This window comes from Bacillus sp. PK3-067 (genome assembly GCF_056738645.1).
The window spans coordinates 522,501-637,843 of sequence record NZ_CP096490.1; the positions used below are offsets into that span (position 1 = coordinate 522,501).

General features: G+C 35.1%; 90 protein-coding genes, 16 tRNA genes, 2 rRNA genes and 3 pseudogenes (2 of these 111 cut by a window edge). 88 read left to right on the plus strand and 23 right to left on the minus strand.

Annotated elements, in window-relative coordinates; genetic code table 11:
* From M1D73_RS02715 to M1D73_RS02795, 17 genes are all read left to right on the plus strand, one after another.
* Positions 1 to 2,588: ribosomal RNA gene (locus M1D73_RS02715) — 23S ribosomal RNA — on the plus strand; it begins 334 nt to the left of the window's first position.
* Positions 2,589 to 2,688: 100 nt separating this feature from the next.
* A 5S ribosomal RNA gene (gene rrf, locus M1D73_RS02720) occupies positions 2,689 to 2,804 on the plus strand.
* A gap of 8 nt (positions 2,805 to 2,812) precedes the next feature.
* Positions 2,813 to 2,887, plus strand: a tRNA-Asn gene (locus tag M1D73_RS02725).
* Between the two features lie 2 nt (positions 2,888 to 2,889).
* Positions 2,890 to 2,981: transfer RNA gene (locus tag M1D73_RS02730), tRNA-Ser, on the plus strand.
* Positions 2,982 to 2,998: 17 nt separating this feature from the next.
* Positions 2,999 to 3,073, plus strand: a tRNA-Glu gene (locus M1D73_RS02735).
* 4 nt (positions 3,074 to 3,077) lie between these two features.
* Positions 3,078 to 3,153, plus strand: a tRNA-Val gene (locus M1D73_RS02740).
* 26 nt (positions 3,154 to 3,179) lie between these two features.
* Positions 3,180 to 3,256: transfer RNA gene (locus M1D73_RS02745), tRNA-Met, on the plus strand.
* 3 nt (positions 3,257 to 3,259) lie between these two features.
* Positions 3,260 to 3,335, plus strand: a tRNA-Asp gene (locus M1D73_RS02750).
* Between the two features lie 9 nt (positions 3,336 to 3,344).
* Positions 3,345 to 3,420, plus strand: a tRNA-Phe gene (locus tag M1D73_RS02755).
* Between the two features lie 18 nt (positions 3,421 to 3,438).
* Positions 3,439 to 3,514: transfer RNA gene (locus tag M1D73_RS02760), tRNA-Thr, on the plus strand.
* Positions 3,515 to 3,524: 10 nt separating this feature from the next.
* Positions 3,525 to 3,608: transfer RNA gene (locus M1D73_RS02765), tRNA-Tyr, on the plus strand.
* A 7-nt stretch (positions 3,609 to 3,615) separates the two neighbouring features.
* Positions 3,616 to 3,689 (plus strand) — tRNA-Trp (locus M1D73_RS02770).
* 19 nt (positions 3,690 to 3,708) lie between these two features.
* Positions 3,709 to 3,784, plus strand: a tRNA-His gene (locus M1D73_RS02775).
* 63 nt (positions 3,785 to 3,847) lie between these two features.
* Positions 3,848 to 3,922: transfer RNA gene (locus M1D73_RS02780), tRNA-Gln, on the plus strand.
* A gap of 5 nt (positions 3,923 to 3,927) precedes the next feature.
* Positions 3,928 to 4,002 (plus strand) — tRNA-Gly (locus tag M1D73_RS02785).
* A gap of 14 nt (positions 4,003 to 4,016) precedes the next feature.
* A tRNA-Cys gene (locus M1D73_RS02790) sits at positions 4,017 to 4,087 on the plus strand.
* 10 nt (positions 4,088 to 4,097) lie between these two features.
* A tRNA-Leu gene (locus tag M1D73_RS02795) sits at positions 4,098 to 4,179 on the plus strand.
* Positions 4,180 to 4,389: 210 nt separating this feature from the next.
* Here M1D73_RS02795 and M1D73_RS02800 read toward each other — a convergent pair.
* Positions 4,390 to 4,710: a DUF3884 family protein gene (locus M1D73_RS02800; RefSeq protein WP_000149743.1), complete on the minus strand. Its 321-nt coding sequence runs from the start codon at positions 4,708 to 4,710 to the stop codon at positions 4,390 to 4,392.
* A gap of 351 nt (positions 4,711 to 5,061) precedes the next feature.
* Between M1D73_RS02800 and M1D73_RS02805 the strand changes: the two genes are divergently transcribed.
* The 13 genes from M1D73_RS02805 to M1D73_RS02865 all read left to right on the plus strand — a co-directional run bounded on the left by M1D73_RS02805 (position 5,062) and on the right by M1D73_RS02865 (position 21,512).
* A complete protein-coding gene (locus M1D73_RS02805; protein ID WP_000532952.1) occupies positions 5,062 to 5,781 on the plus strand; it encodes a YebC/PmpR family DNA-binding transcriptional regulator in 720 nt (239 codons plus the stop codon).
* Positions 5,782 to 5,927: 146 nt separating this feature from the next.
* A complete protein-coding gene (locus M1D73_RS02810) occupies positions 5,928 to 6,389 on the plus strand; it encodes an NUDIX hydrolase (protein ID WP_098213013.1) in 462 nt (153 codons plus the stop codon).
* A 493-nt stretch (positions 6,390 to 6,882) separates the two neighbouring features.
* Positions 6,883 to 7,659 carry a transglycosylase domain-containing protein gene (locus tag M1D73_RS02815; RefSeq protein WP_000664715.1) on the plus strand — a complete coding sequence of 259 codons (777 nt, stop codon included), beginning with the start codon at positions 6,883 to 6,885 and terminating at the stop codon, positions 7,657 to 7,659.
* A gap of 187 nt (positions 7,660 to 7,846) precedes the next feature.
* On the plus strand, positions 7,847 to 8,497 hold the full coding sequence (locus tag M1D73_RS02820) for a DsbA family protein (RefSeq protein ID WP_000841307.1): 651 nt from the start codon (positions 7,847 to 7,849) through the stop codon (positions 8,495 to 8,497).
* 115 nt (positions 8,498 to 8,612) lie between these two features.
* Positions 8,613 to 8,686: transfer RNA gene (locus tag M1D73_RS02825), tRNA-Gly, on the plus strand.
* Between the two features lie 199 nt (positions 8,687 to 8,885).
* The gene (gene queG, locus M1D73_RS02830; protein WP_000345215.1) at positions 8,886 to 10,028 is read left to right on the plus strand and encodes a tRNA epoxyqueuosine(34) reductase QueG; all 1,143 of its coding nucleotides are present in this window, start codon (positions 8,886 to 8,888) and stop codon (positions 10,026 to 10,028) included.
* Between the two features lie 44 nt (positions 10,029 to 10,072).
* Positions 10,073 to 10,960 (plus strand): amidase domain-containing protein, encoded by an 888-nt coding sequence (locus M1D73_RS02835; RefSeq protein ID WP_481157991.1) that lies wholly within the window; start codon positions 10,073 to 10,075, stop codon positions 10,958 to 10,960.
* Positions 10,961 to 11,018: 58 nt separating this feature from the next.
* Entirely contained in the window at positions 11,019 to 11,507 is a 489-nt protein-coding gene (trmL, locus tag M1D73_RS02840) for a tRNA (uridine(34)/cytosine(34)/5-carboxymethylaminomethyluridine(34)-2'-O)-methyltransferase TrmL (RefSeq protein ID WP_000538147.1), read from the plus strand.
* A 127-nt stretch (positions 11,508 to 11,634) separates the two neighbouring features.
* On the plus strand, positions 11,635 to 13,704 hold the full coding sequence (locus M1D73_RS02845) for a sensor domain-containing protein (protein ID WP_000657173.1): 2,070 nt from the start codon (positions 11,635 to 11,637) through the stop codon (positions 13,702 to 13,704).
* A 385-nt stretch (positions 13,705 to 14,089) separates the two neighbouring features.
* Complete coding sequence (locus M1D73_RS02850) at positions 14,090 to 15,985, plus strand: PrkA family serine protein kinase (protein WP_000353273.1); 1,896 nt, start codon at positions 14,090 to 14,092, stop codon at positions 15,983 to 15,985.
* A 452-nt stretch (positions 15,986 to 16,437) separates the two neighbouring features.
* Positions 16,438 to 17,613, plus strand: a complete 1,176-nt coding sequence (gene yhbH / locus M1D73_RS02855) for a sporulation protein YhbH (RefSeq protein WP_000503517.1) — start codon at positions 16,438 to 16,440, stop codon at positions 17,611 to 17,613.
* A 128-nt stretch (positions 17,614 to 17,741) separates the two neighbouring features.
* Positions 17,742 to 20,492, plus strand: a complete 2,751-nt coding sequence (locus tag M1D73_RS02860) for a leucine-rich repeat domain-containing protein (protein ID WP_098213010.1) — start codon at positions 17,742 to 17,744, stop codon at positions 20,490 to 20,492.
* A 156-nt stretch (positions 20,493 to 20,648) separates the two neighbouring features.
* Positions 20,649 to 21,512: a GNAT family N-acetyltransferase gene (locus M1D73_RS02865; RefSeq protein WP_000289531.1), complete on the plus strand. Its 864-nt coding sequence runs from the start codon at positions 20,649 to 20,651 to the stop codon at positions 21,510 to 21,512.
* A 101-nt stretch (positions 21,513 to 21,613) separates the two neighbouring features.
* Here M1D73_RS02865 and opuD read toward each other — a convergent pair whose 3' ends face one another.
* Positions 21,614 to 23,164, minus strand: coding sequence for a glycine betaine transporter OpuD (gene opuD, locus M1D73_RS02870; RefSeq protein ID WP_086401951.1), 1,551 nt, complete (start codon positions 23,162 to 23,164; stop codon positions 21,614 to 21,616).
* Positions 23,165 to 23,409: 245 nt separating this feature from the next.
* Between opuD and colA the strand changes: the two genes are divergently transcribed.
* The 7 genes and pseudogenes from colA (at position 23,410) to M1D73_RS02905 (ending at position 33,368) form a co-directional block, all read left to right on the plus strand.
* Entirely contained in the window at positions 23,410 to 26,307 is a 2,898-nt protein-coding gene (gene colA, locus M1D73_RS02875) for a collagenase ColA (RefSeq protein WP_001036408.1), read from the plus strand.
* A 246-nt stretch (positions 26,308 to 26,553) separates the two neighbouring features.
* Positions 26,554 to 27,102 carry an NfeD family protein gene (locus tag M1D73_RS02880; protein ID WP_000242444.1) on the plus strand — a complete coding sequence of 183 codons (549 nt, stop codon included), beginning with the start codon at positions 26,554 to 26,556 and terminating at the stop codon, positions 27,100 to 27,102.
* 12 nt (positions 27,103 to 27,114) lie between these two features.
* Positions 27,115 to 28,689: a flotillin family protein gene (locus tag M1D73_RS02885; RefSeq protein ID WP_000155021.1), complete on the plus strand. Its 1,575-nt coding sequence runs from the start codon at positions 27,115 to 27,117 to the stop codon at positions 28,687 to 28,689.
* Between the two features lie 248 nt (positions 28,690 to 28,937).
* Positions 28,938 to 29,924 (plus strand): annotated as a pseudogene (locus tag M1D73_RS02890) (cache domain-containing protein); the annotation flags it as partial.
* A 129-nt stretch (positions 29,925 to 30,053) separates the two neighbouring features.
* Complete coding sequence (locus M1D73_RS02895; RefSeq protein ID WP_370622813.1) at positions 30,054 to 30,914, plus strand: methyl-accepting chemotaxis protein; 861 nt, start codon at positions 30,054 to 30,056, stop codon at positions 30,912 to 30,914.
* Positions 30,915 to 31,065: 151 nt separating this feature from the next.
* Complete coding sequence (locus tag M1D73_RS02900; RefSeq protein ID WP_002025277.1) at positions 31,066 to 32,673, plus strand: ATP-binding protein; 1,608 nt, start codon at positions 31,066 to 31,068, stop codon at positions 32,671 to 32,673.
* A 2-nt stretch (positions 32,674 to 32,675) separates the two neighbouring features.
* Positions 32,676 to 33,368 carry a response regulator gene (locus M1D73_RS02905; RefSeq protein WP_000503461.1) on the plus strand — a complete coding sequence of 231 codons (693 nt, stop codon included), beginning with the start codon at positions 32,676 to 32,678 and terminating at the stop codon, positions 33,366 to 33,368.
* A gap of 46 nt (positions 33,369 to 33,414) precedes the next feature.
* On the opposite strand, the gene M1D73_RS02910 is transcribed toward M1D73_RS02905, so the two are convergent.
* Positions 33,415 to 34,719: a CitMHS family transporter gene (locus tag M1D73_RS02910; protein ID WP_086401954.1), complete on the minus strand. Its 1,305-nt coding sequence runs from the start codon at positions 34,717 to 34,719 to the stop codon at positions 33,415 to 33,417.
* A 254-nt stretch (positions 34,720 to 34,973) separates the two neighbouring features.
* Here M1D73_RS02910 and M1D73_RS02915 point away from each other — a divergent pair, with 254 nt between their 5' ends.
* From M1D73_RS02915 to M1D73_RS03010, 20 genes and pseudogenes are all read left to right on the plus strand, one after another.
* Positions 34,974 to 35,228 carry a hypothetical protein gene (locus tag M1D73_RS02915; protein ID WP_000857376.1) on the plus strand — a complete coding sequence of 85 codons (255 nt, stop codon included), beginning with the start codon at positions 34,974 to 34,976 and terminating at the stop codon, positions 35,226 to 35,228.
* A 135-nt stretch (positions 35,229 to 35,363) separates the two neighbouring features.
* Positions 35,364 to 35,867, plus strand: coding sequence for a nitrous oxide reductase accessory protein NosL (locus M1D73_RS02920; protein WP_000865665.1), 504 nt, complete (start codon positions 35,364 to 35,366; stop codon positions 35,865 to 35,867).
* Positions 35,868 to 36,153: 286 nt separating this feature from the next.
* On the plus strand, positions 36,154 to 37,023 hold the full coding sequence (locus M1D73_RS02925; protein ID WP_000287336.1) for an ankyrin repeat domain-containing protein: 870 nt from the start codon (positions 36,154 to 36,156) through the stop codon (positions 37,021 to 37,023).
* Positions 37,024 to 37,165: 142 nt separating this feature from the next.
* Positions 37,166 to 37,441: pseudogene (locus M1D73_RS02930) on the plus strand (GNAT family N-acetyltransferase); the annotation flags it as partial.
* 308 nt (positions 37,442 to 37,749) lie between these two features.
* Positions 37,750 to 38,316, plus strand: a complete 567-nt coding sequence (locus M1D73_RS02935) for a glycerol-3-phosphate responsive antiterminator (RefSeq protein ID WP_000472003.1) — start codon at positions 37,750 to 37,752, stop codon at positions 38,314 to 38,316.
* Complete coding sequence (locus M1D73_RS02940) at positions 38,313 to 39,410, plus strand: ABC transporter ATP-binding protein (RefSeq protein ID WP_121868430.1); 1,098 nt, start codon at positions 38,313 to 38,315, stop codon at positions 39,408 to 39,410. The genes M1D73_RS02935 and M1D73_RS02940 overlap by 4 nt, the downstream gene beginning before the upstream one ends.
* Positions 39,410 to 40,342 carry a carbohydrate ABC transporter permease gene (locus M1D73_RS02945; protein ID WP_000573797.1) on the plus strand — a complete coding sequence of 311 codons (933 nt, stop codon included), beginning with the start codon at positions 39,410 to 39,412 and terminating at the stop codon, positions 40,340 to 40,342. The genes M1D73_RS02940 and M1D73_RS02945 overlap by 1 nt, the downstream gene beginning before the upstream one ends.
* Complete coding sequence (locus M1D73_RS02950; protein ID WP_000635946.1) at positions 40,339 to 41,160, plus strand: carbohydrate ABC transporter permease; 822 nt, start codon at positions 40,339 to 40,341, stop codon at positions 41,158 to 41,160. Before M1D73_RS02945 ends, M1D73_RS02950 begins: the two co-directional genes overlap by 4 nt.
* A 21-nt stretch (positions 41,161 to 41,181) precedes the next feature.
* Positions 41,182 to 42,558: an ABC transporter substrate-binding protein gene (locus M1D73_RS02955; protein WP_086401957.1), complete on the plus strand. Its 1,377-nt coding sequence runs from the start codon at positions 41,182 to 41,184 to the stop codon at positions 42,556 to 42,558.
* A 437-nt stretch (positions 42,559 to 42,995) separates the two neighbouring features.
* Positions 42,996 to 43,700, plus strand: a complete 705-nt coding sequence (locus M1D73_RS02960; RefSeq protein ID WP_000821952.1) for a metallophosphoesterase family protein — start codon at positions 42,996 to 42,998, stop codon at positions 43,698 to 43,700.
* A gap of 195 nt (positions 43,701 to 43,895) precedes the next feature.
* Positions 43,896 to 44,567: a response regulator transcription factor gene (locus M1D73_RS02965; protein ID WP_001238621.1), complete on the plus strand. Its 672-nt coding sequence runs from the start codon at positions 43,896 to 43,898 to the stop codon at positions 44,565 to 44,567.
* A complete protein-coding gene (locus M1D73_RS02970) occupies positions 44,564 to 45,814 on the plus strand; it encodes a sensor histidine kinase (protein WP_000715835.1) in 1,251 nt (416 codons plus the stop codon). The genes M1D73_RS02965 and M1D73_RS02970 overlap by 4 nt, the downstream gene beginning before the upstream one ends.
* Positions 45,815 to 46,045: 231 nt before the next feature.
* On the plus strand, positions 46,046 to 46,867 hold the full coding sequence (locus M1D73_RS02975; RefSeq protein WP_000728585.1) for a hypothetical protein: 822 nt from the start codon (positions 46,046 to 46,048) through the stop codon (positions 46,865 to 46,867).
* Between the two features lie 7 nt (positions 46,868 to 46,874).
* Entirely contained in the window at positions 46,875 to 47,630 is a 756-nt protein-coding gene (locus tag M1D73_RS02980; RefSeq protein ID WP_086401958.1) for a C39 family peptidase, read from the plus strand.
* A 422-nt stretch (positions 47,631 to 48,052) separates the two neighbouring features.
* Positions 48,053 to 48,907, plus strand: a pseudogene (locus M1D73_RS02985) (cache domain-containing sensor histidine kinase); the annotation flags it as partial.
* A 168-nt stretch (positions 48,908 to 49,075) separates the two neighbouring features.
* Positions 49,076 to 49,894: a methyl-accepting chemotaxis protein gene (locus M1D73_RS02990; RefSeq protein ID WP_432804035.1), complete on the plus strand. Its 819-nt coding sequence runs from the start codon at positions 49,076 to 49,078 to the stop codon at positions 49,892 to 49,894.
* Between the two features lie 78 nt (positions 49,895 to 49,972).
* Positions 49,973 to 51,577, plus strand: a complete 1,605-nt coding sequence (locus M1D73_RS02995) for a sensor histidine kinase (protein ID WP_000746421.1) — start codon at positions 49,973 to 49,975, stop codon at positions 51,575 to 51,577.
* The gene (locus tag M1D73_RS03000) at positions 51,574 to 52,281 is read left to right on the plus strand and encodes a response regulator (protein WP_086401959.1); all 708 of its coding nucleotides are present in this window, start codon (positions 51,574 to 51,576) and stop codon (positions 52,279 to 52,281) included. Before M1D73_RS02995 ends, M1D73_RS03000 begins: the two co-directional genes overlap by 4 nt.
* 122 nt (positions 52,282 to 52,403) lie before the next feature.
* The gene (locus tag M1D73_RS03005) at positions 52,404 to 53,750 is read left to right on the plus strand and encodes a 2-hydroxycarboxylate transporter family protein (protein ID WP_000512722.1); all 1,347 of its coding nucleotides are present in this window, start codon (positions 52,404 to 52,406) and stop codon (positions 53,748 to 53,750) included.
* Between the two features lie 59 nt (positions 53,751 to 53,809).
* The gene (locus tag M1D73_RS03010) at positions 53,810 to 55,009 is read left to right on the plus strand and encodes an NAD(P)-dependent malic enzyme (RefSeq protein ID WP_000880780.1); all 1,200 of its coding nucleotides are present in this window, start codon (positions 53,810 to 53,812) and stop codon (positions 55,007 to 55,009) included.
* Positions 55,010 to 55,301: 292 nt separating this feature from the next.
* On the opposite strand, the gene M1D73_RS03015 is transcribed toward M1D73_RS03010, so the two are convergent.
* Positions 55,302 to 55,826: a DUF4871 domain-containing protein gene (locus M1D73_RS03015; RefSeq protein WP_000719692.1), complete on the minus strand. Its 525-nt coding sequence runs from the start codon at positions 55,824 to 55,826 to the stop codon at positions 55,302 to 55,304.
* 187 nt (positions 55,827 to 56,013) lie between these two features.
* The gene (locus M1D73_RS03020) at positions 56,014 to 56,940 is read right to left on the minus strand and encodes a DMT family transporter (protein WP_001059054.1); all 927 of its coding nucleotides are present in this window, start codon (positions 56,938 to 56,940) and stop codon (positions 56,014 to 56,016) included.
* 120 nt (positions 56,941 to 57,060) lie between these two features.
* Between M1D73_RS03020 and pdxR the strand changes: the two genes are divergently transcribed.
* A complete protein-coding gene (gene pdxR / locus M1D73_RS03025; RefSeq protein ID WP_086401960.1) occupies positions 57,061 to 58,461 on the plus strand; it encodes a MocR-like pyridoxine biosynthesis transcription factor PdxR in 1,401 nt (466 codons plus the stop codon).
* Positions 58,462 to 58,493: 32 nt separating this feature from the next.
* On the opposite strand, the gene M1D73_RS03030 is transcribed toward pdxR, so the two are convergent.
* From M1D73_RS03030 to M1D73_RS03040, 3 genes are all read right to left on the minus strand, one after another.
* Positions 58,494 to 59,006 (minus strand): GNAT family N-acetyltransferase, encoded by a 513-nt coding sequence (locus M1D73_RS03030; RefSeq protein WP_000351212.1) that lies wholly within the window; start codon positions 59,004 to 59,006, stop codon positions 58,494 to 58,496.
* Between the two features lie 145 nt (positions 59,007 to 59,151).
* Positions 59,152 to 60,606: a HAMP domain-containing sensor histidine kinase gene (locus M1D73_RS03035; RefSeq protein WP_000041022.1), complete on the minus strand. Its 1,455-nt coding sequence runs from the start codon at positions 60,604 to 60,606 to the stop codon at positions 59,152 to 59,154.
* Between the two features lie 65 nt (positions 60,607 to 60,671).
* Entirely contained in the window at positions 60,672 to 61,343 is a 672-nt protein-coding gene (locus tag M1D73_RS03040; protein ID WP_000238957.1) for a response regulator transcription factor, read from the minus strand.
* 330 nt (positions 61,344 to 61,673) lie between these two features.
* Between M1D73_RS03040 and M1D73_RS03045 the strand changes: the two genes are divergently transcribed.
* Positions 61,674 to 61,796 (plus strand): hypothetical protein, encoded by a 123-nt coding sequence (locus tag M1D73_RS03045; protein WP_001085006.1) that lies wholly within the window; start codon positions 61,674 to 61,676, stop codon positions 61,794 to 61,796.
* 355 nt (positions 61,797 to 62,151) lie between these two features.
* On the opposite strand, the gene M1D73_RS03050 is transcribed toward M1D73_RS03045, so the two are convergent.
* Together M1D73_RS03050 and fdhD are read right to left on the minus strand one after the other, a co-directional pair.
* Positions 62,152 to 62,658 carry a GNAT family N-acetyltransferase gene (locus M1D73_RS03050; protein WP_000405868.1) on the minus strand — a complete coding sequence of 169 codons (507 nt, stop codon included), beginning with the start codon at positions 62,656 to 62,658 and terminating at the stop codon, positions 62,152 to 62,154.
* 231 nt (positions 62,659 to 62,889) lie between these two features.
* On the minus strand, positions 62,890 to 63,696 hold the full coding sequence (gene fdhD, locus M1D73_RS03055) for a formate dehydrogenase accessory sulfurtransferase FdhD (RefSeq protein WP_000529239.1): 807 nt from the start codon (positions 63,694 to 63,696) through the stop codon (positions 62,890 to 62,892).
* 300 nt (positions 63,697 to 63,996) lie between these two features.
* Here fdhD and fdhF point away from each other — a divergent pair, with 300 nt between their 5' ends.
* From fdhF to M1D73_RS03095, 8 genes are all read left to right on the plus strand, one after another.
* Positions 63,997 to 66,933, plus strand: a complete 2,937-nt coding sequence (gene fdhF, locus M1D73_RS03060) for a formate dehydrogenase subunit alpha (protein WP_121868429.1) — start codon at positions 63,997 to 63,999, stop codon at positions 66,931 to 66,933.
* A 12-nt stretch (positions 66,934 to 66,945) separates the two neighbouring features.
* Positions 66,946 to 67,428, plus strand: coding sequence for a helical membrane plugin domain-containing protein (locus M1D73_RS03065; protein WP_001040540.1), 483 nt, complete (start codon positions 66,946 to 66,948; stop codon positions 67,426 to 67,428).
* Between the two features lie 155 nt (positions 67,429 to 67,583).
* Complete coding sequence (locus M1D73_RS03070; RefSeq protein WP_001164716.1) at positions 67,584 to 69,455, plus strand: glycerophosphodiester phosphodiesterase; 1,872 nt, start codon at positions 67,584 to 67,586, stop codon at positions 69,453 to 69,455.
* Positions 69,456 to 69,824: 369 nt separating this feature from the next.
* Positions 69,825 to 70,958 carry an alanine dehydrogenase gene (ald, locus tag M1D73_RS03075; RefSeq protein ID WP_001219742.1) on the plus strand — a complete coding sequence of 378 codons (1,134 nt, stop codon included), beginning with the start codon at positions 69,825 to 69,827 and terminating at the stop codon, positions 70,956 to 70,958.
* A gap of 103 nt (positions 70,959 to 71,061) precedes the next feature.
* A complete protein-coding gene (locus tag M1D73_RS03080; protein ID WP_001284893.1) occupies positions 71,062 to 72,477 on the plus strand; it encodes an amino acid permease in 1,416 nt (471 codons plus the stop codon).
* Positions 72,478 to 72,620: 143 nt separating this feature from the next.
* Positions 72,621 to 73,178 (plus strand): class I SAM-dependent methyltransferase, encoded by a 558-nt coding sequence (locus M1D73_RS03085; RefSeq protein ID WP_000393177.1) that lies wholly within the window; start codon positions 72,621 to 72,623, stop codon positions 73,176 to 73,178.
* 203 nt (positions 73,179 to 73,381) lie between these two features.
* Entirely contained in the window at positions 73,382 to 73,759 is a 378-nt protein-coding gene (locus M1D73_RS03090; RefSeq protein WP_000918378.1) for an ArsR/SmtB family transcription factor, read from the plus strand.
* Between the two features lie 23 nt (positions 73,760 to 73,782).
* The gene (locus M1D73_RS03095) at positions 73,783 to 76,149 is read left to right on the plus strand and encodes a heavy metal translocating P-type ATPase (protein WP_086401961.1); all 2,367 of its coding nucleotides are present in this window, start codon (positions 73,783 to 73,785) and stop codon (positions 76,147 to 76,149) included.
* Positions 76,150 to 76,352: 203 nt separating this feature from the next.
* Here the strand turns inward: M1D73_RS03095 and M1D73_RS03100 are convergent, their stop codons facing one another.
* Entirely contained in the window at positions 76,353 to 77,816 is a 1,464-nt protein-coding gene (locus M1D73_RS03100; protein WP_000150184.1) for a nicotinate phosphoribosyltransferase, read from the minus strand.
* A gap of 199 nt (positions 77,817 to 78,015) precedes the next feature.
* On the opposite strand from M1D73_RS03100, the gene M1D73_RS03105 reads away from it, so the two are divergent.
* The 3 genes from M1D73_RS03105 (at position 78,016) to M1D73_RS03115 (ending at position 81,288) form a co-directional block, all read left to right on the plus strand.
* Positions 78,016 to 79,287, plus strand: a complete 1,272-nt coding sequence (locus M1D73_RS03105; RefSeq protein ID WP_001187961.1) for a tetratricopeptide repeat protein — start codon at positions 78,016 to 78,018, stop codon at positions 79,285 to 79,287.
* Between the two features lie 2 nt (positions 79,288 to 79,289).
* Positions 79,290 to 79,421, plus strand: a complete 132-nt coding sequence (gene nprX, locus M1D73_RS03110) for a quorum-signaling peptide NprX (RefSeq protein ID WP_000738910.1) — start codon at positions 79,290 to 79,292, stop codon at positions 79,419 to 79,421.
* 166 nt (positions 79,422 to 79,587) lie between these two features.
* Positions 79,588 to 81,288 (plus strand): M4 family metallopeptidase, encoded by a 1,701-nt coding sequence (locus M1D73_RS03115; protein WP_000730383.1) that lies wholly within the window; start codon positions 79,588 to 79,590, stop codon positions 81,286 to 81,288.
* Positions 81,289 to 81,351: 63 nt separating this feature from the next.
* On the opposite strand, the gene M1D73_RS03120 is transcribed toward M1D73_RS03115, so the two are convergent.
* Positions 81,352 to 81,900 carry a TVP38/TMEM64 family protein gene (locus M1D73_RS03120; protein WP_000852222.1) on the minus strand — a complete coding sequence of 183 codons (549 nt, stop codon included), beginning with the start codon at positions 81,898 to 81,900 and terminating at the stop codon, positions 81,352 to 81,354.
* A 397-nt stretch (positions 81,901 to 82,297) separates the two neighbouring features.
* On the opposite strand from M1D73_RS03120, the gene M1D73_RS03125 reads away from it, so the two are divergent.
* The gene (locus M1D73_RS03125; RefSeq protein WP_000822694.1) at positions 82,298 to 82,816 is read left to right on the plus strand and encodes an RNase A-like domain-containing lipoprotein; all 519 of its coding nucleotides are present in this window, start codon (positions 82,298 to 82,300) and stop codon (positions 82,814 to 82,816) included.
* A gap of 16 nt (positions 82,817 to 82,832) precedes the next feature.
* Positions 82,833 to 83,105, plus strand: a complete 273-nt coding sequence (locus M1D73_RS03130) for a hypothetical protein (protein WP_000288803.1) — start codon at positions 82,833 to 82,835, stop codon at positions 83,103 to 83,105.
* 42 nt (positions 83,106 to 83,147) lie between these two features.
* Here the strand turns inward: M1D73_RS03130 and M1D73_RS03135 are convergent, their stop codons facing one another.
* From M1D73_RS03135 to M1D73_RS03145, 3 genes are all read right to left on the minus strand, one after another.
* Positions 83,148 to 84,410 carry a VanW family protein gene (locus tag M1D73_RS03135; RefSeq protein ID WP_000777355.1) on the minus strand — a complete coding sequence of 421 codons (1,263 nt, stop codon included), beginning with the start codon at positions 84,408 to 84,410 and terminating at the stop codon, positions 83,148 to 83,150.
* Positions 84,411 to 84,644: 234 nt separating this feature from the next.
* A complete protein-coding gene (locus M1D73_RS03140) occupies positions 84,645 to 85,661 on the minus strand; it encodes an LCP family protein (protein ID WP_033684262.1) in 1,017 nt (338 codons plus the stop codon).
* A gap of 186 nt (positions 85,662 to 85,847) precedes the next feature.
* Complete coding sequence (locus tag M1D73_RS03145; RefSeq protein WP_000668866.1) at positions 85,848 to 87,026, minus strand: NupC/NupG family nucleoside CNT transporter; 1,179 nt, start codon at positions 87,024 to 87,026, stop codon at positions 85,848 to 85,850.
* Positions 87,027 to 87,117: 91 nt separating this feature from the next.
* Here M1D73_RS03145 and gloA2 point away from each other — a divergent pair, with 91 nt between their 5' ends.
* The 3 genes from gloA2 to aspA all read left to right on the plus strand — a co-directional run bounded on the left by gloA2 (position 87,118) and on the right by aspA (position 90,518).
* A complete protein-coding gene (gene gloA2, locus M1D73_RS03150; protein WP_001017675.1) occupies positions 87,118 to 87,504 on the plus strand; it encodes an SMU1112c/YaeR family gloxylase I-like metalloprotein in 387 nt (128 codons plus the stop codon).
* A 108-nt stretch (positions 87,505 to 87,612) separates the two neighbouring features.
* Complete coding sequence (locus M1D73_RS03155; RefSeq protein ID WP_000353317.1) at positions 87,613 to 88,911, plus strand: hemolysin family protein; 1,299 nt, start codon at positions 87,613 to 87,615, stop codon at positions 88,909 to 88,911.
* Positions 88,912 to 89,084: 173 nt separating this feature from the next.
* The gene (gene aspA / locus M1D73_RS03160) at positions 89,085 to 90,518 is read left to right on the plus strand and encodes an aspartate ammonia-lyase (protein ID WP_000562156.1); all 1,434 of its coding nucleotides are present in this window, start codon (positions 89,085 to 89,087) and stop codon (positions 90,516 to 90,518) included.
* 39 nt (positions 90,519 to 90,557) lie between these two features.
* On the opposite strand, the gene M1D73_RS03165 is transcribed toward aspA, so the two are convergent.
* The gene (locus tag M1D73_RS03165) at positions 90,558 to 92,177 is read right to left on the minus strand and encodes an L-lactate permease (RefSeq protein ID WP_000109096.1); all 1,620 of its coding nucleotides are present in this window, start codon (positions 92,175 to 92,177) and stop codon (positions 90,558 to 90,560) included.
* Positions 92,178 to 92,999: 822 nt separating this feature from the next.
* Here M1D73_RS03165 and M1D73_RS03170 point away from each other — a divergent pair.
* Positions 93,000 to 93,287: an ArsR/SmtB family transcription factor gene (locus M1D73_RS03170; protein WP_000081428.1), complete on the plus strand. Its 288-nt coding sequence runs from the start codon at positions 93,000 to 93,002 to the stop codon at positions 93,285 to 93,287.
* 191 nt (positions 93,288 to 93,478) lie between these two features.
* A complete protein-coding gene (locus tag M1D73_RS03175; RefSeq protein ID WP_000382679.1) occupies positions 93,479 to 93,658 on the plus strand; it encodes an acid-soluble spore protein H in 180 nt (59 codons plus the stop codon).
* A gap of 38 nt (positions 93,659 to 93,696) precedes the next feature.
* Here M1D73_RS03175 and M1D73_RS03180 read toward each other — a convergent pair whose 3' ends face one another.
* Both M1D73_RS03180 and M1D73_RS03185 read right to left on the minus strand, forming a co-directional pair.
* The gene (locus M1D73_RS03180) at positions 93,697 to 95,046 is read right to left on the minus strand and encodes a peptide MFS transporter (protein ID WP_000338314.1); all 1,350 of its coding nucleotides are present in this window, start codon (positions 95,044 to 95,046) and stop codon (positions 93,697 to 93,699) included.
* 380 nt (positions 95,047 to 95,426) lie between these two features.
* A complete protein-coding gene (locus tag M1D73_RS03185; RefSeq protein WP_001010276.1) occupies positions 95,427 to 96,395 on the minus strand; it encodes an ABC transporter substrate-binding protein in 969 nt (322 codons plus the stop codon).
* Positions 96,396 to 96,567: 172 nt separating this feature from the next.
* Here M1D73_RS03185 and M1D73_RS03190 point away from each other — a divergent pair, with 172 nt between their 5' ends.
* Genes M1D73_RS03190 through M1D73_RS03200 form a run of 3 tightly spaced genes read left to right on the plus strand, consistent with a single transcriptional unit; the run spans position 96,568 to position 99,461 of the window.
* Positions 96,568 to 97,572, plus strand: a complete 1,005-nt coding sequence (locus M1D73_RS03190) for a FecCD family ABC transporter permease (RefSeq protein WP_000925232.1) — start codon at positions 96,568 to 96,570, stop codon at positions 97,570 to 97,572.
* Positions 97,569 to 98,627, plus strand: a complete 1,059-nt coding sequence (locus M1D73_RS03195; protein WP_000760060.1) for a FecCD family ABC transporter permease — start codon at positions 97,569 to 97,571, stop codon at positions 98,625 to 98,627. Before M1D73_RS03190 ends, M1D73_RS03195 begins: the two co-directional genes overlap by 4 nt.
* Before the next feature lie 12 nt (positions 98,628 to 98,639).
* Entirely contained in the window at positions 98,640 to 99,461 is an 822-nt protein-coding gene (locus M1D73_RS03200; RefSeq protein WP_001167962.1) for an ABC transporter ATP-binding protein, read from the plus strand.
* A gap of 28 nt (positions 99,462 to 99,489) precedes the next feature.
* Here M1D73_RS03200 and M1D73_RS03205 read toward each other — a convergent pair whose 3' ends face one another.
* Positions 99,490 to 100,221, minus strand: coding sequence for a class I SAM-dependent DNA methyltransferase (locus M1D73_RS03205; protein WP_086401962.1), 732 nt, complete (start codon positions 100,219 to 100,221; stop codon positions 99,490 to 99,492).
* 213 nt (positions 100,222 to 100,434) lie between these two features.
* Between M1D73_RS03205 and M1D73_RS03210 the strand changes: the two genes are divergently transcribed.
* From M1D73_RS03210 to M1D73_RS03220, 3 genes are read left to right on the plus strand one after another with little or no spacing between them, the layout of a single operon-like run.
* Positions 100,435 to 101,625, plus strand: a complete 1,191-nt coding sequence (locus M1D73_RS03210; protein ID WP_121868428.1) for a glycine C-acetyltransferase — start codon at positions 100,435 to 100,437, stop codon at positions 101,623 to 101,625.
* Positions 101,626 to 101,669: 44 nt separating this feature from the next.
* Positions 101,670 to 102,635, plus strand: coding sequence for an L-threonine 3-dehydrogenase (locus tag M1D73_RS03215; RefSeq protein ID WP_086401963.1), 966 nt, complete (start codon positions 101,670 to 101,672; stop codon positions 102,633 to 102,635).
* Between the two features lie 59 nt (positions 102,636 to 102,694).
* Entirely contained in the window at positions 102,695 to 103,117 is a 423-nt protein-coding gene (locus M1D73_RS03220; protein WP_001189941.1) for an NUDIX hydrolase, read from the plus strand.
* Between the two features lie 37 nt (positions 103,118 to 103,154).
* Here the strand turns inward: M1D73_RS03220 and M1D73_RS03225 are convergent, their stop codons facing one another.
* The 3 genes from M1D73_RS03225 to M1D73_RS03235 all read right to left on the minus strand — a co-directional run bounded on the left by M1D73_RS03225 (position 103,155) and on the right by M1D73_RS03235 (position 107,592).
* Positions 103,155 to 105,038, minus strand: coding sequence for a vWA domain-containing protein (locus M1D73_RS03225; protein WP_086401964.1), 1,884 nt, complete (start codon positions 105,036 to 105,038; stop codon positions 103,155 to 103,157).
* A 3-nt stretch (positions 105,039 to 105,041) separates the two neighbouring features.
* The gene (locus M1D73_RS03230) at positions 105,042 to 105,935 is read right to left on the minus strand and encodes an ATP-binding protein (RefSeq protein WP_000892971.1); all 894 of its coding nucleotides are present in this window, start codon (positions 105,933 to 105,935) and stop codon (positions 105,042 to 105,044) included.
* A gap of 127 nt (positions 105,936 to 106,062) precedes the next feature.
* Positions 106,063 to 107,592 carry a cardiolipin synthase gene (locus M1D73_RS03235; protein WP_000743030.1) on the minus strand — a complete coding sequence of 510 codons (1,530 nt, stop codon included), beginning with the start codon at positions 107,590 to 107,592 and terminating at the stop codon, positions 106,063 to 106,065.
* A 214-nt stretch (positions 107,593 to 107,806) separates the two neighbouring features.
* On the opposite strand from M1D73_RS03235, the gene M1D73_RS03240 reads away from it, so the two are divergent.
* Positions 107,807 to 108,160 carry a hypothetical protein gene (locus M1D73_RS03240; protein ID WP_001106379.1) on the plus strand — a complete coding sequence of 118 codons (354 nt, stop codon included), beginning with the start codon at positions 107,807 to 107,809 and terminating at the stop codon, positions 108,158 to 108,160.
* A 480-nt stretch (positions 108,161 to 108,640) separates the two neighbouring features.
* A complete protein-coding gene (locus M1D73_RS03245; protein ID WP_063225515.1) occupies positions 108,641 to 110,344 on the plus strand; it encodes a putative bifunctional diguanylate cyclase/phosphodiesterase in 1,704 nt (567 codons plus the stop codon).
* A gap of 31 nt (positions 110,345 to 110,375) precedes the next feature.
* Here M1D73_RS03245 and M1D73_RS03250 read toward each other — a convergent pair whose 3' ends face one another.
* Positions 110,376 to 111,773, minus strand: a complete 1,398-nt coding sequence (locus tag M1D73_RS03250) for an amino acid permease (protein ID WP_000448441.1) — start codon at positions 111,771 to 111,773, stop codon at positions 110,376 to 110,378.
* A gap of 452 nt (positions 111,774 to 112,225) precedes the next feature.
* Between M1D73_RS03250 and treR the strand changes: the two genes are divergently transcribed.
* The 3 genes from treR to treC all read left to right on the plus strand — a co-directional run.
* Positions 112,226 to 112,936, plus strand: coding sequence for a trehalose operon repressor (gene treR, locus M1D73_RS03255; RefSeq protein ID WP_000987240.1), 711 nt, complete (start codon positions 112,226 to 112,228; stop codon positions 112,934 to 112,936).
* Between the two features lie 141 nt (positions 112,937 to 113,077).
* Positions 113,078 to 114,505, plus strand: a complete 1,428-nt coding sequence (treP, locus tag M1D73_RS03260; RefSeq protein WP_000513942.1) for a PTS system trehalose-specific EIIBC component — start codon at positions 113,078 to 113,080, stop codon at positions 114,503 to 114,505.
* Between the two features lie 13 nt (positions 114,506 to 114,518).
* Positions 114,519 to 115,343: the start of an alpha,alpha-phosphotrehalase gene (gene treC, locus M1D73_RS03265; RefSeq protein WP_000656141.1), read on the plus strand. Its footprint extends 837 nt past the window's final position; 825 of the gene's 1,662 nt are visible here — the first part of the coding sequence; its start codon is at positions 114,519 to 114,521; the stop codon falls past the right edge of the window.

Genomic DNA, 115,343 nt, shown 5'->3' on the forward strand with positions numbered 1-115,343 from the left:
GTAGACGAAGCGACCTGGAAAGGTCCGTCGTAGAGGGTAACAACCCCGTAGTCGAAACTTCGTTCTCTCTTGAATGTATCCTGAGTACGGCGGAACACGTGAAATTCCGTCGGAATCTGGGAGGACCATCTCCCAAGGCTAAATACTCCCTAGTGATCGATAGTGAACCAGTACCGTGAGGGAAAGGTGAAAAGCACCCCGGAAGGGGAGTGAAAGAGATCCTGAAACCGTGTGCCTACAAATAGTCAGAGCCCGTTAACGGGTGATGGCGTGCCTTTTGTAGAATGAACCGGCGAGTTACGATCCCGTGCGAGGTTAAGCTGAAGAGGCGGAGCCGCAGCGAAAGCGAGTCTGAATAGGGCGTTTAGTACGTGGTCGTAGACCCGAAACCAGGTGATCTACCCATGTCCAGGGTGAAGTTCAGGTAACACTGAATGGAGGCCCGAACCCACGCACGTTGAAAAGTGCGGGGATGAGGTGTGGGTAGCGGAGAAATTCCAATCGAACCTGGAGATAGCTGGTTCTCCCCGAAATAGCTTTAGGGCTAGCCTTAAGTGTAAGAGTCTTGGAGGTAGAGCACTGATTGGACTAGGGGTCCTCATCGGATTACCGAATTCAGTCAAACTCCGAATGCCAATGACTTATCCTTAGGAGTCAGACTGCGAGTGATAAGATCCGTAGTCAAAAGGGAAACAGCCCAGACCGCCAGCTAAGGTCCCAAAGTGTGTATTAAGTGGAAAAGGATGTGGAGTTGCTTAGACAACTAGGATGTTGGCTTAGAAGCAGCCACCATTTAAAGAGTGCGTAATAGCTCACTAGTCGAGTGACTCTGCGCCGAAAATGTACCGGGGCTAAATACACCACCGAAGCTGCGGATTGATACCAATGGTATCAGTGGTAGGGGAGCGTTCTAAGGACAGTGAAGTCAGACCGGAAGGACTGGTGGAGTGCTTAGAAGTGAGAATGCCGGTATGAGTAGCGAAAGACGGGTGAGAATCCCGTCCACCGAATGCCTAAGGTTTCCTGAGGAAGGCTCGTCCGCTCAGGGTTAGTCAGGACCTAAGCCGAGGCCGACAGGCGTAGGCGATGGACAACAGGTTGATATTCCTGTACCACCTCTTTATCGTTTGAGCAATGGAGGGACGCAGAAGGATAGAAGAAGCGTGCGATTGGTTGTGCACGTCCAAGCAGTTAGGCTGATAAGTAGGCAAATCCGCTTATCGTAAAGGCTGAGCTGTGATGGGGAAGCTCCTTATGGAGCGAAGTCTTTGATTCCCCGCTGCCAAGAAAAGCTTCTAGCGAGATAAAAGGTGCCTGTACCGCAAACCGACACAGGTAGGCGAGGAGAGAATCCTAAGGTGTGCGAGAGAACTCTGGTTAAGGAACTCGGCAAAATGACCCCGTAACTTCGGGAGAAGGGGTGCTTTCTTAACGGAAAGCCGCAGTGAATAGGCCCAAGCGACTGTTTAGCAAAAACACAGCTCTCTGCGAAGCCGTAAGGCGAAGTATAGGGGGTGACACCTGCCCGGTGCTGGAAGGTTAAGGAGAGGGGTTAGCGTAAGCGAAGCTCTGAACTGAAGCCCCAGTAAACGGCGGCCGTAACTATAACGGTCCTAAGGTAGCGAAATTCCTTGTCGGGTAAGTTCCGACCCGCACGAAAGGTGTAACGATTTGGGCACTGTCTCAACCAGAGACTCGGTGAAATTATAGTACCTGTGAAGATGCAGGTTACCCGCGACAGGACGGAAAGACCCCGTGGAGCTTTACTGTAGCCTGATATTGAATTTTGGTACAGTTTGTACAGGATAGGCGGGAGCCATTGAAACCGGAGCGCTAGCTTCGGTGGAGGCGCTGGTGGGATACCGCCCTGACTGTATTGAAATTCTAACCTACGGGTCTTATCGACCCGGGAGACAGTGTCAGGTGGGCAGTTTGACTGGGGCGGTCGCCTCCTAAAGTGTAACGGAGGCGCCCAAAGGTTCCCTCAGAATGGTTGGAAATCATTCGTAGAGTGCAAAGGCATAAGGGAGCTTGACTGCGAGACCTACAAGTCGAGCAGGGACGAAAGTCGGGCTTAGTGATCCGGTGGTTCCGCATGGAAGGGCCATCGCTCAACGGATAAAAGCTACCCCGGGGATAACAGGCTTATCTCCCCCAAGAGTCCACATCGACGGGGAGGTTTGGCACCTCGATGTCGGCTCATCGCATCCTGGGGCTGTAGTCGGTCCCAAGGGTTGGGCTGTTCGCCCATTAAAGCGGTACGCGAGCTGGGTTCAGAACGTCGTGAGACAGTTCGGTCCCTATCCGTCGTGGGCGTAGGAAATTTGAGAGGAGCTGTCCTTAGTACGAGAGGACCGGGATGGACGCACCGCTGGTGTACCAGTTGTTCTGCCAAGGGCATAGCTGGGTAGCTATGTGCGGAAGGGATAAGTGCTGAAAGCATCTAAGCATGAAGCCCCCCTCAAGATGAGATTTCCCATAGCGTAAGCTAGTAAGATCCCTGAAAGATGATCAGGTTGATAGGTTCGAGGTGGAAGCATGGTGACATGTGGAGCTGACGAATACTAATAGATCGAGGACTTAACCATATAATATGTAGCAATGTTATCTAGTTTTGAGAGAACATAAAAAACTTGTTGACTTTTAAAGTAAATAAGTTATAATAATGATTGTCTCAAAAGAATAATGTCTGGTAATGATGGCAGAGAGGTCACACCCGTTCCCATACCGAACACGGAAGTTAAGCTCTCTAGCGCCGATGGTAGTTGGGACCTTGTCCCTGTGAGAGTAGGACGTTGCCAGGCAATATTATTCCGCAGTAGCTCAGCGGTAGAGCTATCGGCTGTTAACCGATCGGTCGTAGGTTCGATTCCTACCTGCGGAGCCATTGGAGAGCTGTCCGAGTTGGCCGAAGGAGCACGATTGGAAATCGTGTATACGTCACAAGCGTATCAAGGGTTCGAATCCCTTGCTCTCCGCCATAGGATTTATAATATTTGGCCCGTTGGTCAAGTGGTTAAGACACCGCCCTTTCACGGCGGTAACACGGGTTCGAATCCCGTACGGGTCACCACTTTGGAGGATTAGCTCAGCTGGGAGAGCACCTGCCTTACAAGCAGGGGGTCGGCGGTTCGATCCCGTCATCCTCCACCATATAAATTTTATATGAATAGTATTATCGCGGGGTGGAGCAGCACGGTAGCTCGTCGGGCTCATAACCCGAAGGTCGCAGGTTCAAATCCTGTCCCCGCAACCAAATGGTCCCGTGGTGTAGTGGTTAACATGCCTGCCTGTCACGCAGGAGATCGCCGGTTCGACCCCGGTCGGGACCGCCATTTTAATAAGGCTCGGTAGCTCAGTCGGTAGAGCAGAGGACTGAAAATCCTCGTGTCGGCGGTTCGATTCCGTCCCGAGCCACCATTTATTTTAATAAAATACGCCGGCTTAGCTCAATTGGTAGAGCAACTGACTTGTAATCAGTAGGTTGGGGGTTCAAGTCCTCTAGCCGGCACCATGTAAGTTTCGGAGGGGTAGCGAAGTGGCTAAACGCGGCGGACTGTAAATCCGCTCCTTCGGGTTCGGCAGTTCGAATCTGCCCCCCTCCACCATTTACATAGGGGCATAGTTTAAAGGTAGAACTGAGGTCTCCAAAACCTCCAGTGTGGGTTCGATTCCTACTGCCCCTGCCAAATATATTTACACAACATGGCGGTTGTGGCGAAGTGGTTAACGCACCGGATTGTGGCTCCGGCATTCGTGGGTTCGATTCCCATCAGTCGCCCCATTTTTATTTTAAAAATTACAAATAATCTAATGGATACTTACATATAATTAAGTAAGAATTCGATGGGCTATAGCCAAGCGGTAAGGCAACGGACTTTGACTCCGTCATGCGCTGGTTCGAATCCAGCTAGCCCAGCCATTTTTGCGGAAGTAGTTCAGTGGTAGAATACAACCTTGCCAAGGTTGGGGTCGCGGGTTCGAATCCCGTCTTCCGCTCCAATAAAATTTAATATGGCGGCATAGCCAAGTGGTAAGGCAGAGGTCTGCAAAACCTTTATCACCGGTTCAAATCCGGTTGCCGCCTTTTCTTTTGTGCCGATGTGGCGGAATTGGCAGACGCGCACGACTCAAAATCGTGTTCCTTCGGGAGTGTCGGTTCGACCCCGACCATCGGTATCATGAACGGCGTAATAAAAGACTCTACACCAAATGTGTAGAGTCTTTTTATGTTTTCATCATACTATAAAATAAGCAAAAATGGTGTGTTGGTGAAATGGTTATAAATGATTAAGGTAAACTTATTCATTTAGTACATGCGATACAGTTGGGGAAAGCTACAAAACAATAAAGGGATAAATTTTTATCCCTTTATATAATTTCATTATTTTATAGAGAATTTCTCCAACCTGGTGACATGAAGTTAAATCCGACGCCACCAGTAGATATTAGTACATGATCAGCTGTTAATTTCGTAATTTCTAAGAACTTCTTTTCAAACTCTTCTCTGTTGTATTTGTACATAGTTGAGTGGCATGACCACATGTGCGTTGAAGTACTCAACCAGTCTCCTAATTCCTTTAATTCAGGAAACGACTCAAATCGAATTGGTTCATCTAATTTCATGAATCTCACTTGATAGATAGTTGGGTTTAACTTCTCTCCTATTCCTTTAAAAGCATGTGATTTTTTGTCTTTGGAATGTGTCATAATTCACCCTCCATCTTTTCTTCAAATTTTTTCCTATTTTTATTATACAACAATAGAAAACAATTATGGGAATAATATGGAAATCTTTATTGGCAATATAAAAAGACTGTAACAGAAATGTTAGAGTCTTTTTGTTAAATTATACTATGTGCTTCTAAAATTCGTAATAAACGTAGGAATTCATGTATAATATAACTTGTCGAAAGAACAAAATGATAGTGATTTATATTATGTCTGTAATATGAATCAAAAATGAACTTTTTATATTTCTTTTAAAAATGTGTTGAACACACATTATATTTCATATTAATATTTTTATGTAGATTTAAAACGGGAAAGAGAGTGGAAAGTATGGGCCGTAAATGGAACAATATTAAAGACAAAAAAGCATCAAAAGATGCAAATACAAGCCGTATATACGCGAAATTTGGGCGTGAAATTTATGTGGCAGCAAAACAAGGCGAGCCAGATCCAGAATCAAACCAAGCACTAAGAGTTGTATTAGAGCGTGCGAAAACATACAATGTTCCAAGAACAATTATTGATCGTGCAGTTGAAAAAGCAAAAGGCGGTTCAGAAGAAAATTATGACGAGCTTCGTTATGAAGGATTCGGACCAAATGGAGCTATGGTTATTGTAGATACACTTACAAATAACGTAAACCGTACTGCAGCAGATGTACGAGCTGCATTTAGCAAAAATAGTGGTAATATGGGTGTGAACGGTTCTGTAGCTTACATGTTTGATGCGACAGCTGTTATCGGCCTTGAAGGTAAAACATCAGATGAAGTTCTTGAAATTTTAATGGAAGCAGATGTAGATGCACGTGACATTCTAGAAGAAGAAGATTCTGTTATCGTGTATGCTGAACCAGATCAATTTCATGCAGTACAATCTGCACTTAAAGGTGCTGGCGTTGAGGAGTTTACAGTTGCAGAATTAACAATGCTTGCACAAAGTGATGTAACACTTCCTGAAGATGCTCAAGCACAATTTGAGAAAATGGTTGATGCATTAGAAGATTTAGAAGATGTTCAACAAGTTTATCACAACGTAGACTTAGGAGAGTAATACGATAGATGACCCTTTTCGCTTAGCGGATAGGGTCTTTTTTATGAAGTTAATTAAGGTGATGAAGTATTAAAGGTATTTTGTTGTAGGTAGGGAATATGATTATAGGGATATATAAAATATTCATTATCTCTAGGAGGCTTAATATGGAACATAAGACACCAAAGCATATCGTTGCTGTAGCCGGTTATTTAACAAATGGAAAAAATGAAGTGTTATTAACAAAAGTGCACTGGCGAGCTGATACGTGGGAGTTGCCAGGAGGACAGGTAGAAGAAGGCGAAGCGCTCGATCAAGCTGTCTGTAGGGAAATAAAAGAGGAAACAGGGTTAACGGTGAAGCCTATCGGAATTACAGGCGTTTATTATAATACTTCTATGCATATTCTAGCTGTTGTTTTTAAAGTAGCATATATAAGTGGTGAAATAAAAATTCAACCTGAAGAAATACAAGAGGCTAAATTTGTTGAGTTAAATGAAGAGAACATAGATGAGTATATAACGCGTCCTCATATGAAATCCAGAACGCTTGATGCAATGAGAGCAACACATTTTATTCCGTATGAAACGTGGGAAGTACAGCCGTATAATTTAATAGGAAGATTGTAAAGAAAAGAGTAGCCGATTTGAGATACATTCGAATCACTACTCTTTTTTTGTATACTGTTTAAGAAAAAGGTCAAAATAATAATAGCACTAGTATTGATTCAGGGAACGTTTGTTCTGTATAATAAATCTATATGTTATATACATTTAGATTACTAGATAGTCAAAAGTATATATATTTGTAGATGATATAATTAAAGTGTAAAGTGAAAATATAATAGTCTTAAGGGTTTCTCTTTTATTGGTTATTCGTACTTTAACATAACCTATATTCAATATTTCAGATGAATAGTAGATAAAAAAAGACTGTGATACAATACTTTTTTATCCAACTATTTGCTGGGCAGTAAGCTTGATTAATGAGGGCCGATTAAAGTTTCACTTTATACCTTACAATGATGTAAGGTACGTGTAAGAGAAATCGATGGGATATTTTTTTACAACAATGTATTCTTAAAGTAAGAGTTATATGCTGTGTGGAAAAGAGGTGTTCAAGATGAAAGAACGAGTATTATCTAGGGTGAACTATCATCAAAAAGTTGCATTAAATCCAATGACTAAACTTTTTTATAAAGCCATTATATTATTATTATTGTTAAGTTGTACGTTATTATTCATTGGAAATGTAATGATTGAGAAAAGTGATATTAGTAAATTACATGTACCGGCTAAGTTAGAGGTGCCAGAATCATTAACACATGCATTTATTGCGACAGAAGATAAAAGATTTTATCATCATAACGGTTTAGATTATATAGCAATTATTAGGGCATCTGTTGAGAATATAAAGGCTGGTGGTGTCGTGCAAGGAGGAAGTACAATTACACAGCAGCTATCTAAAAATGCCTTTTTAACGAATGAACGTACATTTTCTCGGAAGTGGAAAGAGATTTTTTATACGAAAAAAATTGAACGCACATTTACGAAGGATGAAATATTAAAATTATATGTAAGTAATATTTATTATGGAGAAGGAGCATGGGGAATTGAAAAAGCAGCAAACCTTTACTTCGGTAAAAAGGTGAACCAATTAACGTTGGCTGAAAGTGCAATGATGGCTGCTGTAGTAAAAGCACCTGCTTATTACTCACCTGCCCAAAATTATGATAAAGCAGTAGAGAGACGTAATGTCGTTTTGAGACTAATGGAGAAAGAAGGCTATATAAGCCATGATGAGTATGTTCAAGCAGTTAGTGAGAAATTGGTAATTCGTCATGATATAAAAATAGAGCAGTCGATGTTAAATAGCGCGCGTAAAAAAGCAGTAAGTTAAGAGAAGTTCCTATAGAGGAGCTTCTTTTTTTGAATAAATTGTGACAAATTGTGACACAATATCGTCACAATTATTGTGTTTTTGTAATTTATGTGAGCGTGTTCATTGCGTGACGTATATAAGTGTTGATATTATGTGTATTGTGTACAATGCTGTATACAGAATATGAATTTAAAGAGGAATGTATATGAAATCAAATAAACTCATGGCTCTTGGTATAGTTTTTTCTATCGCAGTATTGATTGTAATTGGAACAATTGCGTATAGCATCATAAATGACAAAAAAGATAAAGGGAATGAGATGTTTGCTTATTCTACGCAACAATCTTTAGGGAAAGATGATGCTCCAGTTAAGGTAGTTGAATTTGGAGACTTTAAATGTCCTGCTTGTCGTACTTGGGATGTAACAGTATTACCTCGATTAAAAGAAGAGTATATTGATAAAGGCAAAGTGCAGTTATATTTTATTAACTTCCCATTTATCGGAAAAGACTCAGATTTAGGTGCAGCAGCTGGTGAAGCAATTTATAAACAAGATAAAGATTCATTCTGGATTTTCTATGATGAGATTTATCAAAATCAAAAGAAAGATACGGAAGAATGGATTACAGAAGATTTGCTTCTTAGCATTGTGAAAGAGAAACTTCCAAAAGTTGATGTAGAGCAATTTAAGAAAGATTTACACAGTAAAGACATTAAAGAAAAAGTAAGTAAAGATTCAGATCGTGCTCAAAAATTAAAAGTTCAAGGTGCTCCTTCTGTATATGTAAACGGAAATCTTGCAAATCCTGATTTTGATAGTATGAAGAAGGCAATTGATAAAGAATTGAAAAAGTGATGAGGTCTCTCATCACTTTTTCGACTTTTTTCGATAAAATTCTTGCCTCTACTTTTTTTACATGCTATACTATTTTACATAAGTTATTCTAATATCTTATATGTAATTCATATTTGCGGGTGTAGTTTAGTGGTAAAACAAGAGCCTTCCAAGCTCTGGTCGAGAGTTCGATTCTCTTCACCCGCTCCAAATTTTATTAAAAGTTTTTCTATAAATTGTGATCAACGCAGTGTTTCGTTTCCGAGATAAACGAGGCATTGCGTTTTTTAATGTTTGAAAAATATAATTACATGCGAAAATAGAAGTAAATGATAGTATTCCAAACGTGAATTACTAACCAATAGAGTGGTTACATAAGGGGTGGATTCATCTGAGGAGGCGATTAAGAGTGGATTTTGAACAATTAAAGCAAGATGTAATTGCGTATAGTAAAACAATTGGCATAGATAAAATAGGCTTTGCGAGCGCTTCTCCTTTTGAGGAATTAAAGCAGCGCTTAATCCAGCAACAACAATTAAATTATCAATCTGGATTTGAAGAGCCTGATATAGAGAAGAGAACGAATCCGCAACTGTTATTACCGGGTGCTAAATCAATTATTGCGATTGCTTTAGCATATCCTTCAAAATTAAAAAATGCACCATTAAGTAAGCGTGGAGAACGCCGTGGGATTTTTTGTCGTGCTTCTTGGGGACAAGATTATCATCTTGTTTTACGAGATCGTTTGCAAAAATTAGAGGCATATTTAATTGAAAAACTTCCCGATATAGAAGTGAAGTCCATGGTTGATACAGGTGAATTAAGTGATCGAGCTGTATCAGAGCGTGCTGGTATTGGATGGAGCGGTAAAAACTGCTCTATTATTACACCTGAATTTGGTTCGTACGTATACTTAGGGGAAATGATTACAAATGTTCCATTCCCGCCAGATAAGCCGATAGAAGATCAATGCGGAGGCTGTACGAAATGTATCGATATTTGCCCTACCGGTGCTTTAATACAGGGGGGACAGTTAGATTCGAAGAAGTGCATTGCGTTTTTAACACAAACGAAAGGATTCCTACCTGAAGAATATCGCGATAAAATAGGAAATCGCATATATGGATGTGATACGTGTCAGACTGTTTGTCCGAAAAACAAAGGAATGGATTTTCATAATCATCCTGAGATGGAGCCGGATCCTGAGCTAGTTAAACCATTATTAACGCCACTTTTAACAATTAGTAATCGTGATTTTAAAGAGAAATATGGGATTATGTCAGGGTCATGGAGAGGGAAAAAACCACTGCAAAGAAATGCGATTTTAGCATTAGCACATTTTAAAGAAGCATCGGCAATTCCAGATTTAATTGGTGTTATGAAAGATGACCCAAGACCGGTACTACGCGGAACGGCAGCATGGGCACTTGGGAAAATTGGCGGAGATGGAGTAGGCGAAGCGATTGAGAAAGCGATGGAACGTGAGAAAGATGAAGAAGTGCTTCATGAAATGAATCGCGGGCTTGAATTGTTAGCACAGAAAAAAGAGTAGATAATATTTCCCTTTTTCATATTGTAATATGGGAGGGAGACAGAATGGTTGTAAAAACGAAGATTGAAAACCAAGTACAACAATTTTTAGCATATATAACGGAGAAAAGAACGAATGTGGATGGTATTGCTGAGGATTTACTACAAATGGCACTGAGAAAGAAACAATTGTTTCAAAGGCGTAGTGCACATATAGTGAAAGCAACTGCGGATGTTTCTTTCATTAGACAATTAAATAGTAATGACCATCAAGAAATTGATTATCAAATACATTTTAAATATTTAATTAAGCATAAAGAATTATTTTATATTGAAGAGGAACAATTAAAACGAAGAGTTTGTTTAAATAATAGTCGAATTATAGGCGATTCTGCTATTGAAGTGTCAGAAGAAATTAGAATGGGTGAGACATTAGAAAGGGATATTACGAAAGAGAAGTACGGTTCTTATCAGTATAATCGTTTAGAGGCAGTGAAATATGCAGAGCGTTGGTGGGATGACCGGAATCCTATGTATCGTAATTTCCCTGATAATTGTACGAATTTCATTTCTCAATGTCTTCATACTGGAGAAGTATCTATGAACGGGTATCCTAATATTCGTAAAGGATGGTGGCAAAGGGAGAATCAGTGGAGTTGGAGCTGGGCTGTTGCACATTCTTTTTATTGGTATTTGTCAGGTGCTACAACAGGACTTCGAGCAGAGGCGGTAGAGAGGCCAGAAGAACTTATTCTTGGAGATGTCATTGCTTATGATTTCGAGGATGACGGAAGATGGAATCATACGACGATTGTAGTAGCAAAAGATGCAGATGGTATGCCGCTTGTAAATGCACATTCAGCGAATAGCCGTCGACGTTATTGGAACTATGAAGACTCTAGTAAATATACACCACAAATGAAATATAAATTCTTTCATATTATTAATGGGTAGAGATTTTTCGCTCAAGTGGTATAATACGTAGTAGACAAAAAACAGAGGTGAATATCGCGTGGGAGTACATGTTGTTTTATATCAGCCAGAAATTCCAGCAAATACAGGGAATATTGCTCGTACTTGTGCAGCAACTGGAACAGAATTACATTTGATTAGACCGCTTGGATTTTCAACGGATGATAAAATGTTAAAGCGTGCAGGATTAGATTATTGGCAGCACGTAAAAATTACGTATTATGATTCAATTGAAGAATTTTATGAAAAAAATAAAGACGGTGAATTCTTCTATTTAACAAAGTATGGCGAGAAAGCTCATACAGCGTTTGACTATAGCAAGCGTGAGAAGGATTACTATTTTGTATTTGGAAGAGAAACAAACGGCTTACCAGCTAATGTAATCGAAGAAAACTTTGATCATTGTTTACGTATTCCAATGACAGATAAAGTACGTTCATTAAATTTATCTAATACAGCAGCAATTTTAATTTATGAAGCGTTCCGTCAACAAAATTACCCTGGATTAGATTTAGAAATCGTTTATTAAAAGTCGCCATATGGCGACTTTTTTTTATAAAATAAAAATAATATATAATCATACATTTAAAAGAGAGGACATAATCATATAGAATGGGATATATGATTAAAAATAGATAAGACGGGTTGAGATAAATATGAAGGAAGAATATAGTAATCAAAATACCTTTTTAAGTATGATAGATATGGATTTAATTAGACAAGGATTATTACATGCTATTCAAGATTTAGTATTCATATTGAAAGTTATTGATAATGAAACGTTTCAATATATGTATGTGAATAAAATAGGAATGGATTATGCTAGGTTAAGCGAAGAGTGCTATGGAAAAACTTTTGCAGAAGTATTACCAAAAGATATAGCGGGGATATTGCAAAGGCAATATGCAAAAGTAGTGAGAGAAGCGAAAGCACACACCTTTTGTGATGTAGTCAATTTACCAAAAGGTGAGATACATTATGAATCTTCACTTAATCCTGTCTGCGACGAAGAAGGAATATGTCAATTTGTTATTTGTATTACAAGAGATATTACAGCTCAAATTGAGGAGAAGACAAAGATAGAGGAAAAACAAATGTTATTTAAGTCGTTACTGGAATATAATAATGACTCAATTATATCTATAGATTCTATAGGGAGAGTTACATATGCAAATCCGGCAACGTATGAAATATTTGGATACCGGTATGAGGAATTAAATAATAAATTTATTTTTGAATTCATTAATAAAGAATATGAAAAAGATTTTCAAATTATATTTAAGGGATCGATGCAAGGAAAAGCAAAACAAATTGTTTCAAAGAAATATGTTCATAAAGAAGGGTACGAGCTATATATTTCTTTGAGAACTATCCCGATTATTGTGAACGGTGAAATTGTTGGGATTTATATTGTTACGAGAGATGTTACAAGGCAAGTATTAAACGAAATGCGAACAGAATATTTAGCTTACTATGACCAGTTAACGGGATTAATGAATAGAATTTCATGTACAAATAAGTTAAATACTTTTTTAAATGAGAGTGTAAATTTTGCGCTTGTATTTATAGATTTAGATGAGTTTCATCGTATTAATGATACATTTGGTCATAAAGAGGGAGATAAAGTATTACAAAAAGTTACAGAATGTTTAAGCAATCTAAAAATAGAAGGTATGCACTTATTTAGAGAACACGATGATCAATTTGTTATGTTGATAGAAAATATAACGAAAGAATATGTAGAGGAAGTTGCAAAAAGCATACTGAAAAATATTAGTGAATATTTTGTAATCGAAGAAGAAGATGTATATTTAAGTGCATCAATTGGAATTGTAATGGCTCCAGCAGATGGAGAAGATGAAAAAATACTATTTCAGAGGGTCGATGCTGCTTTAGAAAAAGCAAAAGAAAAAGGAAAAGGACATTATCATTTTTATTGTAGTGGATTAGACTGTGAGCGTGAACAAAGGTTTATAATAGAAAACCAGTTACATCGTGCTATAGAAAAAAATGAATTTTTCTTATATTATCAGCCACAAATTAATATTGAAACGAAAAAAATAGCTAGTATGGAAGCTTTAATAAGGTGGGAGAATAAGGAATTAGGATTTGTTTCTCCAAACCAATTTATTCCGTTGGCAGAAAGAACAGGATTTATTATTAAGCTCGATGAATGGGTAGTAAATCAAGTGTGTCAGCAACTGCGCGAATGGTTAAATAAAGGATATGAAGTGGTCCCAATTGCGGTTAATATTTCAGCTAGACACTTTCGTTCTATTACATTAATAGAGATGATTACACGGGCTTTAAATAAGTACAATGTATCAGCTCATTTATTAGCGATAGAGGTTACAGAAGGAGCTCTTATACATAAAGATATATCAAAGAGAGTGTTACTACAATTAAAAGAACAAAATTTAAAGATTCATTTAGATGATTTTGGAACAGGCTATTCATCTTTAAGTTATTTAAAAACATATCCAATTGATACTTTAAAAATTGATCGTTCTTTTATGGAAGGTATACATATAGATGAACGTGATACGAATATTACAGCTGCAATTATTCATTTAGCTCATACTTTAGAATTGAATATAATTGCAGAAGGAGTAGAAAAAAAGGAGCAAATACAGTTTTTGAAAGAAAAGAATGTGAAGCTTGTACAAGGTTATTATTATAGCCGACCACTATCCAAATATGATATGGAAAATATGTATTATAAATAAAAAAATGATGTGCTAAAAGCACATCATTTTTTATGTGTACCTGGTTTGTCATTGTAACCGGATGTAAAAATAGCTGTAAGAAATGTGAGTGATACACCTAAAATTAATAATAATTTCATACTAATATCCTCCTTACTGTTTTCGGTTTATGAGTTTTATTTATTATCCAAAATGTATGTAAGGTTCTTAGAAGAAAAGAATTTATTTATAATGAATAGCAGTGTAAAAATGTTAATACCTATATTATACAGAATTTTCTTTGAATTTTGGAGAGAATTTTAGCGTGCTATTATATATTTCGTTTTGATTTAAAGAATGTTTAAGGACATCCTAGCATACCTTTTATAATAATCCGATTGAACAAGGAGATGGGGGAGGAGCTATAATGGATATTCTAAAAAAGATTGAACAGCATCGAGCAGCAGAAGAACGTTTACAATGGGAAGGTACGTTTGCGGAGTATTTGGAGCTTGTGAAAGAAAGACCATGGGTGGCTCAAACAGCACACTCTCGCATTTACAATATGATAAAAGACGCTGGAATTGAAGAAGTTGATGGTAGAAGAAAGTATAACTTCTTTAGTAATCAGCTCTTTGGATTAGAGGATGCTCTAGAACGTCTTGTAGAGGAATATTTTCATCCATCTGCAAAACGATTAGATGTTAGAAAAAGAATTTTATTATTAATGGGTCCTGTTAGTGGAGGGAAATCAACGTTAGTTACAATGTTGAAACGAGGATTAGAAACATATTCAAGAACAGATCGCGGAGCAATTTTTGCAATTAAAGGATGCCCAATGCACGAGGATCCACTGCATTTAATTCCACATCATTTACGAGATGATTTCTTTGATGAGTATGGGGTTAGAATTGAAGGGAATTTATCACCACTAAATGTCATGCGTTTAGAGCAAGAATACGGATCAAGAATTGAGGATGTAGTTGTAGAGCGTATTTTCTTCTCTGAAGATCGCCGTACAGGGATTGGTACATTTAGCCCGTCTGATCCAAAATCACAGGATATTGCAGATTTAACAGGTAGTCTGGACTTTTCTACGATTGCAGAATATGGTTCAGAATCAGATCCGCGTGCGTATCGATTTGATGGAGAATTAAATAAGGCAAACCGAGGAATGATGGAGTTCCAAGAGATGTTAAAATGCGATGAGAAGTTTTTATGGCACTTATTATCGCTTACGCAAGAAGGGAATTTCAAAGCGGGAAGATTTGCGCTTATTTCAGCAGATGAATTAATTGTAGCGCATACGAATGAAACAGAGTATCGCTCATTTATAGCAAATAAGAAAAATGAAGCATTGCACTCAAGAATTATTGTAATGCCAGTTCCTTATAATTTACGAGTAAGTGAAGAAGAACATATTTATGAAAAAATGATTCGTGAAAGTGATGTATCGAATGTTCACATTGCACCACACACACTTCGCGTTGCAGCAATGTTCACTATTTTAACTCGTTTAAAAGATCCGAAGCGTCCGGATATTGATTTAATTAAAAAGATGCGTTTGTATGATGGAGAAACGGTAGAAGGTTATAATGCGATTGATGTAGAAGAATTACAACGCGAATATCAAGATGAAGGTATGAAGGGTATTGATCCTCGTTATGTCATTAACCGAATTTCGTCTACAATCATTCGAAAAGAGGTACCATCTATTAACGCGTTAGATGTACTTAGATCTTTAAAAGATGGGCTAGATCAGCATCCATCCATTAGTAATGAAGACCGTGAACGTTACATGAACTTCATCTCATTAGCGAGAAAAGAATACGATGAAATCGCGAAGAAAGAAGTACAAAAAGCGTTTGTTTATTCATATGAAGAATCAGCTAAGACGCTTATGGATAATTACTTAGATAACGTTGAGGCGTACTGCAATAAATCGAAATTACGTGATCCGTTAACAGGAGAAGAAATGAGTCCAGATGAAAAACTAATGCGCTCAATTGAAGAGCAAATTGGAATTTCAGAAAATGCTAAGAAAGCGTTCCGTGAAGAGATTTTAATTCGCATTTCTGCTTATGCCCGTAAAGGAAAACGCTTTGATTATAATTCACATGAACGTCTTCGTGAAGCGATTCAGAAAAAACTATTTGCTGATTTAAAAGATATAGTGAAAATTACAACATCAACGAAAACGCCGGACGAAAATCAGCTTAAGAAAATCAATGATGTTGTTGCGCGTTTAATTGATGAGCATGGCTATAATTCTTCTTCAGCAAACGAATTACTACGCTATGTAGGTAGCTTGTTAAACAGATAGTTTGATAACAAAACGCTGTCTCTTGTATTTTGCGGGACAGCGTTTTATTATCCGTTCATATGTGTATAAAGTGTCATACCTTGTCCAAATGTAATAAATTAAGATGCAATTTCATGAATTTATTGTCAATTATTTTTACAATATGCATATGATAGAGTAACCAACCATTCATACGAAAAAAGCCAACACAATACAATATGTTGCAAAGTAAAAATGTGTGCAACAATGCATTGTGTTTCTTTCTTATCAGTGGCTGAATATTTCTTTCTATTATGTGAGTGGCAAAATTTTGTTTAGGATGCTCGGGGTATTGTATGAAAAACGTTATAAATGTTTATGGGATGATTTTCTGTGGGCAGTTACCTTTCAAACATTCTAGCTTGCACATTACAGAACAAAATTTATAGATTGCTGTTCATACAGGAAGACAATTACAGTAAGGAGGGAAAGGAATGGGCGAAGAAAATCAACCAAATTATACGATTTCACAGGAAAACTGGTCCCTCCATCGCAAAGGATATGACGACCAACAGCGCCATCAAGAAAAAGTACAAGAGGCAATTAAGAATAATTTACCCGATCTTGTAACAGAAGAAAGTATAGTTATGTCTAATGGCAAGGATGTTGTAAAAATACCAATTCGTTCTCTAGATGAATATAAGATTAGATACAATTATGATAAAAATAAACATGTTGGGCAAGGAAACGGTGACAGCAAAGTTGGTGATGTCGTTGCGAGAGATGGATCAGGTGGTCAAAAACAAAAAGGGCCAGGAAAAGGGCAAGGAGCAGGAGATGCAGCTGGGGAAGATTACTATGAAGCTGAAGTCTCTATTTTAGAATTAGAGCAAGCGTTTTTCAGAGAGTTAGAACTGCCTAATTTAAAGAGAAAAGAAATGGATGAAAACCGGATTGAACATGTTGAATTTAATGACATTAGAAAAACAGGATTATGGGGAAATATCGATAAGAAACGAACAATGATATCCGCATATAAACGAAATGCGATGGGTGGTAAAGCATCTTTTCATCCAATTCATCAAGAAGACTTAAAGTTCCGCACTTGGAATGAAGTATTAAAGCCAGATTCAAAAGCTGTTGTATTAGCGATGATGGATACGAGTGGATCGATGGGAATATGGGAGAAATATATGGCACGTAGCTTCTTTTTCTGGATGACAAGATTTTTACGCACAAAGTATGAAACAGTTGATATTGAATTTATTGCTCATCATACAGAAGCGAAAGTCGTTACAGAAGAAGAATTTTTCTCAAAAGGAGAAAGTGGCGGAACAATATGTTCTTCCGTATATAAAAAAGCATTAGAACTTATCGATAATAAATATTCACCTGACCGCTATAATATTTATCCATTCCATTTTTCAGATGGTGATAATTTAACATCAGATAATGCTAGATGTGTAAAACTTGTTGAAGAGCTAATGAAGAAGTGTAATATGTTTGGGTATGGGGAAGTGAATCAGTACAACCGCCACAGTACACTCATGTCAGCCTATAAAAATATTAAAGATGAAAACTTTAGATACTATATTTTAAAGCAAAAAGCAGACGTATTTCATGCGATGAAAAGCTTTTTTAGAGAAGAATCAGGTGAGAAAATGGCATAACCTCTTTTAAAGAGGTTCTTTTTTTGTAAACTTTTTATTTTTTAAGTTGACAATGATAATGAAAATCATTATCATTTATTCGAGAAATGATTACATTTTGAATTATATATTTCGGAGGAGATGTAAAGTTGAAACAAAATAAAAGAAAACGTATAAATGCAATGATTATAGCGGCGGCGTTATCACTTCCGTTTGCTGTGTATTCAACACCTGCTTTAGCGGCAGTAGCAATTGAGGCGAATAAAACTGGACAAGGTTTAGAAGATGGTACATATGACGCTGTTATTAAAGCGTATAAAGATAAAACGAATGAAGAGTCTATGGCAGCTGTTTATATAAAGGATCCGAAATTAACAATTGAGAATGGAAAGAAAATTGTAACAGCAACGTTAAGTGATAGTGATTTCTTTCAATACTTGAAGACAGAGGATATTCACACTCCAGGTGTGTTTCATGATGTGAAAGTAATATCAGAAGACAAAAAGAAAAATGGAACGAAAGTGATTCAGTTTGAAGTAGGGGAATTAGGAAAAAGGTATAATATGCGAATGCATATTTATATTCCAACAATGGCCTATGACAATAAGTACCAAGTACAGTTTGAAGTAAATACATTGAATTTAGATAAAGATGTTCCAGAAGCACAAAAGGAAAATAAAGAGGATAAAGTGGATCAACAAGATGCAAATGTAATAGTAGATAAGCAATTACAAAGGCATATTAATAAATATAACTTGAATAGAGAGAATCTAGATGATCCAATAACTAAGGAAGATTTATTAAAAGTTAAATCCTTAATAGTCGTTGAAGCTAAAAGTAAAGGAATAAAAGACGTAAGTGGTCTAGAATATATGACGAACTTAGAAAACTTAACGTTGGAAGAAGTTAAGTTAAAAAATATAAAATTTATCTCGGACTTGAGACAATTGAAATCATTAAGTATAACCTATGGTGAACTTGAAGATATTGGACCTTTGGCTACGTTAGAGCATATTGAGTTTTTAACTTTGAGAAACAATAAAATCTCAGATTTAAGCCCATTAAGCCAAATGAAGAAGATTAAAATGCTAGATTTAAATAGTAATTATATAAAAGATATTAAACCATTATTTACAGTGAAATCTTTAAGGACTTTGACGGTAGCAAATAATCAAATTAGTAATGCAGGTCTTGAAGGAGTTCACCAATTAAAGAATTTAAAGACATTTGAAATAAGCAATAATGGATTGAGTAATGTTGAACATATTAATGGGATGAATAAATTAATTGAATTAGGGCTTTCCAAAAATGAATTAGTAGATCTTACGCCATTATCAAAATTGTCAGGGTTACAGAAATTAAATCTAGAAGAAAACTATATTTCAGATATAACGCCACTTAGTCAATTAACAGGTTTATATGATTTAAAACTAGGTTCAAATGAAATTCGTGATGTTAGACCAGTTCAAGAATTAGGAAAAAGAATGTATATCGATATTCAAAGACAAAAAATTTTTTTAGATGATGTAGAAAAAGATAAGGAAGTTAAAATACCTATTTATAATTTACAAGGAGAGGCACTTGATACTATTCAATTGAAGAGTGAAGAGGGGATCGTTAATAATGGTTCTGTTAAATGGGGGACTACCGGTGAAAAAACATATGAATTTATGTTGGATATAAATCCAGAAGAGAATCGTATTAAGTTTAATGGAACAGTAATTCAAAATGTTGTTGAAAGATTAGACGAAATCAAGGAAACAATAAAAGAGAATAATGAACAAAAGGAAAATGTAATTCTCGATAAAACTTTACAACAACATATTAATAAAGAGAATTTAGGTAGAGAGAATGTAAACGCTCCTATCACAAAAGAAGATTTATTACAGATTAAAAAATTAGAGATACTTAAAGAAAAAGGAAATGAGATAAAAGATATAACAGGTTTAGAATACATGACGAATTTAGAAAAACTTACTTTAGAAGGAGTAGGCCTGAAAAATATTGAGTTCATCTCAAACTTGAAACAATTGAATAATGTGAATATATCTCATAATCAAATTGAAGATATAACACCACTATCTTCATTGGAAAATTTACAGTGGTTAAATCTTGCGGACAATCATATTAAAGATGTAACGGTTATTGGTTCCATGCTAAACTTATTTAGCTTAAATCTAGCTGGGAATGAGATTCGTGATGTAAGGCCGTTAATACAATTAGGTCAGTGGTTTACAATTGATGTTGGAAGACAAAATATCATTTTAAATGATGCAAAAATAAACGAAGAAATTCAAGTTCCTGTATATGATTTAGAAGGAGAAAGTATTGAAAATATTCAATTGGCAAGTGAGGGAGGGACGTTTAATAACGGAGTAATAAAATGGAATACCCTAGGTGAAAAGGTGTATAAATTTGATTTAGATTCTGATGAAATTAGCATCAGGTTTAACGGAACAGTTATACAGAATATAGTGGAAAAAGAAGAAGTAAAAGAACCGGTAAAAGAAGTTGAAGAAACAAAAGAAGAAGTGAAAGAACCGGTAAAAGAAGTAAAAGAGGAAGTAAAAGAGCCAACGAAAGAAGTTGAAGAAGCGAAAGAGGAAGTGGACGAGCCAACAACAGGAGTTGAAGGATCGAAAGCGGAGGTAAAAGAAACAGGAAAAGAAATTGAAGGTTCAAAAGACACGGTAAATCAATCAGCAGTAGTCCAAGAACAAAACGTGAATAATCAAGTTGTGAAAGAAAATAAACCAGCTGTTAATAAGCAAGAAGAAAGTAAGAAATCATTAGGAGCAACAGGTGGACAAGAGAATACATCAACATTACTTTCAGGCATAGCGTTAGTTCTTTCAGCACTGAGTATGTTTGTATTTAGAAAGAGATTATTTAAGAAATAAAAAACGTTTTATCTTATTATAACGTAAGATGATTATATGAGTTTTTGAGAAGACATTATCATGGCGATTTCATTTTGAAATATGCTTATGGTGATGTCTTTTTTAGAAGGATATAAATGGAAAAGGTGTGAATATATTAGTGAAGGAGGAGAGGTTATGTATGTCAGTTCTATTTTGAAAATTGAAGAGGTGGCAGCATTTATTGCGAATATGAATAAAGATGCTACTCATCATGTTGGCTATTGTGGAGATGAGAAAGAGGAGTTGTTACAGACAATTATTCATGATTTTTCAGATATAGGCTGGGAACAATCTTTTGTTGCTACTTATGAGAATAATAATTTAATAGGTTTATTAGGATTTGATGTGGATGAAGTAAAGAAATGTGCAGAGATATGGGGGCCGTTTATTATCGCAGAGAATTGGGAAGAAGTTGCTTTACATATGTGGAAGGAACTTATAGAAAAGGTGCCTTTTCATATTGAGAGATTTTATGGTTTTTATCATGTGGAAAATAATAATTGTGCCCGTTTAATGAGGAATTTACATGCAAAAGAACAAGGTCGACATAGTATTCTCGTTTTAAATAATATTGTGGAGCACCGTATTATATGTAATGTAGAAGAGGCTTTACCACAAGTGTTTGAGCAGTTTATCGCTTTACACAATCATGTGTTTTCTAATACGTATTATGACGGAAACGAAATTATTGAACGTTTAAGTAATACGAATAAATTATTTGTAAGTATGAAGAATGATAAGTTAGAAGGTTATGTATATGTGGAAGTAAATCCAGAGTTTCAAGAAGCGAATATCGAATTTATTGCAACCGCTGAAAATAGTAGAAGAAAAGGTGTCGGAGAGCGGTTATTACAAAAGGCAATTCAGTATATTATTTCCTTCCAAGGAATGAAGGAGATAGAATTATGTTTGAATACGAATAATGATCGTGCGATGAAATTGTACAAGAAAGTAGGATTTGAGGAGAAGGCATGTTTACAACACTATATAATAGAGTGAAAACCCATTCGTATGAAAATTATATTTCATACGAATGGGTTTTATTAATCTACTTTTCCCTCAGTTGTTACGGATTCAGAAGTAATTTGAGGTGCTAATCGTTACATAACCTTTTTTATTTTTTGAGATACTTCTTTTGTTTGCAAATTAACATCTTCTTTTCGCAGCTCCTTAAAGAGCGAAATGACCATAAGAACGACTACGATAGAAAATGGTAGTGCTGCGATGATAGCTGCGATTTGTAGTGCATTTAATCCTCCAGCTTGTAATAAAATAGCGGCAATTATCGCGATTGTTAACCCCCATATAAGTTTTAAACTATTTTTCGGTGATAAGCTTCCGTTACTCGTTTGCATTGAAACAACAAATGTTGCTGAATCGGCAGAAGTAACGAAAAATGTGGCTACTAAAATTAACCCGATAATCGTTAAAAATGTAGAGAATGATAGATGTGAAATAACAGCAAATAATCCAATCTCTGTACCATTTTTTGCAATTTCATCAGCTATTCCAAGCGATTGGAACATTTCCATATGAATTGCGGTACCACCAAATACTGCAAACCAAAATGTACAGATAAGGGTTGGGACTAATACAACTCCAAAAATAAATTCTTTTATTGTGCGTCCTTTAGAAATACGAGCGATGAATGTACCGACGAATGGAGACCAAGAGATCCACCATCCCCAATAGAAAATAGTCCAGTTTTCAATCCAAGCAGAAGATTTTTCATTAAATGCTCCTAAATTTAATCCCATACTAGGTAAAGCTCCAATATAAGAACCGAGTGTAGATGTGAAATATTTCATAATAAATACAGTTGGTCCTAAAAATAAGAAAGAGATGAGTAAAATACCTGCAAGAGAGAAATTCAAGTTACTCAAATATTTAATCCCACGATCTAAGCCAGTTTGTGCACTTGTTAAATATAAAACAGCGAAGGTAGCTATAAGTACGAGCTGGGTAAGTAAAGTGTTATGAATGGAAGGGAATAAATAGCTTAATCCTCCAGCAATTTGTTGAGCACCAATCCCAACAGATGGTACAATGCCAAACACTGTGGCTAAAACAGCTAAAATATCAACTGTTTTTCCGATACGAGAATTTTTCGATCGATTAAATAATGGAGTAACTGTAGCCCCGATAGTGCTACCTTTTTGTTTGCGGAATGTGAAATATGCAATTGTTAAAGCGACCATTGCGTATAGTGACCACGGAAAGAGTCCCCAGTGGAAAAATGAATATTGCATAGCGAGTTTGGCGCTTTCTTCTGTACCTGCTTTTCCTGTTAACGGATCTGTAAAATGTGAAATCGGTTCAGCGATTCCATAAAAGAGGAGTCCAATTCCCATTCCTGCCCCAAACAACATGGATAGCCAAGATGGATAATTATATTTTGGCTTTTCTCCATCTTTACCGAGACGAATAGAACCGTACTTGGAAAATGCTAAATAAGCAGCCAAAATAATCATTGTAGTCATAAGTAGAGAGTAAAACCATCCAAATTTATTGAGGATAAATGAGTTTAAAGAAGATGTAACACTTTGTAAATCGTAGCCTTGTATCCAACTTGCTGGGGTAATTCCCCATATAATGAATAATGTTGTTAGCAAGAAGGAGATATAAAATACACTGTTTTCTTTTTTTATCATAGAATCCCACCCTTATTTAATAAAGTTAACAATTATAATAATCATAACAATTAAGTTTTTAATTGTCAAAAAATTCCCTTTTATAATGTGAAAGGATGCAATTTGTTTTAGGGAGGTAAAGAGCAATGCGTTCACGATATGTACAAATTATAGGAAGAAATAATATGAAATATTGCATTTTATATTGTTACATCCAGATTTTATGTTAAATTCTTGAATGGAATATTAAAATAGGGGGTCAGGATATGAACAAGAAATCAAAGATCAATAAAGTGATGCTTAGCATTAGTACAATGGCTTTATCGTTAGGCGCACTTCAAACTCATGCAGCAGCGGAAGAAAAAGTACCGTATAACGTGTTAAAAACGAAACCGGTTGGAATTGAAAAGTCGGTAGATGAAGTTGGACATATTTCAAAAGTTGATGAAACTTTATCATTTCAAGAACGTTTAAAAGTAGGAGATTTTTCACAGCGACCAGCATCTATTACGAAGAAAACTGCAGTAAAGCAGGTTAAAGAAAGCTATTCAATGGCTGATTTAAACAAAATGAATGACCAAGAATTAGTTGAAACGTTAGGCAGTATTAAATGGCACCAAATTACAGACTTATTCCAGTTTAATGAAGATGCAAAGGCTTTTTATAAAGATAAAGGAAAAATGCAAGTCATTATAGATGAATTAGCTCATAGAGGTAGTACATTTACGAAAGATGATTCAAAAGGAATTCAAACGTTTACTGAAGTGCTGCGTTCAGCTTTTTATCTTGCATTTTATAATAGTGAATTAAGCGACTTAAATGAAAGAAGCTTCCAGGATAAATGTTTACCTGCTTTAAAAGCAATCGCAAAAAATCCAAACTTTAAGCTTGGTACAGTTGAACAAGATACAGTCGTATCTGCATACGGTAAATTAATTAGTAATGCTTCAAGCGATGTTGAAACGGTTCAATACGCATCGAATATTTTAAAGCAATACAATGATAATTATACTACTTATGTAAATGATCGAATGAAGGGACAAGCAATATACGATATTATGCAAGGTATTGACTATGATATACAGTCGTACTTAACTGAGGCTCGTAAAGAAGCGAATGAAACGATGTGGTATGGAAAAGTAGATGGGTTTATTAATGAAATAAATCGTATTGCTCTTCTAAATGAAGTAACGTCAGAAAATAAATGGCTCGTTAATAATGGAATTTATTTTGCTAGCCGTTTAGGGAAGTTTCATAGCAATCCAAATAAAGGATTAGAGGTTGTTACACAAGCAATGCATATGTACCCGCGCTTAAGTGAACCGTATTTTGTTGCGGTAGAACAAATTACAACAAATTATAATGGTAAAGATTATAGCGGGAATACAGTAGATTTAGAGAAAATACGTAAAGAAGGAAAAGAGCAATACTTACCAAAAACATATACATTCGACGATGGATCAATTGTGTTCAAAACAGGAGATAAAGTATCAGAAGAAAAAATTAAGAGACTATATTGGGCTGCTAAGGAAGTAAAGGCACAGTATCACCGTGTAATTGGAAATGACAAAGCGTTAGAGCCAGGAAATGCGGATGATGTATTAACGATCGTAATTTATAATAGTCCAGATGAATATCAGTTAAATAGACAATTGTATGGATATGAAACAAACAACGGTGGAATTTATATTGAAGAGACAGGTACATTCTTTACATATGAGCGTACACCAGAGCAAAGTATTTATAGTTTAGAAGAGTTATTCCGTCATGAATTTACTCATTATCTGCAAGGGAGATATGAAGTTCCTGGTTTATTTGGAAGAGGAGATATGTATCAAAATGAAAGGCTAACTTGGTTCCAAGAAGGAAATGCAGAGTTTTTCGCAGGATCTACTCGTACGAATAACGTTGTACCAAGAAAGAGTATAATTAGCGGATTATCATCTGATCCTGCAAGCCGTTATACAGCAGAGCGTACACTATTTGCTAAATACGGTTCTTGGGATTTCTATAATTACTCGTTCGCATTGCAGTCTTACTTATATACGCATCAGTTTGAAACATTTGATAAAATTCAAGATTTGATTCGTGCGAATGACGTGAAAAATTATGATGCATATCGTGAAAATCTAAGTAAAGATCCTAAGTTAAATAAAGAGTATCAAGAGTATATGCAGCAGTTAATTGATAATCAAGATAAATATAATGTACCGGAAGTAGCAGATGATTATTTAGCTGAACATGCACCGAAATCGTTAACTGAAGTGAAAAAAGAAATTAGTGATACGTTGCCTATGAATGATACAAAAATGACAAAACATAATTCTCAATTCTTTAATACATTTACATTAGAAGGTACGTATACAGGTAGTGTCACAAAAGGTGAATCAGAAGATTGGAAAGCAATGAGTAAAAGAGTAAATGAATCTTTAGAACAATTGGCGCAAAAAGAATGGAGTGGCTACAAAACTGTTACAGCATACTTCGTCAATTATCGTGTGAATAGCTCAAATGAATTTGAATATGATGTAGTCTTCCATGGAATCGCAAAAGATGATGGAGAAAATAAAGCTCCAACGGTTAATATAAATGGCCCTTATAGCGGTCTTGTAAAAGAAGGAATTCAATTTAAAAGTGATGGCTCAAACGATGAAGATGGAAAAATTGTTTCTTATTTATGGGAATTTGGAGATGGAAGCACAAGTGCAGAAGTGAATCCAGTACATGTATATGAAAGAGAAGGTTCTTATAAAGTATCTTTAAGAGTAAAAGATGATAAGGGAAAAGAGAGCAGAAGCGAAACAACTGTTACGATTAAAGATGGAAGTTTAACAGAATCAGAACCAAATAATCGTCCAGAGGAAGCAAATCGTATCGGGCTAAATAGTACGATAAAAGGTAGTCTTATTGGCGGGGACCACACTGATGTTTATACATTTAATGTAGCATCAGCGAAAGATATCGACATTTCTGTTTTAAATGAGTATGGAATTGGGATGACATGGGTACTTCACCATGAATCAGATATGCAAAATTATGCAGCTTACGGTCAAGCTAATGGGAATCATATAGAAGCAAAATTTAATGCAAAACCAGGTAAGTATTACTTGTATGTATATAAATATGATAATGGCGATGGAACATACGAATTGTCAGTAAAATAAGTGATTTTCCAATGTATGTTTAACTTTACTTTTTGTGGAAAATAGTATATTATATAGATATATAATATATCGGTTATTTTCTAGGAGGAGCCTGTCACAATAGGTTTCTCCTGTTCTTTTTTAGGGGCCTGTTTTACAGGCTTTTCTTTAAAGAGTAAATAACTGAAAATTAAGAACTATAATCTTTGAAAGAGGTGGGGCATACACATAACAAAAAAGGGATTGTTTAAGAAAGGGGGATAAGAAATGGTCTTGTTTGGTTATCCACTTGAAACAATTTATTTATATGGATTTATTATTGCTACTATACTCACTGTTATTTATATCTTCTTTGGAGATATATTTGAATCGATATTTAGTTTTGGGGGCGGATCTGTATCCGTTGTTACTTTATTACTTAGTTTCTTCGCCATGTTATGTGGGCTTAGTTATATAGGAGAGTACTTATTTTCCTTTAATAGTATTACTATTTTCGGGGCTGCATTTGCTATATCTTTTATCGGTGTTTTCATCATGAAAATACTAATTTTAAAACCGATTGCAGAAGCAGAACAAAATACGATGCAACGTATGGATGAATTTATCGGTTGCAAAGGAGAAGTCATTACGACAATTCCTACAGAAGGATTTGGTGAAGTATTAATTTTATCCCAATTTGGAAGTAATGCAATCCCAGCTAAAACTGTTGGAAAAAAAGATATTTCGCAAGGAACAGAGGTTATTATCGAGGGAGTCCAAGATGGTGTTTTACTTGTACAAAACATCGCTTATTCTTTAAAAAAACCAAAATTATAAGGGGGAATTTACATGACGATTCCATTAATTATCGGTGGAGTTTTACTGGCAATTTTAATTCTACTCATTTTAGTATTCATTACGAAGTATCGTACGGTTGGTCCAGATGAAGCGTTAATTGTTACAGGGAACTGGCTTGGTGGAGGAAAGAATGTTGTTACCACTGATGATGGAAAGAAGATTAAGATTATCCGCGGGGGCGGTACTTTCGTAGTTCCAATTATGCAAAGAGCAGAGCCTTTAAGCCTATTAAACTACAAATTAGAAGTTGGTACACGTGATACGTATACGAAGCAAGGTGTTCCAGTTACAGTAAATGGTGTTTCTATTATTAAAGTAGGTTCTACAATTGAAGAAGTATCTACTGCAGCTGAGCAATATTTAGGAAAAGAAACAGAAGAGTTAAAAGTAGAAGCAAAAGAGGTTTTAGAAGGTCACTTACGTGCAATCTTATCTTCTATGACAGTAGAGGATGCGTATAGTAATAGAGAGCAATTTGCTCAAAAGGTACATGAAGTAGCTTCTACAGATTTAAAGAAGATGGGACTTCGCATTGTTTCTTTCACAATTAAAGAAATAATGGATAAAAACGGATACTTAGATGCGCTTGGTCAGCCGCAAATTGCGACAGTTAAGCGTGATGCAACAATTGCAAATGCAGAGCGTGAAAAAGAAGCACGTATTGAAAAAGCACGTGCTGAAAAAGAGGCAAAAGAAGCAGAATATCAACGTGATGCACAAATCGCTGAAGCTGAAAAACATAAAGAATTAAAAGTACAGTCCTATAAGAGAGAACAAGAGCAAGCACGTGCAGATGCGGATCTTTCTTACGAATTACAACAAGCGAAAGCACAACAAGGTGTTACAGAAGAGCAAATGCGCGTTAAAATCATTGAGCGTGAAAAGCAAATCGAGTTAGAAGAAAAAGAGATTGCGCGTCGTGAAAAGCAATACGATGCAGAAGTTAAGAAAAAAGCAGATGCAGATCGTTATGCTGTTGAGCAATCAGCAGAAGCAGAAAAAGTAAAACAAATTAAAAAGGCAGATGCGGATCAATATAAGATTGAAGCTGAAGCGAGAGCTCGTGCGGAAGAAGTACGTGTGGAAGGTTTAGCGAAGGCGGAAATCGAAAAAGCGCAAGGTCAAGCGAAAGCGGAAGTACAAAAAGCGCAAGGTACAGCAGAAGCAGATGTTATTAGATTAAAAGGTTTAGCAGAAGCAGAAGCGAAACAAAAAATTGCTGAAGCATTTGAATTATATGGTCAAGCGGCAATTATGGATATGGTTCTTAAAATGCTTCCAAGTTATGCGAAGGAAGTTGCAAGTCCGCTTAGTAATATTGATAAAATCACAGTTGTCGATACAGGCGGCGGTGGTAAAAATAGCGGGGCCGGAAAAGTTGCGGGCTATGCGACTGATTTAATGGCAACGATGCAAGAAACGTTAAAGGCTTCTTCTGGAATTGACTTAAAAGAGCTATTAGAAGGATTTGCAGGAAAAGGAGCAGTGCAACAATTATCAAGTGATAAACCTGTTGTATCTGTAGTAGAAGATAAGAAAAAAGAAGTAGAAAAAGATAAAGAATAATAAGGTGGAAAGAACCTCTAGTAAGTGAAATACTAGAGGTTCTCCTATGAATTATAATATTTCGAATAATATACATTTTTATACATTGTTTTAATTATTTAATTTATATAGAATGAAAAAGATATGTATCAATTCTTTAGATGTATAAAAAGATAGAGAGTCTCATTGATACATTTAAATCGTATTATTTTTATAGAAAGATTAAATGTTAATTAATTACATTTAAAACGGTATGGAGGGGTAGAAGTATGTTTCAAGGGAAATTAAGGAGTAGTAGTTTAAAAACAAAGTTACTTGTATCATTTATTATTATTTTAATTCTTCCAAGTATTGTAATTGGTTGGACGTCTTATCAACAGGCGAAGACGAATTTTAATGAAACGATTTTAAACTCGGCGAAAGATAATATAAAAATTTTGGATAATGTAATTAATAAAGAATTGGATAGTAAAAAAGTAGATGCAACTTATTTTACGAAATTATTCACACAATCAAGTTACCAAGCAGATCAAATTCAAAACATACAAAATAAACTAGAAGAATACAATAAACTGCATCCAGAAATGGAAGCAATCTATACAGGATCTAGTAATGGACAGTTCATTCAATCACCAGCTATTCAGATGCCAGATGGATATAATCCTACAGAAAGAGATTGGTATAAAGAGGCCGTGAAGAAAAGTGGAGAGGTAATTGTAACTGCTCCATATAAGTCAAAAACGACAGGGAATATTGTTATTACACTAGCAAAACAAAACGAGGATAAAAGTGGAGTTCTTGGGATTGACTTAATCATTAATAATATTGTTACTACTTCCAAGATGGTTAATATTGGTAAGGAAGGATATGTAGCGATATTTGATCAAGATAAAAATGTAGTAGCGCACCCGAAAATGAAGCCAGGAGAGAAATTAGAAGAGAAACTTAGTAAAGAATTGTATAAACAGGAAGCTGGGGATTTTCATTATTCATTAGATGGTGAAGATCGCAATATCACTTTTAAAACGAATAAGAAAACTGGGTGGAAAATAGCAGGAATTATGCCTTCCAAAGAAATTATCGAAGCGGCTGAACCTATTTTCTATAAAACAGTAACTGTTCTTGGAATTTCACTAATAATCGGTGGGATTGTAATTTACTTCATAATTGCGTCTATTATTAAACCGTTAAAACAACTTGTCATATCATCGAAGAAGATTAGTGAAGGTGATTTAACAGAATCAATTACAGTTCATTCTAAAGATGAAATTGGACAGCTAGGAGAAAGTTTTAACGAGATGGCTGCATCGTTACAAAGTGTCATTTCCAATATAAACACTTCAGCAAGTCATGTAGCGGCATCTTCAGAAGAATTAACAGCTAGTATGAAGCAGACAAGCGAAGCGACGGAACAAATTACACAGGCGATAGAGCAAGTATCAAGTGGTGCAGAAATACAAACGAAAGAAGTTGAAGAAGGAGCAACATTGTTAGAAGAAGTTACAGAAGGAATTCAGCGTGTTGCAGATAGTTCTTCATTAGTATCTACAGCCTCTATGTATACGAAGAAAAAAGCTGAAAATGGTGGGAAGTTAGTTGAACAAACTGTGAATCAAATGCAATTAATTCATGAGTCTGTTTCACAGTCAGACAAAATCATTGGTTTGTTAGACGATAAGTCGAAACAAATTGGAGCAATCCTTGAAGTGATTCAACATATTGCAGAACAGACAAATTTATTAGCGTTAAATGCGGCAATTGAGGCTGCGAGAGCTGGAGAGCAAGGAAGAGGATTTGCAATTGTAGCAGATGAAGTGCGAAAGCTAGCAGAACAATCAGGACAGTCTTCTACGGAAATTGGGAAACTAGTGAAAGAGATTCAATTTGATATAAAAGAAACAGTAAGCTCTATGAATCAAGTTGGAGCAGAAGTACAATCAGGACTTGTAGTTGCAAATGAAACGAAGCAAAGCTTTGCCGAAATATTGAAGTCTACAAATGATACAGTTGTACAAATTGATAGCATGGTAGATGTAGCAAAACAAATGACGGTAGATGCAAAACAAGTAAGTGCATCTATTAATGAAATTGCAGCCACAATTGAAGAAAATGCAGCAAGCGTTCAAAATATTGCTGGTTCTTCAGAAGAACAATTAGCTTCAGTAGATGAAATAAATGCAGCAGCAGTCCATTTATCACAAATGGCAGAAGAATTACAAGAGATGATTAGTAAGTTTAAAGTGTAATAACAAATATTAAGAAACGAGGTAATAATTTTACTTCGTTTCTTTTTTTATGAAGAGAAAAAGAAAGAAATATAGAGTAACCGTGTTATGATTAAGTATAATTAAAGAGACTGTATATTCTTTAAATTCTATCTTTAATCATGTTAGGGGAATGGTTTTGAAATTAAAAAAATTAAAACTCCAACCGAGAATTACATTAACTATTAGTACACTTATTTTAGTGGTACTTCTGCTAACGAGTTATTTATTTTATTACATATTATCTGAAACGGTAGAAGAGCAAATTGGGAAACGGGCTTTGCATGTTGCGAAAACAGTTGCCGCGATACCAGAAATTCAGGAAGCTTTTCAAAAAGAAAATCCAGCTTCTATTATTCAGCCAATCGCAGAAAAAATTCGAATGGATACAGAGGCTGACTTCATTGTAGTTGGAAACAAAGAGGGGATTCGTTATGCGCATCCTGAGCGAGATAAAATAGGAGAAAAAATGGTTGGCGGAGATAATAAAGGCGTTTTATTAGAAGGAAAATCATATGTTTCGAAAGCAACTGGATCATTAGGCCCTTCATTACGCGGAAAAGTTCCAATCCGTAATCAGGAAAATGAAATCATTGGCGTGGTGTCTGTTGGATTTTCAATGGCTGATATTCATGGAGCGGTAGAAGTGTATGGAAAGCGTGTATTTTGGATTACAATAATAGGGCTATTAATTGGAGTAATCGGCTCTATATATTTAGCGGCAAGTATAAAAAGAATGATGTTCGGGATGGAACCAGAAGAAATTTCATCTTTATATGAAGAGCATAGTACAGTGATTCAATCTGTACGTGAAGGGATTATTGTAATCGATAAAAATGGCATGATTAGTTTAGTCAATCAAGCAGCTTATGATATTCTTTCGCTAGATAAACAACAAAATATTATTGGGGAATTTATTTTAAATGTAATTCCTAATTCAACGATACTAGATGTACTTCAAACTGGTGAAGAACAGTTTGATCGCCAATTAAATATAAAAGGACAGGCTGTTATTGCGAACCGTCTACCTATTAAAGTAAAGAATAAAGTAACTGGCGTTGTATCGAGCTTACGTTTGAAATCTGAAATGGATCAGTTAACAGCAGAATTATCTCAGACGAAGCAATATACAGAGGCATTACGAGCGCAAGCGCACGAATATAACAATTTATTGTATACGCTTTCAGGTCTTATCCAATTAGAATCATACGAAGATGCTTTAGAGCTTATTCATAAGGAAACAGCGGTATATCAAGATTTTGTTCAATTTATTATGAAGCGGATTCAAAATCCATGGCTAGGTGGAATTTTAATTGGATTTTATAATAGAGCACGAGAGTTGAAGATTGATTTTATGCTAGATAGAGAAAGTGGTTTAGAAAAATTAAGTCCACATATTGAGAGTAATTATGTCGTTTCTATTTTAGGAAATTTAATTACGAATGCATTTGAAGCAATTGAAAAAAATGAAGAGAATGATAAGAAAGTAAGGATGTTTGTAACTGATATTGGAGAAGAAATATTAATTGAAGTGGAAGATTCAGGGCAAGGGATTCATGATGAAATAATTACTAGCATATTCTATAAAGGCTTTTCGACGAAAGAAGGAGGAGAGCGAGGATATGGATTAGCAAAAGTGAAAGAGTTAGTAGAAGATTTAAATGGAAGTATTGCAATTGAAAAAGGGGATTTAGGTGGTGCGTTATTTATTATTGCACTACCGAAAGAGAGAGGCGAATAGTAATGGGTGAGGAGATTGAAGTATTAATTGTAGAAGATGATATTCGGATTGCTGACATTCATCGTCGTTTTACTGAGAAAATTGAGGGATTTAAAGTAATTGGAACGGCAACGACTGGAGAACAAGCGAAAGAATGGCTAGAGCTTGTGAAGCCACAGCTTGTTTTATTAGATGTGTACTTACCTGATATGCAAGGAACGGAACTTGTCACATATATTAGGCATCATTTGCACGATACAGATATTATTATGATTACAGCGGCATCGGAAACAGATGTAGTGAGGCACGCCCTGCGGGGCGGAGTAACAGATTATATCGTAAAGCCACTAATGTTTGACCGATTTAAAGCAAGTCTGGAAGGCTATCAAAAAAAGATTATACAGTTAAAGAAAAATAATCAATTATCTACGGAGCAAATTGAATATTTATGGTCTCAAAGAGGGGTGAAGGGAGATCAAATAGAATATGCCCCGAAAGGGATAGATCCTTTAACTTTAGCGAAAATAAAAAAGCATATGTTAACAGTTAATGAAGAAGGGATTACAGCAGAGGTGCTAAGTTCAATGGTAGGCGTAAGCCGATCAACTGCAAGGCGTTATTTAGAGTATTTGATATCTGGGAAGAAAGTCCACGCAGAGCTAATATATGGAAGTGTTGGGAGACCCGAGAGACGTTATTTTCTTGTTTCTTCATAATAAAAAACAGTAGAGGATTTTATTCCTTCTACTGTTTTTTTGCATCTTATATTGGAATAATCCCAATTACAATTCCGGTAATTAACATAACCATTGTCGTTCCAACGGCCCACAATAAAGTGAAGCGTTGATGTTCACCGAAATCAACTTTTGCCATTCCGACCAATAAATAAGTGGAAGCGACAAGAGGACTTAATAAGTGAACGGGTTGCCCAAGTAAGGAAGCACGTCCCATTTCAGCTGCACTAATTCCGTAAGTAGCAGCAGCTTTCGTCAAAATAGGTAATACCCCGAAGTAAAATGCATCATTAGACATGAAAAATGTGAATGGCATACTGAGAAGTGCTGTAATAATTGGCAATTGTGGTCCAAGTGCATCTGGTATAAGAGTTACTACACTGTTAGCCATTGCATCTACCATTTTTGTTCCAGATAAAATACCAGTGAAAATACCGGCAGCAAATACGAGAGAAACAACTGCTAATACATTCCCAGCATGAGAAGCAATACGTTCTTTCTGTTGCTCTAAGTTTGGATAGTTAATCATAACAGCGATAGCAAAAGCGACTGTAAATAAAACAGGTAATGGCATAACTTCTAGTATGAGACAGACAAGTAATGTGGCGGTTAATAAAAAGTTAATCCATAGAAGTTTAGGGCGTTTATGCACTGCTGCTTCGACAGTTGCAGCTTGCTCATCCATTGTTTGCATTTGTTTTAAATACTGTACATCCATAATTCCTAAACGTTTTCTTTCTTTTTGTCCAAGATAGTAGGCAACGAAAACAACCCAAATTGCACCAGCAATCATTCCTGGAATAAGAGGTGTAAATAATTCGGAAGCCTCAAGTCCAAGTGCGCTCATAACACGAGCTGTGGGTCCACCCCAAGGTGTAAGATTTGTTACCCCTGCCCCTAACATAACAACTCCAGCTAATATGAGGGGGTTCATTCCAAGGCGCTTATATAGTGGATACATTGCGGAAACTGTAATCATGTATGTTGTTGTACCATCACCATCTAGAGAAACGATAATAGTCAATATAGCCGTTCCGACAACGATTTTTAAAGGATCTCCTTTTACAAATTTTAAAATCTTACTAATGACAGGATCGAATAAACCGCTATCAATCATAATCCCAAAATATAAAATAGCGAACATAAGCATAATACCAGTAGGTGCTAATTTTTGGATCCCCTCTAACATCATAGGTCCCATATCGGCATAGAATCCGCCAATTAATGCAAAAACACTCGGAATTAATATTAATGCTACTAGCGCTGACATACGTTTCGTCATAATTAAAAACATAAAGACAAATACCATCGCAAATCCAAGTAGTGCTAACATGTAATTTCCCCCTCAAAAGAATGATTGCGCTTTCAAAATAGAATAAAAATTCAGAAAAAGGTTTTTTATTTATAATAAAAGCATCTATTCAAATGGTAAATAATTTGAAAAATAACATCATTAGAAGCATAATTTTTATTTTGTTCATTTTGTTCACGGTAGTTAATTTGAATTTTTAAAAAGTAAGCTGCTTCTCGTAAGAATGGTAGAATAAGATGAAAATAGTGAAGTGTGAAATAGGGAGTAGATGTTATATGAAAACGAGAATTGAAGAGATTTATAGCTCTTATGAAGGAAAAGTAGAGGAGATTTTTATTAATGAATCTTCTTACGTATATGAATGGGAAAAATTACTGATGATCCGAAAAAATGACGGTGAGCTTAAAAAAATTGCAGTCGGGATTAGTGGAAATATAAGATTGGTAAATGTAGAAGTTGGACAGGAAATTAGTGCGGATACATTATTAGTTAAATTAGAAGATGATTTGTTAATTACAGGTTGCGAGTGATGAGAGATGTGTAGAAATAACTACACATCTTTTTTTGTTTCCTATATTACAAAAAGCACATTGTTTTTTCACAAATCTCACACAACCTTTTGGTATTATTTTCGTGGAGTATACGGTTTCTAGGGAGGAATATTGATGAAAGTAAAATATGTCGTACTTGCTATATGTTTATGTTTCGTATTTACGGTAGTCGGGTGTGGGAAAAAGGAAACAGCAGCTGTTGCCATTGATGAGAAACATGATAAATGTGATATTTGCCAAATTGGGGTAACAGATAATCAATTTGCAACAGAAATTATTTTAGAAAATGGAAAAGCGTTAAAGTTTGATGATATCGGTTGTATGTATAAATGGATGGAGATCAACTCAGATGAAAAGACGAAAGAGAAATTTGTCCGAGATTATGATTCGAAAGATTGGATTTCGTTAGAAGACGCTACTTACGTATATGATAAAACAATAACGACACCGATGGCTTATAATGTCATTTCATTTAAAAATAAAAAAGATGCAGAGAGCTTTGTATCTAACTATAAGGGGAAAGTTCTTTCGTATAAAGAGCTAGCAGAGCATAAATGGGAAATGAATAAAGAGATGATGGGGAAACCGAAAGCAGGAAATCATGGTGGACATCATTAATAGAAAAAGACAACTATGTAGTTGTCTTTTTCTATTATTACTCAGGTGCAAATATAGAAAAGGTGTAAAATTTTTAGCAGAACGGTTACAATGGAATATAGTAACCTAAAGCAATCATTTATGTACTTTTTAGAAATGTATACAAATGCGGTAAAAACGTGCTAAACTAATTGCTTCATAATGTTAATGATGGGGCCATCAGGCGTATCATTTCAATAGGTTGAGAAACATAGTATAAGCTTAAGATAATCCGATTAAAGAAGGAATCTAAAGGGCTTATGGATAAATGTACTCAAGAAGAGTTATTGTATGTGATGGAGGAATGGTTAAGAAAACATTATCTTTCATAGGAGCTGTAGTTGTGAGAAAACAAAAAATTTTATTATGTATTTTATTAGGACTTTTAATGACGGTAGTGGCTTGCGATAAGCAAGAAGAACCAGAATCGAAACCGGTTCATGTGAAAAATGAGAAGAAAAAAGAGAAGCATAAAGAACAGGAAGAATCTAAAGAAGAGAAAAGTATAAATTTAATGGACAAACAGTTGTTACTTTCAGCTACTCTTGGAGACACAGAGACAGCTATGAAGTTGATTCAGGATGGAGCGAATATAAACGTAGAAGGTGACAACGGAGAAACGCCTGTCCTTGCAGCGACGTACCAAAATCATGTAGAGACAGTTAAAGCATTAATTGGTGCAGGTGCTAATATTGAAATTAAAGATGAGAAAAAAAGTAATCCACTTCTTTATGCAAGTAGAGAAGGATATACGGATATTGTAAAAGTATTAATTAATGCAGGAGTTAATACGAAAGAAACGACTAGGTCAGGTGGGACAGCACTTATTTCTGCATCTGAGCGTGGCCATGTAGAGGTTGTTAAAGAATTATTAGAGCATACAGATATTGATGTGAATTATAAAAATGAACGTGGTGGAACAGCGTTATTAGAAGCAATTGTATTAGGAAATGGTAGTGAAAACCATAAGAAAGTAATTCAATTACTTATTGATCACGGTGCAGATGTAAACATGGCTAACAAGGAACATCTGACGCCACTGCAATACGCTGAAAAAAGAGGTTTTAAAGATATTGTAAATATGTTGAGGGTAGCTGGAGCGAATGAAGTAGTACAGCCACAACAACCAGTAGAGTAAAAAACGAAAAATAATCCCATTTAGATAGACAGAATGAAGAAATCAGTTAGTATGATGGATTCAGTAATGTGTATTTGAATGGGATTTTTATTTTGAACATGAAAAATAGATTATGAATGGATGGTAAATGGAGTAAATAAGGAGGCAACCTTATTTGGCAATTGTAAAAAATGAAAAAGTAGTTTCTGTTTGTTGCAGTGCCAGAAGTACGCCCGTAGCTGCTGAGGCAAGTGTGGAAACTTTAGCGGAGTTTCAAGGGAACGGATATGGTACTGATGTTGTTACAGCCTGGGCCATATCAATACAAGAGAAAAGGCGCATTCCACTTTATAGTACTGCTTGGGATAACTTTAGTTTGCAAGCAGTGGCAAGCAAACTAAAAATCATTAACTATGGAATGAATTTACATATTGATTGAATTTTAAGTATTGTTTCGTTCTATTTATTTATATTTTAATATCTAGATTAATGTAAATAATGATATGGTGAATATTAACATTCGATTAACACCTAATTAACAATCTATCAAAACTGACTTAATAAATGCGTAATATAGTAAAGGTAACAAAATAACTAGGGTAGAGAACATTTGAGAACACCCACTTACATATAATGTGCCACTTTCTTAGGTGTGCTCTATTCCCTAGAGTTCAAATAAGGAGAAAGGCGTTCTATGTAAGTAGGTGTTTTTAGTTTGGATAAAAATAGAACAGTTAGGTGGAATAAATGTTTAAAGAACCTTATATTGCGATGATAAAGGATTGGAAAGGATACAAAGCATACAAAAAATTGCCGAAAACAGTTTTTCTTATGACTGGTTCAATGCTGGAATTACCAGAGCGTGTATATGAATTGCAGAAACATGGACATGATGTATTTCTTCATTGTGATTTTATACAAGGCTTAAATACGAATACAGAGGAAGCGCTTTTGTATATTCAAGATGTTATCGGGGCACAAGGTATTATTTCAACAAAGGGTTCAACAATTCGAAATGCTAATAAAATTGGATTGAAAACAATTCAACGTATTTTTATTGTAGATACTTTATCTCTTACTAAATCAATTGAAAATTGTAAAACGACTAAACCAAATGCAGTAGAGATTATGCCGGGGATTATGCCTTCTATTATTAAGCAGCTAGTAGAGGAAATAGAGTTTCCTATTATTGCAGGAGGGCTGATTCAAACGCGAGAAGATGCGGAAATTGCAATTCGTGCAGGAGCAAGTGCGATTTCAACAAGTCATTATGAAGTATGGATACAAGAAGAAAAAAGGAGTGCAACCTTGTGATTGAATTGAAAAATGTTTCAAAGGTATATAAAAATGCAGAAGAGACAGCGGTTAAAGGCATATCGGTTCATATTAAGAAGGGTGAATTTTTTGTTTTAGTTGGACCTTCGGGATGCGGGAAAAGCACATTATTACGAATGATCGCTGGCTTAGAAGAGATTTCTTCAGGAGATTTAATTATTAATGAACGTGTTGCAAATGATCTAGAGCCGAAAGACCGTAATCTATCAATGGTATTTCAAAATTATGCATTATATCCACACTTATCTGTAGAAGAAAATATTTTATTTGGACTTAAGGTAAGAAAAGTACAAAAAGAAGAGCGACAAAAGCGATTAATGGCAGCTATTGAAATGGTAGGACTGAAAGAGTATGTGAAAATGAAACCAGGCCAATTATCAGGCGGACAAAGACAGCGTGTTGCACTTGCCAGGGCAATTGTGAGTCAAGCGCCAATCTGTTTAATGGATGAACCACTTTCGAATTTGGATGCGAAATTACGTGCGCAAATGAGAATTGAAATTAGAGAAATTCAGCAGCGATTAGGAATTACGATGATTTACGTTACCCACGATCAAATAGAAGCGATGACTATGGGTGATCGTATCATGGTTTTAAATAAAGGAAGTATACAGCAAGTTGGAACACCACTTAACATATATAACGAACCAGCAAACGAATTTGTTGCAAGCTTTATAGGTTCTCCTTCTATGAATATAAATGATGGGGAAGTAAATAAAGAAAAAGGTGTATTACATATAGGACAATTGCAAATTCCATTATCTATTAGACAGTTAAAGCAATTACCAGAAGGAACAATTCGCATAGGCATGCGCCCTGAGCATATTGCACTGTCTGAGGAGGGACAAGAAGTGACGTTGCAATCTGTAGAAGTATTAGGGAATGAATCTATATTGAACTTTGCGGTAAATGGAACAACTTGGAGTGCGAAAGTTATCGGACAGTTACTCCTGAACAAAGGTGACAAAGTAAAATTATTATTCTCGCAAGAAAAGTTATGCTTCTTTAACGAAAACACGAATGAACGCTTAAAAGTGGTAGCTGAAGAAGAGTTGAAAGTGGTGGCGAAATAATGATCGAAGTAAGTAAGTTACCAGTTCAAACAAAGGTGTCAAAAAAGAAAAAATTATGGGAGAGAACGAAAGATTTAAGAATAGGATTATTGTTTTTGGCGCCATCTATTTTGCTATTTTCGATTTTTCTGTTCTATCCATTGTTTAGGACGATTTATTATAGTTTTTATTTAACCGATATACATGGAGAAGCTAATCTTTTCGTTGGCTTAGAAAATTATCAATATTTATTCTCTGATCCAGCCTTCTACAAAAGTATAAAATCAACTTTATTATTTGTTTTATATACAGTTCCTACGAGTATTATATTTGCTTTGTTTCTTGCATTGATTGCAAATGGAAAGGTAAGAGGTATTGGGTTATTCCGAGTTCTGTTTTCTTCGACGATGGGAATATCAGTAGCTGCTAGTGCAGTGATTTGGCTATTTTTATTTCATCCAAGTGTAGGATTATTTAATAATATATTAGCCTCTATGAACCTTCCTGCAATCGCATGGTTAACGAGTCCGGACTGGGCACTATTCTCTGTATCAGTTACAACAGTTTGGGTGAATACAGGTTTTGCATTTTTAGTTATATTAGGTGGTTTACAAAATATTGATACGTCTTTATATGAGAGTGCATCTATAGATGGTGCTAGTTATTTATATAAGCTTCGCCGTGTTACATTACCGATGCTATCACCAACTTTATTCTTTATTGTAACAGTAACATTAATTAGTGCGTTCCAAAGCTTTGGACAAATTGATATTTTAACGCACGGTGGACCAAATGATGCAACGAATTTAATTGTGTACTCGATTTACAAAGAGGCGTTTGTGAATCATCAATTTGGAACAGCAAGTGCACAAGCGATGGTATTATTTGTTTTCATTTTCGTTGCTACATTACTTCAATTTAAGTTTGCTGAGAGAAAGGTGCATTATAAATGATTGTTAAACAGTGGAAACAAAATTTCCTATTATACATGCTACTCATTATTAGTGCAGTGATGGTATTTTTTCCTGTACTGTATGCATTTTTAATAAGCTTTATGACACCAGACGATATTCAAATGAGAAGGTTATTTCCGACCCAGTTTACTTTTGATAATTTCATTAATATTTTTCAAAAAGTACCGCTTTTTACATACTTATATAACAGTTTAATTGTATCGACAGTCGTTATGATTGGACAACTTATCGTATCAAGTTTAGCAGCTTATGCTTTTGTTTTTCTTCAGTTTAAAGGGAGAAACTTAATTTTCTTCCTGTTTATTTCAACGATGCTTATTCCGTGGGAAGCAACGATGGTGCCTAACTTTTTAACGATTCAAAACTTTGGCTGGATCAATAGTTTCGCCGGGATGACAGTGCCGTTTTTTGCAACAGCTTTCGGTATTTTCTTGTTACGTCAACATTTTATGACACTCCCGAATGAACTGAAAGAAGCTGCTTTTATTGAAGGGATTGGAAATATAAGATTTTTATTCAGCGTTGTAATACCGTATTGTAAAACGAGTTTTATTACGCTTGGAGTATATAGCTTTTTAACAACATGGAATATGTATTTATGGCCACTTTTAGTGACCACTGATGAAAAAGTAAGAACAGTGCAAATCGGTGTAAAGCAGCTTCAGTCTCAAGAAGTTGCAACTGATTGGGGAAGCGTAATGGCCGGTGTTACGGTTATCGTTATTCCAACATTGATTTTACTATTTTTAGGGCAAAAGCAATTACAACAAGGATTAACAAAAGGTGCAATTAAATAACTAAGAGAAGGTGAGATTTAAATGAGTCTAGTTAAAAAAGGTGCTGCTCTATTAATGGTAGCAACAATGGCATTATCTAGTGCAGCTTGTTCAAATAGTAAAACAGAGGGAAAACCTGAAGTACAGGCAAAAGTAGCACCAGTTGAAAAAAATGGTGATAAAACTGTAATTCGCTTCTGGCATGCGATGGGTGGAAAAACACAAGGAGTATTAGATGGTCTTGTTGCAGACTATAATAAGTCGCAAAATAAATATGAGATAAAGGCAGAGTTCCAAGGGACATATGAAGAGTCTTTAACGAAATTTAGAACGATGTCTGCAACGAAAGAAGCGCCAGCTCTTGTTCAATCGAGTGAAATTACAACGAAATATATGATTGATAGCAAAAAAATCACACCAATTGATAGCTGGATAAAAAAAGATAAGTACGATACGTCAAAATTAGAAAAAGCAATTACAAATTATTATTCAGTTGATGGAAAAATGTATTCTATGCCATTTAATTCATCTACACCAGTATTAATTTATAATAAAGATGCTTTTGCAAAGGCGGGCTTAGATCCAGAGAAAGCTCCAAAAACATATGCGGAATTACAAGAAGCAGCGAAAAAGTTAACGATTAAAGAAGGCGGAAATGTAAAACAATATGGATTCTCCATGCTTAACTACGGTTGGTTCTTTGAAGAATTGTTAGCGACACAAGGTGCTTTATATGTAGATAACGAAAACGGCCGTAAAGATGCTGCAAAGAAGGCGGTATTTAACGGTAAAGAAGGACAGAAAGTATTTGGAATGTTAGATGATTTAAATAAAGCTGGCGCACTTGGAAAGTATGGAGCAAGTTGGGATGATATTCGTGCCGCGTTCCAATCTGGACAAGTTGCTATGTATTTAGATTCTTCAGCAGGTGTTCGTGATTTAATCGATGCATCTAAGTTTAATGTAGGTGTTTCATATATTCCGTATCCTGAGGATTCGAAACAAAATGGTGTTGTTATTGGTGGAGCATCATTATGGATGACGAATATGGTTTCAGAAGAAACGCAACAAGGTGCTTGGGACTTTATGAAATATTTAACGAAGCCAGACGTACAAGCAAAATGGCATACTGCAACAGGTTATTTCTCAATTAATCCAGATGCATATAATGAGCCATTAGTAAAAGAGCAATATGAAAAATATCCACAGTTGAAAGTAACAGTAGATCAATTGCAAGCGACGAAGCAATCTCCAGCAACACAAGGGGCTTTAATTAGTGTATTCTCAGAATCACGAGATGCAGTTGTAAAAGCATTAGAAGCGATGTATGACGGGAAGAATAGTAAAGAAGCGTTAGATGAAGCTGCCAAAGCAACAGATAGAGCAATTAGCATTTCAGCTCGTACGAGTCAAAAATAAGAGAAAGCCGTATCCTTAAAAGGGATACGGCTTTCTTTATAGGGAGATAAGGGATCAAAGAAATGATGAAGTCTTATCTCTTTTATATGAGTAAAGGGTCTAGAGTGAATGTTGTCCTTTTCATTATTTATTTAACTCCATTGCGACTTGTTTACCATTTACGAAAACCTCTACTACCGCTACTACAACTTCCATTACTTTTTTCATCTCTCATCTCTCCTTATTTTTTGTTTCATTTCTTACTCTCAGTATAAGGAAATACAGTAATTACAACTATCGAATTGGATGACAAGAGACTTACATTGTTGTAAGGATAATAGTTTAGTTTGTAATAAAGTGAAACTGTAATCAGTGGGGGGCTTACTGCCCGTTAATGCGGGATTTCAATTCTGAACTTTCTGTCGTTTTGAACTATAATTAGAAAGAGGGGGGATAATATGAAAAGAATTCTTGTTATTAGTGATATTCATGGAGAGATAGAAAAGTTCGAACATTTATTGGAAGAAGCTCAATATGATGCGAAACAGGATCAATTAATCTTACTGGGAGATTATGTAGATCGTGGTCCAAATGCGCGTGCTGTAATTGAAAAGGTAAGAGAATTGAAAAAAGAGGGAGCACTCATTTTAAAAGGAAATCATGAAGATATGATGATTAAGGCGTTAACGACAAATGAGGAACGTTCATGGAACCATTGGGTAAAAAGAAATGGTGGAGATAAGACATTATATAGCTATGGATTTGTAGAAGAAGATATTGCGGTTAATGAGAAAGACTTCCAAAAACCGATTTTACACTCTCGTGTATTAGAGGAACATATAAAGTTTATTCAAGAATTAGATCATTACATTGAAACAGAAGAGTATATATTTGTACATGCTGGGGTTGAACCGATGAAACGAGTTTCTGAATCTGAACCATATACATTAATGTGGATCCGTAATGAATTTCATAATGGATATAGCGGTGAAAAGGTTATTGTATTTGGGCATACGGAAACAAAAACGCTTCATGGTAGTGAGGATTGCGGAGTGTATTTTGGTAGTAATCGTATTATTGGGATTGATGGCGGGGCTGTGTATGGCGGTCAGCTAAATTGTTTAGAGTTGCCGAGTAAAAAGGTATATGTAATAAAAAATTGAAAGAGATAAGAGGAATCTTATTTCTTTCAATTTTTTATTAAGCTAAATTTAAGACAAAGTTTTTATAATAAAACTTCAAAATTTTAGAAGGAAATAGTTAAAAATGAAATTACGTAATGTAACTACATTCTTTTGTTATGAAGAGAAGAAATGTAATAATAAATAGAATTGAACTATTTGATGGAAGGTGAGAGCATGCGTTTACTTGTAGTAGAAGATAATGCTTCGTTATTAGAGTCTATCGTACAAATTTTACGTGATGAATTTGAAGTAGATACGGCAATAAATGGAGAAGATGGATTGTTTTTAGCTCTTCAAAATATATATGATGCAATTTTGCTGGATGTGATGATGCCAGGGATGGACGGATTTGAAGTGATTCAAAAAATACGAGATGAAAAGATTGAAACACCAGTCCTGTTTTTGACAGCGAGAGATTCTTTAGAAGATCGGGTGAAGGGATTGGACTTTGGTGGAGATGACTATATTGTTAAGCCATTTCAGGCCCCTGAATTAAAAGCGAGAATTCGTGCTTTACTACGCAGAAGTGGTAGTTTAACAACGCAGCAAACAATTCGCTATAAAGGCATTGAATTGTTCGGAAAAGATAAAGATGTTCAAGTAGATGGAAAAGGTATGAAGTTATCATTAAAACAATATGAGCTTCTAGAGTACCTTGTTCAAAATAGCGGAAAGATTTTAATGCGTGAACAAATTTTTGATCGTGTTTGGGGATTTGATTCAGATACGACAGTAGCGATTGTAGAAGTGTATGTGCATCATTTACGTAAAAAATTAGAGCCATTCGGTTATCAGAAAGATATTCAAACCGTTCGAGGTATTGGATATATATTAAAAGAACAATGAAAAAAGGAAGTATGTTTCAAAAAACACGCATTCGTTTGACTATAGTGAACTCATTAGTATTTATTCTATTAATAGGTATATTAGGCAGTATTATTTATTCGTACACATACAAGCGTATTTATAGTGAAGTAGATCAATCTATAAAAATGATAGCTCAGTATAGAGAAAAATTAGATGTTAAAGTACCACCAAGAAAACGCATGGAGAATATCCAAATTGGAGATCCGCGAGTAACTAGAATAACTTGGAATGGGAAAATAGTGAAAATAGAGGGCGATAACCGTAAATTCCGTTCTATTTTTGAAGAGAATTTGGAAAGTTTTTCTCCCGAAAAATTAGAGGAGTTACAAGATATTGAAGTACAAGGACGATATTTTAGAGCATTTTCGCTTCAAAAAGATGGAGAAATAGTTCAAATCGTGCGAGATATAACAGCGGAAGAAGGAATGTTAAATACTTTATTTTTAATTCTCGTTATAGGTTGTAGCATAGGAAGCCTCTGTGCGATAGGTATTGGCTTTTTCCTAGCTGGTAGAGCACTTGTACCTATTCAAAGTTCATGGGAGAAACAGCAACAATTCGTTTCTGATGCATCACATGAACTCAGGACACCACTTGCAGTTATTCAATCAAAAACGGATGTTTTATTCCAGTCACCATCCGCTACGATAGAAGAAAAAGCGATGGATATTTCTACAATTTCAAAAGAATGTAGGCGGTTATCGAAACTCGTTAGTAATTTATTATTGCTAGCACGTTCTGATTCTAATCAAATTGAGATGGATAAGAAAATATTTGAACTTGATAAATTGTTAGAAGAAATAGTAGCTCCATATAAAGAGATTGCTTCTTATCAAGAAAAAGAAATGATGCTAAAAGTAGAACGTGGTGTATCTTTTATGGGGGATAGAGAGCGGATTCATCAAATGATGGTCATACTGTTAGATAATGCGATGAAGTATACAAACGAAGGTGGGCATATTCAAATTGATTGCACGCAAACGAGTAGTTCAATTCGCATACAGGTGAAAGATGACGGGATAGGAGTGAAAGAAGAAGATATTCCGAAATTATTTGATCGTTTTTATCAAGGGGATAAAGCAAGAAGTACGTCAGAAGGAGCTGGATTAGGTCTTTCAATCGCAAATTGGATTGTAGAAAAGCATTACGGAAAAATATCAGTAGAGAGCAAATGGGGAGATGGCACTTGTTTTGAAGTGATTTTCCCTAAAAATCAAAAAATATAAGTAAGAAGACGACCTTGTTTTTACAAGGTCGTCTTTTTTTAAGGGAAAGTTAAGAAACTATTTATATTATGTATGGCATAAAGAAAGTTCGTTACATGAAGAAGAGATTAGGTGTATGTGAGTGGGGTTTATCAATCATAATGTTATCTCAAGCAGCGATGAGATGTATGTATAGTATTAAAAAAACTAGGGGAATGATGGGAAAGAAAGTATAAGAGGGAGGAATTAATTTTGAAAAAGAAAATGATGACGGTATTCACTATTGGAGTAATGAGTTTAAGTATATTAGGGGGGGCCTCTCCTTCTGAAACACAAAAAGGAAAGACAGATTACACGCAGCGCAGTAAAGAACAATTGAACAATGGTAAGATACATGCAGTGCATACAGAAGAAAAAGCAGAGAAACTAGGTATTGAAACGGAAGGAAAAGAACAAATTACACTAGAAAAAGAAATTCATGAAACAGAAGTAGGAAGGGAAGCAGAGCAGTTAGGCATATCGATTGAAGGAAAAGATGTTGGGATGCTGTCAGAAGAAATCTATGAAACAAAAGTAAAGCAAGAAGCGTTAAAGCTAGGTATATCTATAGAGAATACATCAATTGTAGATTTAATTACTCAAATTAATGCGATTAAAATTAAAGATGAAGCAGATAAATTAGGTATTTCGACAGATGGAAAAGAAATCGAAGACATCGCGGAAGAAATCTACGGAAAGAAAGTAAGAGAAGAAGCAGGAAAGTTAGATATTTCTCAAAAAGGAAAAGAAATTGAAGAGTTAGCACAAGAAGTGTACGAACAAAAAGTACAAGAAGAAGCAAAAAAACATCATATTGATTTGTATGGTAAAGATATATATCAAATATTAAGAGAAATTAATGAACAAAAGGTGCTACAAATGGCAGATGAGCTTAATATGGATAAAATGAATATGAATATTCAAGAGTTAGCGGAAAAGATAAAAAAAGATCAGCCTGAAAAAGGAAAAGAACTAAATTTTGTACCGATGGTACGAACGGATGCTGACGCATTTTATTCTTATTTAACGAATTAATAAGGGTGTGAAAGCGATAAGAAAATTGAAGTGGTATATATGTACAGCTTTACTAGGTGCAGCAATATGGAGTGTATATACAAATGGAATTCCAAAGTATGTAGAGAAGTTAACATTCTCAAATATACAAAGAGGAAAAGAAACGGAGTTTAGTAATAACGATGAAAAAGTCATCTTAGCAAATGTTCCCTTAATTCAGCAGTTACCAGAATTGGATAGAGGCTGTGAAGTGACGAGCTTAGCGATGATGTTACAATACGCTGGTGTTTCAGTGGATAAGATGACATTAGCAAATGAAATAAAAAAAGTTGATTTTATAGACGATGGTGTGCGCGGGAATCCGAATGAAGGATTTGTAGGTAATATTTATACATTTTCTGAATCGGGATATGGTGTATATCATGGGCCACTTTTTCAGTTAGCGGAAAAATATTTACCTAATAAAGCTGTAGACTTAACAGGGAAGAATATAGAAGAAATTTATAAGAGTATAAAAGCAGGGCAACCTGTAGTCATGATCACAAATGCAACATTTGCACCATTAGATGAAGCTGAATTTACTACATGGGAAACAAATAGTGGAGATGTTTCTATTACGTATAATGAACATTGTGTTGTACTTATTGGGTATGATCAGGAATCTGTATATATTCGAGATCCACTTAAGGATAGCTTAGATGTAAAAGTACCGAGAGAAACCTTTGAACAGGCATGGGTACAAATGGGAAGTCAGGCAATTAGTTATGTAAAGAGCGCTAAATAAATTAGGACGAAGAGTTTTAGTAATATGACTATAAGGCGAAGGGTAAAGATTTGAGGATTATAAGAGAAGTTTTATAGAGTAGAAGCTGTTAAGAAATAAGAGAACTTTAGCATATATAATGCTAAAGTTCTCTTATTTTTATGATTAAAATACGTATAAGGAGTGGATATGCAAAAATGCATAATTGACGAAAAAATTACATGTTATCATTATATATTGTTTTATATATGTTAATTGTATAAAATGACACAAGTATCCACATTACATAAAGGAGGCTTATTATGCAAAAAATATTTAACTGGGTTAAATGTATGAGTATCAATAAAAAATTAATCATTTCATTTTTTATTATTTTAACTATACCAGGAATTATTATCGGTGGTGTTTCATATCAAACTGCCAAAACAAATTTTGAGCATCAAATGACAGATAAGGCAAAGGAGAATATTTCGATTTTAAATACTGTTATTTCTCAAAATATAGAAGAGAAATTTGTTGATGCGACGTACTTTGCAGACATCTTAACAGAGGATACATATCTAAATGGACAAGAAGAAATAGTAAGAACGAAGTTAGCACAATATATAAAGCTTCATCCAGAAGTAGAAGGTATTTATATTGGAACAGAGACGGGAAAGTTTATAAGAGAACCATTTATTCAAATGGCTGATGGGTATAATCCAACAGATAGATCTTGGTATAAAGAAGCACATGAAAATAAAGGGAAAGTAATTGTTACTGCGCCATATCAGTCAGCATCTACAAAAAATATGGTAGTGACGATTGCGAAAGAAGTAAAAGATGGTAAAGGTGTTATAGGAATTAATTTAAATTTAGATAACATCTTAAAAATTTCCAAAATGATTAACATTGGTGAAAAAGGTTATGCAGTTATTTTAGATCAAAATAAGCAAATTGTTAGTCATCCATCTAGAAAACCAGGTGCAAAAGTTACTGATCCTTGGATTAAACCAATTTATGAAGATAAACAAGGAAATGTGTCTTATACAGAACAAGATGATAAAAAGAATTTAATCTTTGCAACAAATGAGAAAACGGGCTGGAAAGTAGTTGGTGTTATGTTCGATGAAGAAATTACCCAAGCTGCCAGTCCAGTGTTTTATAAGACTTTGATTGTCATTGCTATCGCTATTGCATTTGGTAGTATATTAATTTATTTCATTACAAAGTCTATTACAAGGCCATTACGAAAAATAGCTGAATCGGCATATAAAATTAGTAAGGGAGATTTAACAGAGAAAATTACAATCCATTCCAAGGATGACATAGGGAAATTAGGGAATTCATTTAATGAAATGTCTACGTCTTTACAAGATGTTATTACCCAAATTAGCTTTTCAGCAGAACATGTTGCAGCATCGGCAGAAGAGTTAACAGCGAGCGTACAGCAAGCAAATGATGCGACAGATCAAATTACAATTGCAATGGAACAAGTATCAGGTGGGGCTGAATCACAAAGTCAAGGTGTTGAAGAAGGTGCGGCTACATTGCAACAAGTAAATACAGCAATTCAAGATGTAACTGGAAGCGCAGAGTCAATTTCTATTTCCTCATTACATGCGCGAGAAAGAGCTGAAGAGGGAGAAGATTTAGTTGAACAAACTGCAAAACAAATGCAGTCTATTTCTAGGTCGGTATCCGAGTCAGATGCTATTATTAAACTGCTTGATGAGAAATCAAAGCAAGTAGGAGCTATTTCTGAAGCAATTCAAAACATCGCAACTCAAACAAACTTATTAGCTTTAAATGCGGCTATTGAAGCAGCAAGAGCAGGTGAACAGGGACGAGGATTTGCTATTGTAGCAGATGAGGTTAGAAAATTAGCAGAGCAATCAGGAGAGTCATCTGGAGAGATTGCAAATTTAATTGCAGAAATTAAGGCGGATATTGAACATACTGTTAAGGCGATGGATAATGTGAATGGAGAAGTTCAACAGGGCCTTGATGTTGTAACAAAAACGAAAGTAAGTTTTACGGAAATTTTAAGTTCTACTACACATATTGTTTCTCAAGTTAATCAAATGGTAGAAACAACGAAGAGAATTGCTGGGGATGCAAATGAAGTGACAAATGCTATTGATGAAATTGCAGCTGCTGCAGAAGAAAATACAGCTAGTATGCAAAGTGTTGCAGCTTCAACAGAAGAACAGGTTAATTCCATGGAGGAAATTAGTTCAGCTTCGCAAAACTTAGCTGAGATGGCAGAAGAACTACAAGCGATGACTAGTAAATTTAAAGTATAATAACAGCAGATAAGTAAGGTGAAAATAATATCACCTTACTTATTTTTCTATTCAGCAATTAGGGGAGTCATTAACGGGATGAAAAAAAGAAAAAGACTATGGAATTTATGGAAAACGATTACATTGTTAGTTTGTACAGTTGTAATTTTTTCTTTACTTGTGACAGATATATTAATTAGTCATAATGTAGAACGGACGACGGAGGATAGCCAAGCAGAGAAGGCAAAAACAATTGCACACATTGTGGCGAATGATTCGATTGTAATCGATGGTTTGGTTGGGAAAGCAGATACCTCTGCAATCCAAACGTATACAAATAGAATATTACAAAACACAGGTGTTCAGTTTATTGTAGTTATGGACATGAATGGAATAAGAAAGTCACATCCAAATCCTCAAAAAATAGGGCATCATTTTATTGGGGGAGATGAAGGGCCTGCATTGAAAGGAAAAGAACATGTATCGTTAGCAGAAGGAACTTTAGGTATTTCCATGCGAGTGTTTGTACCAATATTTTCTGAAACAGGTGAACAACTTGGAGCTGTGGCTGTTGGTATTTCAGCAGATAATGTAAAAGAGAGAGTTAAGGAAAGTAGACATATCATTTATATTGGTGTCGGAGTTGGTGTATTAGTCGGAATTATAGGAGCAATATTGCTAGCTAGACATATAAAGAAAAGTTTATTCGGTCTTGAGCCGCACAGGATAGCAAAAATTCTTGAAGAAAGAAATACGATGCTACAATCTGTAAAGGAAGGTATTATTGCTGTAGATAAAGAGGCTAGAGTAACATTAATTAATAATGAAGCGAAACGTCTATTTAAAAAAAGCGGACTTGAAGAAGATTTTATCGGTAAAGATGTTGAGTTGTATATGCCAAATTCACGTATAAAAGAAGTATTGCAAACGGGAGAAGTACAATTAAACGAAGAACAAAATATTTATGGAATTACGATTGTGACGAATCGAGTTCCTTTATATGTAAAAGGAGAAATAGTTGGTGCAATTGCAACATTTCGTGATAAAACAGAGATTAGAAAACTAGCAGAGGAACTAACTGGTATTAGACTATATGCAGAAGCATTACGGGCACAATCTCATGAGTTTATGAATAAGATGCATGTCGTATTAGGGCTTACACATATGAAGCAGTATGAAGAATTACAGAAGTATATAAGCGGCATGGTATCAGAGCATCAATATGAAATTGGTGGAGTTATGAAAAGAATAAAAAGTCCAGTATTTGCTGGTTTTTTACTAGGTAAGCTCAGCTATGCTAGAGAGAAAAATATAAAATTAATTATAAGTGAAGATTCTTATATGCCGGAAATAGATGATGAAAGTATTACTCATGAACTTATTACGATTGTCGGAAATTTAATTGATAATGCATTAGAGGCAGTTACGAATTGTGAAAAGAAGCGAGTTGAAGTTAAGATACAACATGGGGATATACTAACTATTACAGTACAAGATACGGGAAAAGGTATACAAGAAAAAGAAATAGAGCAATTATTTACGAAAGGTTATTCCACAAAGGGAGATAACCGCGGTTATGGTTTGTATCTTGTAAAAGAAAGTATACAGCGAATAAATGGGGAAATTCATATGCATTCATTAGTAGGTAAGGGAACAACGATAACAATTGAAATACCTAAAGGTAGGGATGAGAGGCAAATATGATTAAAGTTTTAATTGTAGAAGATGACCCGATGGTAGCAATGCTAAATACGCATTATTTAGAGCAAGTAGGAGGATTTGAACTTGTTCAAGCAGTTAACTCAGTAAAGTCGGCGATCGAAATATTAGAGAAATCACGAGTAGATTTAGTATTACTTGATATTTTTATGCCTGAAGAGACTGGTTTTGAGCTTTTAATGTATATCCGGAACCAAGAAAAAGAAATTGATATTATAATGATTTCAGCTGTACATGATATGGGAAGTATTAAAAAAGCATTACAATATGGTGTAGTAGATTATTTAATTAAACCATTTACATTTGAACGATTTAAAGAGGCATTAACTATATATCGAGAAAAACTTACTTTCATGAAAGAACAACAAAAAATTAGTCAATCGGAATTAGATTTGTTAATTTTACAAAAAGAAAAAAGGGAGCCTACTGTCACGAAAGAGCTTCCGAAAGGGTTAACGAAGCAAACGTTGCAATTAATTTGGCAGAAGATCGAGTCGTTGAATGGAAGAGTGTTTACAACAGATGAAATGGCACAATTAGTTGGAATTTCAAGAGTTTCTATTCGAAAATATGTAATGTTTTTGACTGACATTGGAGTGTTAGAAAACGAAATGATGTACCAACATGTGGGCAGACCTGTAAGTAAATTAAGATGTGTTGATCAAAAGAAAATAGAGTTTTACGTATAAGCGACTTAATATAAGTCGCTTATACTTTTTTTAATTACAAAATCAATTACAAAACTTACAAAAACTATTTTTACTATTGAAAGCGTTTTAATATTGTTATTAAGAAAACGAGGGGGTGCCATATGGGAATTCAAAAGAATGTGGAAGCGGTATCATTTTCTGAAGGAAATGAAGTACAAAGAGAATCTTTCGCTTCTAAAATTATGAATGTAAAAATCGGTGTTATACCTTTACCGTTATATGTAGTATTGGCTGCTATTATTTATGGGGCATCTGTATATAATAAATTGCCAGCAGATATGATTGGTGGATTTGCAGTTATTATGATTATGGGGATTTTCTTAGGCGATATTGGGATGAGAATTCCAATTTTAAAAAATATCGGCGGTCCAGCAATACTTTCGTTATTTATTCCATCATTACTTGTATTTTTTAACTGGATGAATCCAGCTTCAATGGAAGCTGCGACTATGTTAATGAAAAAATCGAACTTTTTATATTTATATATTTCTTGTTTAGTAGTCGGAAGTATTTTAGGAATGAACCGTAAAGTGTTAGTACAAGGTTTCGTTCGTATGTTTATTCCTTTAGTAGTAGGGACGTTAGCTTCTGTAGCAGTAGGGTTATTGGTCGGTTCATTATTTGGATTTGAAATGAAGCACACATTCTTCTTTATCATCGTACCAATTGTGAGTGGTGGTATCGGGGAAGGGATTTTACCATTGTCGCTAGCTTATAGTGATATTTTAAATGAATCATCAGCGACGTTTGTATCACAGCTTATTCCAGCAGCTATTATTGGAAATATGTTCGCAATTGTAAGTGCAGGGTATATGAAGCGTTTAGGTGAGAAGAAACCGGAGCTTAGTGGTAACGGTGTATTAGTGAAAACAGACAATCAAGCAGAATTATTAAAAGAACAAAATACAGAGAAGCCAATTGACTTCTCATTAATGGGAGCAGGTTTATTAATTGCGTGTACGTTCTTCATCTTTGGAGGATTTGCTTCTAAGTTCATCGGTATTCCTGGGGCAATCATTATGATTTTTTCAGCAGCACTTGTGAAATACTTTAAATTAATGCCAGCAAAAATGGAGCAAGGAGCATTCCATTTATATAAATTTATTTCGAAGAATTTAACTTGGCCTTTAATGGTTGGATTAGGATTGCTATATATTCCGTTAAAAGACGTAGCAGCAGTTCTTTCAGTAGGATATGTTGTTGTGTGCGCATCGGTTGTTCTTACAATGGTAGCATCAGGTTTTCTTGTAGGGAAAGTGATGAAGATGTATCCAGTTGAATCGGCGATTGTAACTGGATGTCATAGCGGTTTAGGCGGAACTGGAGATGTTGCTATTTTATCGGCTTCAAATCGTATGGAATTAATGCCGTTCGCGCAAATTTCAACTCGTTTAGGCGGGGCGGCAATGGTTGTAACGGCGACAATATTATTAAAAATGTTTTCATGATCAAACAAGCTAGCTATATTCATATAGCTAGCTTGTCAAATTAAGGGGAGATTATAAGTATGTTAGCAAATCAAATTAATGAAAGATCATTGTTATTGCATAAAGAATTAGTAGGGAAAATTGAAATTACAAGTAAAGTGGAGGTAAATTCAGCGGATGATTTAAGCCTGACGTATACACCAGGTGTAGCGGAGTCGTGTAAAGCAATTGCGGCAGATGAAGAAACAGTGTATGACTATACAGCACGTGGCAATATGGTGGCAGTTGTTTCAGATGGAACAGCGGTACTCGGTTTAGGAAACATTGGACCGAAAGCGGCTATGCCTGTTATGGAAGGAAAAAGTATTTTGTTTAAGAAGTTTGCGAATGTAGATGCTTTCCCATTATGTTTAGGCACAACGGATGTAGATGAAATCGTTACCCTTGTAAAAAATTTAGAGCCTACATTTGCAGGGATTAATTTAGAAGATATTGCAGCACCGCGTTGTTTTGAAATTGAAAAACGATTAAAAGAAGAAACGAATATTCCTGTATTCCATGATGATCAACATGGAACAGCTATTGTCGTTTTAGCAGCTGTTATTAATGCATTAAAAGTTGTTAGCAAACAAATGGATAATGTGAAAATCGTTATTAACGGTGCGGGTTCGGCAGGAATTGCAATTGGAAAATTATTATTAAAGGCTGGTGCAAAGCACATTACGTTAGTTAGCCTAGAAGGTATTGTTTGTGAAGGTGAAACATGGATGAACGAAGCACAAATTGAAGTTTCAAAAAAGACAAATCGTGAACATGTGCGTGGAACGTTAAAAGAAGCAATTCACCAAGCTGATATTTTTATTGGCGTATCTGCTCCTAACGTATTAACGAAAGAACTTGTACAGACGATGAATGAGAAAGCAATTGTGTTTGCAATGGCGAATCCAATTCCAGAAATCTTCCCTGAGGATGCATTAGAGGCTGGGGCAGCTGTAGTAGGAACTGGACGCTCGGATTATGCGAATCAAGTAAATAATGTATTGGCGTTTCCCGGAATATTCCGCGGTGCGTTAGATGTGCGCGCAACTGATATTACAGAAGAGATGAAATTAGCGGCAGCATATGGGATCGCTAACATTATTACTGATGAAGAACGTAATGCGAATTATGTAATCCCGAATCCATTAGATAAAAGAGTTGTTCCAAGTGTTGCAGAAGCAGTAGCGAAAGCAGCTATTGATTCAGGCGTGGCACAAATTACGAAAATACCACGTTATTAATAGCGAAAAGCAGTGCCTAAAAGGCACTGCTTTTTTGAGATAAGAAATCAAAATAATGAAGAAGTGTAGAATTATTTATGTTTCTTCACTATTTATTTAATTCCATTGCAACTTGTTTACCATTCACTAAAACCTCAGTTACTGCTACGATCACTTCTATCATTTTTTTCATCTCTCATCTCTCCTCGTTTCATTTCTTACTTTAAGTATAAGAGAAGAGAGATAATTCAACTATCGAAGTACATGACGTAGAAATTACATTGTTGTAAGAAAGTGGTTTATTTTTGTCACTTTACTCAGCAGTGATTACAAACTGATCATAATATTTTTCATTCACATATATATTTAATAACCATAATCCAGATGAAGGTAGTGACATAGTGAGAGGGAGTTCGTTTGTAGTAGAATCGATTGTATTTGAAGTAGTCCAAGTTTGTTTGGAAGTTTCTTTTTGAAAGAGTACTTGTGTCGGAGTTACAGATCCTTGTTTTAGCGCAATAATAGACAATTTTCCAGTTGGTATTTCAGAATCTAGAAAGTGCCACATTATTTCATTTTGTTCATTTGCGATAATAGGACTATCAGCCATTGCGACTTTACCTTCGATGCCTTTTAAAGGCATTTTTCCTTCTACGAAAGAAGGTGTTTCTTCCCAATTTACATCTTTTAAAACACTAAGGTGAAAGAAGGAAGGTGCGTTCACTTGAGTGGATGACGTTGCTATTACGTCTTTTTTTTGTTCTTTTGAATCCGGTTGCGTTTGTGTGCATCCAGTGATGAGGAAGGAGAGAAGTAGCATAGTTCCGATTTTTTTCATGGTGCCACACTCCTAGTTTTTATTGTTAGTGTAATTGTATTTGCTAGAAGGCGGGACAATTCCTTTAAAGTATAAAAAGAGGTCGTAAGTTTTGTACGACCTCTTTTGACATTTTTATCCCGTAAAAGCCCGATTGGTGTAGGTTAATAATTAGTGGGAGATAGTCCCCACTAATTAAAGTTTCATTTTATATTTGTTCCGTTGTATAGGTTGGTTCGGTTTCTTTTTGAGGCATCGTCAAAAAAATAACGGACAGAACGATACATACGCCGCCTAATAATTGATATGTTCCAAAAGATTCATTTAGCCAAGTGATTGAAACGATGGCAGCTACAAGGGGTTCAATGCTAGATAAAATGCTTGTTTCTGTTGCTGCTAAATATTTAAGACTACCGATATATAGAAGGAAAGAAAGGGTACCACTAATAATGATAAGAATAAGCATAGAAAAAGTTTTTAGTGTAAGGGTTTGTGAAAATTGATTCCACCCGAATGAACGATTATAAATAAGTAGTGCAATTCCTCCGATTAACATCCCCCAACCAATTACTACAGTTGTCCCGCATTCTTTAATGAGAGAAGCCGGATGAAGGGTATAAAATGCAAATCCGATTGCTGTTAATAGTCCAAAAATAATAGCTTCTTTGGATAAAACAATGTTTTCAATTGAGCCATTTGTAATAATAAAGTATGTTCCTATTAGCGCGGCTATAATTGCGAATAGTTGCATGGAAGCAGGGAATTTTCTTTGTTCAAATGCAACATACATGGTAATAAGAACAGGACCTAGAAATTGAAATAGCGTTGCTGTGACTGCATTACTAATATGAACCGTTTCGATAAAGGCGTATTGCGCACCGAGCATGCCGAGAATAGAGAAAATAATAAGTTGTATAGAATATCTAGGGTGTTTCCAAATTTGAAATATGTTTTGTTTCTTTATAAGTAAGAAAGACAAAATAAATATTCCTGCAAGCAACAATCGAATTGTTAAAAAATCAATTGAGGATACATTAGTATGTTGAAATAGCCACTGAATCATTGGACCAGATAATCCCCATAATGTAGCCCCTGTAATAATCATAATGAGTCCGATACGTCTACCATTGTTCATTATCATGTTTCTCCTCTCCAGTATTTGATTTTTTATGTGTGACATGATAAAAGGAATTATATATAACTTCTGGTACTGTAAAAAGTATCAGATTTTAGTTTTATTAAGGGGTCAGATATTATGTTAGAATTAACGCCTAATTTAAATATGAATAGTAAAAAGGCATTGTATGTGCAATTGTATGAGTATATAAAAAAAGAAATTAAAGATGGATCGATTGTCCCTTTTACGAAATTACCGGCTAAGCGAAAGTTAGCGATACATTTACAAGTAAGTAAAAATACAGTAGAGGCAGCGTACGAACAATTACTGGCAGAAGGTTATATTGAGTCGATATCGAGAAAAGGTTATTTTGTATGCAAGATTGAGCAAATGGTTCATATAGAGGATAGCGGAGATAGAATAGAAGAAGTACCGTTTCAGGAGAAGAGTTATAAATTTGATTTTACACAAACAGGAATTGATACAAATGCTTTTCCATTCAATATGTATCGGAAAATTGTAAATGAAATATGGCAGCCGCATAATAACGAACTTCTCTTTCTAGGACACCCTCAAGGAGAAGCGAGCTTAAGAGAAGAGATTACGAATTATTTGTATGAATCTAGAGGTGTACGTTGTTCAGCTAGTCAAATTGTATTAGGAGCGGGAACACAAATATTAGTGAAACTATTGTTTCAATTGTTAAAGGGAAGCAATTATGCAGTTGAAAACCCAGGGTATCATAGAAAGATGGTTGTTTTTGAACAGGGAGAAGCAAGAGTCCAAATGTTATCTTTAGATAGAGATGGAATTTGTATTGCGGATTTAGAAAATAGCAATGCGAATGTTGTATTTGTTACACCTTCCCATCAGTTTCCGTATGGAATGATTATGCCTATTACGAGAAGGACGCAGCTTTTACAATGGGCCAAGAAAGAAGAGAGCAGGTATATTATTGAAGATGATTATGATAGTGAATTTCGCTATTCTGGAAAGCCTATACCGGCGCTGCAAGGGTTAGATACAGAGGGGAAAGTTATTTATATGGGGACGCTATCTAAAGCATTATTACCATCGCTACGGATGAGCTATATGGTGTTGCCGAAGAAATTAATTAAAAAGTATCAACAGCAATATTTATTTTATACACAAAGTGTTTCAAGAATGGACCAAGAAGTGATTAGAAGATTTTTAAATGAAGGCTATTGGGAAAAACATATTCATAAAATGCGTGTCGTCTACCGAAAGAAGAGAGATCGACTTGTTTTTGAAATAGAGAAGTATTTCTCTAATCGTGTTGAAGTGATAGGAGAAGATTCAGGATTACACATTTTATTAAAAGTGCATAATGGAATGCGGGAAGAAGAATTAATTCAAGAAGCTGCGAAACATAGTATCAAAATATATCCTGTGTCTACGTACTATAAAGACGATACTGCACCTGAAAATGTAGTTTTACTTGGGTTTGCGATATTATCAGAGGAAGAAATTGCGAAAGCGATTCAATTATTACACACGGCATGGTTTACAAGAAAGTAAAAAACATCCTCCAAACATGAGGATGTTTTTTATTATTTATTTTCATCTAAGAATAAGACCATATGCTCTTCGTCCCAATATTGTCCGTTATATTTTAATGAACGTTCTTGTACACCGAATGTTTTAAAACCTAATGATTCATAAAGTTTTTTCGCTCCATCGTTGCCAACAACAACATCAAGCATAACTTGTTCTACTTCTAAAGATTTAGCAAGCTCAAGACATTCTTTAATAAGTGCTTTTCCTGCTCCAAGTCCGCGCGCTTTTGGAGATACATATACAGAACCGATTTTAGCTTTATGTTCTTGTTTTACATATGGTTTCGTTTCCAGTGTTGCAACCCCGATTAATTTTCCATCTTTAAATGCACCTAGCGTATAGTTTTCATCTTGTGCTAATTTTTGTGCTTTATATTCAATCGCACACTCTTTATTAATAATATCTTCATAAGAAGAGCTGAATGCTTCAGGGTTTTGCTTTAATCCTTCTACGCGAAGTTCTAAGTAAATTTCTGCTTCGTCTTTTGTTAATACATGGATATCCAATTATATCACCCTCCAAATCTTTGCAAATGTACCTTTATTTTATATTGAAATAAGAATAATTTCAAAAGCTTAGCTTATATGAGCTGTTTTTATGAACAAAATAACACCAGTAGTGTTTACTGCTACTGGTGTTTTCACACGCATATTATTCAAAAGGTAGCTCGATTATAAAGTTTGTTCCCGCTCCTAATTGGCTTGTTACTAGAATAGAACCGTTATGCAATTCTACAATTTCCTTTGCAACAGCTAGCCCGATACCTTTTCCGCCTGTAGCTCGTGTTCTAGATTTATCGACACGATAAAAACGGTCAAATATATGCGGGATATCTTCTTCAGGAATACCTTCACCTTCATCTTGTACACTTATTGTAAAAGAATCTGTTTCCATGAGTACACGTATCGTAATGGCTGTGTTTTCTGGCGAATGTTGATAAGCGTTGTGTAATAAATTTAACATAACTTGTTCCATACGTCTTTCGTCTATACAAACTTCTAAATCATCTTTGCAATATACATGAAGTTGCATTTGCTTATTTGTTAATGTTGTTTTTGTTTTTTCTACCATTCGTTCTAAAAATGGCTGAAGAAGCACTTTTTGTTTTTTTATAACAAATTGGTGTTGTTCTAATTGTACAAGCATAAATAAATCTTGGACGAGATCGGTTACACTATCCGTTTCATCCTCAATAATTTGTAAGTATTCTTCTCGCTCCTCTTTTGTTAAAGAGTCTCTCTTTGCTACCTTCGCATAACCTTTCATATAGGTCAATGGAGTTAATAGTTCATGAGCGACACTAGCGAGAAATTCATTGCGCTCTTTTTTCATATACGTAAGTTCACTCGATAAATCTTCAATTGTTTTTGCTAAACTTCCGAGTTCATCATTTCGTTTAATACCTAATTGAATTGGCTTGTTTAATTTTGACATTTTTTCTGTCGCTCTCTTCATTTTTACAAGTGGTTCTGTAATAACGCGTGAAAAAACAAAGACAGAAATTGTTGTTAAAATAATTGTTAAAACGCTAATGATAAGAAATTGGTTCATGAGTTTAAGTAACATATTTTCTAGGAAAGATGTTTTTAATAACATATATAGCTTTCCTTGAAACTTTGTTGTGTTAAGTGGGCTTACTGTTGTGATGAACTTTGATTTTTTCCAGTTCCTTTCAACGACCAATCCGCCGTCTGGGACAGTTTCTGTTTTACAAGTAAGTTGTTTTTGCATATCTTTTGTTACGGGTTCTGAGGTGGAAATAATTTTGCCATTATGGTCAGTAATAATGATAGCTATATCGGAGTTAGAAATTGATTCCGATTCAACTAAGTGTGCAGCCTCATTCGTAATATCGAACTCAGGGTACACAGGACGTTTAGGATTTTTATTATGTTCAGCGTGTTTCATTTCTTTATAATATTCATCCCGTCTCTCGCGGCTTTTAATTTTTTTACTATAGCGATTACCTTTCTCTAAAAGAGCATCTGTTTCCTCTACAATACGCATTTTTGAAAGGCTTTTATAAAAAGATACGAAAGCAATTGTTTCAATACATAAAGCTAATATTAAAAAGTATGTCCCAATTTTAAGGGAAAGTTTACTCATTTTTTCACCATACCTTATTCATAATAAAGAGTCAGTGGTATACGATTTCCCACTGACCGAAGTAATTATTCACTTTTCCATTTATATCCGACTTTATAGACCGTTTCTAGGTAATCTTCAATCGGAAATCCTTTTTTGCGTAGTTTATCACGGATATTACGAATGTGTGAGTCAATTGTTCTATATTCGATATCTGTTTCATAGCCCCAAATTTTTTCGATTAAATCATCTCGGCTATAAGCACGGTTTGTATTTTGTAAAAATAGTCCGAGTAACGAAAATTCGATAGGAGTTAATGAGATTTTTTCATCATAAACTGTGACAGTATGTTTCGTTTTATCCCACTCAATACCATTGAAACTAACAAAGCCATCTTTTTTTGTACGGCGTAATATAGCCTCGATTCGTGCGACTAATACATGCTCATCAAATGGTTTTGTAATATAATCATCTGCGCCCATCGTGAGGCCTTTCACCATATCGTAGTTTTGGTTGCGAGCTGTTAACATAATGATAGGAACGTTGGAAATTTGACGAATTTGATAGCAAGTATCCCATCCATCCATACTTGGCATCATAACATCTAATAAAATAATATCGAATTCTTTTTGTTCGATTAATTTTAGTGCTTCAAGGCCAGAGGTAGCTTTCATACAAAAATAGCCGCGAGGGCTTAAGAACAGATCTAATAATCGTAACATACGTTCTTCATCGTCTACTAATAAAATTTTTACCATAATCTTGTGCACCCCAAACTGTTCATTCTACTTGTATAGTTTACATGAAAATAATAAAAAACTCTTTTTATGTGATTGAATGGAGGGCTGATTTTTTCGCTCAGAGTAATTGACATAAAAAATGCACTAGTTTTGCACAACTATTTTTTATAATAGAAAACGTAGCGACACAAAATACCCTATGTTGCGACATAACGTCATGTCATTTTATTTATAAAATGACAATTCCATTCTATTGTGTATGTGAGATAGAGAGGGTTTTCGTATTCACCTCGCATCGGATAAGAAAAATTTCCTATCTCACACTTTTTTTAAAAGGAGATCATACACATGAATTCAAAAGAAGAAATTTCAAAAAAAGAAAAGCAAGATCGTAATACGGTTGTCATGTGCGTTGCCGTATCTATGGTTATTATTATAAGTTGCGTAAATAAAATTTTGGGGATTTTATAATATAAAAAAAGCTGATTGCTTCTTAAGAAGCAATCAGCTTTTTTCATTGTTAGGGGGAGTGTTCATATAATAAACCAAGGTAAAATTGCTAATCCAGAAGTTACAATTGCTGTAGTAAATATTAAAAGCATAGCTCGTTTGTTTTGTTTCATGTCACATTCTCCTCTACATATCAAGTACATGCGATCAGCGTGGGATGTAGTTCCCCACTGAGTAAAGTTTCACTTTATATTTTTAGTATAATGAATGGAAAGGTTTGGTACGATCGATAAAGGTGACATGAAGATTACATTGTTGTAATGAAAAAAGCATCTTTCTTAATAAAAAGATGCTTTTGGAAAACTATATTGAAGTATTAATCATTTAAGAACAGAACCATATGTTCCTCGTCCCAATATTGACCGTTATGTTTTAATGAACGCTCTTGTACGCCGTAAGTCTGGAAACCTAATGATTCATATAATTTTTTTGCACCAGCGTTACCAACTACAACATCGAGCATAAGTTGTTCTACATGTAATTTATCGGCATTTTCAATAATTGCTTTAATAAGAGCTCGTCCTGCTCCAAGGCCACGCGCTTTTGGGGAAACGAAAACGGAACCGATTTTTGCTTTATGTTCTTGTTTAATAAAAGGCTTTGTTTCTAAAGTAGCAATGCCGATTAAATCATCATCTTTGAAGACCCCTAGAGTATACTTATCCGGATTGCTTAATCGTTTTGCCATAGCAGCTACAGGATCCTCATGTTTCAAAACGTCTTCATAGGAAGAGCTAAAAGCTTCCGGGTTCTTCGTTAAACCTTCCATACAAACTTTTAAATATATTTCTGCGTCCTCTGTCGTTAATAAGCGAATTTCCATAGTTGTAACCTCCTTGGTCGATTTCAAATAAAATAAATCCATTACTTTTATAAGAGTGTGTATGTGTTTTGTTAGCAGTCTCTTTTAATTTGTAAAAGAATGAAAAGATATATGCTACAATGTTTTGTTTTTTAATATGTAATGAAATTATATATTAACTTTATTAACTATTCAAGTCTTTAATATATTACATTTTCATAACTAAAATAACTCCTCAATTGAGGAGTTATTTTAGTTATTCGATTGATAACCATCAATTCGATGTGGATGTGTGTAAATATTGCAGGATTCATTTCTGATAAATCCTACGACTGTAATGCCTAAATCGTGAGCGAGTTGCAATGCTAGTTTTGTTGGGGCAGATTTAGATAGAACAATTTCACATCCGATTTTTGAAACTTTGAGTAAAATTTCAGATGAAATACGTCCGCTAAATGCGATAATTTTTCCTTTAACAGATATATCGTTGCGCAAACAATGACCATATATTTTATCTAATGCATTATGTCTGCCAATATCCATTCTTGATAGGAGGATTTTGTTTCGATCACAGAGCGCGGTATTGTGAACACCGCCGGTTTGGCGAAAGGTAGTGGAAGATTGTTGTAACGTATTCATTAAGTAAAAACATTCTTCAGGAGTAATTTTTACATGTATATCATGTAAGTCTTTTGCTTTTGCTGCATCGTTTACGAAAATAAAACCTTGTCTACCTTTTCCGCAGCAAGAAGTGACGTATCGTTTATTATATAAAGTTTGATAGAGCGGATTCACTTTTGATGATTTTACATGGACAATTCCGTTATCTTTTTGAACCCATAGTTCTTCAACATCGTTATAGGAAGAAATAATCCCCTCAGAAATTAAAAAACCAATTACCATATCTTCAATATAATTTGGTGTGCATACGACTGTTACATATTCTTCACCATTCAATTTAATAGTAATAGGAGATTCTGTAACAATCTCATCAAGTTGTTTTGAAAATGTACCAGATTGATAACGTACAATTGTATAAGTCTCTTGCGTAGGCCCCATATTTAATTCCCCTTTTATATGTATTTCTCTCCCACATTTATCATAAAACAATGGGAAAAATAAAAACACCTATTAACAAGAAGATCACAGATTATTTTGGTTATTATTGTATATGTACGATATAATAGAACTGTAGAATAGTGATATTTTCAAGCTTTCGTAGTTATACCTTATAACATCTAGAATCGACTTCATAAGAAAGTATTTGGGTAGAGCGTTTCAAAAATATGTACAGTAATGCGATTTTGAAAACGGATTCATGATTGTGTTGTACAGTTGGTTGTAAGGAGAGGGGAAACTATGGCAGAACAGACAGTCCGTGTAACCGTCGATGGTAAAGAATTTTCTGCATCAGGTGAAAAGACGATACTACAATTATTTAACGAGAGTAATTTGGAACATCCTCAAATTTGTCATGTACCAGAAGTAGATCCAATTCAAACTTGTGATACGTGTATTGTAGAAGTAAATGGAAAGTTATTGCGTGCTTGTTCAACGAAATTAGAGAACGGTATGCATATCGAAAGGCAGTCCCAGCGTGCAAAAGAGGCGCAGACTGAGGCAATGGATCGAATATTAGAGAATCATCTACTGTATTGTACCGTTTGTGATAACAATAATGGTAACTGTAAAGTCCACAATACAGTACATATGATGGGAATTGAGGAACAGAAATATCCGTATGAGCCAAAAGTAAGTGCGTGTGAAGTGGATATGTCACATCCGTTTTATCGATATGATCCAAATCAATGTATTGCTTGTGGACAGTGTGTAGAAGTATGTCAAAACTTACAGGTTAATGAAACAATATCGATAGACTGGAGCTTAGACCGTCCACGTGTTATATGGGACAATGGTGTAAGTATAAATGACTCATCTTGTGTAAGTTGCGGGCAATGTGTAACAGTATGTCCATGTAATGCGTTGATGGAGAAATCAATGTTAGGTGAAGCTGGATTCATGACTGGATTGAAACCGGATGTGTTAGATCCGATGATTGATTTTGTAAAGGATGTAGAGCCTGGATATAGTAGTATTTTAGCAGTTTCAGAAGTAGAGGCTGCGATGCGTAAGACGAAAGTGAATAAAACAAAAACAGTTTGTACATTTTGTGGTGTAGGTTGTTCATTTGAAGTATGGACGAAAGACCGCCACATTTTGAAAGTACAGCCTGTTTCAGATGCGCCGGTTAACGGTATTTCCACATGCGTAAAAGGCAAATTTGGATGGGATTTTGTAAACAGTGAAGATCGAATTACAAAGCCATTAATTCGCCAAGGAGATATGTTTGTTGAAGCTTCATGGGAAGAGGCTCTTGAAGTTGTTGCATCCAATATGCAGCATATTAAATCAGAATATGGCAGTGATGCATTTGGGTTTATTTCTTCTTCAAAAGTAACGAATGAAGAAAATTATCTTATGCAAAAATTAGCCCGTCAAATATATGGAACGAATAATGTAGACAACTGTTCCCGTTATTGTCAATCTCCAGCAACAGACGGTTTATTTAAAACTGTCGGTATGGGCGGAGACGCTGGAACAGTGAAAGATATTGCGGAAGCTGGCCTTGTCATTATCGTTGGAGCAAATCCAACAGAAGGACATCCTGTACTTGCAACGCGTGTAAAACGTGCTCATAAATTACATGACCAAAAATTAATTGTGGCGGATCTTCGTAAACATGAAATGGCAGAGCGTGCGGATTTATTCATTCATCCGCGCCAAGGAACTGATTATGTATGGCTCGCTGGTATTACGAAATATATTATTGATCAAGATTGGCACGATAAAAAGTTCATAGCTGAAAATGTGAAGAATTTTGATGAATATAGCAAAATGGTAGAAAAGTATACGCTTGATTATACAGAAGAGATTACGGGGATTTCGAAAGAAAATCTGAAAGAAATGGCTCGTATGGTATATGAAGCAGATGGTACTTGTGTACTTTGGGGAATGGGTGTAACGCAAAATACTGGAGGAAGTACAACTTCAGCAGCAATTTCAAATCTATTGCTTGTTACGGGTAATTATCGTCGTCCTGGTGCAGGAGCATATCCATTACGCGGACATAATAACGTACAAGGCGCTTGTGATATGGCAACATTACCAAACTGGCTTCCAGGTTACCAAGCGGTTTCAGATGATGCGCTCCGTGCGAAATTTGAAAAAGCATACGGTACTACAATTCCGAAAGCACCAGGCTTAAATAATATTGCAATGTTACTTGCGGCAGATGAAGGAAAACTGCGTGGTATGTATGTTATGGGTGAAGAAATGGCTTTAGTAGATTCGAATGCCAACCATGTACAACATATTTTAGCGAATTTAGATTTCCTTGTTGTTCAAGATATGTTCTTATCGAAAACAGCTCGTTTTGCTGATGTTATTTTACCGGCAGCACCAAGCTTAGAAAAAGAGGGAACATTTACGAATACAGAGCGCCGTATTCAAAGATTATATGAAGTATTGAAGCCGCTTGGTGATTCAAAGCCAGACTGGTGGATTTTACAAAAAGTAGCTCGTGCGCTTGGCGGGGACTGGAATTATGAAAGTCCAAGTGAAATCATGGATGAAATTGCATCGCTTGCACCTTTATATTCTCAGGCAACATACGATCGTTTAGAAGGATGGAATAGTTTATGTTGGGGTAGCCATGATGGTAGCGATACACCGCTATTATATGTGGACGGATTTAACTTCCCGGATAAACTAGCTCGTCTATCATTAGATGAATGGGTACCACCAGTTGTAGCGCCAGATGAGTATAATTTACTTTTAAATAATGGTCGTATGTTAGAACATTTCCACGAAGGGAATATGACGAATAAATCGGCTGGTATTTTATCTAAAGTATCTGAAGTGTTCGTTGAAATCTCGCCTGAACTTGCCCTAGAGCGCAATGTGAAAGATGGTGGCCTTGTAGAATTAGCATCACCATTTGGGAAAATTAAAGTACAGGCACTTGTTACAGAGCGTGTAACGGGGAAAGAGCTATATTTACCGATGCATGCAACGGTAAATGAAGAGGCAATCAATATTTTAACTGGAACGGCGACAGATCTTTATACGTGTACACCAGCGTACAAACAAACGGTGGTAAAGATGCGTGTACTACGTGAAAAAGGGAATCGTCCGTTACCATCTTCAAACCCGAGAGATAAAAAGCGTAATCCGCAAAACGGTGTTGAAATCCAGCAAAAATGGCAAAGAAAACAATACGTATCACTTGTGGACTAGGGGGCGGAGATAGTGGCGAAAGAAATTACTGTAATTAAAAAGAAAGTTGTAACAGAGGAAGAACAGAAACAGCAAGTAGCAGATGAACTTCTAAATGAGCTATCTAATAATCGTGAAGCAGTAGAAGAAACGATGCAGCTTTTAGCACAGTTGCAGAAGGCTGGTATATTAGATGCGGCAATTAGTTTACTTGCTGCGAAGGAAGATGTTTCAAAAATCGCTGTGGAGCAATTAAATCGTGAACCCGTTAAAAATGCGTTAAATAATATGATGGGGGCAGGAGAAGCGTTATCTTCAGTTGACCCAGAAATAACGAAGCAAATTACGTCAAGTTTAGTTACAGGATTGCAATTTGCAACAGATGAATTAAATAGTGGTAAAAAAACAAAAGTGATGGATTTCTTTAAAGTATTAAAAGATCCAGATATCAATAGAGCTATTACATTCGGTTTTAGCTTCTTGAAAGCATTTGGACAAGGGCTAGAGAAAAAATAGAATAAATGAAAAAGTGATGGGAAGTAGCCATCACTTTTTTCATTATATGTATAAGTGTGTTCATGTTAAGCGGAATATATTATTATTAAAAAGATGGATTAGAACTGGAAATATGGAATCCATCTCAAATACCGTTTTAGAATTTGGAGGAATATATGCAACACCGTAAAAAACTATCTATACCAGGAGTAATGAGACATTCCTTTCAAACAGTTAAATTTGCCTTTTGGAATGTATTAACTTTTCAACTTGCTTATAAATTATTAGCAGCGATTGTGTTTGTTCCGCTATTTGGAATCATTTTTAATAAGTTATTGTATTTTGGTGGTTATGCAAATGCGACAAATGATGAATTATTAGCGTTTTTAAAGACGCCTTATGGCATCTTAGCAATCGTAATTTTATCATTGTTAGCACTGTTTCTTATCTTTACAGAATTTGCGGTGCTTATTATTATTTCGTATTTCGCTCATAAAAGACAGAAGGTGAAATTACGTCCGATTTTATATAAAACGGTAACGTATTTACCTACTCTTTTCACATATTGCTTACCAGGATTTATTTTATATGCTGTCGTATTGTTGCCTCTTTTAAATATGGGATATGAAACGGCATTAATCCCGCAAATTCAAATTCCTAACTTTATTACAGGAGAGCTGTTTAAGACAACGATGGGACAAGTTGGTTATTACACGTTCTTTGCTGTAGTCGCGTATTTGAATCTTAGATGGATTTTCGTTCTACCTATTGTTGTTTTAGAGCAAAAACCATTTCGCGTGGCAGCACGTAAAAGTGCAACTTTAGTAAAGGAAAGCTTTTTTAAAGTACTATTCTTTTTAGTAGGATTTTTTATTTCAATTGGAATTGTATATGTCATGTTTTTGGGAATGTATTTATTGTGCCTATGGGGTGTTTATGAATTTACAAACCCGAAAGGAACATTTGCATTATTAGCTGAATCAACGATTTCTGTATTTTTAACGAGTACATTGTATTTATTCAGCTTTATCGTGACGCCATTTTATATTATGGCGATTACGCGATTATACTTACAAAAGGTTCCAGTTGAGGATGTTTTATTAGAAGAAGGATTAGATTATTCGAAAACGAAAGCAGATAAATGTTTCTTCCAAAAACATCGTTGGAAATTCATTGGCGTATACATTGTAGGGATTATTACTGCGGGAATGGTCGTTGCCTTCATTGTAACGTTTATTTCAAATTCGTATAAAGAACCGATTATTATGGCGCACCGCGGGTATATATCAAAAGGCGTAGAAAATACGAAAGAAGCTGTGCAAGGTGCTATTGATGCAAAAGCAGACTACGCTGAAATAGATGTATTACAAACGAAAGACGGTGAGCTAGCGGTTATACATGATTTGAAGCTGAAACGTCTCGCAAATGCTAATGTGCATGTGTCAGATTTAACGATGGCGGAGTTAAGGCAGCTTACCCTTAGTCAAGATGGACTTTCAGGACAAATAAGTACACTTGATGAAATCATTAAGCTAGCAAATGGCAAAATCAAACTTAATATAGAAGTGAAGCTTCATGGGGGCGAAAAAGATTTTGTAAACAAAGTCTTAAAAACGATTAAAGATAATGAATTTGAGAAGCAATGTGTAATTCAAACGTTACACTATCCACTTATTAAAGAGTTTAAGCGTGCAAATCCAGATATAAAAGTAGGGTATATACTGTATGCAAGTAGAGCTAACTTAAAGAATGTGAAGGCTGACTTTTACGTAGCAGAAGAATATATGTTAAATAAGAAATTAGTAAAAGAAGCAAGGAAGTTAAACAAACCAATTTACGTATGGACAGTAAATGATATGGAAAATTTAAAGGCATATTATAAGTTAAACGTAGATGGTATTATAACCGATTACCCTGAAGATGCACGTGAAACAATTAAGATGTTAAAAGAGCAAGAAGCGGAAGAAAGTGATCTGTTTGATAAAATTACTGAAACGACAGATGATTTATTTTCTAAGTTATTTATAAGTTACCCAGCTGCTAGCTAAATGCTAGCAGCTGTTTTTTTGTGAAAAGAATATATCTCTAAAGTATTGAGTAAAGTAATAACTGTATATGTATACGTTATCGCTTAGGTTTCTTACATTGTTAAATTATTGTCAAATAATAAATGATTGCTGTTTATTTTGAAGCAGTATAATAAAAATAGAGTGAAAGATAATGGAATGACACGAAACCCCTAATAGAATCAATGTTTTATATATTTACACTATTCTAAATATAAAAACTTTAGGAAAATGATATGTTAGCGTTTTCATAACTTTTAAGTTATGCTAGAATAAGGACATAAGTTATTAATTATTACAAAAAGAAAAAAGAATCTCTTTTTTCTGTTAATTATAAGGGGGCATTTCATTATGCGTATTGGGGTACCAGCAGAAATTAAAAACAACGAAAACCGTGTGGCAATGACACCAGCAGGTGTTGTACATTTAATTCGTAACAATCACGAAGTATTCATTCAAAAGGGTGCAGGTTTAGGGTCTGGTTTCACAGATGCTCAGTATGTTGAAGCGGGAGCAAAAATTGTTGATACAGCTGAAGAAGCTTGGAATATGGAAATGGTTATGAAAGTTAAGGAACCAATTGAAAGCGAATACAAACACTTCAGTGAAGGCTTAATCTTGTTCACATACTTACACTTAGCTCCAGAGCCAGAATTAACAAAAGCTTTAATCGAGAAAAAAGTTGTTTCTATCGCATATGAAACAGTACAATTAGAAAACCGTTCATTACCATTACTTGCACCTATGAGTGAAGTAGCTGGTCGTATGGCTGCACAAATTGGTGCACAATTCCTTGAGAAAAACAAAGGCGGTAAAGGTATCTTACTTGCAGGTGTTCCAGGGGTTAAACGTGGTAAAGTAACAATCATCGGTGGTGGACAAGCTGGTACAAATGCTGCTAAAATTGCAGTTGGACTAGGTGCGGATGTAACAATCATCGACTTAAGTGCAGAACGTCTTCGTCAATTAGATGACATTTTCGGAAACCAAGTAAAAACTTTAATGTCTAATCCTTACAATATTGCAGAAGCTGTTAAAGAGTCTGATCTTGTAATCGGTGCAGTATTAATCCCAGGTGCAAAAGCTCCAAAACTTGTAACAGAAGAAATGATTAAATCAATGGAACCAGGTTCTGTTGTTGTAGATATCGCGATTGACCAAGGTGGTATTTTCGAAACAACTGACCGTATTACAACTCATGATAACCCAACTTACGAAAAACACGGCGTTGTTCATTATGCAGTTGCAAACATGCCAGGTGCGGTTCCACGTACATCAACTCTTGCATTAACAAACGTAACAGTACCATATGCAGTACAAATTGCTAACAAAGGCTACAAAGAAGCTTGCCTAGGCAACTCTGCATTACTAAAAGGTATTAACACATTAGATGGCTATGTAACATTCGAAGCAGTTGCAGAAGCTCACGGTGTAGAGTACAAAGGTGCTAAAGAATTATTAGAAGCAGAAACAGTATCTTGCTAATAGAAGCATTATACAAAACAAAATCGAACAATATATAAAACAACATGATAAGAGCTAAGAGTGAAGATCTCTTAGCTCTTCTTGGCAAAAGGGGGCATACATCGTGGCCAACCTATTTAAAAAGAAATCCGTTACGCAATTGTTAGGGGAAAGTAAAAGTAAAACTTTGACGAAAACGCTAGGGGCATTTGACCTAACAATGCTAGGGATTGGTGCGATAATTGGTACAGGAGTTCTAGTATTAACTGGATTAGTAGCAGCAAGAGATGCTGGTCCAGCAGTTATTTTTTCATTCATGATTGCAGCCATCGTTTGTGGATTTGCAGCATTATGTTACGCAGAGGTGGCTTCTACACTTCCTGTTTCAGGTAGTGTGTACACATACTCATATGCAACTATTGGTGAGTTTGTAGCTCATTTAATGGGATGGACATTACTATCCGTATATGTTGTAACGACTGCCGCAGTAGCTGGCGGATGGACTGGTTACTTCCATAACTTAGTGAGTGGATTAGGGCTTGAAATTCCAAAAGCACTGCTAACGATTCCGTCTCAAGGTGGTATGGTGAATTTACCAGCAGTTATCGTTACATTAGTTATAACTTGGTTATTATCAAGAGGTACGAAAGAAAGTAAACGCGTGAATAACATAATGGTATTAATTAAAATTGGTATCGTTGTTTTATTCATTGCAGTTGGTGTATTCTACGTGAAACCAGAAAACTGGATACCATTTGCACCGTACGGTTTAAGTGGAGTTTTCGCGGGGGGAGCAGCAGTATTCTTTGCTTTCTTAGGATTTGATGCATTAGCAACTTCTGCTGAAGAGGTAAAAAATCCGCAACGTGATCTACCGATTGGTATTATCGCTTCGTTAGTCATTTGTACAATCATTTATGTTGTAGTTTGTCTCGTTATGACGGGTATGGTTTCTTATAAAGAATTAGATGTACCAGAAGCTATGGCATATGTGTTAGAAGTTGTAGGACAAGATAAAGTAGCAGGTGTAATCGCAATTGGAGCTGTAATTGGTATTATGGCAGTAATTTTTGCTTACATTTATGCAACGACACGTGTATTCTTTGCGATGAGCCGTGACGGTTTATTGCCAGAATCTTTCGCGAAAATTAATAAAAAGACAGAAGCGCCAACATTTACAGTTTGGTTAACAGGAATTGGTAGTGCTTTAATTGCTGGATTTATCGATTTAAAAGAATTGTCGAATTTAGCGAATATTGGAGCGTTGTTAACATTTGCGATGGTTGGTGTGTCAGTTATTATTCTTCGTAAAACACATCCAAAATTACAACGTGGATTTATGGTACCACTTGTACCGATCTTGCCGATTATTTCGATTGCATGTTGTCTATTCTTAATGGTAAATCTACCATTAAAAACATGGATGTACTTCGGTGCTTGGTTAGCAATTGGAGTAGTTGTATACTTTGTTTATTCGAAAAAACATAGTCATTTAAAAGACGATGGAAGTTCGCAGGATAATTTAGAACAAGCTAATTAAAAGCTTAATTAAAAGGGATATAAGTATAGTAAGCCTTGTGCGTCTAGGGAGCGCGCAAGGCTTTTTCTTTTGTTGAAATAAAGGGAATATATATTACTTTGTTGAATTTTTATGTCGGAATATGAAAAAAGGGTGGGAGCAAAATGGAAGAAACAAAAGTTGTAGTTGGAGCAGAGGGTTATAATAATAACCCTGGTTGGTTACATACGAATGAAGAAGAATTAAACTTATTACGGAGAGAAACTTGGCTTGATAAATTTCAACCTAATTCTTTATCAGTAATTTTGGCAGAACATGTATGGGAGCATTTATCATATGAAGAAGGAATTGAAGCTGCAAAAATTTGTTATGAGTTTTTAATGGAGAATGGATATATTCGTTGTGCAGTACCAGATGCATTTTTTCCAGATGAAGAATATCAGCAAGGGGTACAAGTAGGTGGACCTGGTCCATTAGATCATCCTGCAGCAAGCCATAAAATTGTTCATAACTATAAAACAATCACGTCCATGTTTGAATCAGCAGGTTTTCAAGTGAGGCTCTTAGAATACTGTGATGAGAATGGTAAGTTTCACTATAATGATTGGAATGAGAAAGATGGATTTATTTATCGTTCGAAACGTTTTGACCATAGAAATCGGGATAATCAGTTAGGATTTGTTTCTTTAATTGTGGATGCGGTGAAAATGAAAAGTAAGTAAAAAGGGGTGTGCGAATTGTGCATCCTTTTTTGTATGAGAATATAGAGGATGCGAAAAATATGTATACGACTTATTAAAATGTGAACGGAATGTTCATAAAAAAAATTCAGATTTCATTGACACATATGAGTAGGCGCTCATATAATAAGAGTATAAGATATATGAATGATTGTTCATATGTTCAATTAAAGAGGTGAGCTATAATGGCTGGAAATAAAGTAGAAACACCACAAGAGACATGTTCTCAAACGATAATTCATGAAGAAGTTGTAGAGCAAGTAAAACAAACAATTCCAACTGATGAAAGTTTAAGTAAAGTAGCAGAACTATTTAAAGTATTAGGTGACCGTACACGTACGAGAATATTACATGCGCTATTTGAAGCTGAAATGTGCGTTTGTGATTTAGCTTATTTATTAGGAATGACACAATCATCTATTTCGCATCAGCTTCGTGTGTTAAAGCAAGCGAAACTTGTGAAGAATCGTAAAGAAGGAAAGGTTGTTTATTATTCGTTAGCTGACCAGCACGTAATTCATATCTTCGAGCAAGCGTTTGAACACGTAAACGAAGAAGAATAAAAAGAACGCGAGGAGGGAGAACGATGGCTGAAGCGTTAGTGAAAAAGAAACTGATGTTAGAAGGTTTAGATTGTGCGAATTGTGCAATGAAAATTGAAAAAGGTGTTGGGAATATAGAAGGAGTAAATTCTTGCTCTGTAAACTTTGCAACAAAGACAATGATTTTAGAAACGGCACAAAATAAAGAAAACGAAGTTGTTACGGAAGCAAAACAACTCGTTACAAAATTAGAACCGCATATTAAAGTGCAAGAAGAACAAAAAAATAAAATTGCTAAAGAAGTATTTATATTAGAAGGTTTAGATTGCGCGAACTGTGCAATGAAAATTGAAAATAAAGTGAAGGAAATGCCAGCTGTCTCAGAAGCAACTGTTGATTTCGTATCGAAGAAACTACGAGTAGAAGTTGCGAATAAAAGAGAACTAGAAGCGACTGTAGCAAATATAACAAATGTCGTTCAAAAGTTAGAGCCAGACGTGAAAGTTGTTCGTGAAGAGAAGAACGGTCATGACCACGGGCATAGTCATGATCATGGTGAAGCAAATGTGAAAAAGATGGTAGGGAGATTAGTGGTCGGCGGAATTTTGACAGCAATTGCTGCATTAGCGGGCTTACCACAAATGGTAACAATTCCGTTATTCGTCCTTGCTTATTTATTAATAGGTGGAGATATCGTTTGGAGAGCGGTAAGAAACATAACTCGTGGCCAAGTATTTGATGAAAACTTCTTAATGGCAATTGCAACTGTAGGAGCTTTTGCAATTCAACAATACTCAGAAGCTGTAGCAGTAATGCTATTTTATCAAGTAGGAGAACTATTCCAAAGCATTGCGGTAAACCGCTCTCGAAAATCAATTACTTCATTAATGGATATTCGTCCTGATTATGCGAATGTAAAGGTTGGAAATGAAACGAAACAAGTATCACCAGAAGATGTACAAATTGGCGATTATATTATCGTTAAGCCAGGTGAGAAAGTGCCGTTAGACGGAAAAGTAATTGAAGGAACATCAATGGTAGATACTTCAGCATTAACAGGTGAATCTGTACCACGTGAAGTTGAAGTTGGAAATGATGTATTAAGTGGCTTTGTGAACCAAAACGGTGTGTTGACAATTGAAGTTACAAAAGAATTCGGTGAATCAACTGTATCGAAAATTTTAGATTTAGTTCAAAATGCAAGCAGTAAAAAAGCACCAACGGAAAACTTTATTACGAAGTTTGCACGTTACTACACTCCAGTTGTAGTTATTACAGCGGCAATCATGGCGTTTATTCCACCACTTATTTTAGAAGGAGCTACATTCTCTGAGTGGATTTATAGAGCTTTAGTGTTCTTAGTAATCTCTTGTCCATGTGCGTTAGTTGTATCCATTCCTCTTGGATTCTTTGGAGGTATTGGTGGTGCATCTAAAAGTGGTGTGTTAGTAAAAGGTAGTAACTATTTAGAAGCTTTAAATGATGTGAAATATATTGTTTTTGACAAAACAGGAACATTAACAAAAGGTGTTTTCAAAGTTACAAAAATGGAACCGAGCGAAGGTACTACAAGTGAAGAGTTATTAGAGTATGCGGCATTTGCTGAAGTATATTCTAACCATCCAATTGCCCAATCTATTCGAAAGGCATATGGAAAATCAATTGATGAAAAAATAATCGATGATTATAACGAAATTTCTGGTCACGGTACAGTCGTAAAAGTACAAGGAAACGAAATTTTTGCAGGTAATGCAAAATTAATGAGAAAAGAAAATATTGAATTTAAGCAACCAGAAACAGTAGGTACATTAGTTCACGTTGCTGTAGATGGAAGATATGCAGGTTATATTGTTATCTCTGATGAGGTAAAAGAGGATTCGAAACAAGCGATTCAAAAGTTAAAAGAACTAGGTATTAAAAAGACAGTAATGTTAACTGGTGATGCAAAACCAGTTGGTGAAGCTGTTGGTAAAGAATTAGGCTTAGATGAAGTTCATGCGGAATTACTACCGCAACAAAAAGTAGAAGAGATTGAAAAAATTGATGCAGCGAAGCACGGAAAAGAAAAAATTGCCTTCGTTGGTGACGGTATTAACGATACACCAGTATTAGCCCGTGCAGACGTTGGTATTGCGATGGGTGGTTTAGGGTCAGATGCAGCAATTGAAGCGGCAGACATCGTTATTATGACTGATGAGCCTTCAAAAATTGCGACAGCTGTAAAAATTGCAAAACGCACAAGAAGTATAGTGTGGCAAAATATCATCTTTGCTCTAGGTGTAAAAGGGATCGTTTTATTACTTGGTGCCTTTGGTATTGCAACAATGTGGGAAGCTGTTTTCTCAGATGTTGGTGTGACACTACTTGCAGTGTTAAATGCAATGCGTGTATTACGAGTGAAAGATTTATAAAAAAGAGGACGCGAACCGCGTCCTCTTTTTTATTGGTGATTTTGTTGAAATTGACTCAATAAAATAATATCAAATATTATTTTACTTTAAAATAGTATAATATTAAAATTTACAAATAAGATACATTCGTCTTATTATTTTAATATATTTTTTACAAATATCCATATAGTATTGAAAAAACAGAGAAGGGGAAACTTCTCTGTTTACTTTTGTATGTTTTTTTCAACTTGTTCTCGAACTGTTTGAATGTAATTCATTTTATGATCCCAGCACTCTTGGCTTAAATCGACAGGGTATTCTTCAGGGTTTAAAGTTCGCATATATTCTTCCCAAAATAGAGAGAGGCTCTGTTCATTATATTTTTGAATATCTAATATACTTGGTAGTTCATATGTTCTTTCACCGTTAACGAAAATGTCTTTATGCAGTTCACGGGCTTCAAAGTTTGTTACGAATTTACTTATATATGTGTGAACTGGATGGAACATTTTTAAGCGCTCTTCTTTTCCTGGTTCTTCAGAATCTAACGCAATATAATCGCCTTCTGCATGATCGTTAACCCGATTGATAATACGATAAATTCGTTTCAGTCCTGGAGTGGTAATTTTTTCAGGGTTAGATGAAATTTTAATTGTATCATTTAATTTTCCGTCAGTATCTTCAATCGCAACGAGTTTGTAAACAGCCCCCAATGCAGGTTGCTCAAAGGACGTAATTAATTTCGTTCCAACGCCCCATACGTCAATTTTTGCTCCTTGAGATTTAAGGTGCATAATTGTGTATTCATCTAAATCGCTAGAAGCGATAATTTTTGTATTTGTAAACCCTGCTTCATCTAGTAGTTTTCGTGCCTTTTTCGATAAATAAGCCATATCACCACTATCAAGACGTATGCCATAGAAATCAATACGATCCCCAAATTCTTTTGCAACACGAATCGCATTTGGAACACCAGATTTCAATGTGTCATATGTATCAACGAGAAAGACGCACTTTTTATGAGTTTCAGCGTATTTTTTAAACGCGACGTATTCATCGCGATATGCTTGAACGAAAGAGTGAGCGTGTGTGCCAGCTACAGGAATCCCAAAGCGTTTCCCAGCACGAACGTTGCTTGTAGAGGAGAAACCACCAATAAAGGCAGCACGCGTCCCCCAAAGGGCAGCATCGAACTCATGGGCACGTCTTGTGCCGAACTCTAAAAGCTCATCATTACTTGCAGCATGTTTCATACGTGCTGCTTTTGTGGCAATTAATGTTTGGTAATTCACAATATTTAAGAGGGCAGTCTCAATAATTTGTGCTTCACCAAGTGGTGCATCAACACGTAATAAAGGCTCGTTATTAAATACAACTTCACCTTCTTGCATACTGCGAATCGTCCCAGTGAATTTCATATTTTGTAAATAATGAAGGAATTCTTCTTCGAATTGTAATTCTGCTAAGTAAGCGATATCGCTTTCAGTAAAACTGAAATTTTCTATGTACTCTACAATTTTCTCAAGGCCAGCAAAAACAGCGTAGCCGTTCTCAAATGGAAGCTTTCGAAAATATAAATCAAAAACAGAACGGCGATTATGAATACCATCTTTCCAATATGTATAAGCCATGTTGATTTGATATAGGTCTGTATGTAAGGCATAACTATCGTCTTTATAATGAGTCATCGCAAGAACACCTCCATAATTTGGTTATAGTATACCAATTTTTCACCATTCGTAGCAAAGAAGAGATATTGATGTGAAGTCAAGAGAGAAAAAAATGAAATTATGCATATTTTTTAGAAAATTTATATTTATCAATTTATATTTCTCCAAATTTTATGTATTATTAGAGTAATGGGGGTAATGAGAATGGAGGAGGACAATGCAACAAACATTAGAAAAAATAGGCAAACAAGTCTTTTATAAACGGCTCCAGCAAAAAATGACACAAGAAGAATTATGTCAGGGCATTTGTTCTGTCTCATACTTAAGTAAGATCGAAAATGGAAAGATCGAAGCATCAGAAGAAATTCTACAATTGCTCTGCACAAGACTAGAAATTGCTGTGACGGATTTGAGAGATGTAGAAGAAGATGTGAAGGGGAAGCTAGATGAATGGTTAAATGCACTAGTTCATTTAGACAAGCAACAAGTAGAACGTATATATGAAGAGTTGCAAGGTGAAATGAAGCATGTGTTGGATTTTGAAATTATAAATTATTATAAACTGCTGTATACACGTTATTTAATTATGAAAAGGGATATTTCTGCACTCGAAGAAGAATTAGATAAGTTGAAGAAGGTATATAAAAAATATTCTCCATTTCAGAAGTTGTTATATATGTATAGTAGAGGATTATTGTGCTGTTTACAGTATAGATGGAAGGATGGGCTAGATTACTTATTAAAAACAGAAGTAATGGCCAAAGAACAAGGGTATCATGAAACAGGCTTGTATTATAATATAGCGCTTGCATATACTCATTTAGATATTCATCATCTTGCAATTCATTTTGTAAATATGGCATTAGAAGGATTTCGTAGTGAATATAAGTTTAGAAATATAATTAATTGCCAAATCCTTATTGCGGTAAGTTATACAGAAAAAGGTCAGTATGAAGAAGCTTTAAAAATGTATGAGAGTATATTGAGAGAGGCCACATCTTTTGCTGATAAGGATGTACTATTAGCTATTACTTTAAGTAATATGGGAAGTATCTATTATAAAAAAGGTAAATATCAGCAAGCGAAAAAATATTATTTAGATAGTCTACAACTTCAAAAACAAATAGATTTAAACTATTTAGATACAATATACGAAATGGCATTAGTATGCATTAAATTAGAAGAATTGGAAGAGGCAAGGACATTAATTGATAAGGGAATTGATGCAGCAAAACAGGAAGAGAGATTTAATGCAAAATTATATTTGCTTTTAATGCTTAGATATAAATATTTTGAAGAAGCAAAAGATTATAAAGCATTTTTGGAAAATGAGGCTATCCCGTTGTATAAATCTGCAGGAAATAAAATAGAATTAAAGAAAGTATACGTTGAACTAGCAGAACATTTTTCCAGTTTATCGAGATTTGAAGAAAGTAATCGATATTATAGGTTAGTTATTGATTTAATGAATGATAATAAGGAGGAATAAACATGAAAAAGATGGTATTTGGAGTATTGGCGTTTATATTGACTCTTACAGTTGCTGGAGGAATACATCAATATAGCAGTAAACCTGATATTGTTGGTCAACAAGCTAAAACTGTTGAACAAGTTAATTTATAATCTCCACCCTTTCCAATCGGAAAGGGTTTTTTCAATATTTGTTCCTCAAAATTCTACAAAACTTGAGAAAATAATTATTTGAATTTTTAGTATATTAATAGTGGAAACATAATGCTAATATAAAACTACTCTTTTTCAAAAAAATTTTTTATTAGGGGGAAGGTTCATGAAAAAGAAAAGTTTAGCGTTAGTGTTAGCGACAGGAATGGCAGTTACAACATTTGGAGGGACAGGCTCTGCATTTGCGGATTCTAAAAATGTACTCTCTACGAAGAAGTACAATGAGACAGTACAGTCACCTGAGTTTATTTCTGGTGATCTAACTGGAGCGACTGGTAAGAAAGCGGAATCTGTTGTGTTTGATTACTTAAATGCAGCAAAAGGTGATTACAAGCTAGGGGAAAAGAGTGCGCAAGATTCTTTCAAAGTGAAACAAGTGAAGAAAGATGCTGTAACTGATTCAACAGTAGTACGTATGCAACAAGTTTACGAAGGAGTACCTGTATGGGGTTCTACTCAAGTAGCTCACGTAAGTAAAGACGGTTCTTTAAAAGTATTGTCTGGAACAGTTGCACCTGATTTAGACAAGAAAGAAAAGTTGAAAAATAAAAATAAGATTGAAGGCGCAAAAGCGATTGAAATCGCGCAGCAAGATTTAGGGGTAACACCGAAATATGAGGTAGAACCAAAAGCGGACTTATATGTATATCAAAATGGTGAAGAAACAACATATGCATACGTTGTAAATCTAAACTTCTTAGATCCAAGTCCAGGAAACTACTACTATTTCATTGAAGCAGACAGCGGTAAAGTATTAAATAAATATAATAAATTGGATCATGTAACAAATGAAGATAAATCACCAGTTAAGCAAGAGGCTCCTAAACAGGATGCGAAAGCAGTAGTAAAACCTGTAACAGGAACAAATAAAGTAGGAACTGGTAAAGGTGTATTAGGAGATACAAAATCACTTAATACAACGTTATCTGGTTCATCTTACTACTTGCAAGATAATACGCGCGGGGCAACAATTTTCACATATGATGCGAAAAATCGTACTACATTGCCAGGAACTTTATGGGTAGATGCAGATAATGTTTTCAATGCAGCGTATGATGCAGCAGCAGTAGATGCTCATTACTATGCAGGTAGAACATATGATTATTATAAAGCTACATTTAACAGAAACTCTATTAATGATGCAGGAGCTCCGTTAAAATCGACAGTTCATTACGGAAGTAAGTATAATAATGCATTCTGGAATGGCTCACAAATGGTATACGGAGATGGTGATGGTGTAACATTCACTTCATTATCTGGTGGAATTGATGTAATTGGTCACGAATTAACGCATGCTGTTACTGAAAATAGCTCGGACTTAATTTATCAAAATGAATCAGGAGCGCTAAATGAAGCAATTTCTGATATTTTTGGTACTTTAGTAGAATTCTATGATAACCGTAACCCGGATTGGGAGATTGGTGAAGATATTTATACGCCTGGTAAAGCAGGAGATGCGCTTCGCTCTATGAGTGATCCAGCGAAATACGGTGATCCAGACCATTATTCTAAGCGTTACACTGGTACTAGTGATAACGGTGGGGTTCATACAAACAGTGGTATCATTAACAAACAAGCTTATTTATTAGCAAATGGTGGTACGCATTCGGGTGTAACTGTAACGGGCATTGGTAAAGATAAGTTAGGTGCAATTTATTACCGTGCAAATACACAATATTTCACGCAATCTACTACATTTAGCCAAGCTCGTGCTGGTGCAGTACAAGCTGCAGCTGATTTATATGGTGCGACTTCTGCGGAAGTAGCAGCAGTTAAGCAATCATTTAGTGCTGTTGGTATTAACTAAGGATTTAAAGGATAGCTATTAATAAAATACCTCAAAAATAAAGAAGGAGCCTATGCTCCTTCTTTATTTTTTTCTCCATTTTTTCCACAAATAATATAATCCGATACAACCTGCAATTGTCACAATCCACTTTGCTTCATTTGTTCCGTTCATGACATGATAGGCAGAATATACTTCGATTAACAATGCCGGTATTTTCCCTATTGTGCTGGCAATACTGAAGGAGAGTAATGACATCTTACCTAGAGCCGCAAATAAAGTCACAATACTTGATGGGATGAAAGGTATCAAGCGAAACGATAGAACGAGTAGAAAGGCCTCTCTACCTTCTACATAAAGAAGACGCTCTACCTTTGGGTATTTATTTACTTTATCGTGAGTGAACTTTTGAAGGCCCATGCGGTAAATATAAAACGAGATAATAGCCCCTAATGCTTCGCCTGCGATCGAAATAACAGTACCATTTGTTACGCCAAAGAGCTGTATATTAATGGCGGTTAAAAAAATACTAGGGATAAAACCTAAAAGACTAATGATGATGTTAATTAAGATACTAAGTGGAATTGCGATTGAATAGTATTCTGTTAAGAAATTTTGAATCGTTTCAGCCATTGTTTAAAATCCTTTATCTTTTTTTGCATTACACCACATTTCGTTTGTATAGGCAAGGGTAAATTTACATAATGTAGAAAAACGTTGATAAGAAGGTGTCTTTATACCTTATATGGGTATTAGGTATATGAAAATAGGGGTATTTTAAAATATTTTTAAAAATACTATAAAAACCTTTGTATAAAAGAGTTTTATAGTTATGTTATCTGTGATTTCATCTGGGAAATAATCGAAAAATATAGGGGGTATATATTATAAAAGGCAAAAATAGAGGGTTGATGAAATTGCTGGTGTAAATATGGAAAAATAGATGAAAAAAATGAAAACTGATAGATTTTTTCGTTGTGAAATTGACTTTTAGTGAAGTTGCGATAATAATCATGGAAGAGGTGATATGATGAAACGAATAAGTAGTCTTTTCTTCAGTAGTTTATTGGCATTAATGCTGATCTTAAGCGGATGTGCAGGAAAAGAACAAAAAACAGAGAAACAGACAGGGAATCAAGCTACATCGGTAGAAAAAATTAGTGATAATATTTTAGATGAAATGGAAGGACCACCTAAAAATGGTCATACGATTGAAAGACATGTAGGCAAGTCAGAAGAGGATTTGAAGAATCGCTTGAAGACAGATAAAGTGTCAGCCGCAAGTACATACTATGATAAAGAAACAGCGACGAAAGCTGTAAAAGATAGCTTGAAGCAACATGACAAGGAAATTCAAGATTGGTTAAAAAATTCTAAAGAGGCTCGTCTCGTATTAAATACAACTCATTCATTTCCTGTTGGAAAAACGGTAATAAAGAAAAATATGAGTGTAAAAGACAAGTTAGTAAAAACTGTTACTGTTTTAGCAAGAGATAAGTCAGGAGAATTAGGGTTTAAGATTATTACTTCTTATCCATCTGATAAATAAGAAGGGGGAGTACATTATGTATACGACATTACAATACTTTCTTAAATCGTACTGTACGTTAAGTATTCATGAGGATGAAATAGTAAGCGTGATGGAAGAGTTTATTGAACAAGAAGACGAAGAAATTGTTTTGAAATTACGTGATGAATTAATAAATATGAAGAAAAAGAACGCGTGGGAAGAGGCGTGTGTATTAGCTGCGAAGCAAGGAAATCGTATGTGGTCTTTAGAAGAAACGAAAGACCATCTTGAAACTTTTTTACTATTACTGCAAAAGAAAAAGGCGTGATTAAATCACGCCTTTTTCTTTATGCTATTCGGTTGATATTATCTATTCTTTTGGAGCGCTTTTATATACGCTTTTTGAAATTTGTCCATTTGATATTACTTCCCCGTTTTGTGTTACTTTTTTATACGTAACCGCGGTGATTTTATCACTAGTTCTACTAATTACTTGAGAAGAAACTTCAACATTTTTACCAGTATTTGTACCGAAAATGCGTGTAGTAATACTACCTCCATTTGAAAATGCTTGAATATAAATATGATTGCCTGTATTATTTTTAAATTTTAAATCTGGACCATAATCTGCTACTGCTGCATCTTGTCCAAGTGGTAAATAATTTACTGGCATAGAATGATTGCTTCGAGAAACAATGCCTAAATCTGCCCTTAAAGCTGCACTGTATAATGTACTACTGACTTGGCAAACTCCTCCGCCTGCACTTTGTATTACTTTACCTTGTGAATATACTGCTGCAGATTTATAACCATGTGCAGCATCAGTTACGCCAACGCGACCGTTAAAACTAAATGTTTCATCAGGTGCGACAATAACCCCACTTAAAGTATTAGCTGACTTATTTACGTTAAATGATTGATTTCCGTTACGGCCAGCCATTGGAGTAGAATATTCAGCAATGACTTCTTTAATACCCATTTTCTGTATGTCTTCTGTAGAACGTTCTGGTTTTATGAATGTAACTGGTAATGTAACATCTGATTTACCAGTAGTAATAGCTTCATTTGTTAAACCGCTTAGTTTCCCTTTATCAATTTTTTCTCCGTTTTGGCTTTGACTAATATTTACTGTTGAGCCTTCAATACTTAATTCTGCGTTAACAGGATTTTTTAATGTTTCATTATATTTATCTTTTATAAAGGTTTCATAAGCTGTTGCATTTAATTGTGGTGTTAATTTATAGTCACGTTTTAATTCACCGTTTTCAGCTTGCTTACGCATTTTGTAACGATTCATTACGTTTCCTTCTTGTTCTTTGAAGATTTTGTCAATAATATCTTTCTCTTTATAATTTATCCCTAAATCTTTCCATGTGTAAGTTTGTTTATCGTTTTGGAATATGTAGGTAAGGGATTTTTGATCTAACTCAGTTACCTTTTGATTAATAATTGCTTGAATATCCTTCTTATTTTTTCCGTCGAGAGAAATACCTTCAAATGTAGTATTTGGTAATGCAGTAGTATCTAATTGATTATTTAATTTGGATACATATTGATATCCCCCAACACCGCCTACACAAAGTAATATGCCCCCAGCAATTGCAGAACCAATCAGTATTTTACTTAGCTTCATTTATTTCCCCCCAGAAATTTATGTATAAATATATGTATTACATTTTTTGTATAAAAATGATGAAAATAACATTATGTACGTACTAGTATACTATTATTTTCACTGTGTGTGTAATGTTTTCATAAAAAATGTTACACCGCTGTAATAATTGTCACTTCTTGTCACAATGTGTATGAAAAATATGTTGAAAAATATAATAAAAAGGCTGTCTAGAAAGATCTAGCAGCCTTTTTATTATAATTTTTTATGTTCATTTTTATTCGTAACACCGAGATGTTTTTGAAGGATAGTTGAAATAGTATCGACGCTTTTTTCATTTGGAACGTAATAATAAATACCACCTATATATTTATCTGTACCCTCTACTTGCATTTTTTCCATTTTTAAATTTGAATCCATTGAATTTTTTGTAATTGTCATCATATCATCAAAAGTTAAATTAGTTTTTAAATCTTTATCGACAGCGTCTAGTAGGCCACCGATTTTATTAATGGAATTAAGAGATAGTGCCTTTTCAGCAATGGCCTCTAATACAAGCTGTTGACGTTGACCACGCATATAATCACTATCGATATGACGAGTTCTAGCTAGTGCCAGTGCCTCTTCTCCATTTAAATGTTGACGTCCTTTTTTTAGATGAATGGCATCTGCTTCATCTTTACTATTTTGCTCTGTGAACTCAACTGGAACGTCTACAGTAATACCACCAAGAGAATCAACAATTTTAATAAAGGATTTAAAATTGAATTTTACATAGTAGTCAACTGGAACATCTAAAAAGTTCTCTACCGTATCAATTGTGCTGTCTACACCACCGAATACGTGCGCATGTGTGATTTTATCGTATTTATCACGTGATTTAATGTAGACGCGTGAGTCACGTGGAATGCTTACAAGTTTAACGGATTTATCGTTTTTATTAATTGTTGCAAGTAATAACGCATCTGTTCGAGTTGCTTTTCCATAACCTTTTTCCCTAATATCACTTTCATCAACACCCATAATTAGTACGGAAATATTGTCGGTCATAGGTTTAACAGCTTTTTCACGTTTACTGGACTTATCTCCTCGACCTAGTTCAGCATAAGCGTTATTTAAGACGGACTTTGCTTTACTGTATATATGGAAGGAGTAGCCTCCTGCTCCAAGTGCTACAATTAGTAATGGAATAAGAAGGAACCAAAGTAGGCGTTTTTTCTTTGAGCGTCCTTTTTTGGCTCGCGTATTGTTGTTCGTGTCGGATTTCATCATTTTTTCTCCTTTAAAACTATCAAAGTGTATACATTTAGAAGTGTATTCAAACACATAAAAAATATTTTACGCTAAATAAAAGCGATTGTACATGTATAAAAAATAGATGTCTTGATTATTTATAAGACACCTATTCGTTATTGTATACAAAAGATAGGGATAAGAAAATGATAAAATTTTACCTAATTACAACATAATGCTTACGATAATTGCAGATAAAATACTAACGAGAGTAGCTCCATATAGTAATTTAAGGCCAAACCTCGCAACAACGTTTCCTTGTTCTTCGTTTAGTCCTTTTACCGCACCTGAAATAATACCAATGGAAGAAAAATTGGCAAAAGATACAAGGAAAACAGAAATAATACCAACTGTACGGGGAGAAAGGCTATTAGAAATTTTACTAAGGTCCATCATTGCGACAAATTCATTCGTTACAAGCTTCGTTGCCATAATGCTGCCAGCCGCGACAATTTCAGAACTGGGTACACCGATAAGGAATGCGATAGGTGCAAATACATAGCCGATTAATTGTTGGAACGTAATACCGAATATAATGAGGAACAGGTCATTAATACAACTAATTAATGCGACGAATCCGATGAGCATAGCGCCGACAACAATGGCTACACGAAAACCATCAAGAATGTATTCTCCAAGCATTTCAAAAAAGCTTTGTTTTTCACCTTTGATTTCTAAAATATCTTCGTCATCTTTAACGTCGTAAGGGTTAATGATGAGTATGATAATAAAACCGCTAAATAAATTGAGAACGAGTGCAGTTACTACATATTTAGGTTCAATCATTGTCATATAGGCACCTACGATAGACATAGATACGGTTGACATAGCAGAGGCACAAAGTGTATAAAGACGGTGTTTTGGAATTTGAGCTAATTGTTTTTTCACTGTAATAAAAACTTCTGATTGGCCGACAATGGCAGAGGCGATAGCGTTGTAAGATTCTAATTTACCAAGACCATTTATTTTACTAAGAAAGTACCCGATCCAACGAATAAAAAATGGTAATATTTTGAAATGTTGTAATATACCAATTAAAACAGAAATAAAGACGATTGGTAATAATACAGTAAGGAAAAATGGCATTTCACCTTTATTTGCAAGACCACCAAATACGAAATTTATTCCATCAGCAGCATACTCGAGTAGCTTGGTAAACAAACTGGAAATGATTCTAATAAGTATGAGGCCGATTTCTGTATTTAATAGTAAATAGGTTAAAATTAACTGTATAATAAGCATGATAAAAATTGGTTTAAATTTAATATGCTTCTTATTATTGCTAGCAATATAAGCGAGCAAGAAAACAACAATTAGTCCGACGAAAAAAGTAATGAATTTCATGGTAAGCCCCCTAAAAGAGATATTCTGCTATATATGTTTTTCATTTCAAGGGAGAATATGCATCTTTGGTAAAGAAAGGAATAGAGAGAGCATGAATATATGTAGAGTGCATCACGTTGCAATTATTTGTTCGAATTATGAGACGTCAAAGGATTTTTATACTAGGATATTAGGGTTTAAAGAGATAAATGAAGTATATAGAAAGGAACGAGATTCTTATAAATTAGATTTATGTGTAGGAGAAGAGTATCAAATCGAATTATTTTCATTTCCAAATCCGCCTGAGCGTAAAAGTTTTCCAGAAGCAGCCGGTCTTAGACATTTAGCATTTGCTGTTACAAATATAGAAGAAGCTGTGAAGCATTTAAACCAATGTGGTGTTGAGACGGAACCGATCCGTATTGATGAAATAACGGGGAAGAAATTCGTCTTTTTCCAAGATCCTGATGGTTTACCTTTAGAATTGTATGAGGTTTGAAAATTGGTGGATTTTATATAGAGTTGCTTTCCAATAATTGAAGAAACTAAAGTGAAACTTCTTTTTAAAAGGAGGTGTAACTTTAGCTAAGAAAGCTAAAGAGCATATGTGGATATTTTAAAATTATTGATGGTAGTCATTCTTATTGGGTTAACAGCATTTTTTGTGGCTGTTGAATTTGCAATTATTAAGGTACGTAGCAGTCGTATTGATCAACTCGTTAGCGAAAAAAGACGAGGTGCACTGGCAGCTAAAAAGGTAACTTCAAATTTAGATGAATATTTATCGGCCTGTCAGCTAGGTATTACAATTACTGCTTTAGGGCTTGGGTGGTTAGGGGAACCAACCATTAAACATTTACTCGAGCCGTTGTTTTTAAAATTAAAATTCTCACCTGCAATTTCCAGTACAGTTTCATTTATTATTGCCTTTGCAGTAATTACATTTTTACATGTTGTCATTGGGGAACTTGCTCCAAAGACATTTGCTATACAAAAAGCAGAACAAGTTAGCTTATTGTTATCGAAACCACTTATTTATTTTTACCGAGTTATGTATCCGTTTATTTGGGCTTTGAATGGTTCAGCGAGGGTTGTAACTGGTTTATTGGGATTACATCCAGCTTCTGAACATGAAGTAGCTCATTCAGAAGAAGAATTAAGGTTAATCTTATCTGAGAGCTATGAGAGCGGAGAGATTAACCAAAGGGAATTTAAATATGTAAATAATATTTTTGAATTTGATAATAGAGTAGCAAAAGAAATTATGGTACCTCGTACGGAAGTTGTAGGCTTATATGAGGACGAACCATTTGAAACACATATTAAAGTAATCGCGCAAGAAAAGTATACGAGATATCCTGTATTTGGTGAAGATAAAGATGAAATTATTGGGATGGTTAATGTAAAAGATTTATTTATTCGTTATATGGATGGTAATCGGGATGAAGAGTGCTCAATTATGCCATATACAAGGCCAGTTATTGAAGTGCTAGAAAATATTCCAATTCATGATTTACTATTACAAATGCAAAGAAAACACATTCCATTAGCTGTATTGTATGATGAATATGGTGGTACAGCTGGGATTGTTACACTAGAAGATATTTTAGAAGAAATTGTTGGAGAAATTCGAGATGAATACGATGAAGATGAGAATCCTCCTATAGAGCATATAAGTGAAGGTTATAAAATCGTAGAGGGAAAAGTGCTTATTAGTGAAGTAAATGATTTGCTTGGCATACATTTAATTGCTGATGATGTAGATACAATTGGTGGCTGGATTATGGTACAAAAACAAATCGTTGCTGAAGGAGATATTATTGAGAAACACGGTTTTTATTTTAAAGTCCTTGAAAAGGATATGCATCAAATTAAACGAGTGGAAATAAGGAAAGTAGAAGAATGATTTTCTATAAACTTTAATAAAAAGGATATACAGAAAAATAAATGTTTGCGCTTTCAAAAAAGGTGCTATATAGTGAAGGTGGATACTGAAAAATTCTTCTGAATGATACTCGTGTTTTTAGAGGGCGGATTTTTTGGATAAGGATTTAGAATGAAAAAGTATAGGTGATAAAAATGATAGCAACGAAGGATATACGTATAGAAAAAGATTTTTTAGGTGAAAAAGAAGTACCAAGTGTAGCTTATTATGGTGTACAAACATTACGTGCCGTAGAAAACTTCCCAATTACAGGATATCGCATTCATCCATCACTCATTACAGCAATGGCAATTGTGAAAAAAGCGGCGGCGCTTGCGAATATAGATACTGGTTACTTAGCTAAAGACATTGGACATGAAATTGCAGAAGCAGCGCAAGAAATTGTTGATGGAAAGTTTCATGATCAATTTATCGTGGACCCTATTCAAGGTGGAGCCGGAACTTCTATTAATATGAATACAAATGAAGTAATTGCGAATAGAGCGTTAGAACGTATGGGATATGAAAAAGGGGCGTATGCGAAAATTAGCCCAAACACTCATGTGAACATGGCCCAATCAACGAACGATGCGTTTCCAACAGGGATTCATATTGCAACTCTTATGATGTTAGAAAAGCTTCTTATTACAATGGAAGAACTTCATTCTGCTTTTCGTAAAAAAGCAAAAGAGTTTGATCATGTTATTAAAATGGGACGCACACATTTACAAGATGCAGTTCCAATTCGCCTTGGACAAGAATTTGAAGCGTATAGCCGAGTGCTTGCGCGTGATATAAAAAGAATTAAACAGTCTCGTCAACATTTATATGAAGTGAATATGGGCGCGACAGCTGTTGGTACAGGATTAAATGCAAATCCTATGTATATTGAACAAGTGGTAAAACATTTAAGAACGTTTAGTGGATTCCCACTTGTTGGTGCAGAGCATTTAGTTGATGCAACGCAAAATACAGATGCATACACAGAGGTATCTGCAGCACTTAAAGTATGTATGATGAACATGTCTAAAATTGCAAACGATCTTCGTATTATGGCGTCTGGTCCACGTGTTGGGTTAGCTGAAATTCAATTGCCAGCACGTCAGCCAGGTTCATCGATTATGCCAGGAAAAGTAAATCCAGTTATGGCAGAAGTGATTAACCAAGTCGCATTCCAAGTAATCGGAAACGATCATACAATTTGCTTAGCATCAGAAGCAGGACAATTAGAGTTAAACGTAATGGAGCCTGTGCTTGTATTTAATTTAATTCAATCTATTAGTATTATGAATAATGGATTCCGTGTATTCCGTGAATATTGTATTGAAGGAATTACGGCAAATGAAGAATTGCTGAAGCAATATGTTGAGAAAAGTGTTGGAATTATTACAGCAGTTAATCCTCATATTGGTTATGAAGTAGCATCTCGTATTGCACGTGAAGCAATTGAAACAGGGAAATCTGTTAGGGAGTTATGTTTAGAACATGGTGTACTGACAGAAGAGGAATTGGATATTATTTTAGATCCATTCGAAATGACTCACCCTGAAATTGCTGGAGCTTCTTTATTAAAAAATAAAAAAATGTAATGTGAAAAACACCGATCCACTTGGATCGGTGTTTTATTTTTAAAAGATATTAAATACAGCGTTTAATTGAAGTAAGCTAATAACAGCTAAGAAGATTAAACTGTATTTCATTGCTGTTTTAAATAGAGCAGATTCTTTACCAACTAGTCCAACTGCGGCACAAGCAACTGCTACAGATTGTGGTGAAACCATTTTTGCCATTGTACCACCTACTACGTTTAAGGCAACGAGTGTAGAAGGAACGATGTTTAATTGGTCTGCTGTTACTGCTTGAAGTGGTGCGAATAAAGAACCACTTGAAACTACTGAACCTGTAATGAATACGCCGATCCATCCTAAGATTGGAGAAAGAACTGGGAATGCATTACCAGTAGAAGAGAATGCAAGTCCAAGTGTAGATGACATACCAGAGTAGTTTTCTACGTAAGCTAAAGCGATAACGCTACAAATTGTATATACTGGAGCTTTTAATTCTTTCATTGTTTCAATCATTAATTCTTTAACCATTTTACCTTTTACGCGGTAAACGATAAGTGAAACGATAATTGCTAGTACAATCGCAGTAGTTGTAGAAGAGAATACATCAAATTTGAAAACAGCTGCGAAAGGTGTATCAGCTTTTGTAATTGGTGTAGTTTTCATAACAGCATTATGAAGACCAGGGAACTGAATGTTAAATACTAAGTTTGCTAACGCACCATCTGGAGCAAATAAAGCTTTAATCGGTTTTAAGTTAAAGATTGTTACAAATGCAGTTAAGAATACGAATGGAGACCAAGCGTATAAAATTTGATTGAATGTATGTGATACTTTAGTTTCTTGTTTTTCTTCTTTAGTAGAAGATTTTGGTTGCCAAACACGTAAGAATAATGCAAGAGCAATCATACTTACAACTGCTGCGAAAATATTAGTAAGTTCTGCACCTAAGAAGTAAGTCACAGCGAATTGAGTAATAGCGAAAGAAACACCACTTACAAGAATACCTTGCCAAGTTTCTTTAATACCTTTAATTCCATCGACCATTGAAACAAGTAAGAAAGGTAAAATAATACTAATGAAAGGTAAAATAAGAACAGTTTGACGACCAATAGTTAATGCGTCAAGTTGAGTTAATTGTGCTGGCACTGTAACTGGAATACCCATAGCACCCATAGCACCACCAGCAATATTAGCTACTAAACAAATACCTGCTGCTTTTAATGGATTAAAGCCCATACCTACAAGTAGTGCGGCTGTAATAGCAACTGGAACCCCTAGACCAGCTGCACCTTCTAAGAAAGCACCGAAAGAATAAGCGATTAATAATACTTGTAAACGTTGATCATTTGTAATGCTTGAAATACTATCGCGAATAATATTGAATTGCTCTGTTTTAACAGTTAATTTGTAAAGGAAAATTGCGGCGATAACGATAGTACAAATTGGATAAAATCCAGATAAAACACCGAATCCAGCAGATGCTACAGCTACTGTTGCTGGCATTTTATAAACAAATATTGCAAGGATAATAGCGACAATCACACTATAAAGACCAGCCATGTAACTTTTCATTTTGAATCCCATTAAACAAATGATGAAACAAAAGATTGGAAGTGCTGCGATTAGTGCAGATAACCAAATATTGTTTAATGGGTCATAAATTTGTGTCCAAGTACTCATAATAATGACAACTCCTATCTATTATATGTGAAGAAATTCACATTATTTGTGAAACTATTCACAATCAACTTACATGCTTAGTATATTCTCCTTCAACACTATTGTCAACGTAAAAAAGTATAATTATTCCATAATAGTGTTAAAAGAAAAGCTTTGTTCATAAAGTAGACAAAAAACACACTCAAATGAATTTAAGTGTGCTGTATAAACTATTTGCATATTATTTTGCTTATTCAGCTGGCATGTTTCCTATAAGTGTATATTAGATGCCATCTTTTATATCGAGTATAAAGTTTGATATATGAACTGATCTGTCCTATTTGATCTAGTGTGAGGGAGGATTGGTGAGTGGATTTAAATAGGAAGTTTTGCACAACAGTCCAACCGCTTGCAATACGAATAAAAAATTAGAAACAAATTTTTAATATCACATCATCTCTTTTTACTGAAAATTCCTTTTAGCGTAACAAAGAGGTTAATTATAGTTCAACTACATTACGATAGGTTATCAATTATAGACGGTATTTTACAATACCGTTACTGTGCGTTTCAATGAGGTGAAAATATAACAAAAAGCTTGATAAAACAACGTTTGCAAGCAAAGTATTCGTAGGCCATTATTTTGCTTTTTCGTTATATCATATAGTATAATATTCAAAATCAGCAAGGATTTTTTCCTGAATTTTTGCTGATAAAGATGGAAAAATTTTTCGGCTTTATAGGTTGATAAAGTTATGTCGTAACAGGAAATATAAGAACAGATATATAAATAAATAAAAAGAACATAAAAACGCAAATAAAAACGAAAATGAGGGGAACTTTATGAGCCAAAATCAATTCGAATGTCGTATTTCAGAAGAAGATGTACAAATGTTAAGAGCGTTAGCTCACCCACTTCGTCTACGTCTAGTAATGGAACTTATGCAAAGAGGAACATGTAATGTAACACAACTACAGGAAGTATTAGAAATTCCGCAATCAACGGTTTCACAACATTTAACGAAGTTAAAGCAAAATAAAGTAGTGCGCTTTGAAAGACGAGGATTAGAAGTGTATTATCAAATCCATAATGATAAAGTAAGTGCGGTAGTAAAAACATTATTTTCTTAAAATTTGAATATTATGGAAAAAGACGTGTGGAATATACGTCTTTTTTTATTTGTCAGAAAGGTAGTGAGAGAGTAAATATTAGCATGTGAGGAAGAAATGACTATCAATCAACATGCTGCCTTACGGAATATATTCTAAAAGGAAAAGAAAAAATAGAAAGGAGTGTAGTAAGCAAAAGGAGGGATAGTAGTATGGATGTGAAACGTGTGAAACAAATTTTATCTTCTTCAAGTAGAATTGACGTTACATATGAGGGCGTACCAGTATGGATTGAGAGCTGTGATGAGCAGAAGGGGAGTGCTCAAGTGTATGATGTATCTAATCCTGGTGAGAGCGTTCATGTGGACGTGACAGCTTTAGAGGAGAAATAATAAAAAAGACGCTTCTCAATTGAGAAGCGTCTTTTTTATTATTCCATCATATGTGCAATTTTCTTAGAGAACATAAGAAGTACTAATCCCAGTACAATTACGATAATACCGATACTTGCGAATACTTCTAAATATCCTAAAGATTGAGTGAAAGCAGCTAATTGTCCTGCTAATAAGTTTGCGAAGCCAGTACCAGCTAACCATACACCCATTAATAATGATGCTAATTTAACAGGAGCAATTGCACTTACCATAGATAATCCGATTGGTGATAAGAATAACTCACCGATTGTGTGGAACATGTAAGTGAATACAATGAATAGTAAGTTTGCTTTCATTGTAATGTTACCTTCATCGCTACCAGTTTTTAAAACAGCTAAAGTTAGAACTAAATATCCAATCCCTAGTAAAATCATGCCTAATGCCATTTTTGTTGGGATTTTCAAATCGCCATTTTTTGTTTTTGAAAGCTTAATCCATAACGCAGAAACAGGTAATGCTAGTAAGATAATGAATAGTGGGTTTACAGATTGGAACCAAGGTGTTGGAATTGTAAATCCACCAATTGTACGATCGACGAACTTATCTGTGTAAAGTGTTAAAGAACTACCAGCTTGCTCAAATCCTGCCCAGAAGAATACTACGAAACAAGTTAAAATTAAAATTGCAGCAGTACGTTTTTTCTCTTGTGTTGTTAAAGGTTTTTTCTCAATTGCTTTTGCATTTTTTTCTTTAGATTGTTTACCTACAACAGTTGTTCCGATAGACCCTAAGTAACGAGGTGCTAAGAAATTAAAGGCAAGCTGCCCAATAATCATACCGATACAAGCTGTTAAGAAACCGTATCTATAATCTGCAAAGTAACCGCAAATGAATGGAGCGATAAGAGCTCCTAAGTTAATCCCCATGTAGAAGATAGTGAAGGCACTATCACGACGAGAATCATTTTCGCTATATAATTGACCTAATAAAGTCGAAATATTTGGTTTGAAGAATCCGTTACCAATAACTAATAATCCTAATCCTAAGAAAAGTCCAGTTTTTGTGTTCATTGAGAATAATACAAAGTTACCAATTGCCATGATGATACCACCAATAGTAATGGCATGTCGCTTCGTAATGAAATGGTCAGTTAACCAACCACCGATAATAGGTGTGAAGTATACTAACATTGTGAAAATACCGTAAATTTGAACTGCAACTGCTTTATCAAATCCTAAACCGCCGCTTACTAAGCTCGTTGTTAAATAAAGAACTAATAAGCCACGCATTCCGTAATAACTAAATCTTTCCCATGCCTCTGTAAAGAACAACAAGTATAACCCTGGTGGATGTTTTTTTGGTGATTGTTGCTCTCCAGCTTTGTCTAATTTTAAAGCTGCATCCATTTTTGTTTCCCCCTAATCCTGTATAACGGATATTTATGTAATCATTTTAATTTACAAAATATTTAGAAGTCAATAGAATTATATGGAAATAGAAAGAAAATTTCTAAAAAAGTTCTATTTTTCTTCGACCGTTACTGTATTTTGCCCTGAAAACGAGATGATAAGCGTTTTCAAATGTAATAATTGAATTCTAAAAGAAAATAAAATAGTGATTAATCAGAAAATTTAGATTAAAACATTTATTCTGATATAAAGAAAATATATTCTATTTACTTTCTCAATATAACATATTGGGAATAAAAATACAAAACGAAATAATGTGACATTTAAGTGAATTGAAAAATAACCAGCTCCACAGAAGGGAGCTGGTTAAGGAAATATTATTTAACAAAGCGTTTTTCGATGTCATCTAGTAATAGGTTAGCAGCAATTACACCGCCAGCTGTATTCCAAATAACATCGTCGACTTTGTATGCTTTACCATTCTTTACGGCATTTAAATTTTTAAATAGAGGATCGTTTATATATTCTTTTTCTAGTTCAGATCCTTTTTTCTCATTTCCTTTATCGAATGTGAAGTAGAATAATACGTCACCATCCATAGCAGAAATACGCTCTTTAGATACGTTACGCTCTGCAAAATCATCTTTGTTTTGATCTCCAGGACGTTTAAATCCAAGTTCTTTTAAAATAACACCAGAGAATGTATCGCCATGATAAATACGAACATCACCAGGCATGAAACGAACCATAGAGATTTCTTGATTTACTTTATCGCCAAGTTTGCCTTTTAAATCTTTCATACGTGATTCGTAATCAGCTACAACTTTTTGACCTTCTTTTTCTTTATTTAATGCTTTTGCATAAAATTTGAAGTTATCTTTCCATTCACCACGTAATGTTTCTGAGAACACAGTAGGTGCAATTGCTTTTAATTGTTCGTACACTTTTTCGTGGCGCATTTTGTTACCGATAATTAAGTCTGGTTTTAAAGAAGCGATTGTTTCAACGTTAACTTGTCCTTCATCACCAACAACTTTTACATCTTTCATTTTATCCTTAATATGTGGATACCATGGGTCACCAGTCCAAGACTTTACAGCACCAACTGGTTTCACACCTAATTCAAGTAAAGCTTCAGTTCCTTCATTTGTTAAGATAACTACACGTTTTGGATTAGCAGGAACTTCTGTTTTACCCATTGCATGTTCTACAGTAACCACTTCTTTTTTATTATCTTCTTTTGTAGATTCTTCTTTGTTATTTGATTTTCCACAAGCGCTTAAAAGCATTGAAAATGCTAGTAAAAATACAAATACTGTAAACGATTTCTTCCGCATGAAATTCATTATGTACCCCCTATATGTTGAGAATATTTTTCAATAGCAAGCATGATATTAAGCCTTTATCTTTTGATTGTCAATACATATGGGTGAAAATAATTCTCATTTCCGTTGACAATGAGAATTAAGTTGAAATACACTAACAACGTATCATTATACATTGAAGGGGAAACGCTGCATGTTATTAAAAACAAATCGAGCAAAATGGATTGGATTATTTGTTGGAATCATTGCAGTCGTTATTTGTATTTGGGGAAGTATTATTTTCGGATATACAAATACGAGTTGGAAACTAGCATTGGATGCTTTTTTCCATTTTAACGGTTCCAATGAACATATTATTATTCAAAATGTACGTCTGCCTAGGGCGTTAATTGCAGCTAGTGTTGGTGCTAGTTTAGCCATTGCTGGTTGTCTTATGCAAACTTTAACTAAGAATCCACTTGCTTCTCCAGATTTTATTGGATTAAATTCAGGTGCTGCGTTCTTTATAGTTGTAGCAATTGTAATCTTTTCAGTAACATCATTATCAGCTTTCACATGGATTGCCTTTTTAGGAGCGGCGGTTGCAGCTGTACTTGTATTTGCTTCTAGTTCTTTAGGAAAAGAAGGGACTACTCCTCTTAAGTTAACGTTAGCAGGGGTCGCAATTAGTGCATTATTTTCATCATTAACACAAGGATTACTTGTGTTAAATGAAAAAGCACTTGAAGAGGTATTATTTTGGCTTGCTGGATCTGTGCAAGGGAGAAAGTTAGAAATTTTACAATCTGTATTCCCATATTTATTAATAGGATGGATTGCATCTCTTATGATGGCAGGGAAAGTAAATACATTGATGATGGGAGAAGACGTCGCGAAAGGACTTGGACAACGAACAATTTTAATGAAATCATTCGTGTTACTTATTATTGTACTGTTGTCTGGTGGTTCAGTTGCGGTTGCTGGCCCAATTGGATTTATTGGAATTATTACTCCGCATTTTGCGAGATTTCTTGTTGGAGTTGACCACAGATGGAGAGTGCCTTATAGCGGATTGTTAGGTGCAATACTACTAATATTGGCTGATATAGCAGCAAGATATGTCATTATGCCACAAGAAGTACCAGTAGGAGTTATGACAGCATTTATTGGAGCTCCATTCTTTATTTATATTGCACGTAAGAGAGGGCTTAGCAAATGAAGAAATATATTCCGTTTCGTATAGGAAAAGGTGAGCTCTCGTTTTTAATGTATAAACGAGCTTGTCTCGTCTTGTTAAGTTTACTAGTTGTTTTAGTAGGATTATTCTTTGCGAGCGCAGGTATGGGGGACATGAAAATTGCTCCTTATGACGTATGGCAAGCAATTACTGGAAATGGCGATGCGATGTCAAATATGGTTGTAAATAAGTTTCGTATGCCACGTATTTTAATTGCTATCCTCGTAGGAATTGCGCTTGCAGTAGCGGGCTGTATTTTACAAGGGCTCGTTCGAAATCCACTTGCTTCTCCTGATATCATCGGGATTACGGGCGGGGCAAGTGTTGCAGTTGTATTATTTTTAGCGCTATTTAGTGATAAAAATAATGCGCTAACTGTAAGCATTCATTATATGCCGCTCGCAGCTTTTGCAGGAGCAACGATTGTAGCGGTTTTTGTATACTTATTTGCATGGAAAAATGATGGATTATCACCAATTATTCTCGTTTTAATTGGTGTTGGATTTTGGGCATTAACGAAGGCGGCAACAACATTATTTATGTTGTTAGCACCAATTTATCAAGCGAGCCAAGCGAATGTATGGATTACGGGTACCGTTTATGGCTCTTCTTGGCAAAATGTTATGGTACTTGCACCGTGGGTTCTCATTTTAACGGTAATATCATTTATAGCTGCTAGACATTTAAATGCGCAAGAGCTAGGGGATGATATTGCGGTAGGACTTGGTGTTCCTTTAACGAAGTCACGCGTATTCATGTTATTACTTAGTACGGCTTTAATTGGGGGAGCAGTTGCCTTCGCCGGAGGGATTGGATTTGTCGGTTTAATGGCACCTCATATTTCACGAAGGCTAGTTGGTTCTTTATACGGTGCATTGCTCCCAGTTGCAGCTATTGTCGGTGCAATTCTAGTACTTGCTGCAGATTTAATAGGGCGTACAATTTTCACACCACTTGAAATTCCAGCAGGGGTATTTACATCAGCAATTGGTGCACCTTATTTTATTTATTTACTTTATAAAAGTCGGAATTCATAAAGGGAGATGAATATGCAAAAAGCATTGGAGACGAAACGCTTGACGTTGTCTTATGGTGAAACAATTATTATTGATGAGTTGAATTTAGAAATTCCAAAAGGTGAAATTACAATCTTTATCGGTTCCAACGGTTGCGGGAAATCAACTTTATTACGTTCACTAGCTAGATTATTAAAGCCAACAACTGGTGACATTTTGTTAGATAATCAAGCTATTCAAAGTATGCAAACGAAGCAAATTGCTCGTCAAATGGCAATTTTACCGCAAGGACCGCAAGCACCAGAAGGGCTTACAGTATTGCAACTTGTAAAACAAGGACGCTATCCATATCAAACATGGCTGAAACAGTGGTCAGAAAAAGATGAGGAAATGGTACAGAAGGCACTTGCAGCAACAGGTATGACAGAATTTGCTGAGCGTGATGTGCATGCTCTTTCAGGTGGGCAGCGTCAACGTGCTTGGATCGCAATGACACTTGCACAAGATACAGATATCATTTTACTGGATGAGCCAACTACATACTTAGATATGACTCACCAAATTGAAGTGCTAGATTTATTATTTGAATTAAATGAAACAGAACAAAGAACAATTGTTATGGTATTACATGATCTGAATTTAGCATGCCGCTATGCAGATAACATTGTAGCAATTCAAGATAAACAAATATATGCACAAGGTAAACCTGAAGAAGTGGTAGATGAGAAACTAGTACGTGATGTATTCCGAATGGAGTGTCAAATTAGTACGGATCCGTTGTTTGGAACACCGCTTTGTATCCCTCACGGAAGAGGAAGACGTGTAGTTAAAGAAGTTGCTCAGGCAATGAGATAAAAAAACGATGAGTGATTCATCGTTTTTTTTATTTGGTACAAGAAAATAAGAGGAAGAGAGGAATACGTAAGCGACGTTTATACTCTTCTTCATCTTGAAAATAGGTTAGATTTGGTGTAGCTTCTTTTAATGATGTAATGGTAAATCCGGCTTGCTGTAATAATGTGAAATACTCTTCTGTTGTACGATGATATTTAATAACTTCTTGCTCAATCCATGGTTCAACCCGTTTGCCTAGTTTAAAATAATCATCGACGAGCCAACTCGTTCTTTTACCACTTGTTTGTAAGCTTTCAAATGAAGAAGTAATAACGGGATGTTGAACGCTAAAGGTAAAGGTGCCATTTGTTTTTAAAGTTTGAAATACATTTTTAAAAATAGTATCAAGATGTTCAATATAATGTAAGGCGAGTCTAGATGTTACTAAATCAAAAGTGGAAGAGGGGTAGGTATAATCTTTGAGGTTTAAAAAATGAACAGATCCATTTTTATTTTCTAGTTGTTTTTTAGCTTTTTCATACATAAGTTCGGAGCCTTCAATGCCGGTGTAAGAGTAGCATCCCTTCTCTAATAATTCCGCGCCAAACTTAGCATCACCACAGCCTAAATCGAGAATTTGTTTTCCTTGCACATGACCAATGAGCTGAAAGAATACTGGTTTTTCAATGGACTCATTTGGGCTATTTTCTCGGTATCTTCGTTTCATATATTGTTCGAAAAATGCTGTGTTATTGTATACATCAGATTCTGTAAATGCCATGTTTGAAACCTCCCGAAATATTTTTTTAATTCTATCAAATATGAAAAGTAAATGATAGATTTATTGTAATGAATCATATATAATCTAGAATTGTAAGCGGTTACTTTAAACTATTTTTCTATAATAAATTCTGAAAACGTGTTAAGCTAGTAGAGGGATTATTAGAACTATTAAGACAATAATCCGCTTACATGAACGATGGGAGGCTTCACGATGTCTAGTAAAACACTTGCGAAATTTTTAGAAGAAAATTTAGAGGATTTAAAATCAAAGGGGCTTTATAACGTAATTGATCCGCTTGAGAGTTCAAATGGACCGATCATTACAATTGGCGGAAAAGAATATATTAACTTATCTTCAAACAACTATCTGGGATTAGCAACAGATAGCCGTTTGCAAGAAGCAGCAATTGGTGCTATTCATAGGTACGGTGTTGGAGCAGGGGCTGTTCGTACAATTAACGGTACTTTAGATTTGCATATTAAGTTAGAAGAAACAATTGCAAAGTTTAAACATACAGAAGCAGCAATTGCTTATCAATCAGGATTTAACTGTAATATGGCAGCGATTTCAGCTGTTATGGATAAAAATGATGCGATTCTTTCAGACGAATTAAATCATGCATCTATTATTGACGGTAGTCGTTTATCAAAAGCAAAAATTATTGTTTATAAACATTCTGATATGGAAGATTTACGCCAAAAAGCAATCGCGGCGAAAGAATCAGGTCTTTACAATAAATTAATGGTAATTACAGATGGTGTCTTTTCGATGGATGGAGATGTTGCAAAACTACCAGAAATTGTTGAGATTGCAGAAGAGTTAGATTTAATGACATACGTAGATGATGCACACGGTTCAGGTGTACTTGGAAAAGGTGCAGGAACTGTAAAGCACTTCGGTCTTTCTGATAAAGTTGACTTCCAAATTGGTACATTATCAAAAGCAATTGGGGTAATTGGTGGATATGTAGCAGGGAAACAAAACTTAATTGACTGGTTAAAAGTTCGTTCACGTCCATTCTTATTCTCTACAGCATTAACACCAGCTGATGCAGCAGCTTGCATGAGATCAATTGAAATCTTAATGGAAAGCACAGAGTTACACGATCGCTTATGGGAAAATGGCCGCTACTTGAAACAAGGATTAAAAGAACTTGGCTTTAACATTGGGGAAAGTGAAACGCCAATTACACCTTGTATCATTGGGGACGAAGTATTAACACAAGAATTTAGTAAACGTCTAAATGAAGAAGGTGTATACGCAAAATCTATCGTGTTCCCAACTGTAGCAAAAGGAACAGGGCGCGTTCGTAATATGCCTACAGCAGCTCATACGAAAGAAATGTTAGATGAAGCAATTCTTAAGTATGAAAAAGTAGGAAAAGAAATGGGCATCATTTAAGTAACGACATCTTTTGAATAGCTTGCAAATGAGGAGTGGGGAAAATGAAAAAAATTCTAGTAACCGGTTCTTTAGGGCAAATTGGTTCTGAACTAGTAATGAAACTTCGTGATGTATACGGCGCATCAAATGTTATTGCAACAGATATTCGTGAAACAGATAGTGAAGTAGTAACGTCTGGTCCATTTGAAACGTTAGATGTAACAGATGGACAAAAACTACATGATATCGCAAAGCGTAATGAAGTAGATACAATTATTCATTTAGCAGCTTTACTTTCAGCAACAGCAGAAAAAAATCCGTTATTTGCATGGAATTTAAATATGGGTGGACTTGTAAATGCTCTAGAAGCAGCTCGTGAATTAAACTGTAAGTTCTTCACGCCAAGTTCTATCGGTGCATTTGGTCCATCAACGCCAAAAGATAATACACCGCAAGATACAATTCAGCGTCCTACTACGATGTATGGGGTAAACAAAGTGGCAGGAGAATTACTGTGTGATTATTATCATCAAAAATTTGGCGTAGATACGCGCGGTGTCCGTTTCCCAGGTTTAATTTCTTACGTAGCGCCTCCAGGAGGCGGAACGACTGATTATGCAGTTGAAATTTATTATGAGGCGATTAAAAAAGGTGTATACACCTCATACATTGCTGAAGGAACATATATGGACATGATGTATATGCCTGATGCTTTACAAGCGATCATTTCATTAATGGAAGCTGATCCAAGTAAGCTAGTGCATAGAAATGCATTTAACATTACAGCAATGAGCTTCGAGCCAGAGCAAATTGCAGCGTCAATTCGTAAACACATTCCGACGTTTACAATGGATTATGCAGTAGATCCAGCTCGTCAAACAATCGCTGATAGCTGGCCAAACTCTATTGATGCAACAGCAGCAATGAAAGAGTGGGGCTTTAAAGCAGAATACGATTTAGACAAAATGACAACTGACATGCTGGCTAAGTTAAAAAAAAAGCTCACAGCTGAGTTAGTGATGAATTAATAGGAAGAGTCGATTCTTAGGAATCGGCTCTTCCTCATTTTTGGAAGGAGAGAAGTCTTATGCAAAGAGTTGATGTCGTATATGCACTAATACATGACGAAGAAACAGATAAAATATTAATGGTACATAATGTAGAACAAAACGTTTGGTCATTGCCAGGTGGGGCTGTGGAAAAAGGTGAAATATTAGAGGAAGCACTAATAAGAGAAGTGAAAGAAGAGACAGGTTTAACTGCTACGTTAGGTGGACTTGTTGCGATCAATGAAAAATTCTTTGAAGAATCAGGGAATCATGCGCTATTTTTTACATTCCGAGCGAATGTAGAAAAAGGTGAACTTATTGCGGAAGATGAAGGTGAAATTTCTGCAGTAGAGTGGGTGGATCGAACAATTGCGAATGAGCGCTTCCCATACTATGACGGAGGATTTGAATATTTGTTAGAAGTAGCCATTCCATACAAGTTTCAACCAGAAACAAAGTAATTGAACGAAAAAACAGGAGCCACAAGGCTCCTATTTTCTATTCAATCGTCTTCAGTAATAATTTTTTCAGTAATGGTTTAATCTTCAGTCGTAAATCTTCAGCGTGATTTGCAACTAAGAAGTGATGGTTATAAATGTTTTTCATCAATTGATAAGTTGCTTCTTTCGCTTCGCCTTCTTCGATGAAGATACCGATTACTTCCATACCACTTTTACGCGCGAGCTTAACAGCTTCATGCGTATCTAAAATTCCGTCTTGTTGATAGTCTAGCGCAGAAGGCTCACCGTCTGTGAAGACTAGTAAGAATTTATGTTTCTCAGGTCTTTTGGCAAGCTTTTCAGAAACGATACGAATAATATATCCGTCGCGGTTATCTTCTTCTTCACGAAGTTGCATAATTTCTGGACCAACGTTTGGTAACGTTGAGTTTTTATAATTTACAACTTCATGGATAACGTTCGGCTTATCTTCAGGTTTAGCGCTAGAGGCATCTTCCCAAAATCCGCTAATAGCGTGCGGGATTTTTAAAGATTTTAAAGCTTCATGGAATAGTACAACACTCTTCTTCGTTTCTTCCATTTTGTTATACATAGAACCAGAACAGTCAACTAACAGTTGGAATGCAACGTCGAGCTCTTGTGATTCTTGCCCTTTTTTATAAAACATGCGAGGCTGCTTTTCAGTATAAATACGAAGGAATTTCTTACGAAGTCTTCCGTAATATTTATCACTATTTGCATTCGTTTTATTTTCAATCGTTTTTTCGATAATTTTCTTTAATTCTTTTACATCTTTATTAACGACTGATTTGATAGCTTGGTAATCCTTTTTCTCATCAGGATTTGGTTTACGTGCTTCTTTAAATGTATGAGAAGCGCCAGTGTTATATTTACCATATGCACCATCATTTTGACTAGAAGCGTGTGAAGCCCTTGCTTCTTCTGTACCAGCGCCATCAAAGTTGGATTGTGTACTTTTTTGAGAAGTACCTTGTACAGAACCAAGTGCTTGGTCGCCATCTTCTGATTCACGAGCAGTATCGCCCATCATGTTTGTTTTTGTTCCGCTTTCTAATTCAAAGCGTAAAAAGTTCTCGTTTTCGTTATTTTTATTTTCACGATGCCATGTGGAGAAACTTTCATCCATTTTGTTTTTATTTTCATCGTCATCTATAAGCTGCGTATCATCATTTGCTAAATCTTCGACGCGACAGTTCTTTTCGTCTGCAAGAACAGATAAATAAAGCGGTGCATGTCCGAAATAGTTGTTAAGCATATCACTTTCAAGAAGCTCCTCTAAGCGGTAGCGAATTTTCTCAACGATATACATAATATCTTCCGTATTACGAGCTTGGAATGTTTCATGCAAAATAGCTTCAATTTGTTCGAAATATTCATTATTAAACATTTCATATTTATCGCTCGTTAATGAAAGATAGCATAGGCAAAATAGACGATCACCGTGATAGTTACGAACGCGATTGATTTCATTTTGTGAGCTAAAGTAATTGCGATACATTTCTTTTCTTCTTTTAAAAACATGCTTCGTGCCAGGACGTAAGTTCTTTACAATTTCCTCAACGCGTAAATCTTCTAATAGAACAAATAATTGTGTTAAAAACTTTTTTAGGGGCGATTCTTGCAATTCAATCGCATAAGAACGAATTAAAGTCATGTCCGAGTAATGTTTATTACCAAGTGCTTTTAAGAACACTTCGCTTTTTAATCCGATTACTGTATCTTCTTCTTTTCGATCATCCCAAAAGTGACTAATGACAACTTTCTTTTCAATTTCGTCGTAGTATGCTTTATAGCCATATTCAAGATAGGCATCGTCTTCTTTTAGAAGGGCATACATTAAGTTTTCCATTTGTAGAAACAGCGACGCATCAATTTTTTTGTCACTAAAAATTTGTCTCATAAATTATCCCTCAAAGAAATAACTTTCTGCTAATTCACGGACAGTCATTTGTTCTGTTTCATCATTAAGTTTTGCAATTATGCTTCGTTCAATCGCTCGCATAACAGGAATATATACACCTAAATCACATGCGTCGATAATGCCACGAATACTTGCCGCTTCTTCACTTACACGTCCATCGCGAGCTAAAGGCATAAGGTCGCTTGCAAAGGCAACGAACTTTTCAATTGTTGCAACATCTTTTAATTTTGATTCTGCTAATAATAATTCTTTTAATGTATCACCTTGAATGTAAGGAACTTCAATAATAACAAAACGGTTTTTTAACGCTTCGTTTAGTTCACTTGTTCCAACGTAACCTTCGTTAATCGCAGCAATTACACGGTATTCGTCATCACCGTATACAACCTCTTGTGTAAATGGGTTTGTAATCATTTTACGGTAATCTAATGCGCCGTGAAGAAGTGGTAACGTTTCAGGTTTTGCCATATTGATTTCGTCAATATATAGGAAGTGACCGTTCTTCATTGCTTTCATAAGAGGACCGTTAACGAATGAAACTTCAGATGCACCATCTTTCGTTTGTAGTGTGTTGTATCCTAAAATACCCTCTACATCTAAGTCGACAGAGCAGTTAATGCTATGCATTGGTTTTTGGAATAAAGAAGAAAGAGTTTCCGCTAGTACTGTTTTACCACTACCAGTCGGTCCTTTTAATAGAATGTTCTTGCCAAGAAGAAGTGCTGTAATCGCATCTTCAATAATGCTATTATCAGACGCTTTATATATTTTCGTTCCGATTAAATGTGCGTTTTCACCAGCTTCTTGCTTATTCTTTTCATGAATCGTAGAAAGCTGTTGTTTTAAATCAGCATGTATATGAAATTGTTCTAACATGTATTTCCCACCTAACATTATTTTCATAAAGTAATACATCTTATGATAACTTGTTTTAATATGGTATGCAAAGAAAAGGAAGGAGGATAAAGGGAAAAGAAAAAGCAATCAAGATGAAGTTGATTGCCTACAGTAAAGGAGAAATGAGCCTCATGAAAGACTCCAATATGCGTTTTTTTATACTTCTTTTTTGGAAAGAGTTCCATTTAATTTCAGTTGAATGTTTAAAATCTTCTTCAAAATCACGTTTAATATCGTGAACTGTTTTTGATTCATAAAGTACACTAATAATTTCGTAATTCAATTCAAAGCTACGTACATCCATGTTCGCTGTTCCAATAGTTGCAATTGTATCATCAACGAGTACAATTTTTGCATGCATAAAACCATCTTTATAACTGTAAATAGAAGCACCAGCTTTTAAAAGCGGAGTGAAATAGGATTGAGATGCTTGATCACTAATGATGCTATCACTTTTACCTGGATATAAAATCCGTACATCTATTCCGGCAATTGCACTTAAGCGTAATAATGTTAAAGTTTCTTGATCTGGAATAAAGTAGGGTGTAGCGATCCAAATGGATTTTTTTGCAGAGCCCATAACAGCTAATAATGTATTACGAATACTTTTATCATCGGAGCTTGGTCCGCTTGCTACGATTTGAACAGCACCTTCTGCATTTGAAATCTCTTTACCTGGGAAGTATTGTCTATTCATGAATTGATCCCAGGAATAAGTATTTAAACCACTAGAGGCATAGAGCCAGTCTTCTAGAAAGATTGCTTGTAATTTATATAATGCTTTTCCTTCTATTTTTAAATGACTATCACGCCAAACAGGAAATTTCTTGGAACGGCCAAGATATTCATCACCGACATTGAGTCCTCCGGTAAAACCAATTTCGCCATCTACAATAACAATTTTTCGATGGTTACGATAATTGACAGTTTCAAGTAACCAAGCTGAAAAAATAGGGTCAAATTCTACAATTTCAATCCCAGCTTCTTTCATAGGTTGCAAAAATCGTCGTCTTAACGTATTACTTCCAAGGCCATCATAAAGGAAGCGTACAATAACACCATCTTTTGCTTTTTGTATTAAAGCATCTCGAACTTTTGTACCAATTTCATCAGATTTATAAATGTAGTATTGAATATGTATATGATGTTTTGCTTGCTCTATAGCTCGCAAAATTTCTGAAAATGTTTGATCTCCGTTTGTTAAAAGTTTTGTAGTTGTTTTATCTGCAGCAGGACCGCCTCCAAATTTTTGTATGACTTCTGTTAAATGTATGGAACGTTCATTTAGTGGGACTGTGAGTAATAACTCTAGTCTTCTTCCTTCTAATATTTCACGGAATAATTTTCTTTGTTCTTCTGAACGATGGAGATGTTTTTTTCTTCTCCAGCGGCTGCGCCCGAAAATAGCGTATAATAGCACACCTATAATAGGAAGAAGTGCTAATACTAAAAACCATGCTAATGTACTTTGTGGAGATCTATTTTCTATAAAAATAACGAATGAAATTCCTACGATTGTGATGGACCATAGAGCACCGACAAATGTATATAACGAGATATACGATGTATTTAATAGGAACAGAACGATAGATACAATTGTAAATATTAATAGTAATTGAACGATAGGCTTCTTCATTTCTATATAATTCCCCTAATCTTTTTTCAATATAGACTTCTTAAATAGAAGATGTAATATGACATCTTTATTATAAGGTGTTTTGCTTTTTTTACAAAATATAGACATTTCACCTATACTTTCCGCATTTGTCCTACATACAGTGTACTATCCCATTTTTTATCCCACTCTTAACGCATATGAAAATGAAAAAATCGAAAAGGAGCGGAGAAACATGAATTATATAGAAAATAATGGATTGTATTATCGAAATCATCATGGAGGACACAATCATGGTGGGCACAATCATAACGGTGGACATCATCACCATGGAGGACACAATCACTATGATCACCATCATCATCACGGAGGCGGATGGGGCTGGGGTGGTGGTAGTTCATGGGGAGGCGGATTTTTCCCTGGAAGCTTTGCAGGAGGAGTGTTAGGCGGACTAACAGCTGGTGCATTAACAGGTGCAACAAGTGGAGGGTATTATCCGGCTCCATATCCAGTAGCTTATCCGTCGCCATACCCTGTAACGTATCCAATGCCATACCCAGGTTATCAGCAAATACCATATTCGTATTAAACTAAAAAAGAGGCTATCCTCTTTTTTAGTTTAATACGGTATTTATTTATAAAATACTTCCAAAATTAAGGTGAAAATATGTTAATATTTTGTTATTGTAATTCAAAAACATATACATTGATGTAGAGTTTTATATTATTATTCGTGAATAGTTATGTAGTATGTTCTAATTTCTATTTCGTTATTAAAAACAAAGAGATCAGATGTGGGTGGTATTAGTTGGAAACAAGGCTTGCATAGAGCCACTTAAAGGGATTGCAGTATAATAAGGTACGAAATAATTAGGGAGATGAGAAGCTACTATTTATAATTAGAACGGTATAATATTGCTTTTTATTACAAATAATATTATGTTATTTTAATCGGTCTATTCAAAAAGATAATTTATGTAATGGGCTAGTATTAGAAAATGAAATATCTCTATTTCTATGAAGAGAAACAGGTTGTGTTTTAGTCAGATAGAAGCAAGGAGAGATGCGCATGCTAGAACAGAGAGGTCATGCATTATATGACTCTTCATTGCGAGATTTAAAGTTAGCATTAGATGAGTCTTCAATTGTTGCAATTACAGATCGAAAAGGTCTTATTACATATGTAAATGATAAATTTTGTGAAATCTCTAAATACAAAAGAGAAGAATTAATTGGAAAAGATCACCGTATTTTAAATTCAGGACATCATCCAAAAAACTTTTTTCAAGACTTATGGAAGCGTATTTTGAATGGGAAAGTATGGACAGGTGAGATTCGGAATCGAGCAAAAGATGGTACATATTATTGGGTCAAAACAACAATTGTTCCATTTTTAAATGAAAAAGGAGAGCCATACCAGTTTATCGCAATTCGAAATGATATTAGTAGTAGAAAAGAAGCGGAACATAGATTGCGGCTAAGTGAAAGTCGTTATAGGGAACTTGCCTATCATGATGCTTTAACGAGTTTGCCTAACCGTTTACAATTAATAACGACCGTTAACGAATTGATTGCAGATAAAAAAGAATTTGGTATGATTTACTTTGATTTGGACCGTTTTAAATTAGTAAATGATACATTAGGTCATATGATAGGGGATTTACTTTTAAGTGAAGTTGCTTCAAGGTTGCATTATGTACTAGGAGAGAAAGATGTTCTGGCTAGGCTAGGTGGCGACGAATTTGTGCTGTTAACAAAAAATCATAGACAAGATGATATGAGTCAGTTAGCGACATCTGTGTTGTCATGTTTTCAGGCACCATTTATGCTGGAAGGCCATGAAGTATACATTTCAGCTAGTCTAGGACTTTGTTCTTATCCACAAGACGGACAAGATGTGGAAACGTTATTGAAAAACTCTGACTTAGCTATGTATAGTGCAAAAGAACAGGGGAGAAACGCTGCGTGTTTCTTTACAGATGAGCTACGCGCGAAAATAAATCGTAGAATGAAAGTTGAGTTTGCTTTGCAAAAGGCAATTCGTGATGAAGAGTTAGATGTAGCATTGCAGCCTATTATTGATTTGAAAACGAAGAGATATTCTGGTATAGAAGCTCTAGTACGTTGTATGACAGAAGACGGACCTATTTCACCAAGCGAATTTATCCCTGTAGCTGAAGAGTCTGGACTTATTATAAAACTAGGAGACTGGGTATTAGAAAAATCATGTCGCTTGTTTAAAACATTGCCGAATTATCAAGAAGGACTAAAGTTATCTGTGAATTTATCTATACAACAATTAATGCAGAAACGTTTTATTTTATCAGTACGTAGCATTTTAAAGAGAACTGGTTTTCCTCCGAACCGTTTAATATTAGAAATAACGGAAAGTATTGCAGTTCGCCATTTTGATTATATTATTGCTACATTACAAGAATTAAGAAATATGGGTGTTTTAATTGCTTTGGATGATTTCGGAACTGGCTATTCTTCCTTATATTATTTAAAACAACTACCACTGGATATTGTAAAAATTGATCGTAATTTTATTCGTGAATTTCATTATGATCACGCACAACCAGAACGAACGATTGTAAAATCCGTTATTGAAATTGCTCATAGTTTAAATTTAGCAGTAGTTGCTGAAGGAGTAGAAACAGTAGAGCAAGAGAGTTTGTTACAATCAATGAGCTGTGATTATGTACAGGGATTTTATTATGCGAAACCTTTATCTGTAGGAGAGCTAAAAGAAAAGTTAATTACAGATTTTTAATAAAAAAGAGAAGCCAGCAGCTTCTCTTTATTTAATCCGTTTTTTGTGAGTCTTTCATTAGTACTGGATAAAGAATAAGACCTAATACGAACAATCCAATTCCTAAGAAGAACGTTTTTAAATCAGCAGTTCCCGTTTTGATAACCCAAATGGAGTATACCAACGCCAATGTAGTAATGATTCCATCTTTTACTCGAGATCCTGGCAGTATATCATACGTTTCTCCTGTAATAACTAATTTTAATTGGTACAAGGTAGAAACAAGGTATGGAATTAAATAGGCTAATGTTGCTACGACGATAGCGAAACTATACGCTTCTGAAACAGTACCAGAAATCGTTGAAAATAAGAAAATTTGCGTCATTACATTTGTAATCAATAATGATTTTGCAGGACTACCTTTTTTATTTGTTTTCCCGAAAAACTTAGGGAAAAGTCCATTTTTTGCTGCCTGGTAAGGTACCTCTGAACTAACAACAATCCAGCCAACTGTAGATCCAAATAAAGATATAAGAGCGAGTAAAGCCATTATATATGCACCTTTATTTCCAATTGCTAAATTTAATGCGTCTACTAATGGTTTTTGAGACTCTTTTAAAGCATCTTGCGGAAGAGCTCCCATTGTAAGTAAAGTAATTGACATGTAAATAAGAAGAGCGATAATTAATCCGAAAATCGTAGCTTTTTTTACATCGCGCTGTGATTTTGCACGATTAGAAAGCATAACTGCTGATTCAATACCGATAAATGCCCAGAGTGTTGCAATAGCAGCTGAATTGATTTGTCCACCTAATGAGATTGATTGTCCAGCTTCATTCATAAAGGTTTGACCGTCTCCGAAATTAGAGGCGTTGAAAATGAATAATGTAATTACAATAAACATTGTAAATCCAATAATTTTTGCAATGGTAGCAAGTAGATTCATGTTTCCAGCGCGATCAATATTTTGAGAAAGAATATATTGAATTCCCCACAGCATAAGGCTACATACGAGGAAAGTTAATCCTTTTCCGAGTTCCAGTGAAAATCCATTTATTGAAAAAAGAATTTGCTTACTTTGTAAAACTGGAAAGAATGTTGATAAATATCCAGCAAAGGAAATAATAACAGATGCTGTTGCAGCCCAGTTAGCAGCCCAATATCCCCATGCCATACTATATCCTGCAACTTTACCAGCTTTTTTTGAAGGAAACATCGCTTGAGCATAGCTTTGTGGTCCAGCTTTTAATTCTGGTTTCCGAATCGCTAAATTTCCAAATACAAGTGCAATCATAAATACGCCAAGGCCTGTAATACTCCATGCGAGTGTAGAACCCATTGGCCCTGATACTTGTGCTAAATTTGCCGGAAGCATAAATACGCCACCGCCAACCATATTCCCGATAACAAATGCTGTTAAAACCCATAATCCCCATTTTTTCGTTTCCATTTTTGTTAACTCCTTTGTAGTAAGTTTTGCTTAAACATCATTTTTTACTAGCTTTTTGACAATAAAAAAAGAGCCATGTAGATAAAAAAATACCTACATGGCTCTTTCGCCAAAGCGTAGGTACAACGGGAATAACCCTTGTACCTACGCGTAATTTTTCCGCTAGGTTTCAAGGGTTACGTATGATGATGATGTTTTTGTGCAAATGTAACTACAGTTGTTGTATAAGTAAGCATAGTTCTTTGCTCCCTTTCTCCTCTGATTTTGAAGTTAGTATACTACATGTTTTTTTGAATGAAAAGAAAAATATAAAAATTTTTATAAAAATACGTTTTAAAGATTAAATATTTACCTATATTTTTCTTGTACTGGAAAATAAGTGAGAGATTGGCAGAAGAGTGAAGCATGTTATAATACATATAGAATTAGAAGGTGACAAGGGGCTATTGTAGATGATGAGTAAGTATGAACAAATTTATACAGAAATCAGTAAATCTATTGATAATAAACAATTAAAAGAGGGATGCAAAATCCCATCAGAAACAGAATTAATGAAGCAGTATGAGGCAAGCCGAGGCACGGTAAGAAAAGCTGTAGATTTACTGCAAGAGCGTGGATATGTGCAAAAAATTCATGGAAAAGGTGTTTTTGTTTTAAAGCGAAAAAATATTGAATTTAATTTTGGCGGTATTGTAAGTTTCCAAGAAGAAAATGAACGTTTAGGACGTCATTGTATTACGGAAGTTGTGGAAATGGACAAAGAAAAAGCCACAAAAGACATTGCGAAATTATTAAATGTAAAAGAAAAAACAGAGATTGACCATATTAAACGTGTACGAAATATTGATGGAGAAAAAGTAATTTTAGATATAAATCATTTTGTATCTGAGTTTATTCCAGGATTAACGAAAGAAATTGCAACTGCATCGATTTATAAATACATCGAGAAAGAGCTTGGGCTACATATTAGTTATTCGCAGAGGGTAATAGAAGTACAGCCATGTACAGAGGATGACAGAAAGTATTTAGATTTAAATGGAACAGACTATGTTGTCGTTGTGAAAAACTTTACACATTTGTATGATGGAAGTCAGTTTGAATATACAGAATCACGCCACCGTTTAGATATTTTTCACTTTTCGGATGTGGCACGCAGGAAGTAAAGAGGTGGAACAAAATATTGTTTCATCTCTTTTTTTTATAAAAAAAACACAAACTCGTATATACGAGTGTTGACTAACTTATATATACGAGTTAATATGTAATTGTAAACGGTATCAAAAAAAGAAAAGAGGGACGGGAATATGGGGAAAGACTATCGTAAAACAGCAGAGGAAGTGTTGCAGTATATTGGTGGGAAAGACAATATTGAACAAGCTGCACATTGTGTGACGAGGCTCCGTATCGCTTTAAAAGATGAAAGTAAAATAGATAATGATAAATTACAGTCTGTTTCATTAGTGAAAGGAGCGTTTCATAACGCTGGTATATTTCAAGTTGTAATTGGTCCAGGGGATGTAGATCGTGTTTACGCTGAATTGATAACGCTTGCAGGTATGAAAGAATCGACTGTAGCGGACGTAAAAGACTCTGGAAATCAGAAGTTAAATCCAGCTCAAAAGTTTGTAAAAATATTTTCGGATGTATTTATGCCGATATTACCAGCGATCGTAACAGCTGGTTTACTAATGGGTATTAACAATCTATTAGGCGCAAAGGACTTATTTTTTGATGGGAAAAATTTATTAGATGTTTATCCGAACTTAGGCGGGCTTTGGGATTTAATTAATATGATGGCCAATACAGCATTCGTATTCTTACCAGCACTTGTCGGTTGGTCAGCAACGAAGCGTTTTGGTGGTAGTCCAATACTAGGGATTGTTATGGGATTAATGCTTGTGCACCCGGCCTTATTAAACGCTTGGGACTATGGAAAAGCAGCGACTGGTTTAGAGGGTCAAAAGATTGAGTACTTCAATATTTTAGGACTATTCCAAATTGAGAAGGTAGGATATCAAGGACAAATTTTACCTGTTTTAGTAGCAGCATTTGTATTAAGTAAAGTGGAAATTTTCTTAAAGAAACATGTACCAAATGCAATTCAATTATTAGTTGTACCAATTACAACAATCGTTGTGACAGGTGTGTTAGCACTAGGAATTATCGGTCCGGTTACACGTCATATTGGAGATTTATTAACAGTAGGATTAGTAGGTGTATATGAAACAGTACCAGTAGTTGGAGCAGTATTATTTGGAGCGTTATATGCACCGCTTGTAATTACAGGTATGCATCATATGTTTATTGCAATTGATTTACAATTGATTGCACAACATGGCGGGACATTTATTTGGCCGATGATCGCTCTTTCTAACATTGCGCAAGGTAGTGCGGCACTTGCGATGTTCTGGATTTCTAAAAATCAAAATGATAAAAGTATGGCATCAACATCAGCCATTTCAGCATACTTCGGTATTACAGAACCAGCGATGTTTGGGGTGAATTTACGAAATAAGTTCCCGTTCTATGCAGCGATTATAGGATCTGCTGTGGCAGCGATATTCATTACATTAAATGGTGTATTAGCGCCTGCTATCGGAATTGGCGGATTGCCAGCATTTATTTCTATCATTCCGAAATCGATTCCAATGTTTATTGTAGGAATGATTATTGCAGTTGTAATCCCGTTTACTTTAACATGGTTATTTGCAAAAAGAGTCAAACAGAAGTAGGAGGAAGTTAAACATGAAGGATTGGCATAAAAGTGTAGTCTATCAAATTTATCCGAAGAGCTTTAATAGTTATTACAATAGAGAAACCGGGGATATAAAAGGTGTTACAGAGAAACTAGATTATTTAAAAGAACTCGGAGTGGATTATATATGGTTAACACCGATATACCAATCACCACAAAATGATAATGGATATGATGTAAGTGATTACTACAGCATTGATCCATCTTACGGAACGATGGAAGAGTTTGAAGAACTTTTAGCAGAAGCGAAAGTACGTAACATTGAGATTATGCTTGATATTGTTGTAAATCATAGTTCGACTGAACATAAGTGGTTTAAAGAAGCGAAGGAAGATAAAAATAGTCCATATCGTAATTACTATATTTGGCGTGATGAAAAAAATAATTGGCAGTCTAAGTTTGGTGGATCTGCTTGGAAATATGATGAGAAGACGGAGCAATATTATTTACATTTATTTGATGAAACACAAGCTGATTTAAATTGGGAAAATGAAAAACTTCGTGAAGAAGTATATGATATGATGCGTTTTTGGCTGGATAAAGGAGTAACAGGATTCCGATTAGATGTCATTAACTTAATTTCAAAAGACCAATGTTTCTTAAACGATGAAGGTAGTACTGCGACAAGTGATGGACGCAAGTATTATACAGATGGTCCGCGTGTTCATGAATATTTACAAGAGATGAACCGAAATGTTTTTGCAGGAAAAGATGTAATTACAGTTGGAGAAATGTCATCTACGACAATTGATAATTGTATTAAATATTCAAACCCTGAGCGTAATGAATTAAGTATGACGTTTAGTTTCCATCAT

Excerpts from the sequence above, each read along its gene's own strand:
- M1D73_RS03000 (WP_086401959.1), top strand. The coding sequence starts at position 51,574 with ATGATTAAAGTTTTAATTGTAGAAGATGACCCGATGGTAGCAATGCTA.
- M1D73_RS03125 (WP_000822694.1), top strand. The coding sequence starts at position 82,298 with ATGAAACGAATAAGTAGTCTTTTCTTCAGTAGTTTATTGGCATTAATG.
- M1D73_RS03045 (WP_001085006.1), top strand. The coding sequence starts at position 61,674 with ATGAATTCAAAAGAAGAAATTTCAAAAAAAGAAAAGCAAGATCGTAAT.
- M1D73_RS03035 (WP_000041022.1), bottom strand. The coding sequence starts at position 60,606 with ATGAGTAAACTTTCCCTTAAAATTGGGACATACTTTTTAATATTAGCT.
- M1D73_RS02900 (WP_002025277.1), top strand. The coding sequence starts at position 31,066 with ATGGTTTTGAAATTAAAAAAATTAAAACTCCAACCGAGAATTACATTA.
- M1D73_RS03195 (WP_000760060.1), top strand. The coding sequence starts at position 97,569 with ATGAAGAAATATATTCCGTTTCGTATAGGAAAAGGTGAGCTCTCGTTT.
- M1D73_RS02970 (WP_000715835.1), top strand. The coding sequence starts at position 44,564 with ATGAAAAAAGGAAGTATGTTTCAAAAAACACGCATTCGTTTGACTATA.
- M1D73_RS03010 (WP_000880780.1), top strand. The coding sequence starts at position 53,810 with ATGTTAGCAAATCAAATTAATGAAAGATCATTGTTATTGCATAAAGAA.
- M1D73_RS03165 (WP_000109096.1), bottom strand. The coding sequence starts at position 92,177 with ATGAGTACTTGGACACAAATTTATGACCCATTAAACAATATTTGGTTA.
- M1D73_RS03040 (WP_000238957.1), bottom strand. The coding sequence starts at position 61,343 with ATGGTAAAAATTTTATTAGTAGACGATGAAGAACGTATGTTACGATTA.
- M1D73_RS03145 (WP_000668866.1), bottom strand. The coding sequence starts at position 87,026 with ATGAAATTCATTACTTTTTTCGTCGGACTAATTGTTGTTTTCTTGCTC.
- M1D73_RS03245 (WP_063225515.1), top strand. The coding sequence starts at position 108,641 with ATGCTAGAACAGAGAGGTCATGCATTATATGACTCTTCATTGCGAGAT.
- M1D73_RS03130 (WP_000288803.1), top strand. The coding sequence starts at position 82,833 with ATGTATACGACATTACAATACTTTCTTAAATCGTACTGTACGTTAAGT.
- M1D73_RS02955 (WP_086401957.1), top strand. The coding sequence starts at position 41,182 with ATGAGTCTAGTTAAAAAAGGTGCTGCTCTATTAATGGTAGCAACAATG.
- M1D73_RS03240 (WP_001106379.1), top strand. The coding sequence starts at position 107,807 with ATGAATTATATAGAAAATAATGGATTGTATTATCGAAATCATCATGGA.
- M1D73_RS03090 (WP_000918378.1), top strand. The coding sequence starts at position 73,382 with ATGGCTGGAAATAAAGTAGAAACACCACAAGAGACATGTTCTCAAACG.
- M1D73_RS02850 (WP_000353273.1), top strand. The coding sequence starts at position 14,090 with ATGGATATTCTAAAAAAGATTGAACAGCATCGAGCAGCAGAAGAACGT.
- M1D73_RS02945 (WP_000573797.1), top strand. The coding sequence starts at position 39,410 with ATGATCGAAGTAAGTAAGTTACCAGTTCAAACAAAGGTGTCAAAAAAG.
- M1D73_RS03005 (WP_000512722.1), top strand. The coding sequence starts at position 52,404 with ATGGGAATTCAAAAGAATGTGGAAGCGGTATCATTTTCTGAAGGAAAT.
- M1D73_RS03210 (WP_121868428.1), top strand. The coding sequence starts at position 100,435 with ATGTCTAGTAAAACACTTGCGAAATTTTTAGAAGAAAATTTAGAGGAT.
- M1D73_RS03200 (WP_001167962.1), top strand. The coding sequence starts at position 98,640 with ATGCAAAAAGCATTGGAGACGAAACGCTTGACGTTGTCTTATGGTGAA.
- M1D73_RS03185 (WP_001010276.1), bottom strand. The coding sequence starts at position 96,395 with ATGAATTTCATGCGGAAGAAATCGTTTACAGTATTTGTATTTTTACTA.
- M1D73_RS02880 (WP_000242444.1), top strand. The coding sequence starts at position 26,554 with ATGGTCTTGTTTGGTTATCCACTTGAAACAATTTATTTATATGGATTT.
- M1D73_RS02915 (WP_000857376.1), top strand. The coding sequence starts at position 34,974 with ATGAAAACGAGAATTGAAGAGATTTATAGCTCTTATGAAGGAAAAGTA.
- M1D73_RS03220 (WP_001189941.1), top strand. The coding sequence starts at position 102,695 with ATGCAAAGAGTTGATGTCGTATATGCACTAATACATGACGAAGAAACA.
- M1D73_RS02990 (WP_432804035.1), top strand. The coding sequence starts at position 49,076 with ATGGAACAAGTATCAGGTGGGGCTGAATCACAAAGTCAAGGTGTTGAA.
- M1D73_RS02995 (WP_000746421.1), top strand. The coding sequence starts at position 49,973 with ATGAAAAAAAGAAAAAGACTATGGAATTTATGGAAAACGATTACATTG.
- M1D73_RS03115 (WP_000730383.1), top strand. The coding sequence starts at position 79,588 with ATGAAAAAGAAAAGTTTAGCGTTAGTGTTAGCGACAGGAATGGCAGTT.
- M1D73_RS02925 (WP_000287336.1), top strand. The coding sequence starts at position 36,154 with ATGTACTCAAGAAGAGTTATTGTATGTGATGGAGGAATGGTTAAGAAA.
- nprX (WP_000738910.1), top strand. The coding sequence starts at position 79,290 with ATGAAAAAGATGGTATTTGGAGTATTGGCGTTTATATTGACTCTTACA.
- M1D73_RS02800 (WP_000149743.1), bottom strand. The coding sequence starts at position 4,710 with ATGACACATTCCAAAGACAAAAAATCACATGCTTTTAAAGGAATAGGA.
- M1D73_RS03105 (WP_001187961.1), top strand. The coding sequence starts at position 78,016 with ATGCAACAAACATTAGAAAAAATAGGCAAACAAGTCTTTTATAAACGG.
- M1D73_RS02835 (WP_481157991.1), top strand. The coding sequence starts at position 10,073 with ATGGTTGTAAAAACGAAGATTGAAAACCAAGTACAACAATTTTTAGCA.
- M1D73_RS02950 (WP_000635946.1), top strand. The coding sequence starts at position 40,339 with ATGATTGTTAAACAGTGGAAACAAAATTTCCTATTATACATGCTACTC.
- treP (WP_000513942.1), top strand. The coding sequence starts at position 113,078 with ATGGGGAAAGACTATCGTAAAACAGCAGAGGAAGTGTTGCAGTATATT.
- M1D73_RS03095 (WP_086401961.1), top strand. The coding sequence starts at position 73,783 with ATGGCTGAAGCGTTAGTGAAAAAGAAACTGATGTTAGAAGGTTTAGAT.
- colA (WP_001036408.1), top strand. The coding sequence starts at position 23,410 with ATGAACAAGAAATCAAAGATCAATAAAGTGATGCTTAGCATTAGTACA.
- M1D73_RS02865 (WP_000289531.1), top strand. The coding sequence starts at position 20,649 with ATGTATGTCAGTTCTATTTTGAAAATTGAAGAGGTGGCAGCATTTATT.
- M1D73_RS02960 (WP_000821952.1), top strand. The coding sequence starts at position 42,996 with ATGAAAAGAATTCTTGTTATTAGTGATATTCATGGAGAGATAGAAAAG.
- M1D73_RS03050 (WP_000405868.1), bottom strand. The coding sequence starts at position 62,658 with ATGGAAATTCGCTTATTAACGACAGAGGACGCAGAAATATATTTAAAA.
- M1D73_RS02820 (WP_000841307.1), top strand. The coding sequence starts at position 7,847 with ATGAAATCAAATAAACTCATGGCTCTTGGTATAGTTTTTTCTATCGCA.
- M1D73_RS03205 (WP_086401962.1), bottom strand. The coding sequence starts at position 100,221 with ATGGCATTTACAGAATCTGATGTATACAATAACACAGCATTTTTCGAA.
- M1D73_RS03120 (WP_000852222.1), bottom strand. The coding sequence starts at position 81,900 with ATGGCTGAAACGATTCAAAATTTCTTAACAGAATACTATTCAATCGCA.
- M1D73_RS03170 (WP_000081428.1), top strand. The coding sequence starts at position 93,000 with ATGAGCCAAAATCAATTCGAATGTCGTATTTCAGAAGAAGATGTACAA.
- M1D73_RS03225 (WP_086401964.1), bottom strand. The coding sequence starts at position 105,038 with ATGAGACAAATTTTTAGTGACAAAAAAATTGATGCGTCGCTGTTTCTA.
- M1D73_RS03020 (WP_001059054.1), bottom strand. The coding sequence starts at position 56,940 with ATGAACAATGGTAGACGTATCGGACTCATTATGATTATTACAGGGGCT.
- M1D73_RS02910 (WP_086401954.1), bottom strand. The coding sequence starts at position 34,719 with ATGTTAGCACTACTTGGATTTGCGATGGTATTTGTCTTTATGTTTTTA.
- M1D73_RS02810 (WP_098213013.1), top strand. The coding sequence starts at position 5,928 with ATGGAACATAAGACACCAAAGCATATCGTTGCTGTAGCCGGTTATTTA.
- M1D73_RS03230 (WP_000892971.1), bottom strand. The coding sequence starts at position 105,935 with ATGTTAGAACAATTTCATATACATGCTGATTTAAAACAACAGCTTTCT.
- M1D73_RS03175 (WP_000382679.1), top strand. The coding sequence starts at position 93,479 with ATGGATGTGAAACGTGTGAAACAAATTTTATCTTCTTCAAGTAGAATT.
- aspA (WP_000562156.1), top strand. The coding sequence starts at position 89,085 with ATGATAGCAACGAAGGATATACGTATAGAAAAAGATTTTTTAGGTGAA.
- M1D73_RS02965 (WP_001238621.1), top strand. The coding sequence starts at position 43,896 with ATGCGTTTACTTGTAGTAGAAGATAATGCTTCGTTATTAGAGTCTATC.
- M1D73_RS02920 (WP_000865665.1), top strand. The coding sequence starts at position 35,364 with ATGAAAGTAAAATATGTCGTACTTGCTATATGTTTATGTTTCGTATTT.
- treR (WP_000987240.1), top strand. The coding sequence starts at position 112,226 with ATGATGAGTAAGTATGAACAAATTTATACAGAAATCAGTAAATCTATT.
- gloA2 (WP_001017675.1), top strand. The coding sequence starts at position 87,118 with ATGAATATATGTAGAGTGCATCACGTTGCAATTATTTGTTCGAATTAT.
- M1D73_RS03215 (WP_086401963.1), top strand. The coding sequence starts at position 101,670 with ATGAAAAAAATTCTAGTAACCGGTTCTTTAGGGCAAATTGGTTCTGAA.
- M1D73_RS02905 (WP_000503461.1), top strand. The coding sequence starts at position 32,676 with ATGGGTGAGGAGATTGAAGTATTAATTGTAGAAGATGATATTCGGATT.
- M1D73_RS03235 (WP_000743030.1), bottom strand. The coding sequence starts at position 107,592 with ATGAAGAAGCCTATCGTTCAATTACTATTAATATTTACAATTGTATCT.
- yhbH (WP_000503517.1), top strand. The coding sequence starts at position 16,438 with ATGGGCGAAGAAAATCAACCAAATTATACGATTTCACAGGAAAACTGG.
- M1D73_RS03070 (WP_001164716.1), top strand. The coding sequence starts at position 67,584 with ATGCAACACCGTAAAAAACTATCTATACCAGGAGTAATGAGACATTCC.
- M1D73_RS03140 (WP_033684262.1), bottom strand. The coding sequence starts at position 85,661 with ATGATGAAATCCGACACGAACAACAATACGCGAGCCAAAAAAGGACGC.
- M1D73_RS03085 (WP_000393177.1), top strand. The coding sequence starts at position 72,621 with ATGGAAGAAACAAAAGTTGTAGTTGGAGCAGAGGGTTATAATAATAAC.
- M1D73_RS03190 (WP_000925232.1), top strand. The coding sequence starts at position 96,568 with ATGTTATTAAAAACAAATCGAGCAAAATGGATTGGATTATTTGTTGGA.
- pdxR (WP_086401960.1), top strand. The coding sequence starts at position 57,061 with ATGTTAGAATTAACGCCTAATTTAAATATGAATAGTAAAAAGGCATTG.
- M1D73_RS02845 (WP_000657173.1), top strand. The coding sequence starts at position 11,635 with ATGAAGGAAGAATATAGTAATCAAAATACCTTTTTAAGTATGATAGAT.
- M1D73_RS02805 (WP_000532952.1), top strand. The coding sequence starts at position 5,062 with ATGGGCCGTAAATGGAACAATATTAAAGACAAAAAAGCATCAAAAGAT.
- fdhF (WP_121868429.1), top strand. The coding sequence starts at position 63,997 with ATGGCAGAACAGACAGTCCGTGTAACCGTCGATGGTAAAGAATTTTCT.
- fdhD (WP_000529239.1), bottom strand. The coding sequence starts at position 63,696 with ATGGGGCCTACGCAAGAGACTTATACAATTGTACGTTATCAATCTGGT.
- ald (WP_001219742.1), top strand. The coding sequence starts at position 69,825 with ATGCGTATTGGGGTACCAGCAGAAATTAAAAACAACGAAAACCGTGTG.
- M1D73_RS02885 (WP_000155021.1), top strand. The coding sequence starts at position 27,115 with ATGACGATTCCATTAATTATCGGTGGAGTTTTACTGGCAATTTTAATT.
- M1D73_RS02815 (WP_000664715.1), top strand. The coding sequence starts at position 6,883 with ATGAAAGAACGAGTATTATCTAGGGTGAACTATCATCAAAAAGTTGCA.
- opuD (WP_086401951.1), bottom strand. The coding sequence starts at position 23,164 with ATGATAAAAAAAGAAAACAGTGTATTTTATATCTCCTTCTTGCTAACA.
- M1D73_RS02935 (WP_000472003.1), top strand. The coding sequence starts at position 37,750 with ATGTTTAAAGAACCTTATATTGCGATGATAAAGGATTGGAAAGGATAC.
- M1D73_RS03015 (WP_000719692.1), bottom strand. The coding sequence starts at position 55,826 with ATGAAAAAAATCGGAACTATGCTACTTCTCTCCTTCCTCATCACTGGA.
- M1D73_RS03100 (WP_000150184.1), bottom strand. The coding sequence starts at position 77,816 with ATGACTCATTATAAAGACGATAGTTATGCCTTACATACAGACCTATAT.
- M1D73_RS02895 (WP_370622813.1), top strand. The coding sequence starts at position 30,054 with ATGAAGCAGACAAGCGAAGCGACGGAACAAATTACACAGGCGATAGAG.
- M1D73_RS03180 (WP_000338314.1), bottom strand. The coding sequence starts at position 95,046 with ATGGATGCAGCTTTAAAATTAGACAAAGCTGGAGAGCAACAATCACCA.
- M1D73_RS03135 (WP_000777355.1), bottom strand. The coding sequence starts at position 84,410 with ATGAAGCTAAGTAAAATACTGATTGGTTCTGCAATTGCTGGGGGCATA.
- M1D73_RS03250 (WP_000448441.1), bottom strand. The coding sequence starts at position 111,773 with ATGGAAACGAAAAAATGGGGATTATGGGTTTTAACAGCATTTGTTATC.